Raw genomic sequence first — 111,957 nt, forward strand, 5'->3', positions numbered from 1 at the left:
CCCCTGCCCGCAATCGCGGATGCCCCCGGCGATGTCGGTCTCTCCGATGCGGTGGTTGGTCAGGCCGGGGGTGCGGGCGATTTCGCGCAGGGACCACGCCTCGCCATCCTGTGTAACCCGCACCACGACCAGTTCGCGCGCCAGATGCGGCCGGTCGACATAGGCGATCTCCATCACACCGTCACCATCGAGATCGGCAGCACCCGCCACGGCGAGCCAGCGAAACCGCGTGCCGATATGGGGACCTGTGACAAAGGGCTGCAACGCGCCGTCACGCAAGCCCCAGATGGCCAGTTGCGCGCCAAGGGCCTCGTGGCTTTGGACAACGATCACCTCGGACGCGCCATCACCATTCAGATCCACGACACGGGGGTTAGTGTCCTCGAACACCATCGGCACAGGCCAGCGGCTGGCCAGCCGCGTGCCGTCCGACAGCGTGACCTCCAGCGTGTCATGTTCGCTGGGCACACCAAGCACACCATGCGGATAACGGTCGGTCGGCCCCGTCAGCCGTGCATCGGTGATCGTCTGCGCCTGTGCTAGCCCCGGTAAAACCGCCAAGGCCAGCAGGCACGCTCGCATCAAATCTGCTTTTCGGGCATCTGCACGCGCAGGCCGTCCAGCGCATCGCTGACCTTCAACTGACAGGTCAGGCGGGATTTGACGGGGTCGGGCTTATAGGCGAAATCCAGCATGTCGTCTTCCATCGCGTCCTTGGCGGGCAGTTTGTCCACCCAGGCGTCATCGACATAGACATGGCAGGTCGAACAGGCGCAGGCCCCGCCGCAATCGGCCTCGATCCCCGGAATGCCGTTGTCGCGCGCGCCTTCCATGACGGTCAGGCCGTTGGCCACATCGACCACATGTTCCTTGCCGCCATGTTCGACATAAGTGATTTTCGCCATTGTCTTGGGTCCCCTGTAGGTTTGATCGGTCGAGATATTCCTAAATGACCGTGTTGGCCGGTGCCAGCGCAAAACCGCCGCAACGACAAAGGGCGGCCCATGAGGACCGCCCTTTGTTACGTGCTGTAGGCGGCTTATTCCTGCTCAAGCACCAGCGCCACAAACCGTGGATCGCCACCGCGACGGACCAGCATCAGGATCGAGGTGCGCCCTGCTTCGGTTGCAAGCGCGATCTGTTCCTGCAAATCGGCGATGCTGGCGACGGGCTGACGCGAGGCTTCAGTGATTACGTCGCCTTCGATCAGCCCCTTAGAGGCGGCGTCGGACTCGGGCGCGATGGCCGTAATGACAAGCCCCGCATCGACGTTCAGCGAAAACTGTTCCGCCAGTTCGGGGGTGACAGGCTCCAGCGTCAGACCCAGCACTTCGTCGGGTTCGGCGGCGGGTGCCTCCGGTGCTGCGGCGGGGAACGCCACAGCCTCGGAGGTTTCTCGCCGGCCCAGCACAACAGTCAGCTGTTCCATCTCTCCGTCACGCAGGACTTCGACAGGGACTTCCTTGCCAACAGGCGAATTGCCCACGATGCGCACCAGTTCACGTGTGTCCTCGATCTCGACACCGTCAAAGATCAGGATCACGTCACCCGACAGCATACCCGAGTTTTCTGCAGGGCCGGGTGGCACATCGGTCACCAGCGCACCGCGCGCACCGTCAAGCCCGTCGATCGCCGACACCATGTCGGGGGTCACGTCCTGAATACGCACACCCAGCCAGCCACGACGCGTTTCACCAAATTCGATCAACTGTTCGACAACATTGGTCACGACCTCGGACGACATCGCAAAACCGATCCCGATAGACCCGCCGGTGGGCGACAGGATCGCCGTGTTCACGCCGATGACCTGACCGTCCATGTTGAACAGCGGGCCGCCCGAATTGCCGCGGTTGATCGCCGCGTCGGTCTGGATGTAGTCGTCATAAGTGCCCGACAGCGCTCGGTTGCGCGCCGACACGATCCCGACAGAGACCGAGAACCCCTGACCCAGCGGGTTGCCCATCGCCATCACCCAGTCACCGACACGCGCGCCTTCGGCATTGCTGTCGCCAAAGGCCACGAACGGCAGGTTGGTTGCGTCCACTTTCAGCACGGCGATATCGGTGTTGGGGTCGGTGCCGATCAGTTCGGCGGGCAGTTCCTCGCCCGAGAAAAACTCGATCAGGATTTCGTCGGCACCTTCGATCACATGGTTGTTCGTCACGATAAACCCGTCAGGCGAGATCACGAAACCGGACCCAAGGGCCGATGACCGCTGCGGTCCGCCGCGGGGGCCGTTATTGAAGAAGTCTTCGAAAGGCGATCCTTCCGGCACGACGCCGCGAGGCATAGTGCGTTCGGCGACAGTGGTGCTGGTTGTGATGTTCACGACCGAAGGGCTGACCAGCTCAGCCAGATCGGCAAAGCTGGGCGGGCGGTCTTGCGCAAAGGCTGCCGTCGCCTGCATGACAAGGAACGACACCGCCAATAAAATCGCACTGACGAATCCGACCGCCGTGCGGCGCAGGTGATGGAGGTCTTTTTGGATAGCGACTGCCTTGGCTTTCACGGATCATCTCCTCAGGGGTAAGCAGAACCGTTGTCCTGCAATAAATCTAAGATCAAGTTAGCGCATCAGTTGGACAGCACAATCCCCCTCACTGCCAAGTGATACGATGCAAAAGGCCGACCCGAAGGCCGGCCTTTGCGTTGCTTTTCGAGCCGGATGGATCAGCGCAGTGCGGCTTCATCCTCGACCGGCGGCAAGGTCTGCGTGGCAGCCCCTGTTTCGCCATTGCCGGTAGAGCGCAGCGATGATGCCCCTTGCGCCGACCGCAGGTAGTTGAAGAACTCGCTTTCAGGCGACATCACCATCATCGTGTTCCCGCCCTGCAAAGCGCGCTGGTAGGCGGTCATTGACCGGTAGAATTCAAAGAATTCCGGGTCCTCGCCAAAGGCTGTCGCAAAGATTTCGTTGCGCAGCGCGTCGGCCTCACCCTGGATGACCTGGGCTTCGCGTTCGGCCTCGGACACCAGTTCGATCACAGTCCGGTCGGCCTGTGCCTGAATCCGCTGTGCCGCTTCACGGCCACGGGCGATTTCGTCGGCCGCTTCGCGTTCGCGTTCTGCCTTCATCCGCTCGTAGGTCGCGTTGAGGTTGGCCTCGGGCAGGTCAGTCCGCTTCAGGCGAACGTCAAGCACCTGCAACCCCAAAGCACGCGCCTCTGTGATCGCGCCGTTGCGGATGCGCAGCATCAGCGCGGCACGGTCGGTGGACAGGATGTCGTTGGAGGACACCGAGCCCAGAACCTCGCGGGTGCCGGCCCGCAGGATGCTGTCCAGACGCTGGGATGCGGCAGGCAGGCCACCGGCACCAACAGCGCGGCGGAACTGTTCCACATCCGCGATACGGAACCGCGCGAAGGCATCCACAACCAGACGACGATCGTCGGCAGGCGTGACTTCGATGGGTTCAAGATCGCGGCTGAGGATACGGTCGTCGTATTTGACGACTTCCTGGATCAGAGGAATCTTGAAGCCCAGACCGGGTTCTTCCTTGACGCTGACGATCTGGCCGAACTGCAGCACCAGCGCCTTTTCGCGCTCGTCCACGATGAAGACCGACGATAGCGCCAAGCCGATGATGACCACGAACGCGGGAATGAGAAGAGCTGTTTTCCGCATCAGTTGTTACCTCCGGTCGCGACGGGGGTGCGTCGCATTTCGTTCAGAGGCAGATAAGGCACGACACCTTGGCTGCCAGCGGCGCTTTCGTCCATCATGATGATGTCGACGTCACGCAGCACGCCTTCCAGCGTTTCAAGATAGATCCGCTTGCGCGTCACGTCGGGCGCTTCGAGATATTCCGCAAGGATTGCCGAGAACCGGCTGGCTTCACCCAAGGCTTCGTTCACGACACGGGCGCGGTAACCTTCAGCCTGTTCGAGAACCTGTGCGGACTGACCGCGCGCTTCGGCAACAACACGGTTTGCATAGGCGTCTGCCACGTTCTGCAGACGGTCACGTTCCTGACGGGCGTCCTGCACCTGCCGGAAGGCCGCGATAACGGGCTCTGGCGGGTCGGCCTTGTCAAAGTTGACGCGGATGATGTTCACGCCTGACTCAAAGCTGTCGAGCGACGCCTGGATATCATCGCGCAAACGCTCGGCAATCGCGCCACGGTCACGGTTCAGAATGGGCGCAAGCTGCGACTGAGAGATAATTTCGCGCATGGCCGATTCCGACACGGCCGCAATCGTCTGTGGCGGATCGGCAAGGCTGAACAGGTAGAGTTGCGGGTCGATGATGTTCCAGACGATCTGGAAATCGATGTCGACGATGTTCTCGTCACCAGTCAGCATCAGGCCGGGGTCACGGCGTGCAGCATTTGCGCCAACATCGATCGTCCGTTCGGTCGACACGGCCAACACTTCGCGGGTGACCACGGGCCAAGGCGCGAAATTCAGACCGGGTTCGCCGGTTTTGTAATAGCTGCCGAGAAACAGTTCGACGGACCGCTCTTCGGGACGCACCGTGTAGAACGAGGCAAACAGCCACAGCGCTACCAGACCAAGAATGCCCAGCCCCACAGTGCCGCGTGTCAGTTGCGGCCCTTGACCGCCACCTTCGCCGCCCGGACCGCGCGGGCCACCGCGCCCGCCGCCACCCATCAGGACGCGCAATTGTTCGCGGCCCTTGTTCACCAAATCGTCGATTTCGGGGATGTTGGGTCCGTCATTGCCGGGCCTGCGCCCGCCGCCACGATTGCGGTCATCGTCGCCGTTCCCGCCATTGTTGCCGCCACCCCCCCACGGGCCTCCTGAATTTCCTGCCATCGTTTCCCTATGCTTCCTTTCGGTCTGTCCCGGCGTGCCGGGTTGTTGTTCGACATGTGTGTCCTACGGGCGCAAATTCAAGCGCTGCGGACGGGGTCCTTCATTGTCACCAGTTCTTCGGCCATGGTCGGATGGACAGCGACTGTGCGGTCAAAGTCCTCTTTTGTAGCGCCCATCTTGATCGCAATCGCAGCAAGCTGGATCATTTCGCCCGCATGGTCTGCGACGATATGACAGCCCAGAACCTTGCGGGTTTCGCGGCTGACGACCAGTTTCATCATGACACGATCCGTCCGGCCGGCAAAGGCATGGTTCATCGGTTTGAACGAGGTGCAGTAAATCTCGACCGGCTCGATCTCGCGCGCGGCTTCTTCGGTCAGGCCGATGGTGCCCATTTCCGGCTGGGTAAAGATGGCCGAGGGGATCAGCGTGTGATCGACCTTGGTCGGGTTGCCCTTGAATACGGTTTCGACGAAAGCCATGCCTTCGCGGATCGCCACGGGCGTCAGTTGCACGCGGTTGGTCACATCACCGATCGCATAGATCGACGGCACGCCGGTCTGGCTATAGTCATCGACCACAATCTCGCCGCGCCGCCCGATCTGGACGCCTGCATCCTGCAAACCCATGTTTTCGGTATTGGGCGCGCGACCGGTGGCGAACATGACCTGATCATAGATCGCTTCTGTGCCATTGGTGGCCTTGACCCAGATGCCTTTGGCGGGTTTGCCCGACGGGGCCGAGACGGGTTTGCCCTGTTCGACAGGCGCGCTCATCCCGTTGTCTTTCAGGTCGTCTTCGGTGGCGGCGCGCATTTCGACGATATTGGTGCCCAGATGCAGGTTCACGCCTTTTTCGCGCATCCCTTCGGCGACCAGACCGCGCGCTTCGTCGTCAAAGCCGCGCAGGATCTGCGCACCGCGATAGAATTGCGTCACCTTCACGCCCAGCCCGTTCAGGATGCCCGCGAATTCCGACGCGATATAGCCGCCGCCGATGATCAGGATCGATTTCGGCAAGTCGTCCAGCAGAAAGATGTCGTTCGAGGTAATCCCCAGTTCCGCTCCCGGAAGGTCCGGCACGACAGGTCTGCCACCCGTAGCGATCAGGATATGTTTTGCCGTCACCGTCCGGCCCGTGGACAGCGCGACGGTATGTGCATCCTTCAGGCTGGCGCGGGCATCGCAGATTTCGACGCCGGAAGTGTCCAGCAGTTTGCGATATATCCCTTCGAGCCGGTCGAGTTCCTTGTGCAGATGCGTGCGGAACTTTGGCCAGTCGAACGGCCCATCTGTCACGTCCCAGCCATAGGCGCGGGCATCGTCGAACATTTCGGCATAGGTCGAGGCGAAAACCATCAGCTTTTTGGGCACGCATCCACGGATGACACAGGTGCCACCCATGCGGAATTCCTCGGCCAAGGCTACCTTGGCGCCGGTCGCGGCCGCCACACGCGCCGCCCTGACACCGCCGGAGCCGCCGCCGATTACAAAAAGATCATAGTCAAAAGTCATGTTTGGTCCTTGGGTCGGTGCAGTCTGTCAGGTCGCCAGATCGGCGAATAGGTTGTCATCGTCCTGCACATCGAATTGCACCACGTCGCTGGTGTCGTTGGTGATGTCACGCACTTCTACCTTACCGTTGCCGTGGCCGACGATCACAACATCGCAGATGTCGATAAACAATCCGTTTTCCACGACGCCTGGGATCTGGTTCAGCACCATCGCAAGCTGGCGCGGATTGCCGATCCGCTTGAGGTGGAGATCAAGGATGAAATTGCCTTCATCCGTGACATAGGGGGCATCGCCCTGCATCCGCTGGATCACATCGCGGCCCAGCACATCGGCGCCGATCAGCGTTTCCTCGATCAGGCCAAGCGTGGTCTGCATCCCGAATGGCAGCACCTCGACCGGCAATGGAAAGGCCCCCAGTGTCGCCACTTTCTTGGAGGCATCGGCGATTACGATCATCCGGTCGCTGGCAGTCGCCACGACCTTTTCGCGTAGGTGCGCGCCGCCGCCGCCTTTGATCAGGGTCAGATCGTCGTCGTATTCGTCGGTCCCGTCGATGGTCAGATCCAACCATTTCGCCTCATCCAGCGTAATGATCTCGATGCCGACGTCACGAGCGAGTTTCGCTGTGCGGGTGGAGGTCGGCACGCCCTTGATCTGCAAGCCGTGATCGCGCACCATTTCGCCAAGACATTGCACCAGCCATGCGGCGGTGGACCCGGTGCCCAGACCGACCTTCATGCCCGATTGCACATATTCGGTCGCCTGTTTGGCCGCGACGAATTTGGCCGTGTCGATAGGGGACAGTTCGATGGTCATGGCACGCCTCCGGTTTTGTTGCGCTCTTATAAGCAGTTTGCAGCCGGGGTGCGAGACCACAAATGCCCCGCTGCCGCAACCCGCAGGGCGGCTGTCGCTTTTGGGGGATGGCGCGTGCGCGAAAACCGCTAGCAAGATGCGACCCCAGCAAAGGTGCCGCGATGTTCCTGTCCGTCTTCGATATGTTCAAGGTCGGCATCGGGCCGTCATCATCGCATACGATCGGCCCGATGGTCGCGGCCGCACGGTTCCTCGACCACCTGCGCGCCTTGCCGTTCAGCGTCGCAGGGCTGCGCGCATCGCTGCATGGATCACTAGCCTTTACAGGCGTCGGCCATGCGACGGACCGCGCGGTGATCCTTGGGCTGGCGGGCATGCGCGCGGACGATTACGACGCGACACGCGCCGAGGCGGAACTGGCCCGCATCAAGGCCGAGCGCACCATCGCCCCCGACGGTCTGGGCGTGCTGCGGTTTGATCCCTCCGCCGATCTGCTGTTCGACTACGGCCCTGCCCTGCCCGGCCATGCCAACGGCCTGATCCTGTCGGGGACCGATGCGCAGGGCGATGTCATCACGCAGGTCACCTATTACTCCATCGGCGGCGGTTTTGTTCTGACCGCTGACGAACTGGCCGCAGGGCGCGATACCGACACCGGCCCCGCCGTCCCCTATCCGTTCCGCACCGCCGCCGAGATGTTGCAGATGGCGCAGGCAAGCGGCAAGAGCATCGCTGCAATGAAACGTGCCAACGAGTTGACGCGCATGTCCGCCGCCGATCTTGACCGTGGCCTTGCGCGGATCTGGGAGGTGATGACCGCCTGCATCGACCGCGGACTGGCGACCGACGGCATCCTGCCGGGGGGATTGTTCGTGCGCAGGCGGGCCAAGGGGATTTATGCGGCCCTGATGGCCGAACGCGGGCTGAACATGACAGCACCCCATACGATCAACGATTACATGTCCACCTATGCGATGGCCGTGAACGAGGAAAACGCCGCCGGCGGGCAGGTTGTGACGGCCCCCACCAATGGTGCCGCCGGCGTCGTGCCTGCCACGATCCGCTATTGGCTCGACCATGTGCCGGGGGCAGCGCCATCGCGCGTGGGGGATTTCCTGCTGACGGCGGCGGCCGTGGGCGGGTTGATCAAGACCAACGCCTCGATCTCGGGGGCCGAATGCGGCTGTCAGGCCGAGGTCGGCAGTGCGGCCGCGATGGCCGCTGCAGGGTTGGCCGCCGTGCTGGGGGGCACGCCGGAACAAGTGGAAAACGCGGCGGAAATCGCGCTGGAGCATCACCTTGGCATGACCTGCGATCCGGTCAAGGGGCTGGTGCAGGTGCCCTGCATCGAACGCAACGGGCTGGGCGCGATCAAGGCGGTGTCGGCAGCGTCACTGGCTTTGCGCGGCGATGGCCAGCATCTGGTCGCACTTGATGTCGCGATCGAGACGATGCGCCAGACAGGGGCCGATATGTCCGAGAAATACAAGGAAACGGCGCTGGGTGGGCTGGCCGTGAATGTCCCCAATTGCTAGCAATTGGGGAGCGCGCCGCGCGGGGATATTTGGGCTCGAACGATGATGCGTTGTCTTGCCAGCGGACGCGGGCTAGCCTGAGACCATGACCCCTGACCGGCCCTTTCTGGGTATCCTTCTGATGCTTGCTTTTTGCGTGCTGGCCCCCTTGGGCGACAGCGTGGCCAAGATTTTGGGCGGGGTCGTGGCGCTGGGTGCGTTGCTGTTCGCGCGTTTCGCGATACAGACCGTGATGCTTGTCCCACTGGTCTGGGCGGGCGGGCAAAGCCTGCGGCTGCCGCGCGGTCTGCTGGGGCTGACGCTGCTGCGCACGGCATTGCATATCGCAGGGATCGGGCTGATGTTTTCGGCGCTGCGCTATCTGCCATTGGCCGATGCGCTGGCGATTGCCTTTGTGATGCCGTTTATCATGCTGATCCTCGGGCATTTCTTTATGGGCGAAGAGGTCGGCCGCCATCGCATGGCGGCCTGTGCAGTGGGTTTTGGCGGCACATTGTTGGTGATCCAGCCCAATTTCGTCGATGTGGGCGCGCCTGCGCTGCTGCCGCTGGGGGTGGCGGTCGTGTTCGCGTTGTTCATGATGGTGACGCGCCGTGTCGCCCGCGCACTGGACCCTATCCGGTTGCAGGCGATCAGCGGGGTGCAGGCCGTGCTTTTGCTGGGGCCTGTTCTGGTGCTGGTGCCCGCCACGCGCGGCGATGTTGCACTGGATGCGACGAGCTGGGGTTTGCTGGTGGCCTTGGGCGTGATCGGCACGCTGGCGCATCTGTTCATGACGTGGAGCCTGCGCTTTGCCCCCGCCTCGACCCTTGCGCCGATGCAGTATCTTGAGATTCCCGTAGGCACCGCCTTTGGCTGGCTGATCTTTTCCGATCTGCCCAACGGGCTGGCCGCTGTCGGGATCTGTGTCACCGTGGCGGCGGGGCTTTACATCATCCTGCGCGAACGCCGCCTGTCACGACAGCATTCAGATGCGCCTGCGGCAGCGTGACCAGAAGCGGGCCTTGCGCCGTGATCCGCACCGTTCCGCCTGTCGCCATGTTTGACGAACTGGTGCGCCCGACGGGGTGCAGCGCCCAGTGGCTAAAGGGCCAGGCTACGCCTGCGGCGGATGCGCGCACATCGCCCAGCGGCATCAGCGACACCCGCGTACCTGCAGGCAGATCAATGGCACTGTCGCCCTGCGGCGCCATGTAGGACACATCGTCGGCATCGACCAGAAAGACGCCTCTGTCGGGCATCCGCGCCATCACGTTGAGAACCGCAAGCGTGTGATCCAGCCGCCCACCGGTGAAACCCAGCGCCATGATGCGCGGGGCATCAACGCGGGTCAGCGCCTTTTCGAAATCGGTCGTTTCCTGTTCGGGGATATGCCACAGACAGTCCGCAAATGTGGCGCGGGCCTGCGCCGTGAGACTGTCGAAATCGCCGATCACGGCCATCGGCGCGATCCCGCGCACCAGCAGATGGTCGGCCCCGCCGTCCACGCCCACAAAGCCCGTGACAAAAGGCGCAACCGCAGCAAAGACTCCATCCGTTACCGGCGCCCCCCCGACAAGACAGATTGCGCTGTTGCTGGAAACAATGCTTTGTTGCATGATCATATACGCCCCACTTCACAAACATTCCCCAAAACGGTCACAATCTGATCCTGATGCAGGAGCACGGTGATCCTGACACCAGACCGCTGCACACCACCTGACAGTTGCGAACCAACGACGAAAGACAACACCCATGACCGAACAGACCAAGATCCTCGATGTGACCTATGGCACGTTCTCTTGCCGTCTTGAAGGCTTTGACGACAGCGTCGAGACGATGAAGCAGGTCGTGGGCTATTTCCACGAACTGGCGGGCCATGAGCGGTTTTTGAACACGGCCCTGCTTGCGCCCGATATGGACGAACTGGCGCTTTTGACGGGCGCGCAATCGGGCGGCGCAGTGGATGCGGGGATGGATGAAGGCAAGCTGCGCTTGCGCCTGCGCGAAGGTGCGGACGCACAGGCGCCGCAATCGGATTCGCCAGAGCCAGAACCAACACTGGATTATGACGAGACAGACGAGGATTTGGCTGATCTGCAAGATGCGGACGCCGCAGATGATCTGGCGGAAGGCGATGCCGACCAAGACGCGCCGGACGCCCGCTTCGACGAAGATAGCGTTGCAGCCAAGCTTGAGCGCATCCGCGCTGTTGTGGGGCGTGGCCATGTGACAGAACCCGCCGACAGCTATGCCGAAGATCTGGCCGACGACGACAGCATCGCGCCGCGCGGCGGGGTCAATCCGCTGGCACAGCGTTTGGCGGAACTGGCCAAGCGCAATTCCGAACTTGCCGCAATCGAGGCCGGTGTCCCTCTGACGCAGGACGAGGTTGATCGCTGGGATGAGTTCGACGCGCAGGACGAGGCCGATCTGGCCGCCCTTGATGGCGACGACGCCGAGACGTTTTTGCCGCATGACGAGGATATGACGCCAGACACCGAGCAGGACGTGGCGATCGGGGCCGAGCCGGAACATCCGTTTCTGGACGAGGACGAGGACGAGGACGACGAAGACCTGCATCTGGCAAATCTTGTCGCCAATGAAGGACTTGACCTGCACGAAGAGGTCGCCGAGGTCGAGCGCGTGATCGAGGATCGCAACAAACGCAACGAATTGTCGCGCACCGCCGATGCCGCCGTCAGCCGGATTCTGTCGCACACCGATGCAGAACTGAACCAGCCCGAACACCGCCGCCAGCAGGATGCCTTTGCACAGCTAAAGGCAGCGGTCGCTGCGACCGAAGCTGCGCGCCTTCTGGGCGACGATGGCGGCCCCAAGCGCCGCCCCAGTGCTGTCTATCGCCACGATCTGGGCGAATTCGAGGCCGAGGCTGACCGCTCCGATGCCTTTGCGGAACAGCCGGATGACGAGGACGACCTGACCGACGCGCTCGATCCAGCAGATGCCGAGGATGAGAGCGCGGACATCACACCGCCTGTGGTCACGCCACGGCCTGTGACCACACTGCGTCTGGTCGCGTCCCAGCGCACGGATACGCCGGTCGATCCGGCCTCCCAGCGCCTGCGCCAGATCGCGGCCAAGGTCGATACGACGGCGCCGCGCACCATGGGGTTTGCCGAATTCGCCGACGAATATGCCGCGACCGACCTTGAGGACATGATCGAGGCAGGGGCCGCCTATATCACCTATTTGCTGGAGGAAGAGGATTTCTCGCGGCCACAGGTCATGAAACTGGTGCAGACATTGACCAACGAGGAAATCTCGCGCGAAGACGGGCTGCGCTGTTTCGGGCGGCTCTTGCGGCAGAACCGGATCATCAAACTGGACAACGGCCGTTTTCAGGTCGCACCGGGCACGCGGTTCCGGCCTGACGATCTGTCCGCGCGCGGTTGACGCGGATCGCAGATTGACAGAAGGCGGGGGTGAACCCCGCCTTTTGCATGAAATTGGACGAGTGAGCAAATCGCAGCGCGGGGCACACTGTCCGTTTTGAGCCCAAAGCGCCTGATGCTGCGCGATGCATGGATGTCTGCTGTCAAAGGACTGCCAAAACCTTTAAAGACTGTTTGGATTTTGAATGGGGTCGCATAGATGCGCGCACTTCGCTTGCCACTGGCGCAAGTATGGCTTCAAACTGACGGTTGAGCGAGAGCGGGAAGCTTGCCCCAGTCGGCGAGATGAAAAGGAAATTGGGCGGCCATGCCGAGGAAACATTTTCATAGCGTTCGTATTGAAGTCATTTCGTCGATGTTTGATGCCTATATGGTTGGTCCTGATTATTCGAACCACTCAGCAAAAAGAGAGAGGTTCCTTGAACCACATAAAAAAGTGTTACGAGCTAGGGGCCTGTTGGGCTATATTTCACTCGCATTAATGTCTGCGAAAGTGGTCACCGTTGATCCAAGGATTACCGAACTTCACATCAACCTCACTAATGATCCGCGTAAGGAGCCAGAATATTACCGCAAAGGTGAGCGCTGGGACCTGATCGTCGATATCTATTGTCCGGTAGCTGAGATTTTGGCGGTTCCATTAGATGATCAAAGCTTGGGGGAGTTCTTCATCAAGCTGATAGAACGCGCACTCTCACAAGCCGTCGACTATTCTGAATTGCCGCGTGACGTGATCTTGGCTGGTTGTGAGAGATTTAGAAAATCTGCTTACATCTATCCATATATTATTGGTGAAGAAACGATAAAAGGCACAAAGCTGAAGGGCCGTCTACAAGCCAAAGCCGGTTGCGTTTCCACAGATCGCATTTTCATGGCGCTTTATCGTGGCAAGCCGATATTTCAGACGGAAATGTCGGGAGTTGACGGAGCGGACTTTGGCCTGCGGACCCAGTTTGGTGGTTTCACGTGGCAAGACGATGAGATCATTGTAGATATCCCATACTGGCTTCAGGAAAGGCCCGTTGATCTAAGAAATTTAGAATATGTGAAACCTAGTCGCATAGACTTGCATGCATTCCCGGAAGCACGGGATTTCATTCGGACTAAATGCGCAGATACTATTTGATCCTGCGCATTTAACTTGAACCGCCATGTCTGAGGCCGAAATCCGTTCCGCACCACAGTGTGCTCCAAAAACGACTATTTGTTGACGGGTTCCCCAAAGCCGCCTTTGGCGCAGTAGCAGCGAAATGGCGCTAAGTCCCGCATAGCGGACATCAAGTGAAAAGCGTTCCCTGGGTTCTTTGTTGATACAATCCGCGCGACATCGCTTCGCAATGGCAAGATGTTTCTCCCAAGGGCATCATCTACAGCAAAGCGCTGGGACGCACATCGCCTATTTATTTCCCGTCACGTGCATCAGGGTCGGGCTGGCCGATCCCGACGAAGATCCGTTTCAGCGGGAACACCCAGCCGATGCCCAGCACCACATAGGTCAGAAACTCCAGCACCAGCGGAAAGCGGTTTGCCTGGCTCATGATCGTCACCGCGACGATCATGTAAATCGGCAGGCCGATCACCAGCACCAGAAGGGCAAGTCGTTTGCGGGTCTTGTAGGTCATCGGCCTCAATCAGCGAAAGGATCGGTCACGAGGATTGTGTCCTCGCGCTCTGGTGAGGTGGAAACTAGGGCGACCGGGCAATCGATCAACTCTTCGATGCGGCGGACGTATTTGATCGCCTGCGCGGGCAGGTCGGCCCAGGACCGCGCGCCTTCGGTCGATTGCGACCAGCCTTCGATTTCCTCGTAGATCGGGGTGCAGCGGGCCTGTTGGTCGGCAGCGGTAGGCAGATAGTCCAGACGTTCGCCGTCAAGTTCGTAGCCCACGCAGATTTTCAGCACCTCGAACCCGTCCAGCACGTCGAGTTTTGTCAGCGCGATGCCGTTGACGCCCGAAGTCGCACAGGTCTGACGCAACAGGCAGGCGTCAAACCAGCCGCAGCGGCGCTTGCGCCCTGTCGTCGTGCCGAATTCATGGCCGCGCGTGCCCAGACGGTCACCATCGGCATCCAGCAGTTCGGTCGGGAACGGCCCTTCGCCGACGCGGGTGGTATAGGCCTTGACGATCCCCAGCACGAAATCGATCGCCCCCGGCCCCATGCCGACGCCTGTCGCGGCCTGCCCTGCGATAACGTTCGACGATGTCACATAGGGATAGGTGCCGAAATCGATGTCGAGCAGCGCGCCCTGCGCGCCTTCGAACAGGATGCGTTTGCCTGCCTTGCGCTTTTCATTCAGCACCTTCCAGACGGGTTTGGCATAGGGCAGCAGCAAAGGTGCTATCTCGCGCAGTTGCGCCAGCACCGCATCGCGGTCGATAGGATCGAGGCCAAGCCCACGACGCAGCGCATCGTGATGCACCAGCGCGCGGTCCAGCCGCAGTTCCAGCGTCGCGTTATCGGCCAGATCAGCCACGCGGATCACGCGGCGGCCGACCTTGTCCTCGTAACATGGGCCGATGCCGCGCCCGGTGGTGCCAATCTTGGCGACGGAATTCTGGTTTTCACGTGCGCGGTCGAGTTCGCCATGGAACGGCAGGATCAGCGGGGTATTCTCGGCGACCATCAGCGTATCGGGCGTAATCTCGACACCTTGGGCACGCAGCGTCTCGATTTCTTTAAGCAGGTGCCAGGGGTCCAGCACCACGCCGTTGCCGATCACGCTGAGCTTTCCCGCCCGCACCACACCCGAAGGCAGCGCATGCAGTTTGTAGACGGTCCCGTCGATCACCAGCGTATGGCCCGCGTTATGCCCGCCCTGAAAGCGCGCGATGACATCGGCGCGTTCGGACAGCCAGTCCACGATCTTGCCTTTGCCTTCATCGCCCCACTGGGCCCCGACGACCACCACATTTGCCATTGATTTGTCCTTTGCTGATCCGCTGCCCCCTATAGCGATGCGGGCGCAGGCGCGAAACCGGAAAGTTGCGCGGGGACGCTGGACAGCGCGGGGCGCGGGCGGCATGGTCGCGGCGGACAAAAGAAAGGCCAACCATGGGTTTCATCATCCGCTGGATATTCGCGTTCGGCCTGCTGGCGCTGACCTATAACCCGACCGCGTGGAACTTTGTCCGCTGGGGCATGGACAGCTATGAAACCGAATTGCCGCTGGTGGTGCTGGCGGGGCTGATCCTATTGATCGGCTACATCATCTATCTGCGCGCGACGCTGCGGTCGATTGGCGTGTTCGGGATGCTGCTGACCGCCGCCGTAGTCGGCACGATCATCTGGGTGCTGTTCGACCAAGGGCTGATCAGCCTGTCGGACCCGACCGTGAATACATGGCTGGCCATCCTGACCCTGTCGCTGGTGCTGGCCATCGGGCTAAGCTGGTCCATCGTACGCCGCAGGCTCAGCGGTCAGGCCGATGTCGATGATGTGGATGAACCGTGACGCTGTGAAAAGACATCAGGGGTTGCGGGGGGCGCTGTCTGCTTTTAGATACGCGCCAGTGCGCTAGCCCCGAAAGGCAAGAAATGGAAAACGTCGTCCTCATCATCCACCTGATCCTGGCGCTTAGCCTGATCGGCACCGTGCTGTTGCAGCGGTCCGAAGGCGGTGGGCTGGGCATGGGCGGCGGTGGCAGCACGGCGAACAGTCGCCCGCCTGCATCGGCCATAAGCAAATTCACCTGGATGCTGGCGGCAGCCTTTATCGCCACCTCGATCACACTGACGCTGATCGCAGCGGGCAATACGGCTGGATCTTCGGTGGCCGACCGCGTGGGCGGTGCCGACCTGAGCGCACCTGTCTCCGTTCCCGACCTTGGCGAAAGCCTGCTGCCACCCTCACCGGCAGAAGAGCCGCTGTTGCCGGCAGGCGACTGACCACAATCTATGGCCGACCTGCAACGGTCGGCAACAGGATCTTGCGTCACGAGGTTGCGCTTCTGCGCCGAATCCACTATGGGTCAAATCCCGTGATGATGCGATTTTAACGGGTCGCTTTCCCACTATTTCTGGACTTTTCACGGGGGCAGCCGCCTATGGCACGTTACATTTTCATCACCGGCGGCGTTGTGTCTTCCTTGGGCAAGGGGTTGGCCTCGGCGGCACTCGGGGCGCTGTTGCAAGCGCGCGGGTTTTCGGTGCGGCTGCGCAAGCTTGACCCCTACCTGAACGTCGATCCGGGCACGATGTCGCCCTTCGAGCATGGCGAAGTTTTCGTCACCGATGACGGCGCGGAAACCGACCTCGACCTTGGCCATTACGAACGCTTTACCGGCGTGCCCGCGCGGCAAACGGATTCGGTCAGTTCCGGGCGCATCTATTCCACGGTGCTCGAAAAAGAACGGCGTGGCGATTATCTGGGCAAGACGATTCAGGTCGTCCCCCATGTCACCAACGAGATCAAGGAATTCCTGAAGATCGGCGAGGATGAGGTCGATTTCATGCTGTGCGAAATCGGCGGCACCGTGGGCGATATCGAGGGCCTGCCCTTCTTCGAGGCGATCCGCCAGTTTTCGCATGACAAGAAACGCGGGCAATGCATTTTCATGCATCTGACCCTGCTGCCCTATCTGGCGGCCAGCGGCGAGCTCAAAACCAAACCGACCCAGCACAGCGTCAAGGAATTGCAATCCATCGGCATCGCGCCCGATATCCTTGTCTGCCGGTCCGAACATCCGATCCCCGAAAAGGAACGCGAAAAGATCGCGCTGTTCTGCAACGTGCGCAAGGAATCGGTCGTCGCGGCCTATGATCTGAAATCCATCTACGAGGCGCCCCTTGCCTATCACGAACAGGGGCTGGATCAGGCGGTGCTGGATGCCTTCGATATCTCGCCCGCCCCTGCCCCGAACCTTGCGATGTGGCATGACGTCTATGACCGTATCCACAACCCCGAAGGTCATGTGAAAATCGCCATCGTCGGCAAGTATACCCAGTTGGAAGATGCCTATAAATCGATTGCCGAGGCGCTGACGCATGGCGGGATGGCCAACCGTGTGAAGGTCAAGATCGAATGGGTCGATGCGGAACTCTTCGACCGCGCCGATGCCGCCCCCTATCTGGAAGGCTATCACGCCATTCTGGTCCCCGGCGGTTTTGGCGAACGCGGCACCGAAGGCAAGATCAAGGCGGCACAATTCGCCCGCGAAAAGAAAATCCCCTATCTGGGCATTTGTCTGGGCATGCAGATGGCCGTGATCGAGGCCGCGCGCAATGTCGCGGGTCTGGCCAAGGCCGGGTCCGAGGAATTCGACCACGAAGCCGGTGAAAAGCGGTTCGAGCCTGTGGTCTATCACCTCAAGGAATGGGTGCAGGGCAATCACAAGGTCGCGCGCAAGACCGATGACGACAAGGGCGGCACGATGCGTCTGGGGGCTTACAGCGCGACCCTGACCGAAGGGTCCCGCGTTGCCGCGATCTATGGCAGCACCACGATCGAGGAACGCCACCGCCACCGCTATGAGGTCGATATCAAGTACCGCGAACGGCTGGAGGCGGGCGGGCTGCTGTTTTCGGGCATGTCCCCTGACGGCAAGCTGCCCGAGATCGTGGAATGGAAGGACCATCCGTGGTTCATCGGCGTGCAGTTTCACCCCGAGCTGAAGTCGAAACCCTTTGCACCGCACCCGCTGTTCGCGGACTTCGTGCGGGCTGCGGTGGAGATGTCGCGGCTGGTGTGAGGGGGAACCTACTGCGGGTTCACTAAAGCAAGTGCCGCATCCTTGTAGCATTGCGGCATCGAAATGGTCTCTGGCCTTGCGTCGGGGTGCAGATGCTCTCCATACCGATAGGTAAGCTCCCGCGCTGCGCGGGCGGACGATGCATATTCCTCTAGCGTGATGACAGGCTCCCACCGGCCTTGGTTGCGCATCAACTGATCCAACCGGCCCAAAGCGCCCGACGCAATACAGATGTTCACGCTGTCTGCGCAATGTATCGCGCAACTGTTCAAGATTGGTTGAAGGTCATAGGACCGTCCGGCATCTTCAAAGATAAATGATCCCAGAGCGTCGAGGTCGGCGTCGCTGATGACTAATTCGGCGCGCGGGGCGGCAAACACGATGGGCCTGACAAGATCAATCATCCGCTGCACGTTTTGATCGGGTGGAGGAAGGAAGTCTTCGACCATATTTCCAACGATGGAAAAAATATGCGGCGCAGTCTTCAATGCAGCCCATTCTCCATTGTTCAGTGCGTTCAAGAACTGATCCTCCACGTCAAGGGACCATGGCTCGTCACCCCACGCGGTACTCAATGCCTCGATTCTTTCCTGTTCTGAGTAGTCAGGATTGGAAATCACGGCATGGTCCAGCCCGCGAGCAAGCCACATATGTGACCGGATCGTCGGGTCATCCCTAAACTGGCCTTCGATGAATTTCATCGCCGGAACGTCGATCTCAGGTCGGGATGACCAAAGGCCAGACAAACCCCGCGTTTGGTAGATAAGCGGTTCGGTGAACCCTGCATCCAGCAGCATGTGCGCGCCGGATATCCACTCTTCTGGCGTCGTCGCATCGGTCATGCGTTGATGTGCCTCACTCAGGAGGTCGCGTGTCGCTGTGTCACGGTAAACACTGAAGGAATAGGCACGTTGACCCGGATCAGCGAGCAGCAAAGCCCGCCGTTCTTCCCTACTCATATCCGGAAAATCGATATGCCCAAACCGGCGATCAATCGTGTTCACCAACCCCATTGCCGCCAAGTTGCCCTCTGCCGCCATTGTTGCAAGCGCAACCAGTGCGTCAGTCGACTCCTCCGCGTGCAGCCAAGCAAGGGCCGCCGCGCGCAGAGCGGGATCGTCAGCACCCTGCACTGCCTGTGGCAGAGCGGCGAAACCCCACAGGCTCAGAACGCAGGAGGTCATAAAAAGGCGTAGCCCTGATTGCATCGCAGATTTCGCCACAACTTTAGGTATCATCGCCGAACATGCCGTGATTGATCACGCGAAGCAATCGCTGATGGTCAGCGCGCACAACCCCCGCAGCCAGCTAGCCCCTTCAAAACCCGAAACTGACCCGCCGCGTGACCATAAGACTGACGCTGGTCTGGTCCTTGCTTTGCACGATGGGGCTGCCGGCGGCGTCGCCCTGCAGTTGGTCATAGCGCAGGATGCCAAGCACGCCCCAGTCGGCTGTGACCTGATAGCTGACCTCGGCCGCGATCCCCGTGCTGATTATGCCCGCCCCTGCATCATACGCACCAAAACTGCTGGTCACCGCCTCGGCCGCGCTGACGCCGAAATAGGTCTGCGCGTAATCGTCGCTACCCCACAACAGGCGCGGGCCGCCCCGCACTGTCCAGCGGTCGCCGGGGCGGTACACAAGATCGCCGCCGACTTCGGCCACCAAGGCTTCATGGCCGCCAAAACCATAGCGCACCGCAGTGAAGGCTTCGAACTGCGGAGCAAAAAACGTCACTGCACCGCCCAGTTCCAGCGTGGCATCGATATCGGCGAGTCCCGCCAATTCGGCATGATCAGCAGCCGCACGCGCCCCGATGAACCGCAATGAGCCACCAAACCCCAGGCTGTAAAGACCGCTGTCGCCCAGCGCGACCTTGCCCACCGATGTCTCACCGAATGTCAGCCGTCCGGTCACGCCGGTCTCGTTGCTGTCCGCGCCGAAATAGGCAGGGGCGGATTGCGCACCAAGGCCGATGACCACGCTTCTATCGTCCGTCGCCTGCGCAAGCCCCGCAGACGGGAACCCAAGTACCAATATGATCAAACCACGCATAACTGTCCTTCATCCTTCTTGCCTGATGCAAATGGCGTCACAAAACTCATGGGCAAGTGACTTGGCACCATCGACACACAAGGATAGGCACGGAGCAGCCCAACCAAAGGTTTCAGATCATGCTGTCCTATCAACACGGCTATCACGCCGGAAACCTCGCGGATGTTCACAAGCACAGCTTGCTGGCGTGGATGCTGGCCTATCTGACGCAGAAGGACAAACCGTTGTCCTATCTGGAAACCCATGCCGGACGCGGGCTTTATGATCTGACCGATGCCGCCGCCCTCAAGACCGGAGAGGCCGCCAAGGGCATCGCCATTGCCGCCGACTGGTTTGCGCCGGATCATCCTTACAGCGCTGTGCTGGCACGTATCCGCGCGAAATACGGCCGCGATGCCTATCCCGGATCGCCGCTCGTTGCTGCCGAAATGCTGCGCCCTGTCGACAGCATCCATCTGGCGGAACTGCACCCGCAGGAATATGCGGCCCTAGCCGAAACCATGGCCCCTTACGGCGGCGTGTTCCGCCAGCGCGACGGGTTCGAGATGGCGCTGTCGCTCTGCCCGCCCGATCCACGCCGCGGGCTGTTGCTGGTCGATCCCAGTTTCGAGGTGAAGTCGGATTACGACACGATCCCGCCACTGCTGGCCAAGGTGCATCGCAAATGGGGCGTGGGCGTTCTGGTGCTGTGGTATCCCGTCCTGACCGACGGCCCGCACCGCCCGATGCTGCGCGCTTTGCAGGACGCATTCCCCGAAGGATTGCGTCACGAAGTGGCCTTTCCCCCCGCCCGCGACGGGCACCGGATGGTCGGGTCCGGCCTTTTCGTGGTGAACCCGCCTTATGGGCTGGAAGAAGAAGGCGCGCGCCTGTCAGCGCTGTTCTGCCAGCACCTCATGCAGAATTGATGTTTGTTCCGGCAGCAAAACGTCTTATGTGGGGTCCATGTTTGCAGACCTGATCCGGCGCATGTCCGCCCCCGCCCCGCAGCCCCTGTCCGACCCTGATGCGCGTCTGGCGCTCGGCGCGCTTCTGGTGCGCATCGCGCGCACAGATGGCAGTTACGATCCATCCGAGAAGGCCCAGATCGACCGGACCCTGATGTCCCGCTATGCCCTGACCGAGCCCGAGGCCGCGGCGTTGCGCGCCGATTGCGAAGCGCTGGAGGCCGAAGCTCCCGATACCGTCCGCTTTACCCGCGCGATCAAGGATGCCGTGGTCTATGAACAGCGCCTGTCGGTGATCGAGGCGCTCTGGCGGGTCGTGCTGGCCGACGGCGTACGCGACGAACACGAGGACAGCATGATGCGGATGACCGCGTCCTTGCTGGGGATCACCGATCAGGACAGCAATGCGGCACGGTTGCGCGTCACGCCGTCATGATTGCCAGTCTGCCGATGTATCTGCGCCCTGCCAACAGGGCGGCGCATCACGCCCTCTGGGCGCTGATCCGCGATGGCCTGCGCGACCACGGCCTGCCTGCGCCTGACGCCTTGGACGAGGACATCGATTTCGAGGCAAGCTGGGCGCATCCAGATCTGGTGCTGGGCCAGATCTGCAACCTGCCTTACCGCGCGCTGTTCCTTGACCGTGTCACGCCGATCGCGGCGATGGATTACGGACTGCCAGGCTGTCCGCCCGGCTATTACAATTCGATTTTCATCGTGCATCGTGACAGCGCCCTGTCGGACCTGCGCCATCTGCGCGGTCGGCGCATGGCCGCGGGCGCGCTTCTGTCGCAATCGGGCTATGGCGCGGCGCAGCAGTGGGCGGCGGATCAGGGGTTCCTGTTTGCCGCCCCGATGATCACGGGAAGCCACGCCGCCAGCATCAAGGCCGTGGCGACGGGTGCTGCCGATTTCGCGACCATCGACGCGCAGACATGGTGGATGGCGCGGCAGGACGATCCGCTGACAGGGCAGGTCAAGGTCATCGGCACCACGCCCGCCAGCCCCTGCATGACGCTGATCACCCGCGCGGGGCAGGATGTCGCACCCTATCTGGCCGCGATCACGGCCGCCGTCGCAACTCTCCCGGAAAGCCAACGACAGACGCTTGGCCTGCGCGGAATCGTGCCGCTTTCGCCGGAGGCCTATGATTTCCCCCTGCCGCCCGAACCAGAGGCGGTTTGGGCCTGACGTATCGTCAACTTTCACCAAACCGTTGCAATGGGCGCAAAAAGCGGGCCTAATCGGCGGCGGAACAAGAAAAGAAGCCCGAACGTGTCCAACAGCGTCCCTGTGATCGAGATTCGCGACCTGCATAAATCCTATGGGTCGCTCGAAGTGCTGAAGGGCGTCGATATCACCGCCCCCGCTGGTCATGTCGTGTCGCTGATCGGATCTTCGGGGTCGGGCAAATCTACCTTGCTGCGCTGCGCCAACCTGCTCGAAGACAGCCAGCAGGGTGACGTGATCTTTTGCGGCGAGGCTGTGACCTGGAAGGGCACGGGGCTGAACCGCCGTCCGGGCGATCACGCGCAGATGATCCGCATCCGCACCAACCTGTCGATGGTGTTCCAGCAGTTCAATCTCTGGGCGCATATGACGATTCTGCAAAACGTCATGGAAGCGCCTGTCACCGTGCTCAAACGCCCCAAGGCCGAGGTCGAGGCATCGGCGCGCGCCTATCTGGACAAGGTGGGGATCGGGGACAAATGCGACAATTATCCGGCGCAACTGTCGGGTGGCCAACAACAGCGCGCGGCGATTGCGCGCGCGCTCTGTATGGAACCCAAGGCGCTGCTGTTTGACGAACCCACCAGCGCGCTTGACCCCGAACTGGAACAGGAAGTGATCCGCGTGATCAAGGATCTGGCCGCCGAGGGGCGCACCATGATTATCGTCACGCATGACATGCGTCTGGCGGCGGATGTCAGCGACCATGTCGTGTTCCTGCATCAGGGCCGCATCGAGGAACAGGGCGCGCCCGCCGCGCTTTTCGGAAATCCGACAACGGAAAGACTGCGCGGCTTTTTGTCCGCAACAGTCGCATAATCATCAACGGGAGAAGTATGATGAACAAACTGATCGTTACAACTGCAACCATGGCCCTGCTGGGTGGCATGGCGATGGCGCAAGACGTGGTGCGTCTTGGCACCGAGGGCGCCTATCCTCCGTACAATTTCATCAACGATGCCGGTGAAGTCGACGGGTTCGAGCGGGAATTGGGCGACGAGCTGTGCTTGCGCGCAGAGCTGAACTGCACATGGGTCACCAACGACTGGGACAGCATCATTCCGAACCTCGTGTCCGGCAACTATGATGCGATCATCGCAGGCATGTCGATCACCGACGAGCGCCGTCAGGTCATCGACTTTTCCGACCCCTATACCCAGCCCGATCCGTCCGCTTTCCTCGGCTTGACCGAAGTCGATCTGGACAACGCCGTGATTGCAGCGCAGTCCGGCACCATTCAGGCCAGCCATGTCACCAGCATGGCAGGTGCGACCCTGCTGGAATTCGCAACACCTGATGAAACCATCTCGGCCGTGCGCAACGGCGAGGCGGATGCGGTTCTGGCCGACAAGGCGTTCCTTGAACCCATCGCTGAATCCGATGCGGAATTGTCCTTTATCGGCGAAGACATCCTGTTGGGTGGCGGCATCGGTCTGGGCGTGCGCCAGTCGGACACCGAACTGCGTGACACCTTCAGCGCCGCGATCCAGTCCATGAAGGACGATGGCAGCCTGAACGCGCTGATCACCAAGTGGCTGCCCGGTTCGGCTACGTTCTAAACGCCAAGCGCCCCGGCCATCGCGCCGGGGCCTCACCCCCAGATAGTGCGGTCCCGCCATTTTCAGCTTTTGCACAGATCCCGCGACATTGGAGACATTCCAATGGTTTGCCTGTTACCTGACGACCGGCAAGCATATGCAGATTTACTATGCTGTCTGGACAGTGCTTCTGCTGCTGGCGCTGACGGCACCCACCGCACTTGCCTTCGGATTTGCCGGTGCGGCCGCTGCGCGCAGTGCCGTGGCCCCGCTGCGGTGGTTTGGCAAGACCTATATCGCCATCGTGCGCGGCGTGCCGGATATCGCGTTTTTCCTGTTCTTCGTCATCGCGCTGGACCAGTTGCTCGAATACATCCGCCACCGGATCAAATGTCCCGACTGGGAACAGGCCGTCTGGCAAGGCAATGATTTCGTCGTCTGTCAGGCCGCAAAACTGCCCTTGGGCAATTCGCCGCAATGGGTGCATGACACCTATGCCTTTCTGGTCGCAGCTTTCACCTTTGCCATCGTTTTTGGCGCTTTTGCCGCCAATGTCCTTTATGGCGCGATGCGCGCCGTGCCGCGCGGCCAGTTGGAGACTGCCGAAGCCTATGGCATGAGCCAGCGCCAGACCTTTTGGCGGGTGCTGGTGCCGCAGATGTGGGTCTATGCCCTGCCCGGCCTGTCGAACCTGTGGATGGTCCTTATCAAGGCCACGCCGCTGCTATTCCTGCTGGGGATTCAGGATATCGTCTATTGGGCGCGCGAACTGGGCGGGGCCGCACAGCCGCGGTTCACCGATTATCCGCACCCAGACTGGCGGCAATGGTATTTCCTTGCCCTGCTGATCTTTTATCTGTGCTTTACCAAAGTGTCCGAGATCGTGCTGGACCGGATCATGGCACGGCTGACATTCGGACAGGCCACCGCCGCAGGCGAAGCCCAGCGCAAGGCCGCCACATGAGCTGTTGGGAAACGATCCTCGATTACGGGCTGCGCAGCCAAGGCATCGGCGAAAGGCTGCTGCCGCAACGCGACTTTACGCTGTGCCAGCAATTCACGCTGATCGGTTCGGGCATGATCTGGAATATCTATTTCGGTCTGGTGGCGCTGTGTACAGGCTTTTTCCTTGCGACCGCCGTGGCCGTGGGCAAGGCATCGCGCAACGTGGTGATCCGCAAGGCATCGGCGTGGTTCATCTTCGTGTTCCGCGGATCGCCCTTGTTCATCCAGTTCTTCTTTGCCTATTTCCTGTTTCTCAGCCTCAAGGGTGTCTCGCCCTTCTTTGACCCGTTCACATCCGCATGGCTGGGCGCGCTGGTTGTGTTGTTCCTGAACACCGCCGCCTATTCGAGCGAGATTTTCTATGGCGCGCTGCAATCCATCCCCAAAGGCGATCTGGAAGCCGCCGATGCCTACGGCCTTTCGGGCTGGGCGCGGTTCCGGCGGATCACATGGCCCACGATGCTGCGCCTTGGCTGGCCCGCCTATACGAACGAGGCGATCTTTCTGTTCCACGCCACCACGCTGGTGTTCTTTTCGGGCTTCCCCGCGGTCCAGCAGCGGGGCGACGCCCTTTACTATGCCCGCTATTTCGCCGACAAGACCTTCAACCCGTTCATCCCCTATCCCATTCTGGCGGGCTATTTCATCCTGCTGACGCTGGTCATCATCGGCATTTTCGGGCTGTTCAACAACCGTTTGAACCGCCACCTTCCCCAGAACGTACGCGCAAGGCTGCGTTTCAAACCACAGGTTATCAGATGAGCTGGATTGACGATCGTCCCGAGGTCCGCAACGTGCGTTGCGGGGCCGCAGACCTGAACGGTCAGGCAAGGGGCAAGCGGGTGCCGCGCAAATTTGCGGCCAAGCTGGAAGAAGAAGGCACGCGGTTCCCGTTCTCGATCCTCAACCTCGATATCTGGGGCGAGGATGTGGAGGACAGCCCGCTGGTGTTTGAAGCAGGCGATCCCGACGGCGTGCTGATGCCGACCGAGCGCGGCTATGTCCCGATGCCGTGGCTGAACAGCCCCTCCGCCCTGCTGCCGATGTGGATGTTCCACGAGGATGGCACGCCCTTTGCAGGCGATCCCCGCCAGGCGCTGGCGCGGGTCTTGGAAAAATACACGGCGCGTGGGCTGACCCCCGTTGTGGCGACGGAAATGGAATTCTATCTGGTCGATGACAGCGGCGACGGTATCCGCCAGCCGCGCTCGCCACGGTCAGGCAAGCGCCGTCCGGGGGCGGAAATCCTGTCGTTGCGCGCACTTGATGCGTTCGACGTTTTCTTCAACGACCTTTACGACGCCTGCGACGCGATGAACATTCCCGCCGAGGCCGCGATTTCCGAGGTCGGCATGGGCCAGTTCGAGATCAACCTCGAACATGTCCCCGACGCGCTGAAGGCAGCCGATGATGCGTGGCTGTTCAAGATGCTGGTGCGCGGTCTCGCCCGTAATCACGGCATGGCGGCAAGCTTTATGGCCAAACCTTACGAGGAATACGCAGGCAACGGGCTGCACACGCATTTCTCGGTCGTGGATGCCGAAGGCCGCAACCTGATGGCCAATGACACGTTCGAAGGCACGCGGCTGTTGCACAACGCGATTGCCGGTTGCCTGAAGGGTATCCCCGACCTTGCCCTGATTTTTGCACCGCATGGCAATTCCTACGAACGGCTGGTCCCCGAAAGCCACGCACCAACGGGCGTGTGCTGGGCCTATGACAACCGCACCGCATCCGTGCGTGTCCCGGGCGGTAGCTTCAAGGCACGCCGCGTCGAACACCGCGTGGCGGGGGGTGATGTGAACCCCTATCTGTTCTTGGCCGGTGTGCTGGGGTCCGCCCTGATCGGGATCGAGGATGACCTGACCCCGCCGCCGCCGATTTTTGGCAATGCCTATGATCAAGATCTGGCGCAGATCCCCGACACTTGGGCCGCCGCGATTGACGCGTTTGAAAACAGCCCGCTTGCGCGGCGCATTTTCGACGACACGCTGGTCGATAACTTTGTCATGACCAAGCGGCAGGAACTGCATTATTTCGCCGAATTGTCCGAGGAACAGCAGCTGGAACTCTACCTCGATACGGTCTGACGGTCCCCGCTTGCGGCCCTTTCAACGGCAGGATAACTTGGCGTTGAAACCCAACACATGGTGAAAACATGAAAATCGGCATCCTGCAAACAGGGCACGCGCCGGACGAATTGCGCCCGACGACAGGCGATTATGCAGACCTGTTCAAACGGCTTCTGGATGGACACGACTTTGACTTCGCCGTCTATGATGTCGTCGACATGGACTTTCCCGCAGCGGTCACCGATTGCGACGGTTGGCTGATCACCGGTTCCAAACACGGCGCCTACGAGGATCTTCCGTTCATCCCCCCGCTCGAGGATTTCATCCGCGCGGTCTATGCCGCCGATCTGCCACTGGTCGGCGTCTGTTTCGGACATCAGATCATCGCGCAGGCGCTGGGTGGCAAGGTCGAGAAATTCGCGGGCGGCTGGTCCGTGGGACGGCAGGTTTACCGCATGAACGGGCAGGATTATGCTCTGAACGCATGGCATCAGGATCAGGTGGTCACCCTGCCTGCCGATGCGACGGTGGCGGGCAACAACGATTTCTGCGCCAATGCCATGCTGACCTATGGCAACCGCATTTATACCGTGCAGGCGCATCCTGAATTCGACGCAGAAGTGATCGACGGGCTGGCCACCTATCGCGGCAAAGGCAACGTGCCGGACGCGCAGCTGGCGCAGGCACGCGACGATCTGGACAAACAGGTGGACAGTGACCGCCTCGCCGCGCAGATCGCGCGGTTCTTCAAGGAAAGAGAACTGGCATGAGCTGGACAGACAAAATCCCCGCCGCCGCTGTCGCCTATCTGGAAGCCAACAGGCTGGACGAGGTCGAATGCGTCATCGCCGACCTGCCGGGTATCGCACGCGGCAAGGCCGTGCCCGCGGGCAAATGGGAAAAACAAAGCCATTTCCACCTGCCCAATTCGATCTTCTTCCAGACCATCACGGGCGACTGGGGCGAGGCATCGGGGCCGGACGGGTTCCTTGAACCGGACATGATCCTCAAACCCGATCTGTCCACCGCGACCGCCGCCCCCTGGGCCGCCGATGGCACCTTGCAGGTGATCCACGACGCCTATGACCAGAAAGGCAAGCCTGTCGCCTTTTCGCCGCGCAACGTGCTGCGGCGTGTGGTGGACCTTTACAAGGCCGAAGGCTGGACCCCCGTTGTCGCCCCAGAGATGGAATTCTATCTGGTCGGGCGCAATATCGACCCCGCCAAGGCGATTGAACCGATGATGGGCCGCACCGGACGCCCCGCCGCCGGACGGCAGGCCTATTCGATGACCGCCGTGGATGATTACGGCCCCGTCATCGACGACATCTATGAATATGCCGAAATCCAGGGGTTCGAGATCGACGGCATCGCGCAGGAAGGCGGCGCTGGCCAGCTGGAAATCAACCTGCGCCACGGCGACCCCATCAAGCTTGCCGACGAGGTGTTCTATTTCAAACGCCTGATCCGCGAGGCCGCGCTGAAACACGATTGTTTTGCCACCTTCATGGCCAAACCCATCGAGGGTGAACCGGGATCAGCGATGCATGTGCATCATTCGGTCATTGATGCAAAAGGCCGCAATATCTTTACCGGACCGGGTGGCGGGGAAACCGATGCCTTCTTCCACTTCATCGGCGGCTTGCAGGAACATATGCCCAGCGCCATCGCGGTGATCGCACCTTACGTGAACAGCTACCGCCGCTATGTGCCCGATTCCGCCGCCCCCGTGAACCTTGAATGGGGACGCGACAACCGCACCACGGGCATCCGCATCCCGATTTCGGACCCCGGCGCGCGCCGGATCGAAAACCGCCTGCCGGGGATGGATTGCAACCCCTATCTCTGCATCGCGGCGTCACTGGCCTGCGGCTATCTGGGGCTGAAGAACGAAATCCGGCCAGACAAGCGCTGGGTCGGCGAAGCCTACGAATCCGAATCCGAGATCGCGGGGTCTTTGTCGGACGCGCTTGACCTCTTTGACGAGGCCAAGGAACTCCGCGCGGTGCTAGGCGAGGATTTCGCGCGGGTCTATTCCATCGTCAAGCGGCTGGAATACAAGGAATTCCTGCAGGTCATCAGCCCGTGGGAGCGCGAACACCTGTTGCTGAACGTATGATCCGGCACGGGCTGATCGTCCTTTTCTTGACGATCGTAACGCAGCTTGGGGGGCTCGCTTGGCTTCTGGCGCTTGTCGTCAGGCGGTTCACGCGGCGTTTGCTGCTGCCGTTTCTGGCCCTCTACATCGGTTTGTCAGTCGCCGCATCTGTCGCGGCGCCGATAACGGGGCGGGTCGCCTTGCCATGCGTGGATGCCGGGCCGGACAGGATCGCTGTGCTGCACCCGATCTATTGCGCGTTGAACCGGCACTATGTGCGGCCCGAGATGGCTGCCTATGGTGACGCCTTGGCCGCACATATGGATCAACAGTTCCCCGGGACCCGCACCCGTGCGCTTGATGGCAATTTCCCGTTTCTGGACGGCTTTCCCCTTTTGCCGCATCTGTCGCATGATGACGGCGAAAAGCTCGATCTTGCGCTGTTCTACACCGATCAGGCCGGTGTTTATCAGCCCGGACGCGCACGGTGGTTCCTTGGCTATTGGGCCTATGAACAGCCCCGTCCGGGTGACCTGCAACCCTGCGCTGATGTCGCGGGGCTGTCGTTGCGCTGGGACATGGCGTGGCTCCAGCCGCTTTTGCGCGACTGGCCGCTGGACGAACCACGCACCGGCGAAATGCTGCGCTGGTTGGCCGCCAATCCGCAGGGACGCGATTTCAGGGTGCTGGTCGAACCACACCTGCAAGCGCGGTTGGACGCGACCGGCACGGCGATCCGGTTCCAAGGCTGCCGCGCCGCACGGCACGACGACCATCTCCACCTCCAGTTCCGTCCCTGACGCGGGGGCCACCGTCCCGGACCTGATCCGGGACCTCTGGCCAGCCCGGTCATCTTGACATCCTGTCCGCGTCTTCGTTGTGTAATCCCGTAACGGGCCCGTCCCGTCACCCCAATGACCAAGGATCCTTATGAACCCGCTTTACCGAAACGACCGCCCCGGGCAGATGCCGCAAAGCTGGTATGTCGCAAGCACCGACCTGCCGCCCGAACGCCCTGCCCTGTTCGGCGAGGTGGTGGCCGACGTCTGCGTCATCGGCGCGGGGTATACCGGCCTGTCAGCGGCGTGGCATCTGGCGCAAAAGGGGCTTGATGTCGTCGTGCTGGATGCGCATCGTGCGGGTTTCGGCGCGTCGGGTCGCAACGGCGGCCAAGTCGGCACGGGCTTTAACGCCAGCCAGCAAAGCCTTGCGCGCAAACTTGGGGCGGGCAATGCCGCAGCTCTCTGGGCACTGGCCGAGGAAGCCAAGGCCGATGTCCGCCAGACCTGTGCCGATCATATCCCCGAGGCGCAGTACAAGCCCGGTGTGGCACACGGCTATTACTCCGCGTCCGAAGCCCGCGATTACGACGCCGATGCCGATTATCTGGCGCAGACCTATGGCTATGACCGGATCGAGAAACTCAGCCCCGACGCGATGCGCGATCTGGTGAAATCGCCGCTTTACAAGGGCGGCTTGCTCGACATGGGCGCAGGCCATCTGCACCCTTTGCGCTATGCTTTGGGGCTGGCGCGACTGGCCGAGGCGGCGGGCGCGCGGATCTATGACCGCTCTGAGGTCACTGGCATCGTCAATGGTGATCCGGCAGTCGTGCAGACTGGCCAAGGCCAGGTCCGCGCGCGGCGTGTCATCATGGCGGGCAATGGATACATGCCCAATATCAACCGCGCCGTGGCGGCCAAGGTCATGCCGATCAATTCCTTCATCTGTGCGACCGAACCCTTGGGGGATCGTGCGCGCGAGGTGCTGGCGCGCGATATCGCCGTGGCCGACAGCAAGTTCGTGGTGAATTACTATCGCATGTCCGAGGATAACCGGTTCCTGTTCGGCGGGCGCGAAAGCTATTCCATCGGCTTTCCGCGCGACATCAGCACGGCGCTGATCCAGCGGATGACGAACCTTTTTCCCCAGCTTGAGGGCGTGAAGGTTGACTATGTCTGGGGCGGCACCCTTGGTATCACCATGACCCGCCTACCCGCGATCCAGCGGGTGGCGCCCAACGTGTTGTCAGGCGCGGGGTTTTCGGGGCATGGCGTTGCATTGTCCGGCCTTGCGGGCAAGGTCATGGCCGAGGCGGTGGCCGGGCAAGCAGGCCGTTTCGACACGCTGGCGGGGCTGAAAGTTCCCAGCTTTCCGGGCGGCCGCGCGTTTCGGGCACCCCTGCTGACGCTGGCGATGACGTGGTACGCGCTGCGCGACCGGCTGGGGGTCTAAGCCCGGTTTGCCTATTACCCTGACGGCCTGTGCAGTTGATCCGGCTGCTATACTCTATCAGCAGGCCATATCAACCAACACGCTTAACCATTGATTAAATTGAGTTTTTTGTCACATATCGGGGTTTAGATCATTACAGCATACGTTTGCGGTGTGCGCTTGTCGGGGCGTCCCGTATCGAAGTCTGGGACATATTGTCCAGAAATGAGATTTAAGGACGGGTAATGAAGACTTTTTCTGTACTAGTACTGCTGACCGCAGGATTGAGCGGCGCAGCAAGCGCACAAGAGACATGGACAGGCGCTTATGCCGGACTGTCCGCAGGCTATGCAAAGGCCGACTTTGGCTGGGACAACCTCGAAGTGGACACCGCAGAAGTGCCTGCCGAAGGTGATGGCGCGACCTTTGGCCTGCGCGCTGGTTACGATCAGCAGTTCGGTCAGACTGTGGTTGGCGGGTTTGCCGAATACGGCAAAATGGACATTTCCGGAACCGGCGTACACAGCCTTTACCCGACCGACAACGTCGAATACACCGTCGAGGATTATCTGCTGGTCGGCGCGCGTGCTGGACGGCTTGTCGGCGGGGCGTTGGTCTATGGCACCGGTGGCGTGGCCGTGAGCGAGCTGCAGACGACGTACACAAATCCGAGGGTATTCGTCTACGAACCCGAGCGGCTGGTCGGTTTCATGGTCGGTGTCGGCTATGAGCGGATGTTGACGACCGACTGGTCGGTGATGACCGAGTTGCGTTACGTAGATTTCAAGGAGCAAGCCCGCGATCCCGTGGGAAACACGGTACGGAACGAAATCGGCTATGAAACGACAAGCCTGATCGTCGGTCTGCATCGCCGGTTCTGAATGCAAGGGGCGTGTCGGATCGGCACGCCCTTACCTTTCAAGGGGCCCGGCAAAACTGCATTGACTGCGCGGTCTTCTTCGTCGCAACCATGAAGACTCACGACATTACTTTTTCATCTTCTCTAGCTTTTCCTGCAATTCGGCCAGTTGCGTCTTGATCTCGTCGAGATCGTCACCGTCCTTGGCAGGGCCGGAACTGCCGCCGACCAGACCGCCCGTCATCGCCTTGAAGAACGCGGCCTGCTGGGCGCGCATTGCATCAAAGCCCGGCATCGCGGTCATCGGGTTGGCCTTGGTCATGTTTTCCATGGCCTTGGACTGGCCTTCGCGCAGCATCTCGAAACTGGCGGCAAGGAATTGCGGGACCACAGACGCGGCTTGCGTGGTGTAGCTGCGCACCAGATCAGTCAGCACGTCGACGGGCAGCACGCTTTCGCCGCGGCTTTCGTGTTCGGCTATGATCTGGAGAAGATATTGCCGCGTCAGGTCGTCGCCTGATTTCAGATCGACGATCTGCACTTCGCGGCCTTCGCGGATGAACAGCGCGATATCTTCCAGCGTGACGTAGTCGCTGGTTTCGGTGTTATACAGGCGCCGGCTCGCGTAGCGCTTGATAAGCAGTGGTTTGTTGGTGTCAGCCAAGACGCGCCCTCCCCCGGACATGTTGCACTGCAGAGAAGCCTAGGCTGCGTATGCAAAAAAGGAAAGCGTTACCTCGAACGAAAAACGGCCCGCATGACGCGGGCCGTTTTCAGAACAAACCCCGAGGGAGGGCGGGGCAGTTCGCTTACTTCGCGGCTGTCGCTTTTTTCGCAGCAGCGGTCACTTCGTTCGTCGCTTTCTTGGCAGCGGCGGTCATTTCTTCGGACATGTCCTTGCCAGCGGCCAGAACCAGTTCCATCGTCTGTGTCTGGACCTTTTTCGCGATCTCGGCGAAAGCGGCCATATGCTCGGCGGCGGATTCAGCAGAGGCCGATGCGAAATCGGTCATCGCTTTGGCGTAATCGGCTGGCTCTGCCTTGGCGGATGCCATGGACTGCAGCTTGCTCAGCGTGTCCTGTGTCCACTTGGCGGACAGTTCGGTCGACTTGTGTGCGGCGTCGATGGCGACGGACGACATTTTCTCGGCCAGAGCGGTCTGGTTCTTGAATGTGTCTTCCATTGCTTTTGTGTCGACGGGGAACGCGCCCATCATGTCTTTGAACACGGCGGTGAAATCTTGGGTCTTGGCCATTGGAGTAATCCTTTATGTGTGCGGATCAACATCCGCTGTTTTCGTCTGACACCAATATGCATGCTGCAGTGCAGCATTTCAAGTATTTTTTCTGCACTGCAGCATGAAATTTTTGTAAAGCGGAAAAAGCGTATTCCGCTGGCTTACTTAGCGGAAACGTAAGTGCCGGGTGCGGGGGCCAGAACCGGATGATCAGCGCTGCCCGGTGTGCGTGCAGGCACGGATTTGCCGGATTTCGGCGCCAGCCACGAATCCCAGCGTGGCCACCACGACCCGTCATGGCGCACCGCGGTGTCGCGCCAGTCCTCGACCGTCAGCCCCAGTTCGGGGTTGGTGTAATGGCCATACTTGTTCTTGCTGGGCGGATTGATGATCCCCGCGATATGGCCGGATTCCGACAGGATGAAAGTCTTGTCCTTCGATCCCATCTTTTGCACGCCGGTATAGCTGCTTTTCCAAGCGGCGATGTGGTCCGTCTCGCAGGCGATGGCGCAAAGCGGGACGGTCACGTCTTTCAGATGGACCTTGGTGCCGCAGATCTCGAACCCGTCGGTGGCGAAACGGTCGCCCTGACACAGGCCACGCAGGTATTCGACCGACATCTTGGCCGGCAGGTTGGTGCCGTCCCCGTTCCAGTACAGCAGATCGAAGGCAGGCGGGGCCTTGCCCATCATGTAGCTCTTGATCGCAGGCCCATAGATCAGGTCGTTGGAGCGCAGATAGGAAAAGGTGCGCGACATGAAAAAGGAATCGAGGATGCCGTTCTCGTTCACTTCCGCCTCGATCCCGTCGACAAAATCATCGTCAAGGAACACCCCCACCTCGCCCCTGTCGGAGAAATCGGTCAGCGTGGTGAACAAGGTCGCGGCGTTGACGGAGGTATCCTTGCGCTGTTTCATCAGCGCCAGCGTCAGCGACAGCGTCGTGCCAGCGATGCAATAGCCCACGGCGTTGATCTTTTTGACGCCGCAGATCTTTTTCACCTCGGCGATGGCGGTCAGATAGCCGTCTTCAACGTAATCGGACATCGCTGTGTCGGCATAGGACGCATCGGGGTTCACCCAAGATACGACAAACACAGTATAGCCTTGATCCACGGCCCATTTGATCAGGCTGTTCTGCGGTTTCAGGTCAAGAATGTAAAACTTGTTGATCCACGGCGGAAAGATCAGCAGCGGGATTTCATGGACCGTGTCCGTGCTGGGCGCATATTGGATCAGCTCGAACATATGGTTGCGGAAAACGACCGACCCCGGCGTCGTTGCCAGATTCTCGCCAAGCTTGAACGCCTTTTTATCGGCCAGTGTCACGACGAGGTCACCGTCGTTGGCTTCCAGATCTGCGATCATGTTTTCCAGCCCCGCAACAAGGCTTTCGCCTTCGGTCTCGGCGGCAAGCGCCAGCGCTTCGGGGTTGGTGGGCAGGAAATTGGTGGGGCTGATCATGTCGACAAGCTGCTGGCTGAAATAGCGCAGGCGCTTTTTCTCGTCCGCGTCCAAGGTGTCGATATCCTCGACTGCCTGCTGCACGGCAGCGGCATTCATCAGGTATTGCTGCTTGATGAAGTTGAAATAGGGGTTGGTGTCCCAAAGTTCGTGGCTGAAACGACGATCCTTTGGGGTGTCGTCACTGGGTGGCGTCAGCTTGCCCTGCGCCAGCAGGTGCTGGGCCTCGACGTAATGCTTGACCGACTTGCCCCAGAATTCCAGCTGATGTTCGATCAGCTTGGCGGGATTCTGCATCATCTCGGTCATATAGGCGCTGGCGGCCTTGACATAAAGTTCCTGACTTGGCCCCTGCAGGGCGGGGGCGACCTTGCGCGATTGCCCCATCACTTTCAACAAACGCTGGGTGAGTTCTTCGACACGTGCAAGATTTGCTTCCAGTTTGGCAACACCTGTGCCCATTTCGTTGGCGGAATCTAAATCGTTTGTTGTCATGTTCATTCGCCTATGCGTATGCTGCAAGTGCAGCATGTGTGCGTGACCGATCGGAGCTTTCGATGAAGTATATGATGACCTATGACCTTATGGAAAGCACGCGGAATACCTATCAGTGGCTGGGGGCCAGTGCGCGCGCCTATGCATCCTATCCGATGATGTCTTGGGCCGCAAATCCGGCCATGGACTGGCTGAACGCCTGGGGTGAAGTGACCGAACGCACCTTTGCCCGTATGGTGGCGAAACCCGACTGGAACCTGCCGCCGATTTCCGATGAAAAGGGCCGCGATCATACCTTTGTTGTTGAACGCGTGCTGGAACGGCCTTTTGGCGATCTGATCCATTTTACAACGCCCAAACGCAAACCAAGCAAACGCCGCATCCTTCTTGTCGCACCGATGTCCGGACACTACGCGACGCTGCTGCGCAAGACCGTGCTGAGCCTGCTGTCCGATGCCGATGTCTATATCACCGACTGGCACAACGCGCGCGACATTCCCGTCAGCGCGGGCAAGTTCGATGTTGAAGATTATACAATGTATCTGGTCGAATTCATGCGCGAGCTTGGCCCCGATACCCATGTGATCGCAGTCTGCCAGCCCGTGCCGCTGGCACTCGCGGCAACCGCATATCTGGCCGCAGAAGACCCCAAGGCGCAGCCACGGTCACTGACCTTGATTGGCGGCCCTGTCGACCCAGAGGCGAACCACACCGAAGTCACCGATTTCGGGCGCTCGGTCACCATGGGCCAGCTGGAACAGACGATGATCCAGCGCGTCGGCTTCAAATATAGTGGCGTGGGCCGTCTGGTCTATCCGGGGCTGTTGCAGCTTGCGTCATTTATCTCGATGAACATGGAAACCCATACCAACGCTTTCCGCGACCAGATCATCAAGGCCGCCAAGGGCGAGGCGTCAGATTTCGACAAGCACAACATATTCTATGACGAATATCTGGCGGTCATGGACATGACGGCGGAATTCTATCTGTCCACGGTCGAGCGGATCTTCAAGAACCGCGAAATCGCGCTCAACAGCTTTACCGTGAACGGCAAGGCTGTCGATCTGGGCAAGATCACGACCGTCGCCGTCAAGATCGTCGAAGGCGAAAAGGACGATATCTCTGCCCCCGGCCAATGCCTTGCCGCGTTGCCCCTGCTGACAGGCCTGCCTGACAGCAAGAAATTCGCGCATCTGGAACCCGGTGCCGGGCATTACGGGATTTTCGCAGGTAGCAGCTGGCGGCATAACATCCGCCCGCTTGTGCTTGATTTCATCGACGCCAATTCCGGTGACACGGCCAAACCCGCCAACAAGAACGCCGCGGCCTGATCTACATCCGCAGCATCAGCGGCGCTTTCATCCAAGCCCGCAGTGCAGCCGTCACCTGATCAGGCGCTTCGAGCGTGGGCATGTATCCTGCGTCCTCGATCACCTTCAGCGTGGCATAGGGGATCAGTTCGGCCATGAATTCCTGCCGTTTGAGCGGATATTGCCCGTCATGCCGCCCGCAGATCACAAAGGCGGGCTGCTTGATCTGGCTGAGCGTCGATTGCTGGTCCTTGCGCCGCTGCATCGCGCGCGACTGGCTGACATAGGCCGCAGGCCCCAGCGCCTCGCCCATCTGGCGCAGATGCCGGACCAGCGCGACACGGTCGGTCGTGGGGGCCATCCATGTCGAATTGATCTCGTGCTGGAGGACTTCGTGCCAGCGCCCGCCGCCTTTGGCCGCGATGATATGGGGTTCGCGCGCAGCGGCGGTCTCGGGCGTTTCCGCCTGCGCGCTGGTCGCGATCAATGCGATGCGGGTCACACGGTCGGGCGCGCGGCGCAGGATTTCCAGCGCGACCATGCCGCCCATCCCCATCCCAGCCAGCGCGAATTTCGCAGGCGCCCATGTCAGGATCTGGGAGGCGACTTCCTCCATCCGCTCGCCCTGCGTCGTGGGCGCGAACATCACCGCGTAATCATTCCCGAGCTCCAGGATCTGCGGCCCGAACACCCCCACATCGCACAGCATGGGGGGCACAAGGACGATCGGCTCTCGCGACATTGATTTGATCCCTGGTATTTCCGGCTGCGGCCCTTTTGGCCTGCAAGTCCGCCCATCACAAGGGCGATCGGCGCAGGACCGCCGAAGGGGTCAGAGGCGCGCGATCACATCCGTGATACTGTCCGCGATCAGGGCAAGGCAGGTATCGTCGGAAAAGCGGTGGTCGGCTCCGTCCACCAGCGTCAGCCGCATGTCAGGCCCCTGCGCGTGATCCAGCAGGCGCAGCGCCACGGCCATGTCCACATCCTTGTCCGCCGTCCCTTGCAGGAAACGCACGGGAAACGGCAGCGGCAGCGGCGCACGCAAGACCAGATGGTCGCGCCCGTCCTCGATCAGGCGGCGGGTGATGATGTAAGGATCGCCATAGTCCGATGGCAGCGCGATCTGTCCGGCCGTCATCAGCGCCGCGCGTTGGGCGTCACTTGCGCCCGCCCACATGCTGTCCTCGGTGAAATCGGGGGCGGCGGCGATTGTCACCAGCCCCGCGACGCGTTCCGGCATCGTCCGCGCGATCAACAGTGAGATCCAGCCACCCATGCTGGACCCGACCAGAACAAGCGGTCCCGCGACCAGCCCGATGGCGGCCTGCGCATCCTCGAACCAGTCGCCAATCGCGCCATCGGTGAATTTCCCGCCGCTTTCGCCGTGGCCGGAATAGTCGAACCGCAAAAACGCCCTGCCCTGCTGGCGCGCCCAGTCTTCCAGAAAAACCGCCTTGGTGCCGCCCATGTCGGATTTGAACCCGCCAAGGAACACGACCGCGGGCCCTGTTCCGTCGGTCAGGTGATAGGCGATCTTGCGCCCCTGCGGGGTGGTGAATGTGTCAGTCATTTTGCACCTGATCCAGTCCGGCAGCCAAAGTCGCGGCACCAAAACACATCGCGCCAAAAAGGCCAAGCACCAGCGGCACGCTGATCGCCGCAAGCCCCGCGAAGGCCGCACCGCCCCCGATCAGCACCAGCCCGATCAGCGTATTGGACAAAGCGGTAAAGGCCGCGCGCTGGTCGGCGTCAGCCATATCGACCAGATGCGTATTGCGCCCCTGCCGCACGCCGTGATGCGCGATCATCAGGCCAAACAGGGCCGCCGGCAGCACCAGCGGGGCGCCGGTCAGCCCCGCCAGATGCAGCCCGACCGTGCCCAGCAGGACCGTGCCGCCCGCGCCCCCCGCAAGGATCAGCACCCACCGCGATGATCTGTCCGACAACCGCCCCCAGACAAAAGACGACACAAGCGACGCCAGCGCCGAGGCCAACACCAAGGCCCCTAATGCGCCCAGCCCGCTTTCGCTGTCGAGCAGCACCAGATATGGCGGCGCCAGTGCTGTCCCGATCAGCAAGGCCCGTGTCAGGATGAACAGGCGCAACTGCGGCTGCGTGCGCAACAGCCCGATGGTCGCGCGTTTCACATCGGTCGGAGCGGGGTCCGACGGGGTCTCGTCCAGTGCAAAGAACACAGCCCCCGCCGCCAGCCAGCACACCGCCGCCAGAAAGATCGCACCGATAACGATCACATACCGCTCGCCCCAGCCTGTCAAAAGCAGCAACGCGAACAGGATCACCCCGACAGCCCCGGCCGAGCTTGCCAGACCCATCGCCGTCCCGCGCCGCGCGTTGCCGACGGTCTTGCCCAGCACATCCTTGTAACTAGCCGAACAGACCGACCGCGCCACAGCCAGCACTGCCAGCAAGCCGATGATGGCAGCCCCCGCAACCATGCCGTCCTGCGTCAACCCGACCAGCGCGATGCCTGCCGCTGCCAGCCCCTGCACCACGGCCCCGCCCGCCCAGAAGTATTTGCGCAATTTGCTGCGCGAAATCACCGGCGTGACCAGCAGTTGCGGCATCAGCGCGCCTGCTTCGCGCACCGGCACCAGCAGCCCGACCCAGAACGCACCCGCGCCCAGATGGGTCAAAAGCCAGCTTAGCACCAGTTTGGGGTCGATCAGCCCGTCGGCCAGCTTGCTACCGCCCAACGCCAGCACATGGCGCAAAAAATTGCGCGGTTCGGCCTTTTGCGCGGCCTCGGGCAGATCGGGGTCTGGGTCTGTCTTGCGCGTCAGCGCGTTGAAAACAGCGGTAGCATAGGACAATGGCTATCTCCCGCCGGACGGGAGGTCAGGCTCAAGGTGGCTAGGTCAGGGTTGGGTCAGCCACCGACATAGACCGCTTTGCGCGGACGGTAAAAGATTTTCTGGTCGTGCAGGCGGCCGAGCAACTCCTCGCCCGTGCGCTGGTCCTGTTCGATCACGCGGATCGACTCCATATGGGCGGGGTTTTCCTCGGACAGGGCCAGCCGCATGCGCGACAATTCCCGTCCACGCGCGCGCAGGGCCTCTTCGATCAGGTCGACATCGGCGATGCTCAGATCGAAAGTGCGGTTGTAGCTTGGCATGATGCATCCCCGTGCTGCGTGTTTCGTATCGGAAACTGATGTCGGTTTTACCGCGCAAGGCGTCGCAGTCAACGTATATCTGTGCATACAAATCATGCGGCGAATTCAATCGGCTTGACCATTCCACGGCGCGGCGGCATCTAGGCCGCACATATCACCCGCAACCGGGCGTTCCGTGGGCGCCAAACCGACGAGGAGCTTGCCGATGGCACAGATTTCCCTGACCTTTCCCGATGGCAACAGCCGGTCCTATGCCGCAGGCATTACCGCTGCCGATGTCGCCAGCGATATCTCCCCATCGCTGCGCAAAAAGGCGATTTCCGCCACCGTCAACGGCGCCCATTGGGACCTGCAATGGCCGATCAAGGCTGACGCACAGATCGCCATCAACACGATGAAGGACGACGCGGCCGCACTTGAACTCGTCCGCCACGACCTTGCCCATATCATGGCCCGCGCCGTGCAGGAAATCTGGCCCGATACCCAAGTCACCATCGGCCCCGTGATCAAGGACGGCTGGTATTACGATTTCGACCGCAAGGAACCGTTCACGCCCGAGGACCTTGGTCTGATCGAGAAAAAGATGAAGGAGATCATCAACAAACGCGATGATGTCCGCACCGAGATCTGGGACCGCGCCCGCGCCGTGCAGTATTACACCGACCGTGGCGAGCCTTATAAGGTCGAACTGATCGACAGCATCCCCGGCAATGAACCGTTGCGCATGTACTGGCATGGCGATTGGCAGGATCTGTGCCGTGGGCCGCATTTGCAGAACACTGGCCAAGTGCCTGCCGATGCGTTCAAGCTGATGAACATCGCCGGTGCCTATTGGCGCGGCGACAGCACCCGCCCGATGCTGCAGCGCATCTACGGCACGGCCTTTACCAACAAGGAAGCGCTGAAAGACCACCTGCACCGGCTGGAAGAAGCCGCCAAGCGCGACCACCGCAAGCTCGGCCGCGAAATGAACCTGTTTCACATGCAGGAAGAAGCCCCCGGTCAGGTGTTCTGGCACCCCAACGGCTGGACGATCTATACCGAACTGCAGGACTACATGCGCCGCCGCCAGCGCGCGGGCGGCTATGTCGAGGTGAACACACCCCAAGTCGTAGATCGCAAGCTGTGGGAAAAATCCGGCCATTGGGACAAATATCAGGAAAACATGTTCATCGTCGAAGTGGACGAAGAACATGCCCGCGAAAAAGCGGTCAATGCCCTGAAACCGATGAACTGCCCCTGCCATGTGCAGATCTTCAATCAGGGTTTGAAATCCTATCGCGACCTGCCGTTGCGGATGGCCGAATTCGGGTCTTGCGCGCGCTATGAGCCATCGGGCGCGCTGCACGGCATCATGCGCGTGCGCGGTTTTACGCAGGATGACGGGCATATTTTCTGCCGCGAAGACCAGATCGAACCCGAAACCGCGCGCTTTATCGCGTTTCTGTCGCGCGTTTATGCCGATCTGGGGTTCCATGACTGGACCATCAAATTGTCCACCCGCCCCGAGCAGCGGATCGGGTCGGACGCGACATGGGATATGATGGAAAAGGCGCTGGGCGATGCCTGCCGTGCGGCGGGCTATGATTTCGAGATACTCGAAGGCGAAGGCGCGTTCTACGGCCCGAAACTGGAATTCACGCTGACCGACGCCATCGGGCGCAACTGGCAATGCGGCACCTTGCAGGTGGATGCGAACCTGCCTGAACGGCTGGAGGCTGAATACATTGGCACGGATGGTGAAAAACACCGCCCCGTCATGTTGCACCGAGCGACCTTGGGGTCGTTCGAGCGGTTCATCGGCATCCTGATCGAGGAACATGCGGGCAAACTCCCCTTCTGGCTCGCCCCGCGTCAGGTGGTGGTGGCGACCATCGTCTCCGACGCGGACGACTACGCGCGCGAACTGGTGTCCGCGCTGACCGCCGCAGGCGTGCGCGCCGAAGCCGACACCCGCAATGAAAAGATCAACTACAAGGTCCGCGAACATTCTGTCGGCAAGGTGCCTGTCATCCTTGCCGTCGGCGCGCGCGAGGTCGAGGAACGCACGGCGACAGCACGTCAGCTGGGCGAAAATCAGACCCGCGTCGTGACAATGGACGAGATCGTGGCGGAACTGAAGCTGCGCGCCACGCCGCCTGATTTGCTGTAACTTTGGAAAGGCGCGCTGTTAAAAGTGCGCCTTTTCCTCATCCGGCTTGCCCGCGGCAATGGCGAGCAAGCCACCGAGGGCTGCAAACCCGATCGGGAACATCGTGCCCACATTGAACCCGAACGCGGTGTAGAAAAAGGCCGCTGCCAGCAGCATCAGGATGCCGCCCCACAGCGCGCGGGTCTTGGCCATCGCGCCCCCTGCAATCGCCAGCAAGGGTGCGATGAAACTGGCGAACCGGATGAAACCGGGGTTTTCCAGCACGCCGAAAATCTCGCCCACTTCGGCGCGATTCTGGGACAATTCGGCATAGCCATAGCCGAACATCCCCACGACGATCCCGATCAATCCTCCGATCAGACCCAATATGGCAGCAGCGTTGCGCATCGTCTTTTCCTTGTTATGTTCCGTTCAGATAGGCATGGCGGCGTCAGCTGCCAAGGTATTTCGCCTGCACATCCGCTTTCCAGCCGATGGTCCAGCCGTCGTCGGTTGCGATCACCGGGCGTTTCATCAGCGTCGGGTAAGCCGCGAGCAAGGCCGCGGTATCCTGTGCGCGCGCCTCTTCGGACAGGCCGCGCCACGTGGTCGAGGCGCGATTGATCGCAGCATCGCCAAAGGCCATCACGATGGCCTGGATGTCGTCATAGTGCAGCCCGTCGGACCGCACGTCGATCACCTGCGGCGTGAAGCCCTGCGCTTGCAGTGCGGCCAGCGCCTTGCGGCAGGTATCGCAGGTCTTCAGCCCGAAAAAGCGCATCATCAACTCCTGTTTACTGCGACGTCGTGTCAATTGCGTTTTTCATAAAACACCGGAGTCTTGGGATTACAAGGCAAAGGGAAGACCGCTTGTCGCGGAGCCCAAGTGCTGGCGACAAAAGGAGAGGACGACATGCCAAGCGGTACAGTAAAATGGTTCAACACGACCAAGGGGTTCGGTTTCATCGCCCCCGATGATGGCGGCAACGATATCTTCGTGCATATCTCGGCGGTGGAACAATCGGGGATGACGGGGTTGGCGGACAACCAGAAGATCACCTTCGATCTGGTCGAAGGACGCGACGGGCGCAAGATGGCGGGCAATCTGGCGAAGGCCGATTAATCCAGCCAGACCGCCTGTGCGGTGGCGTCCCAGCCCAGCGTCCAGCGGGTGCCGTCCGTAATGACGGGGCGGGCCATAAGTGCTGGTTGCGCGTCAAGCTGCGCCTCGGTTTCCGATTCGCGCAGCCATGCGGTCAGGTTGCGGTAGGCCTGCGATTTGCGGTCGATCAGTCTGTCGCCGAATTCCGCGATCAGCGGCGCCCATTCAGCCGCACTCAGCGGGTCGGCGCGGATGTCGCGAAAGGTCACGCCGTGATCCGCCAGCGCCCGCAGCGCTGCCTTGCAATCCGAACAGGTAGGCAGGCCATAGAGGATCATCACGGTTCCACTTTGTTAACCATGCCGCGCAATGCTGCGCGGCATGGCCTGTTATTGTCGCTCCGCGTGTTGTGGCGCAACCCCGGATCGTCGCTGGCATCTTTGCTGACCGTTCCAGCGCTCCGCATTGGTGGCGTTCACGATGCCATGACAGCGGATATCAGTCAGGCAAGCGTTGTCATGTCGATGACAAAGCGATAGCGGACATCCTTGTTCTTGACGCGCGCCATTGCGGTCTGCACCTCGTCGGCGGAGACCATCTCGATGTCGGCCTGAATGTTCCGCTCGGCACAGTAGTCCAGCATCGCTTGCGTTTCGGAAAGGCTGCCGATCAACGATGCGGTGACCGATTTTCGCCCTGCGGCAAGCACGATATTGTTCGGCTGTTCGGTGAAAGGCGTGAACAAGCCCACGTTGATCAGAACACCATCGGTCCGCAACATCATCAGGAACGGATTGGGGTCAAATCCGACAGGCACCGTCGACAAAATGCTGTGAAAGCTGCCAAACCTTGCAGCCACCGCCTCTGGGTCAGGCCAGACCATCACATCCGCTGCACCCATCGCCAACGCATCTGCCCGTTTGGTTTCGGAGGTGGTCATGACCGTCACCTCTGCGCCCCGCGCAACCGCGAGCTTGACGGCCACATGGCCCAGCCCGCCCAGCCCTACGACGGCGACACGGTCACCCGCCCCCACCTGCCATTGCTCCATCGGGGAAAAGGTGGTGACACCCGCGCAAAGCAAAGGCGCGGTCCTTGCAAGGTCCATCCCGTCGGGGATGCGCAGGGTGAATGCTTCGCGCACGACGATCCGGTTGGAATAGCCACCCAGCACGTTTTCGCCTGTGGGGCGATGCAGGCCATAGGTTTGCGTATTCCCGCGGGCGCAATATTGTTCGGTCCCCGCAAGGCAGAATTCACATTCACCGCAGGAATTGACCATGCAACCGACGCCGGCCGCATCACCGACCTTGAACCGCGTCACCGCCGCTCCGACCGCCGCGACGCGTCCAACGATTTCATGGCCCGGCATGAGCGGCCAGTTGGTAAAGCCGAAGTCGTTATTGGCAAAGTGGATATCGGTATGGCAAATGCCGCAATACAGAATGTCGATCAGCACGTCGTCAGGGTTCAGCGTGCGGCGGTCGAACGCCATCACCTGCGGCGCCTGTCCTTGGGCGGACCAAGCCAAGCCGCGCGCGGGGAAAGGCCCTGCGTCAAGCCCTGCAGCCTCTTGCGCCTGCGCCGCGCTGCCAAAGCCTGCACCGCCTGCAACAATGGCGCCGCTGGCCGTCATTCCCGCCAGCAATGCGCGGCGCGTCAGATCGCCTGACAGATGCGGCCCCTGACCGGTTATACAGTTTTCACACATTGATAAGTCTCCAGTTTTTTCAGGTTGATGACAGGTCCGGTTCAGCCTGCCCTGCGCCACAGGGCAATGCCCGCCCAGATGAACAGACCCTGCACAACCACCCGGATCGTGGCGGCGACAGGCGGGGCAAAGACCGGATCAGGGCGGACATAATCCCACAGGTGCAGCGGCAGGTAAGCGGCGCACAAGACAGCGAAAGCCAGACCGCCCAAGGCCCGTGTGGGGCGCAGCAGGACGGCAAGGCCAATGGCAATCTGAACGAGGCCCGCTGCCAGAATGACGGGGACGGCAGGAAGGAATGGTGGCACCAAGTCCGCGAACCCCTGCGGCGCCGCGAAATGTGCGACACCGCCGCCGATCATGACAAAGGCCGCAAGACCGACAAGTGCAAGCTCGACACCTTTGCGGCCAAAGGGTGTCGCCTCAGCCATGTAGCACCTTGGTTGCGGCCACGGCCACATCCTTCCATGCGTCCCATTCAGCCAGACGCGCCTGATAGGTGCCCGGCACCATCATGGTTGGCAGCACGCCCAGAAAAAGCCGCAGCGGTGGGGCATCGGCATCGACAAGCGCCAGGATCGCGGGGCCAACCGCGGCCGGATCACCGTAAACATCGGGGGGCATCTGTTGCGCCGCCAGTGCCGCGCGCACCCCGTCATAGGCCGCAATCGGGGCCGCATGGATGGCCGAAGCACCCGCCCAGTCCGTCGCATAGGGCCCCGGTTCGACCAATGTCACCTTGATACCAAGCCCTGCCACCTCTTGGGCCAGCGCATCACTGAGCCCTTCGACGGCCCATTTCGAGGCGTGATAGCCACCAAGCCCCGGAAAGGTCATCACCCCGCCCACGGTCGAGATCTGCACGATGTGGCCCGACGCCTGCGCCCGCAGCACCGGCAGAACGGCCTGTGTCATGTGAAGCAGGCCGAAAAAGTTGACCTCCATCTGGTCACGCATCTGCGCCTCGGTCAGTTCCTCGATCATGCCAAACAGCCCGTATCCGGCGTTGTTCACCACCACATCGATCTGACCCAAGGCCTCTTGGGCCTGCGCGACCACGGCAAAGCATGCAGCGCGGTCGGTCACATCCAGCGCCAGCCGCACCACCTGATCGCCAAAGCGCTGTGCCAGATCGGCAAGCGCATCGATGTCGCGGGCCGTCGCGGCCACTCGGTCGCCCCGCGACAGGGCGGCTTCGGCAAACGCACGGCCAAGGCCGCGATTCGCGCCAGTTACAAGCCAGTGTTTCATCGTCTATACTCCTCTTGCAGCCGCAATCTGAACGGCGATAAGATGTCACGTAACAAACAATCTGAGCACTGCATAGATGAAAAATGCCGCACCCCCTGCCAAGGCGGGCTACCATCACGGAAACTTGAAAGCCGCGCTTGTCGAAGCGGCCGATGCCATCTTGCGCGACAAGGGCGTCGAAGGCTTTTCCTTGCGCGAAGCCGCGCGGCGTGCCGGCGTTTCGATCGGGGCACCGGCGCATCACTTCGGTTCGGCCACCGGCCTTCTGACCGAAGTGGCGCTGCTGGGCTACGACAGCCTGGGCGAGGCCCTGAACGCCGTCGCGGCAACCGACGACCCGGCGGCTGATCTCAGGGCGCTGGCCCTTGCCTATGTGCGGTTCGCACTGGCCTATCCGGGGCGGTTCCGGCTGATGTTCCGGCAAGACCTCGTGAACAGGGACGATCCCCGCTATGCAACGGCCAGCACAAACGCCTTGTCGGGGTTCGCGGCGGCGATCATGCGGCGCGATACGGCATCACAGGATATGATGGCCGAGGTTTTCGTCGTTTGGTCATCGATCCACGGCATGGCAAATCTCGTTGTGGATGGAAAAGCAAAATACCTGTTCGGCGGCGCAACACCTGACGCGTTTGCCGAAGATATCCTGCCCGGACTGCTGGAGGACGCGTGGCCTTTCGGTCGGGCCAACTAGGCGCGCACGCAACGGCCACCCCGCAATAGCGACGCTCCAAGCGCCAGCACCGGGCAGCCTGGTTGAAAGTCTGCCTGATCCCGACTAGACGATCACGACATTACGGGAGGTACCGATGAACGACGGTCCACGCCAGGCCCGGTCGGCGGCAACGCTGGAACGCATTCTGTCTGCGGCACTGGTCGAGTTCCGCGCCGACGGATTTCGTGGTGCTGGCATCGCCGCCATCTGCAAACGCGCGGGTGTCAGCCCCGGGAACCTGTACCATTACTTTTCGGGCAAAGAAGAAATCGTGGCGGCCATTGTCGAGCGCGACCGCGCCCATATCCGCGGTGTGATCGAGCAACTTCTGTCGTCGGACACCCCCATACAAGCCATCGTGAATGCCATCACCAGCAAACCGCCCCGCGACGGATTTGGCATGGACGCGGTTTTGTCGCTGGAAATTTACGCCGAGGCAGCACGAAATCAGGCCATCGGGCAAATCCTCCAGGACTTTTCGCGCGGTCTGCGCGCCGAGGCTGTCGACATGCTCGAAGCACTGAAGGCACGGGGCGATATCGCCCCGACGACCGACCTGTCAGCTGCTGCCGACCTGATGATCGCGCTTGTCGACGGTGTCATGGTGCAACGCGCGGTTATGGACCCTCAGGGCGACCCAAGTGCCTTTACCAAACCCCTCGAACGGATGCTGGCGGGACTGCTTAACGGGCAGCTAAGCAAAGAAGAGTGATCGCACTACTTTTCGATTGACCAAAACCAGTCACCACATTACCAGAGCGTTCATTCTGTTTTTTGTGGGCCGAAAATCATGACTTTTGCAAAGCACCGCGCATGGTAATCGGGCGGGCGCAAGCAGGCGCGCTGTGGGCTGCAGCCGTGACGAAGGCGAGCGTCGGGTCGCCGGTTGATCCGCACCCTTGCGACCACTGCTTTGTGGTGCCGCGTTCAGCGGCGCATCGGGCAGTTGTTTCGCACGCTCTTTCAATCCTTGGCGTTCTGCCATCAGTCCTGTGAGGTTCTTCATGCGCGCTATGTTCATGCCAGCGCTGTGCCTGTCGCTGATCGCTTTTGCGGTGGATCCGGCGACGACATGGGCCGACACCCCGCCAACGCCAGTCCTTGCGGTCGAGGCCAGTGCTGCTGCTCCGGAATGGCAGCGCACCCTGATCGGTCGGATCGCGGCAAGGCGCACCGTGGACATGGCGTTCGAAGTGCCGGGCCGGCTGATCCGGCTCCATGCCGACGAGGGCGCCACGCTTGCGGCAGGCGCGCCGCTGGCGGAACTGGACCCTGTCGCTTTTACCCTCGCGCTCGAAGAGGCGCGCGTGTCAGCCGAACAAGCACAAGCCGGTTTTGAGCGGATGAGCGCCCTGCGCGCGCGCGGTGTCACTCCCGAGACATCCTTGGAAGAAGCCCGCGCCGCCCATGAATTGCGGCGGATTGCCGTGCGAATGGCCGAGCGGGACTTGGCGCTGGCATCGCTCAGTGCACCATTCGAGGCGATGGTCGCGCAGCGCCTTGTGCCCGAGAACAGCCTGATCCAGCCGGGCACCGCCGTGTTGCGTCTGCACGACATCAGCGAATGGCGCGTGACCGTATCGATCCCGGAAGGGTTGATGCGGCTTGACACACCGCTCGACCAGGTGCGCATCGAGGCCGTGATCGGAACTGATCCCGTCCGTCGCGTGCCGTTGATCTATCGCGAGAATCAGGCGCAACCGGACCCGGTGGCACAGACCTTTCTGGTGACCTTCACCGCCGATCTGCCACCCGATAGCGGCCTGCTGCCGGGCATGGCGGTGACGGTCGAGATCGGCGCAGGCCGCACCGATCCGGCTTCGGGGGTTGCTGTGCCGGTCTCGGCGCTGGTGCCTGCGCCAGATGGCACACTGCTGGTCTGGCGCATCTCGGGCGGCCGCGCGGACCCCGTCCCAGTCGAAGTCGCAGGCATTACGGGCGAAAGCGCGCTGGTCGCCAGCGGCCTTGTCGCAGGGGATGTCGTGATCACAGCCGGGCAAACCGACCTGATGCCAGGCCAGCCCGTCCGCGCATTGATGGACCGCTAGAAACATGGACATCGCACGCTATGCCATCGACCGGCCAGTGATCACATGGCTTCTGGTGCTAGGTTGCCTTTTGGGCGGACTTTGGGGCTACCAGAGCATCGGACGGCTTGAAGACCCGGCCTTCACCTTGCAGGAAGCCGTCGTTGTCACGTCCTGGCCAGGGGCTTCGGCCGAGGAGGTCGAACTGGAGGTGACCGAAGTGCTGGAATCGGCCATCCAGCAGATGCCGCAACTGCGGCGTGTCACATCTGTTTCGGAACCAGGGCTGTCGATTATCAATGTGGTGATCCGTGACACCTATGGCAGCGAGGCGTTGCCGCAGGTCTGGGACGAATTGCGCCGCAAGGTCGGCGATACAGCAGATACGCTGCCACAGGACGCAAGAACGCCCGAAGTCCGCGATGATTTCGGTGATGTCTTCGGTCTTTTCTACGCGGTCACAGCCCCGGGGTTTACCGACCGGCAGGTGCGCACGCTTGCAACAGATCTTCGTCGCGACCTGCTGAGCGTGCCAGGTGTGTCAAAGATCGAGACAGAAGGGCTGCCGTCCGAGACGATCGAGGTTATCGTGGCGCGCGAACGCATGGCAGCACTCGGGATCGGGCCTGACCAGATATTGAATGCGATCCGCGGACAAAATCAGGTCACCGAAACCGGCTCGGTCAGGTTGGACGATCTGTCGCTGCGGATCGCTGTGCCACGCACCATCGGATCGACCGAAGCGCTGGCTGGCCTGCGGGTCGGACGGCCGGGCACGACCGATCAGATCGCACTGATCGACATTGCCACAATCACCCGCACCGAGCAGGACGTGCCCCGGCGGTTGATCCGCCACAATGGACAGGCGGCGTTCACGCTGGCCATTGCCGGAATTGCGACAGAGAATATCGTCGCCGTCGGTGACCGGGTTGAGGCGCGGATCGACCAGTTGCGCGCAGACCTGCCTTTGGGGGTCACGGTCGCGCCGATCTATGCGCAGAACCAGGTGGTCGATCAGGCGGTGGGCGATTTCGTGGTCAACCTCGTCGCCTCTGTTGTCATTGTCGTGCTGGTCTTATGTCTTTTCATGGGGTGGCGTGTCGGGCTGATCGTGGGTGCGACGCTGTTCCTGAATGTCGCGGGCACTGTTGCGTTCATGGCATTGGCCGGAATCGAGATGGAGCGGATCTCGCTGGGTGCTCTGATCATTGCCATGGGTATGCTGGTTGATAATGCCATCGTGGTCGCAGAAGGGGCGCTGACCGGCGTGCAGCGGGGTCGCCGCCCGCGCGATGCGGCCGCTGACGCCTGCCGGCGGACCCAGATCCCGTTGCTGGGCGCTACGGTGATCGGCATCATGGCGTTTTCGGGCATCGGCCTGTCACCGGACGCGACGGGCGAGTTTTTGTTCTCGTTGTTCGCGGTTGTCGGAATATCGCTCCTGCTCAGCTGGGTGCTGGCGGTCACGGTGACGCCGCTGTTCTGTGTCTACCTGATGGACGGGGTCAAACCCATGACCGAAGGGGCCGACCTTTACGCGGGCGGTGTCTATGGCCTTTACCGGCGCATCCTGCGCGGCACATTGCGGTTGCGCTGGCTGGCGCTGATGGCGCTGGTATCGGCGACACTTCTGTCGTTTTGGGGTTTCGGGCAGGTGCGGCAGGCCTTCTTTCCCGATTCAAACACGCCGATGTTCTTTGTGCACTATACGCTGCCGCAGGGCACAGACATCCGCGCCACCGCGCGCGACATGCAGGCGATCGAGGCCGATCTTCTTGCGCGGCCGGGGGTGACAGCAGTCACCGCCTTTGTCGGCGGCGGGGCAAGCCGGTTCATGCTGACCTATGCGCCACCGGACAGCAGTGCGGCCTATGGGCAGTTCATCGTGCGGACCGAAACCATCGCGCAAATCGACCCGCTGATTGCGGCGCTCCGTGAGGAGATACCACAGCAGTTCCCTGCGGCCGCGTTCCGCACACAGCGGCTGGTCTTCGGGCCGGGCGGGGGGGCCAAGATCCGGCTGCGGCTGTCGGGCGCAGACCCCGCGATCCTGCGCAGCCTCGCCAGCGATGTCGAACGGATCTTTGCGCAAAGCGGTGTGCTGATCGACATCCGCAACGACTGGCGCACACAGGAATTGACGCTGGTGCCGCGCGTGGACGAAGACCGCGCGCGTATCGCGGGGCTGACGCGGGGACATGTCGCGCAGGTGCTGGCCTTTGCGACAACCGGCGTGACCGCGACCACGATCCGCGACGGCGATCAGGCGATCCCCGTGCTGCTGCGCCCGCCCCTGCACGAGCGGGCCTCGGCGGGCGGCCTGACCGACCAGCTGATCTGGAGCGAGGCGGCGCAGGCGTTCATTCCGCTCGAGCAAGTCGTGGTCCGGACCGACCTGACCGCGCAAGAGGTGCAGATCCGCCGCCGTGACCGGCTGCGCACGCTGACGGTCGATGCGGACCCCGCAGGCACCCTGACCGCGACCGAAGCACTGGCCGCCGTGCGCGCCGAGGTCGAGGCGATGGAGCTGCCTCCGGGCTACCGGATGGCCTGGGGCGGCGAGGTCGAGGACACCGCCGAAGCCCAAAGCGCGCTGGCCGCATCCCTGCCGCCGGGGGTGCTGGTGATGCTGGTGATCTCGATCCTGCTGTTTGGCAAGCTGCGGCAGCCTGCGATCATGTGGCTGGTGGTGCCGATGGCGGTTTGCGGTGTGGTGGCGGGGCTGCTGCTGACGGGTCTGCCGTTTTCGTTCACAGCGCTGCTGGGGTTGCTGAGCCTGTCGGGGATGCTGATGAAAAACGCCATCGTCCTGCTGGAGGAAATCGACCTGCGCATCGCCGAGGCGGGCGATGGCGGCGACCGGCTGACCAGCCTTGTCGATGCCAGCGTCAGCCGTTTGCGTCCGGTGTTCCTTGCCGCCGCGACGACGATTCTGGGGATGATCCCGCTGCTGTCGGACGCCTTTTTCGCCAGCATGTCGGTGACGATCATGGGCGGGCTGGCCTTTGCCACCGTGCTGACGATGTTCGCCGTACCCGTGCTTTACGCGGTGTTCTTCGGCATCCAGCCGCAGCGCGCCGCCGCAAAACCACCCGCAGAGACCGCCCCGCAGCACCAGTAACCGCCCCCGCGCGCCGCAAGGGGCCGGAGTGCTGGGGGAGTGTTGGGCAAGGGGGGAGAGGCGCGGCCCCTTGCTGCCCTCACCCGTAGGGCGGGGTTCATACCGCAAGTGTAGGACGGAGGGAGAATGGAGCGCTAGCAAATTGTTCCCAGAAGGGTGCCAGTTCGGCGCACCTTTGGGTATGTTTGCTGACGGTTCTGAGAATGATCGCCTTACGCTTGCTGCGGTTCGCTGTTTTTCCTTACAAACTTGAATTTAGGACCATCAAACGATTCGATAAGTGCCAAGGTCGCGTCAATACACTTATCAAGTGTAGTTTCGGCTTCACCTATCGATGACAAAAAATCAGAAAAGTTGCGTTCCAAAACATGATAGCGAGCTTGAGCCTCTATCTCTTTACCTTTGACTATTCTAATTTCATCTTCGTCAAGTATGTCTTTTGTGCTGAGTAGATCAACAATCTCTTGACGTCGTTTCTGCAAGTCGTCGAAATGATCCAACAAGTTAGAGGCGTACTGATCAATATTATTGATTGCATTATATAAATCGAACGCCCCACATACCATCAGTGTCACTCTTGTATCTGAAGAAATTGATGGGAACCGCGAGTGACCCGATAACGGTATTATCCCCAAATACCGAAATTTAGTGCCTACTTCATCAGCTCTTTTTAATTGTCTCTGGCAGTGCGCCTTGACCGCAATCAAATACGATAGAATGTTGTGTAAGGTATCAAAAAGACCATAGAGTTGAGCGAGCTCTTTATTTCGTCGATCAGTCTCTCGTTCACGATATCTACTCTCTGCTTCCATTACTTGACCCGCGAGAGATATGCCACCGCCTATGAGTGCGCCAATCATCGCAGCCAAGAGTGAATTGTTTGGCGTAAAAATAGATCCAAAATGCTCTACGGTCAAAAACACTAGAATGGTGCAACATATTCCAAGGGTCGCACCTAAAGCTACATGCCCCCCCTTCAAGATATTCACCCGATCACCCCCATAAACTCCCGCCATTCGCCCTTGCTCATGCCGGAGGTTTCCTGCGTCACCTCTTCACCCTTGAGCATACGTTTCACGCAGTCAATCGCCTTGCCGGAGAGTGTGGCGCCGCCCATCCGGTAATCCTCGAAGGCGCCATAGGCGGCGGGCACCCAGTCGGCGACGACTTTGCAGATTTCCTCGGCATAGACGCGGATTTCGTATTGCGCGTGGCTGTCGGCGCGCAGGCGCAGGAAGTGGAACAGGTTGTGCAGGTCCACTTTCCAGTACCATTGGGTATAGATATTGGCGGGCAGGTTCATCCGTGCCAGTTCGCGGGCAAGCCCCTGCTGGCCTTCGGTGTCGATCATCTCGGCGTAGTGGTCGTAACACCGCGCGGCGTCGTCTTTCAGATAGGCCAGCACACGCGCGGCCTCTTCGCCTGTCAGCGCCTCGCCGCGGCCTTGGTTGTTGATGACCGATTGCGCGGCCAGATGTTCGGGGGCGGGGATATAGAATTCGCGGTCAAGGATCGAATAGCGCGCGGAATATTCGTTCACGTTCGCGGTCCGGTGCCGAATCCACTGGCGGGCGACGAAGACGGGCAGTTTGACGTGCAGCTTGATCTCGCACATCTCGAAGGGGGTCGAATGCCAGTGCCGCATCAGATAGCGGATCAGCCCTTCGTCGTTCTGCACCGATTTGGTGCCTTTGCCATAGCTGACCCGCGCCGCCTGACAGATCGCGGCATCGTCGCCCATATAATCGATCACCCTGATAAAGCCGTGGTCCAGCACCTGATGCGCCTTGTAAAGATGTGCCTCCATCCCCGGTGCGACAGCGCGCAGGGTCGGTTGCGGATTGGCGCGCAAGGTATCGATTTCGGCCTGCTGGTCGGGGGTGATGGGCATCTGCGTCTCCGGTCTGGGGGATTCTGGTTGAGGCACTATAGGCAAAGCAGTGTTGTGGCAAAACCTCCATAGCAGGGAAACAATGCCCGCGGAGGGCGGGTCAGATGTTGACAGGTGATTAACCACGCCGAATAGTCGCCGCAAAGCTGTAACATTGAGGCGTAAATCATGAAGAATATTGCATATGCTGTGGTGGCGATGGCCGCCCTTACTGCTTGTGACGGTGTCGGTGGCGGTGATAGCGGCCCGGGTGGTCCGGGCGGACCGACCGATCCCGGAACGCCGCCGCCAGTGAACGACGTGCCCGCGCAGATCGCAGGGGACCTGAAGGCCGGAACATTCAATCCTGCCGACGGAGGAACGATGATCGTCCGCATCACGCTGGACGCGGACGTGCTGGATGCTGTTTATACCCGAAACTCGGACTATGACGTACCCGGATACCTTGCATTCACGACGCAGGACGACCCGCTGGATCGGTTTTTCACCGCATTCGGGCGTGAATCCAGCGACGGGTCGGTGCAAGCCGTGCTGGCTGCGGATGGCGGCCAGTTCACCAAGTACTTCGGGGGCGCGACCTATCGTCAGACCAGTGCCTACACCGCCCCGTCCGGAGGTTTGGCCAGCTATGCAGGAGACTATGTCGGCACACTGAACGTCGGCACCCGCGAAGGCACATTGCCATCGACAGCGCCGGCGGAACTGCGGCCACTGCGGTCCTTTCGGGTCAGTGGCCAAGTTTTCCTGAACGCCGATTTCACCGACGGTTCGGTCAATGGTGCTGTCTACAATCGCCGCCTTATGGACGACGCTGACGGACCGCTTGGTACGCCGACACCTATTGAGACGATCTTTCTGATCCCCGCCGCGGTTGCCACGAACGGATCTTTCTCTGGCGTCGTGGAAAACATCGCACAGGACTCGCTGGGAAGCTATGCCGGTATCTTTGGTGGAACGAACGCCTCTTCGGTCGCGGGCGGTATCCGCTTGGAAGGCGACTTCCTGACCGATTTCACAAACGAGGAAGAATACGGAATCTTCGTTCTCGACCGGTGCGGGACAACGCCTACGATCTGCCTAGAGGTGGACCAACTGGGTGAGTAAACTAAAATCCTTCGCGCTGGCGGCCTTCCTTCTGGGATCGGCCGCCAGCGCACAGACCACCTTGGACCTGTCGCTCGACGACGCCCGCGCCATTGCGACGCGGGCTCTTTTTTCGGGCGACAGCGCGCTGGCGCTTGATGTGGCACGCGCGATCCTGACACAGGTGCCCGATGACCGCGCGTCGTTGCTGATCGTCGCGGCAGCAGCACCGCAGCAGGGCGACGCCGCCGAAGGCAGGCGTGCGGGCGCGCGGGCCTTTGCGCTGTCTGGCAGCAATATCGAACGCTACGAGGCGGCCCGCCTGACGGCCCTTGCCGCCGCCAATGAAGAACGGTTCACGCTGGCGACCTTCTGGTTGCGCCGTGCGCTGATCGTGGCGCCCAACGACGCTGAACGCGCACAGACGCGGCAAGACGCGCAGTTCCTGCAACAGCGCAACCCGTGGTCGTTCGACGTATCCGCCTCGCTCGTGCCGTCGTCCAACGTGAACGGTGGTGCGGCAAGCGATCTGGCCTCTGCTCCCGGCAACCCGACCGGCTCGCTGTCGGATGACGCACAGGCGCTGGCGGGCTGGCGGGGGTCGATTGACCTTGGCGTGACGTACAGATTGCAGGAGAATCCGACCAGCCGCACGCTGATCGGGGCGCAATACCAGATGACGCGCATCCGCATCACCGATGATGTCGACGTGCCGGACGAGGCGCTTGCGACCGACAACCTCGGGTTCAACCTGCGCCATGACAGGGTGCTGGAAACGGGCAGTATCGGGGCGCAACTGTCCTATGCCATGGTGGACTATCGCGATCTGGACAGTGTGTCGCTGGAAACCGAAGTGCAGAAGTTTGATGTCTGGCGTCTGGGCATCGACCGGCGTGTGCCCGTCGGCGAGAACGCCGAAGTCACCCTGTCCGTCGGGCGCAGCCTGACCAGCTACGAGCTGGCACGGATCGGCGATGTCGTCAGCACAAGCTTGGGGGCATCGCTGGCCTATCGTTTGCCCAGCACCGACCAGATCCGCGCGACGCTCAGCTTTAGCGATAGCGATGGCGACAATCCGAACTACATTTCCACCGACTGGACGGCGCAACTTGCCTATACTTGGGCAGAGCCTGTTGGCCCGATTGCCCTGAGCGTGAGCGGCGGCATCACCAAGGCGGACTATCCCGAATACAGTCTGCTCTTTCCGGTTGACGGTGGCCGTCAGGACACCACGCTGTTCTATGCGGCCAATATCGGCTTTCCTGATGTCAGCTATGCGGGTTTCACCCCCGTCCTGACGATTTCGGGCAGCAATACCGACAGCAATGTCAGCCGCTTTACGCGTGACACGCTGTCGGCGGGGTTCACCATCCGGTCAGAGTTCTGACGCTTACCATGCGGCGCGGATAGACCGCAGGTTTACCGTCGTGCCTTGCTGGCAGAACGACATTTCGGCCACCTCGCCGGTGATGCGCACGCGGTCACCGGCCTGGAAACCGCCCGTCTGGCCGGTGATCGTGTAAAGCCGTCCGTCATCGCCACGCAGCGCGGTGCAGGTGACACCCTCGCGGGTGATCGTGCCTGTCAGGTCGACGGCGGCGGGTGCCGTGCTATCGCGCAACACGATCTGCGAGGCCGAGATCGTGATACCCTGCTGGCAGATCGACGCGGCGGCGCGTGTGCCTGTGACCTCGACCCTGTCGCCGGGGCGCAGCGGACGGGTGGCGCTGCCAGCAAAGGTATAAAGCCGCCCGTCGTCGCCGCGGAAGGCCTGACAGGTGACACCTTCGTTCGTCACCGTGCCTGTCACGCGCAGCACGTCGGGCACGACTGGCGCTACCGGTTGATGCGGACGCACCCCGACCGAGGAGGGCACCCGCAGCACCATGCCCGAAAAGATCAGGTTGGGATCACGCACACCGGGATTTGCGGCGCGCAACTGTGCTGGCGTCACCCCGCAGCGCCGTGCGATGCCGCTGAACGTATCGCCCGGGCGGACCTGCACGGTCGCACCGCAGCGCGAAAACGCACCCTGCCCCCACTGGCTTGGCACAGGTGTCAGTGCAGGAGGGCGGTGGACAGGCGCCACGGGATTGCGCCCCGGCATCCACACAAGCTGCCCCACGAAAAGCCGGTTCGGCTGCGTGATCTCGGGGTTGGCGGCAAGCAGGGCAGGCACGGTCGTGTCGCAGGCGGTGGCCACGCGCAGCAGCGTGTCTCCGGGCGTGATCCTGATCGCATCACCGCAGGCGGGGTTGGTGGCACTGGCCATCGGGGCAAAGGCAAAGACCCCTGCGGCCAAGGTAGCCATCCCCAGTATCTGCGGCAGACGAGGGGCGCACCGCTTGACGAATGCGCTGTTGGAAAAACCGGCTTTGAGCATGATCATTGACCTTCTTGCAGACACCCAGAACGGGATCGCCTGATTGCTGGCAGCGGCGATCCTCTTTGCAGGATGATGCAATGCCAAGGTCACAAGGTCGGGCAATATCAGCCCGTCGCTAGCCGATAACAACCGCCCTAGTCGATCATCTGCGTCGCAAGCCGCGTGTCGAGCAATTCGTCTTCGACCAGCACATAGATTTCGGCGGGCGGTGTGGACAGCCCGTACACCATGACGCCCGGATCGATCCCCATATCGATCAGATAGCGCATGGTTTCCCCCTGCCCCCGCTGGATATTCTCGACCGCGAAGAACACAGGCATATAGCCGGGCGTTTCGTAGTAATGCTGGTGCAGGCCGACCGCGCCTGTGGCTGACACCCGCCGTTCGACACCGCCCGCCAGCATATAGGGACAGGCCGAAAGGCAGGCCATGCCGGGCAGGATCACCGTATTCAGCGCTTGCGCGCGCAGGGCCGCACCGATCTGCAAGGCTGCGTCCACACTGCCGCCGGGGCTGTTGATCGCGACCGTTTCGGGCACGGTATCGAGCGTATCCAGATAAGCGGTGAACCTTTCGGCATCATCGGGTTCTATCGCGCCGTTCATCATCAAGATCGCCCCGATCTCTGGATCGTCGCGCAGGCTGAATTCAAGCCGCAGCGGCAAGTTGTCGGGCAGGCTGATCCGCGGGTCTGCACCGGGGTTTGTAAAGCGCGGCACAGCCTCGCGCGGGTCATAGCGGCGGGTCTGGTCGCCGGGGGCGACGGGGCCGGTCGGCACGGGCGGGTTGCCTGCAAGATCGAACTGCCAGCGCGTACCCAGATCGCTGGCGATCAGGAAACCGGCAATGACGATCTGCAGGATGAAGACCAGCTTTACCCCCCGTCCGATCGTGAACCCGCCTTCTTTTTGCAGCGCGGGTTCGGTCATTCGGCCGCCGTCTTGTGCGGTTTCAGGACCGGTGGCTCATCGCGCACGCGCCGCAACATTTCGGCATCGGCATCGCCCATCGACGCCTCGACATCCTTCATCGCGCTGATCGCGGCTTTCAGGTCGGCCAAGGTCAGCGTTTCCTCGATGCTCAGCCCGTCGCGACCGTTGCGGATTGCCGCTTGGGTGATGGCAAGAATAAAGACCAGCACACCCGGCAAGAGGTCAATGGCAATGGCCCCCGCCCAAGAAGGCGCGAAATTGCCCGCATAGCGGATCACGGCATCGGCGCGCGAAATCGGGTTGTAGGCCGTTTCCTGCGGCGGCTCCAGCGCCAGCACCTCGGCGGCGGCCTGCCCCAATGTCTGGCTGCGTTGGTCGAGCGCGTCAAGCACCGACCCGATGGTCGAGCTTTGGGCGTCGCGGATCGTGGCGGTCCGTCCGTCAAGTTCGGGCAGCACGACAGATGCAGGCAGATCAGCCGCCGCACGCGCCACAAGCAAAGCCACCGAATACTGGTTGAGGTTGGAAATCACCCCCGCCAGCCGCACGCTTTCCTCGGAAAACGCGACCGATCGCTGATCGACTGGCCCCGGCGCAACCGTCAGGCTGCGCATCCGGCCAAGCATGGCGTTGCCCTGTTCATAGGCCGCTTCGATCAGCGGTTGCTGTTCACCAATCTGGGTCTCGAGGCTTTGCAGTTCCTCGGTCTTCTGGCGCAGGACGCGGTAGACCGCCCCCTCGCCCGCCGTGCCCGACAATTCGCCGGACCTTTCCTGTTCGGCCAGCGCCTCGAACGCCTCGCGCGCGCGGCGGACCTCCTGACGCAGGGCTTGGGCGGACAATGCGATGTTATGCGCCTGTTCCAGTGAGGTCTGGTAGTCGCGCACCGTGGTGTCCAGATGCTGTTCCACGGCCGCTGATCCTGCAAGGGCGGCTGCGTTCAGCCAGCTTGACATCGCGATGATCGCAAGGCTGCCCACGATCATCATCACCGTCAGCCCGATATAGCCCGCCGCGTTGCGCATCGCGGGCAAAAGCCGCAGCATGTAGCTCCAGAACACGAATATCCCGACCGAGACGGCGACTGAATAGGCAACGGCCGCGAAAAAGCTCATCGCGCCGGTGTCCTCCAGCAGCGAGGACACACCAAGATAGGTATAAATGCCCGAGGCGATGGCAAGGATGCCCAAAGCTGCCGGCGTGAACGTATCCAGCCAGAGAATATGCGCCTCAAGCTCCTTGGCGGTGCGCAATCCTTTAGTTTCAGCCGCAGTCAGGCGCCGGTTCTGGTCTGTCATGCATCGCTCCTCTTGCGGTCGTGTTGGTATCATTAACCAAGTCCGGCCGGTCTTCCTATCCTGATCCGTTCAATTCCGCGGCACGGCATGGCCGGTCCAAAACCACGCGACAAACGTTGCCGCCTGCATTAGCCTTGCTACGGCGGGACCCAAGGCGGAACAGGCAGATGCAAAATGACCCCACCACCATCCCCGACCAGATGCTGGCGATCGTCACCACGGGAACCGGCGGATATGAGACACTTGCCTACAAACACGTTCCGACGCCGGTTCCGGGGCCGGAGGACGTGCTGGTCAGGGTGCGTGCAGCGGGCGTGAACACCACAGACATCAACACGCGGCTTGGTTGGTATGCCGCGTCCGTCGATCAGGCAACCTCCGAGACGCGCGCCAAAGATGGGCAAAACGGCGGCTGGAAGAACGCCACACCCTTTCCGCTGATCCAAGGCGCGGATTGCTGCGGCGAGGTCGTCGCGGGTGACGCCGCACTGATCGGGCAGCGCGTTCTTGTCAGGCCCTGCATGCGCGAAAACGGCTTTGACCGCATGGACACGGTCTGGCTTGGCACGGATTTTGACGGCGCCTTCGCGCAATATGTGAAGGTGCCGCAAACCGAGGTCTTTGCGGTCCAAACTGACTGGAGCGATGCCGAACTTGCCACAATCCCCTGCGCCTATGGCACGGCCGAGAACATGATCCACCGCGCTTGTGTCACTGCGGGGATGCGGGTTCTGGTGCCGGGCGCGTCAGGGGGCGTGGGATCGGCGCTGGTCCAGCTGCTCAAGCGGCGGCGGGCGGAGGTCATCGCGGTGACAGGTGCGGCCAAGATCGACGCTGTTCGCAGCCTAGGCGCAGACCGCGTACTGACGCGCGACACGGACCTGTTGGCATCGCTTGGCGCTGAAGCGATCGACGTTGTGATCGACAATGTGGGCGGCGCAGACTTTGGCACGATGCTGCAACTTTTGCGACGCGGAGGGCGCTATGTGACCTCGGGGGCCATCGCAGGGCCGATTGTGCGCCTTGATCTACGGGTCATGTATCTGAAAGACATCACGCTAATCGGCTGCACGGCGTGGGACGCGCCGGTTTTTCCCGACCTGATTTCCTATATCGAACGGGGCGAAATCCGCCCCTTGCTGGCCGCCACCTATCCGCTGCACCGCATCGCGGATGCGCAAAAGGCCTTTCTGGAAAAGCGGCATGTCGGAAAGATCGTACTCGTCCAGCCGTGACGCACATCCTGGCTGGCAGGCATCATCCACGCTATGACTGAACCCGCTTTCAATCGGCAAAGCGGCTTGTGTGCATGGCATTTCGATGGTCTTTCTGGGGCGCGGTTGCTTGGGGCTGGGACGGGAAAGGTATGATTTTATCAGCAGAACGACAGCGCCGGGCGCGCATGTTCGGGATGCCCTCTGCGGTGGGGCTTCTGGTGGCCGCCACGCTGTTTGGCCTGTCGGTCAGTCCTTCGATGGTGCCGCGCGGACCTGAATTGCAAGGGGTGCTGGGCGGCGTTGTCGCAGCCATCGGGTATTGCCTGTGGTGGGCGGCATCCAGCATCGCGGCCTGGCTGGGCCTGTCCTTGCGCGCTCCCCTGCCGCGCTGGGGGCATTGGTTGATCGTCTTTGCAGCCGTGCTTGTCACCGCCATCTGCGCGGTCAAGGCCGTCGACTGGCAAAGCTCGATCCATAGGGCTTGGGGCCTGCCTCCCATCGAGGCCTCTGCCCCCTTGCGGATCATCCTGATTGCAGCTGCGATTTTTGTGTTCTTCCTCTTTGCCGGACGTCTGTTCGCGGGCGTCGCGGCACTTTTGCAGCGCCGCAGCCAGCGGGTTCTTCCGCCGCGCGTGGCCCGCGGCTTGGGTGTCGGCGCGGCCATCCTTCTGTTTGCGGCATTTATCGACGGCGTCGCCTTGCGCGGCGTGCTGCGGGTGATCGACAACGGCGCGCGTCTTGCGGATGCCGTTATTCCGCCAGATGCGGGTCCTCCAGCATCAGCCTTTGTCAGCGGTGGTCCGGCCTCATCGCTGGACTGGCAGGATCTGGGCCGATGGGGCCGGAGTTTCGTGGCGTCGGGGCCAGCCGCGGACGAGATTGCTGCCTTCTGGGGCAGTCCTGCACTGGACCCGATCCGCATCTATGTCGGGCTGAACGCGGCCGACACGCCCGAGGCGCGCGCGCTGCTGGCATTCGACGAACTGCGCAGACTTGGCGGGTTTGACCGGTCCGTACTGGTGATCGCGATGCCGACGGGGTCAGGCTGGCTTGATCCGGGCGGCATGGACACGCTGGATTACATCACGCGCGGCGATGTCGCGACCGTTTCCGTGCAGTATTCCTATCTGCCAAGCCCCGTGTCCGTCGTGGTCGATCCGGCACAAGGTGTCGCCGAGGCGCAAGCCCTCTTCGACCTTGTCTATCGCCACTGGACCGGCTTGCCGCCCCGAACGCGGCCACGGCTTTATCTGCACGGGCTGAGCCTTGGGGCGTTTTTATCGCAGGAAACCGTGCCGCTGCTGGACCTTTATGCCGACCCGATTGCGGGGGCGCTCTGGACCGGGTCCCCTTATCTGAGCGAGCTGTGGCAGATGGTGCAGGCGCGGCGCAATGCGGGCAGTCCCGCCTGGCGGCCCCGCTTTGGGAACGGGTCCCTGATCCGCACGATGAACCAGACCGGCGGGCTTGACAGCTTTGATGCCGGTTGGGGGCCGATGCGGTTCGTGTTTTTGCAATACGGCAGCGACCCGATCGTCTTTTTCGACTGGTCACTGGCATGGAACCGGCCTGACTGGCTGGCCGAGGACCGCGCGCCGGACCTGTCCCCACAGATGCAATGGATACCACTGGTGACGTTGTTTCAGGTCGGGATGGATATGGCCGTGGCATTGGGCACGCTGGGCTACGGGCACGATTATGTGGCGCGCCACTATATTCACGCTTGGGCCGAAACGCTTGCGCCGGACGGCTGGACGCAGGCCGACGAAGACCGCCTGATCGCGCATCTGTCCGCGCTGGTGCCGCGCTAGGATACCACCGGTCTTGGCGCGGCTCAGGTGTGGCTAGTCGTCGAGCTCCGGATGCTTGCCTGTCTTGCGCAGCAAGATCGCTTTCATCTTTCTTACAATCCAGAACGGGTCAGGCATGACCGCCAGAATGACAACCACTGCGATCAGCAGCATCGTTACCAGACCGACCGGCACCATCAGCACCACAAGCGTTCCGACGAAAACAACAACAAACCGCAGCGCGTAAGTGAAGACGAAAAAGTTCATGTCGCTTATTCAACCGCGTTCTTGTTCGGATTGCGGCGGTGATGCTGCAATCCCGTGAATTTTAAGAACGGATCGTGATGCCACTTTATTCCCGACAAAGTGCAAAGCAGGTGAAATAAGCCCCGTTCAACGCAGGCGATATCGTCCGACGCCCCCCCGTCGGTCGTGCGCCAGTCAACCATTGGGATGAATGCGGGCAATTAGACAGTCAGGACGATGGCAAAAGGCAGCACAGGCTGTCATCGCGTGCATTCATTTACAACCATGGATGGACGAACCTATGTCGAAGACGTCAAACAAGCTTATTTCATCGGCCGTGATGGCAGTGGTCTTGGCCGCTTCCGGTGCGGTGATCGTGACACCGCTTGCAAGCAGCGCAGCCTATGCGCAGGGCAATTCCGCTGGCAGGGGAAATTCCGATGAACGTGGTCGTGGCAACGACCGTGAAAGCAGGGCCGACGTGCGATCGGACGCGTCCGGCGCGTCCGAGACACGCGGACGCGGCGCGCTGGCATCCGAACTGAAAGGTTTTAACGCAGCCCATGCGAGCCCGCAGGCACTGGCCAATGCGTCGCCCGACAGCATGCCCGGACGCCTCGCCGCGTTCAGGAACGAGTATGGTGTGGTCTATGATGCGACTGTCGCACTCAACGATGCGACCAAAGCCGTCGAAGACTATCCTGCGTTTTCTTCGGACTTAGAAGAAGGCTCGGACGAATACCTTGCGGCATTGGCGCAATATGAATTGGACTTAGGCGTCTTGCAGACAGCCGTCAGCGACGCGGAACGCGCATTGATCGATGCAAGCGTAGACTACACGGCGGCGTATGCGGCCTTGACGGATGGCGTGCAGCTTTCGGCTGAAGCGCAAGACGAGCTGTTGCGCCTGCTGGGTCTGCGTTGACCGGACGCGGGCCGGTGTTCCCGGCCCGCACCACCCCGCGCCGACCGTCAAGGTCGGGCGAAACGGCCGCGCGAATCTTTCAACCTTTCGGATGAGACAGGTGGTTTCAGCCGGTGGTTTGATTGCACCCACCGACGTCCGATGCGAAACCGCGCTTAGCCGACCCGCTAACGGTTCATGCAGTTTCGTTGCGCAAGCCAGACAGAGGAACAATCCAGTTTGAAAACCTTGTTCACTTTGACGGTCTGCGCCGCGGCTGCATGGACCACACCGGTTGTGGCACATTCAGTGAACGATCCCGCAAACGATGCCGGTTTCGCGGTGGTGCAGGCCCGCACACTGGACGACTTGTTGATTCAACTCCAGTCGGCAGGCTTTTCCATCGATGACATATCCCGCACTTTTCTGGGCAGGATCCGCGTTGTTGCAAGCAATGACACCACAATCCGAGAAGTCGTGATGAGCCGCACAACCGGTGAAATCTTTTCGGATATCAGCCGATCGCGCGCCCCCGGCCCCGCGCAAGCCGGCCAAGTGCTGCCAGACAACAGCGATGCGCGCGAGAACAGCAGCGCGGGCGGCGGTTCCCGTGAGACGGGTTCGGCTGCCAGCGGGGGCCGGTCCGACGGCAATGGCCGTTCCGACAACGCCTCCGGCAGATCCAATTCCGCAAGCGGAGCGCGCGACAACGGTGGTGCGGGCCGATCAAACAGGCCAGACTGAACGAAACGTCTGCGCAGGCCGTGACTTGGCGCGCGCCCAGATTCGGCTGACTGGACTGAAAAATGCTCAATCCCCGTATATTCACCAAATATACCGTCCTTCGCTTGGTGATCCTGGTTGTTCTGCAAAGTCTTTGTGCTGCATTCTTTGTCGTTGAGCTGCTGACAGAGGTGCTGGGCCTGCGGCATTGGGCCGTCAGCTGGGCGACGCGTGAATTTCTTCAAATCGGCGCAAGTGTCGGACTAGTGCTTGGCGCAGTCGCCTCGATCACATTGCTGCGCCAGACCCTGCGCCGTGTCGACACTGTGGAACAGCAGGTCAAGGTGGCATCAGGCCAGTTCGTCGATGTCCTGCAGGACCAGTTCGACGCCTGGGACCTGAGCCCGGCCGAACGCGAAGTGGCGCTGTTCGCGGTCAGAGGCTATTCGAACGCCGAAATCGCCAAGGCCCGCGGCAAGAGCGAGGCGACGATCAAATCGCAGCTAAACGCGATCTTTCGCAAGGCGGATGTTCCGGGCCGCACGGCGCTTGTTTGCCATTTCATCGATGTTGTGCTTGAAAACATGCCTGATCAAGCGCCAAAAGGCGGACCTGACGAAGACCACGTCGGGCAATAGAGCCAAGTCACACATAGCGGCATCCCGCGCGCCATCGCCAGTCACCGCGCGGTTGAGCGTGCAGATGTGGTTGCCTGTCGAGACGCGAAGATGGGACGGTTTGATCTTCATCTTGCACCGCCAGTTGCGGTATGGTTTGCCACCATCACATACCGCCTGCATGCAAGATATGCGCCACCCTCGAAGCCTGCCGGAAAGCGCATCAGCTTCTCTCGCACGTCGTTGTGCAGGGCCCCAGATGGGGCTGGTGTCGTGGCCGAAATCCGCATCCAAAGGGTCGCCGCGCCCTCCCATATCTCGACCATTTCGACCGTCGAAGGCTCGGTAAGCCGGACATCGCCGTCGATATTCGCGTCCAACTCTTGCCTGATCCGGCGGGGATATTGGCTGCTTTTTGTTTTTGCCTGCAGCGGCAGGCCACTGGTGCACGGTATCGAGGTTTCGGGGCTGCGCGCACTACCGCTTGGCTTGCTGCGCCAAGACTGGATACAACCCTTGCGGTTTCATGCGGATTAACGATACTCGTTTTGCATGCGTTCAGTTTATTTTCACAAATGGCTGCGCAAGGTCATTTGCAGTCATACCAAAGGATAAACGAAAAGAGTGACGATTTCATCGGTAAGAATGAAACGCCGAAGCCGGCTGTTTGAGCCGCGCCTGCGCGTAGCACAGGCAGTGCAGGCGGGCGGTGCGGTGCTGGCCATCTGGGCGATAGCTGCGGGCGTTCCTGCGATCTGGTGGCTTTTTGCCCTGACGGTTTATTTTTTGACTTCCTGCCTTGGCATGGCGGTGGGTGTGCACCGCGGTATCTGCCACCGCGCCTTCACGATGAACCGGACGGTGGAACGCCTGTTTTCGGTTTTTGCCGCGATCGGCATGACCGGTAGCCCGCTTGGCTGGGTCGGCAGCCATCGCACGCATCATGCCCATTCCGACACCGATCGCGATCCGCATGCGCCGCATTATCACGGTTGGAAACTGCTGTGGACAGGGCCAGAGCCGGAGGTCGAAGGGTGGCGCATTCGTGATATCCTGCGCGATCCCTTCCAAAGAGCCTTGCACCGCTATTATCTGCTGGTCGTGGGGCTGTGGGCTTTGGTTTTACTTTTGATCGACCCGTTGGCGTTTGTCTTTGGCTTTGTGATTCCGGCCAGTTTGCAAATCACAGTCACCAATCTTTCGACAATTCTGGCGCATGGCCACGGTTACCGTAATTTCGACACACGCGACGATTCCACAAACAACGTCCTGATCGCGATGCTGACCTGGGGCGAAGGATGGCACAACAACCATCATGCCCGCCCGCGCCACTGGTCCATGTCGAAAAAATGGTGGGAAATTGATGTCGCCGGGCTGTGCATCCGCGCCCTGACCGCAGTGGGCTTGATCAGCCGAGCGAGTTTCAACGAACCTATCTGATGTTGGGCTTTGCTGGATCGTGGCGTGGTCCTGTGCGCCGCGCCATTGCGTTACAGGGTCGCGGCGTCGGGTGTCGGACGGGCAGGAGAGTTCGATGATCCAACGCAACATTGCCCTGGACCATGTGTCGGGCTGGACTGCGCAGGCTTTGATCAAGACGGCACTGGCGATGCCCTATCGACAGCGCGTGCGGTTCTTCGGCCGGATCATGTCCTGGCCGGTTGGTCCGCTTGCCGGTTACGAAAAGCGGATCCGCGAAAACCTTGCCCTCGTAATGCCCGACATCACCGAAACAAAAGTGCCGCAACTCTGCCGAGGCGTGCTGGACAACATCGGGCGCACCTTCATCGAAAACTATTCCCATAAGGAGTTCTTCCCGCTTTGCGCAGCCCTGCCGCTCGCTGGTCCGGGCTGGGACGCCATCGTCGCGGCCAAGCAGGCTGGACGGCCCGTTGTCTATTTCACGGGTCATTTCGGCAATTACCAGGCCGCGCGCGTGGCCTTGCGCGCCCGAGGCTACCTGATGGGGGTCAACTACCGCCCCTTTCACAATCCACATCACGAGCGGCAACACCGTGCCGCACTGGACGCGCTTGGCCCGACGTTTTCAACCGGGCGGACAGGCACGGCCGACATGGTCCGGTATCTGCAAGATGGCAACAGCATTGCCCTTATGGCAGATCAGCATGTCGAAACCGGAGAAAGGCTCCGCTTTTTTGGGCGACCCGCAGCGACATCGACAGCTGTTGCACGCCTCGCGCTGCGGTACGATGCGCCATTGGTGCCGGTCTATGGCGTAAGGCGGCCCGACGGTCTCAGCTTCGATCTGGTTTTCGAAGCCCCGGTGCCTATCGATGAACCCGATGTGATGACACAGGCGCTCAACGATAGTCTCGAAGCGATGATCCGGCGGCATCCCGAGCAATGGATGTGGACACACCGACGCTGGAAACTTGTTTGAGCCGCTGATTGACGGACATGACGGCCCAGCGGCTGTCCATGACGCATGAGGGTCACAGTCGTGTCGCATAATCGGCCAAGTGTCTCGCAATATTGTTGCAATACCGGATGTCGACAATCAGCATCGGCTTGACCACTTACAGGCATCGGCCTAAAGCGTAAATTATGGTGAGGAAACAATGATGAAGCCGATTTGGACGCTCGCTTTTGCATATGCATGGCTTCTTGGGACACCTGCGCATGCCTAATTGGACCCGGTAACGGGAAGCTTTCTTCTACAGGCCATCGTTGGTGGCGTCGCGTCGGCCATGATCGCGATCCGCCGCGTCCGCGAAAAGATTATTTCCCTGGTCGGTATTCGGAAGATCGGTGATGAAGAGACAAAAGTGTCAGAGGACCGTCCGAACGTATGAATGGCCCTGTCAGGGATACGGGTTCGTTCCGTGACCCTTCCGGATATGTCTTTACCGAGGGCGATCGCGTTCTGAGGGCAGTGATGCCAGCAGGTGCCGCATGCTTTCTGGCCGCACATGACACTGGCGTGCTGCATGCTTTGGAAGCGAAGGGTCTTTTGATCTCTTCAAAAAAGATCGATGCCGACGACGCGATGCTTGCAAGATGTACCGGCGCAAGAGGCGATGCCGCGGTCGCTCTTTTTGAACACCCCAGAATTCCTTTTCTGACCTATCCTTATGAGTGGTGCTTTGCGCAACTCAAGGATGCTGCAATCGCGCATCTCAATTTGCAACTACTTGCACTGGAACATGGCTACGAACTCTCGGACGCAACCGCCTATAACATGCAGTTTGTCGATGGTCGTCCGATACACATCGACCCGATGTCGGTCAGACCATATGTCGAAGGCGCCCATTGGGCAGGGTATAACCAGTTCTGTCGGCAATTCCTGCTGCCGCTTCTCATCGAGGCCTGGGCCGGGCTTTCATTTCAGGCGCTCTATCGGGGGTCGATCAACGGCATTTCGTTCGATGATGCTCTGGCCATCCTGCCACGGCGAAAGCTGTTCTCGTCCGTGAGCGGCTTTATGCATGTCTATCTGCACGGTCGCGCTGTCGCGGCAAGGTCGTCGGCTTCAAAGCTGGACAAGGCTCCGGTAAAGAAGCTGCCCAAGACCCAGTACGTCGCGATCCTTGCGCAGCTCAAGGATTTTGTCGGAACGCTTGAGACCAGAAAGCGGCTCGCCAGCTATTGGAAAACTTACGCCGAAATCAACAGCTACTCGGACCAGATGCGCGAACGCAAGCTGGCGTTTGTGCAGGATTGGGCGTCACAAGAGAAACCATCGCTCATCTGGGATATCGGCGGAAATACCGGTGACTTCTCGCTGGCTGCCATCAAGGGCGGGGCCAGTGCGGCGGTCATTCTGGACGGTGATATCGACTCGATCGAGCGTGCGTATCGGCTGCGCGCCAAAAAGGGTGCGCCTTTGCTTCCGGTTCTGATGAACATCTCCGATCCCACGCCCAACCTTGGCTGGCGTCAGTCAGAACGCAAGGGGTTGAACGAACGGGCACCTGCGGACGGGCTGATCGCTTTGGCCATTATCCATCACATGTGCATCGGCACGAACCTTCCTTTGGCGGAAGCTATCCGGTGGTTGTTGCAACTTGCCCCAGTGGGCATCGTGGAATTCGTGCCGAAGGACGACCCGATGGTGCGACAACTGCTGGCCGTCAGAGAAGATGTTTTCGACGACTACAGAGAAGACGTGTTTCTCGCCACCATCGCGGAGACACATGAAATCACGAAGCAGCACAGGTTTGCTGAAAACAACAGATTGCTTGTTTCGTACAGGCGCAGACAATGACGCCGACGCGTTTGCGGATACTGGCCTTTTGCGGTGTCTTGATCGCGATCTTTCTTCCGCACCTGACGGATTTCAACTATGGTTTCGGCTCTTATGAAATGGTTGCCATCACCATCGGCTGCCTGATCACGGGCAGCATTCTGGGGGCGGCTTTTCGCAATCAGCTCTTGTTCGGGTTCGCGCTCGGATATCTCGTCTACTTCTTCATCGACAGTTACTTCCTTGAACCTCAATGGGGTCTCGCATGTCTTGTGGTCACATTCTTGCTGACCCCTGTTCTGGTCAGACAGATGCCCTACGGTGTCCCGCTGGCCGTTTCTGTTTTTGGTTTTGTCTTCGGTTTTCCATCATTTTTCGCCACAAGCGATCCGATGCTGGTCACCAGAGCCGCCGCCGTCGAAGTAGCCGCGACCGACAGACCGGATTTCGCCTATCTGCATATCATCCTTGACGAACAGCTATCGCCGATCGTTGATCACCCCACGATGCCGCGCGTCGCAGGTCGCGAAGAGGTCATTGATACTTATCTCGATCACGGCTTTCTTCTCTACGGCCGTGCGGATTCCGAGGCGCAACAGACATTCGAGGCTGTCTCTTCCATTTTCGGCCTGACCGCAGACATCACCAACTATGTCGAGCAGCCAGAGCCGGACCCCTATTTCTATCACGTTGCGGACAATCGGCTTGTTCAGCGGCTCTTGGACTCGGGCTTTGCGCCCACAGTCATCGGCTCGGACTATCTGCGCCTTTGTGGTGATGATCCCCGCGTGACCTGCCATAGATATACCATGCAAGACATGATGAGCGGGGCAGCACTTCTGGGATGGCAACCTCTCAAGCGACTGCAATACGCTTTGATCACTATCGACAATGATTTCAAATGGGGCAGTCGCCGTGTGTTGGGCTATCGCGGTTACGCGTTTCATCTGGCAAGGTTGGCGGGCTGGCGGGACGAGCCACATCAGCCGATCATGCCGCCTTTGACAAACTTGACGATCCTTGAAGATCTTTCGACGTCAGTCGCCGACCTCGCACCGGGCGACGCGCTTATCGCGCATCTTCTTGTACCTCATCGCCCGTTCCTTTTTGACCGGGACTGCAATTTCAAAGAGATTGCGGACTGGAGATACCCTTTGTATCCCGAAAGGACCGAGATTGACGCATCGGCCTATGAAGCGTTCTGGGATCAGTCCATTTGCACCCACCGCCGGCTGGCAGACCTGTTTCAGGCGATTGAAGGTCGCAGTGATCTGGTCGTGATCGTCCACGGCGACCACGGTTCGCGCATTCTGAGCGGGACATCGTTGAGTACCCATGTTGACAGCAGGGCTACTTTCCTTGCTGTCAGGGCACCCGGTTTTGCGCCGGGCCTCGAATCTTCGACCGTACCGCTGCAGGCCACTTTCGCTGAAATCTTCCAGTCAGTTTTTCCGCCGGTCCAAGGTAACTGATGCTGTGGCGCACTTTGCGGGCAGTGCAGGCAACGAGGCCCATAGCGAAACGGCCGGCAGTTCAGGCGATGACCCATGTCAAAATCCGAACTGCACGCCGATATAGCCAGATACAGCGCTTTGCCCAGCGATGTTCCCGTCGTTCTGGCTGTGCATCACCCCAAGGCTGAGGTTGCCGGCCTTCGACACAGGCACCTGATATGCGAACCCCAGATCCAGCTGACGTTCGACCGGCGCAAGACCGATATCATGGCGGGCAAAGCGGACGTCGCCCGACGTCATTTGCACTGGTAGGTCCATACTTGCCGAACCACGGGTCACCGCGACGGGCTGGCGAACGAACATGGTCAGCACGTCGCCGGCGGAGCCAATATCCGCGCGCGCAAGCGACACGCCGACACGGTCATAGACCAGCGGGCTGACATCGCCCAGAAGTCCCCTGCCCTGACCCGTCGCAACACCTATTTCGGCAGTCATCCGCAAGGCAGTCCGCGACGATAGTTGCGTCGCCATATCGATATGCAGCGCATGCGACACAGAGCTGACATCACCGGCGCTTTGCGGCATCGTGATGCCCAGCATTGTTCCGTCGGCGTGCAGCGTCGTAAAGCCGACTTGCCCCTGTGCCTGACCCAGATCGAAGCTCCGGTGCACTGCGAGCCCGGTCGTCGCCTCTCCGGTCAGGAGGGCAACGCCAAGGTCGTCACCCGGCGCGGTCAGCGCGATAGCCTCACCGCCCTGCAGATCGGTGCCGGATGCGTCGTGCCAGCCGGTTTGCAAGCGCGCCGGATCGCCGCCGCTGCGCACCGCCGCATGCATATTGCGTCGGGCGGCCCCCATGTCGGTCTGCAAGGCGGCCGTCAGCGCCATCGCCGCAGGATCGGCGCGGGTCTGTGTACCTGCCAGCACATCACCCGAAACCGCAAAACTGCCATGAAGCTGGTCCGTCGTTACGATATCCAACGCCGCCAATGACCGGGTCAGGCTGTCGCCGACAGCGGGGCCTGCCAAGATCGCAGCCATGCCCAGATCGACCGTCCCACCATCCGCCATCGGGACCACCGGTTGCCCGATCGGCAGCAAGGCCGCGCGCAGGTCCAGAAAGCCGTGCCCGAATTCGGCGTTATAGCCATGCGTGATCCCCGGCGCGAATTCGAGCACTGCATCATGTTCGAAAAACCGGTTGTCTGCCGTGGCCAGAAGCCTGTCACGCAGCTGTGCGGCCGTCAGGTCGGGGAACGCTTCGGCCAGCAGTGCGACCGATCCGGCGACTTGAGGTGCCGCAAACGACGCGCCAACGCCGATTTCATAGCTGTCGTCCGCGGCCTGCGTCGCGACCTTGATCTGCCCGTTTGCCGCCATGCAGAAACGTGCGGTTTCAAGGCAGGCGGTCGAGATGCGCACAGCGCTCTGGATGCCGTCGTCGTTGAATAAGGGGATCGCGTTGATGACGCTGATCCAGTTTGCTTCCAGATCGGGGGCACCTAACGGCAACGCCGCCATCACGCTCGCGCTGGATGCCGCATAGTCGTTTTGCAATGCGAACACGATCACGCCACCGGCCGCGAATGTCCGCAAGCCATCAATATAGGAACGTGTTGCGCGCACAAAGTCGGTGACATTAACGTTCTGCACCGTGCCCCCCGACAACCCCCAGGAATTGTTCGATACGATCGCGCCATGTGCAGCCGCATCGCGCATATGATTTCCAAGGGTGGTCCAGCTAACGGGCGCACCAAAGTTCAGGTGCCCCAGATGAAGGTCAGCCCCGGGCGCAAAGCCGATCGTGCCGCCATTTGCCCCGTTGCCAGCCATGACCGACGCGACCGCTGTCCCGTGAAAGTCGCCTGCCGCTGGCGGTCGGCCGGATATGTGGATCGTCTTGCCAGTGAACTGGTCATGCGACAACCGCACGCCACTGTCGATCAGCGACACGACCTGACCCGCCCCCGTCAAGCCTGTGGACAACGCATAATCCAGCCGCGCCGCGGTCAAAGGATGTGACCGGACCACCCGGCCAAACCCCTGGTAGTCAGGATGCTGGTCGATCCACAGCGTAAAGCGAAAGCCGTTGGCCAGAAATCCCGGCAAGCTGCGTATGCGCTGCACCTCTGTCGCCGAAAACGAGGTCACGAAGTGGCGGTTCCACGGATGGCCCACGTCATCCGTTTCGTCAGTTGCATCGCGGACAGGTGGATCAGGCACGACGATCGTGACCGGTTCGGCATCGTCGCTTGTGGGGATGCAAGCCCCAAGTACAATAGCAAAAACAAGGCAGATTAGCTTCTTCATATGTCAGGCCCCCCATGACAGTCTTTCGCCATGAGTCCCGCCTGCCCGTTAATAAATCCCTGAGCGCCCCAATCTGATTGCCTAAAATGAGAGATGTTCGGCGGTTCCCTTTTGCGCCAACGGGGCAGCGGTCGTATGGGTTGAATCTTATTGCGAACGCTTCTCATTTGCATGTATAGGAGGGCATCCATCCCTCGAATCGAAGGAAATCACATGCCCGCGACCCAAAAACCGACCCGACTTTTCGCTGCGATTGCCGCCCTTGCCCCCCTGCCCGCTATGGCGCAGGACGCTCCGTTGAATGTGCTGACCACGGTAACCATGATCTCGGATGTTGCCGCGAATGTTGCAGGCACCTGCACCGAGGTGACATCGCTCTTGGGTGCGGGCAGCGATCCGCATCTGTATCGCCCGACGGCGGCGGATGTCCAAAAGCTCGCGGGGGCCGACCTGATCCTTTATGTCGATCCCGCTCTGGAAGCGCGGCTGGCGGAGGTGCTGGCAGGCTTCACTGACCGGACCCCGACAGTCGGCGTCGCCCGCGCCAGTTTTGACGACACCACGCTGATCGGCGACCCCGAAGACGCCACACAGATCGACCCGCATCTGTGGATGGATGTCAGCCTTTGGGCGCAGATCGCGCCCGTGATCGCCGATGCCATCGCCGCCCAGCGCCCCGATTGCGCAGATGATCTGGCTGCCAATGTCGCAGCCTACACCACCCAGCTCGACGCCCTGCACGCTTGGGTGACAGCGGCGATTGGATCCATCCCAGAGGATCAGCGCCTGCTGGTCACGGCGCATGACGCCTTTGAATACTTCGCCGCCGGATACGGCATGGAAGCCTCCGAGGCTATCGAAGGCATCAGCACCGAATCCGAGGCCAGCATCGGCGATATCCGCGATGTGGCGGCCTTTGTCGTCGATAGCGGCGTGCCTGCGGTCTTCGTCGAAACCACGATCAACCCCCGCACCATCGAGGCGCTGGTGGCCGAGGTGCAAAGCCAGGGCCATGACGTCGTCATCGGCGGCGAGCTTTTTTCGGATGCGATGGGTGATGACGGAACCCCCGAAGGCACCTATATCGGAATGATCCGCGCCAATACGGTGACCGTGACCGAAGCGCTTGGCGGCACCCTGCCCGACTGGCCCGAGGCCTTGGCAGGCTGGGCGCAGGACTGGAACATCGGCGGCTGACCGATCGGTCGCAAAACCCCGCAGGATGGCGCGCGCGGGCAGACCCGGGCGCCGTTCGTACTGGAGAGATGATGATGCGTGACGACACCCTGCACGAGCCCGATCAGGCGCTCCATGTCGAGGATCTGACCGTCACTTACGGCGCGAACCCGGTGTTGTGGGACATCGACCTTGATATCCCCCCCGGTGTGATGTGCGCCATTGTCGGCCCGAACGGCGCGGGCAAATCCACGCTGATCAAGGCGGCGCTTGGCCTTGTGCGCCCCGTCGCGGGGCATGTGCGGTTTCTGGGTCGCCCCATCGGGCAGATGCGTGGGCAGATCGGCTATGTCCCGCAGCGCCACAGCGTCGATTGGGATTTCCCCACAACCGCGCGCGATGTGGTGGAAATGGGTCTTTACCGCGACCTTGGCTGGCTGCGCCGTCCGGGCAAGGCGGAACATGTACGTGCTTTGGCGGCACTGGCCGAGGTCGGGATGCAGGATTACGCCGACCGCCAGATCAGCCAGTTGTCGGGCGGCCAGCAACAGCGCGTCTTTATCGCCCGCGCTCTGGTGCAGGATGCGCCGATCCTGATCCTTGACGAACCGATGGCGGGCGTCGATGCCAGCACCGAGGCGATCATCATCGCCCTGCTGAAGAAACTCCGCGATGCGGGGCGTACGGTCATCGTCGTGCATCACGACCTGACCACGGTGCAAAGCTACTTCGACTGGCTGGTGATGCTGAACGTGCGCATCATCGCGCAAGGCCCCGTCGCGCAGACCTATTCGGCCGAAAACCTGCGCGCCGCCTATGGCCGTCATCTGGCGATGATCGCCGTTCCGGCCGAGGAGGCCGCATCTTGACGGCCATCGTCGCGCTTTTCTCCAGTGATATTGTCCAGACCGTGTTGATCGGCGCGGCACTTTTGGGGGCGATTTCGGGGATGCTGGGGGCCTTTGCCGTGCTGCGCAAGCAAAGCCTGCTTGGCGACGCGCTGAGCCATGCCGCCCTGCCCGGCGTCTGCCTTGGCTTTCTGATCGCGGGCGGGCGTGATCTGGGCAGCGTGATGGTGGGCGCTTTCGCCACGGGGGCGCTGGCGGCCTTGGTGATGATGCTGATCGTGCGGCGCACGACGCTGAAAACCGACGCAGCCCTTGGCATCGTGCTGAGCGTGTTTTTCGCCGTGGGCATCGTGCTGCTGACAGTGATCCAGACGCAGGGCGGGTCCGGCAGTCTGGGTCTGATGACCTTTCTCTTCGGGCAGGCGGCGGCGATCCTGCGGAGCGATCTGTGGATCATGGGCGGGGTCGGTCTAGGCGCATTGGTGCTGGTGCTGGCCTTCTGGAAGGAATTCAAGCTGGTCAGCTTCGATGCAGATTTCGCGCGGTCGCAAGGCTTTCCGGTCACACTGCTCGAGGCGGGGCTGACCGTCATGGTGGCCCTTGCCATCGTGGTGGGCTTGCAGCTTGTCGGAGTGATCCTGATGGTGGCCTTGCTGATCGCGCCCGCGGCGGCAGCGCGGCAATGGACCAATTCGCTGGGTGGGATGGTGCTGCTGTCAGCCGCCATCGGGGCGGCGTCGGGTGCCGGTGGCGCGCTGGTCAGTGCCACGACACGCGGGCTGGCGACCGGACCTGTCGTTGTGCTGATCGCCACGGGGGTCGTGATCATCTCGCTTCTGATCGCCCCCGGACGCGGGCTGATCTGGCAGGCCGCCGCCACACGGCGCGCGCGTGCGCGGATCAGCGACGGGCGGGTGCTGGCCACTTTGCAGGGCTTTGCGCAGATGCATGACGACGCGGGCTATCCGTCCGAGCGCGGCATGTTGCAGGTGGCCTTGGGTGCGAAACCGCCTGCCGCGCAACTTGCTTCACTGGAAAGCCGCGGGTTGATCCGGTCGGTCATGCATCCGCCCGAAACCACGCCGCATTGGGAACTGACGACCGCAGGCCATACCGAGGCTGCGGCCTTGTCAGGTCCACCCGCCTCGGTAGAAAAGCAGCGCACAGAATGATCGCTAGCTTCTTTTCTTCCATCCCCCTGATGATCGTACTGACCGGCGTGCTGACGGGCGTTTCGGCGGCACTGCTGGGGTCGTTCCTGATCTTGCGGGGCAATGCGATGCTGACCGATGCGATCAGCCATTCCATCGTCTTCGGGATCATCGTGGTCTGGCTGCTGACAGGCCAGACATCAGGGCCGGTGCAGGTGCTGGGGGCGGCCGTCACCGGCGTGCTGACGGTCGTGTTGTCCGAACTTCTGGCGCGCTCAAAGCTGGTCAAGATGGACGCGGCCATCGGGCTGGTGTTTCCAGCACTCTTTGCCGCCGGTGTGATCCTGATTTCGATCAACGCGCGCAACGTGCATCTGGATGTGGACAGTGTGCTTTTGGGCGAGATCGGGTTTGTCTGGCTCAACACCGTCACGCTCTTCGGGGTGGATGTGCCGGTCGCGGTGGCGACGCTGGGGTCTGTGCTGGTGGTCAACCTCGCCTTTGTGCTGGTGCTGTGGAAGGAGTTGAAGCTTGCCACCTTCGACGCAGGGCTCGCCGCCGCCTTGGGGTTTTTGCCCGGCGTGCTGCATTACGCAATCCTGACGCTGACCAGCGTGACGGCGGTTGCGGCGTTTGATGCGGTCGGCGCGATCCTGTTCATCGCCTTCGTGATCGTGCCACCCGCCACGGCCTATCTGCTGACCCGCCGCCTGTGGCTGATGGTCGTCATGGCGGTGGCCTTTTCGGTGGCCGCCGTGATCAGCGGCTATTTTCTGGCCTTATACTGGAACGTGTCGATCGGTGGGATGATGGCCAGCATGACGGGCGTCTGGTTCGCGCTGGCGCTACTGTTCGCGCCTGCGCAAGGGTTGCTGGCGCAGGCACTGCGCGCGCGGACCGAACGGCTGGACCATGATTGCCGCGCATTGGTGGCGCATCTGTTCACGCACCAAGACACCCCCGCCATGGCCGAGGAAAACACCCTGCGCGCGCTGGTCAGTCACCTGCGCTGGACCGAGCCGCGCGCCCGCGCCGCTGTGCTGCGCGCGCATGACCGCGACCTGATCGAACGGCGCGATGGCCTGTTGTGCCTGCGCCCCAAAGGCACCGCCGAGGTCGAGGCCATCTTTGGGCGTAGCGACGCCTAGCCCTGGCTGACGACCTTCTGGGTCTGCACGCCCAGCCCGTCGATGCCAAGGCGCATGGTCTCGCCCCCTGACAGATAGCGCTGCGGCTTTTGCCCCATGCCCACGCCCGGCGGTGTGCCCGTCGAGATGATGTCGCCCGGTTGCAGGCTCATGAAGCGCGAACAATAGGCGACAAGATGCGGCACCTTGTAGACCATCGTCGCGGTGGTGCCGTCCTGATAGCGGTGGCCGTCCACCTCCAGCCAGAGGCGCAGGTTGTCATGATCCGCGATCTCGTCACGGGTCACCAGCCACGGTCCGGTCGGGCCGAAGGTGTCGCAGCCTTTGCCCTTGTCCCAAGTGCCCGCGCGTTCGATCTGGTATTCGCGTTCGGACACATCGTTGATGACGCAGAACCCCGCGACATGGGACATGGCGTCAGACTCGTCGATATAGGCGCCACCTTGCCCGATCACGACGCCCAGTTCGACCTCCCAATCGGTCTTGACCGATCCGCGCGGGATCAGAATGTCGTCATCGGGACCAACGATCGCCGAGGTCCATTTGTTGAAGATCACCGGTTCGGGCGGCACGGCAAGGCCGCTTTCGGCGGCGTGATCCGCGTAATTCAGGCCGATGCAGATGAATTTGCCGACCTGCCCGACGCAAGGACCAAGCCGCAGGTCACCCTGCGGTGTGCCGTCAACGACCGGCAGGCTGTCGATATCAAGCGCCTGCAACCGCGCGATGCTGTCGGGCAACAAGGCCGCTGCGGCGATATCCGGCACATGGGCGGACAGGTCGCGCACGCGCCCCTGCGCATCCAGACATCCGGGTTTTTCATGACCGCGCGGGCCGTAACGCAAAAGTTTCATGTGATATTCGTCTTTCCGGTTTTGGCAGGCCCGAGTCCCGTGGTCACAGGGGCCTGCAAGGTCATCTTGGACAGTCTGGGTTTCAATACGGGCGATAGTCAACTGACCTCGGCAGAAACAGCCGCTATTGCAGGTCGCTGGCTATCGTCAGATCGTCACGCCGCCGTCGACCAGTACCGCCTGACCGGTCACGAAACGGCTGTTGTCAGACAACAGATGCACGATCGTCGGGGTCAGATCATCGACCGTGGCAAGGCGTCCCATGGGCTGGCGTGCGATGAAATCCTTTTCCGCTTGGACAGGATCGGGGGCTGCCGCGATCCGTCCGCGCAGCGACGGCGTGTCCACGGTGCCCGGACACAGCGCATTGCAGCGCAGGTTGCGGGTCACGAAATCGGCGGCAATCGCCTTGGTCAGCCCGATCACAGCGGCCTTGGTCGCGCCATAGGCGGTGCGGTTGACGAACCCTTTGGCCGAGGAGGCCATCGACGACATGTTCAGGATCGCGGCGCTGCCGGTGCTATCGGCCTGCCGCAACAGGCCCGGCACGAAGGCGCGGCACATCCGCACCATCGAGGTCACGTTGATATCCAGCGCAAAGGTCCAGTCTGCATCGGTCAGATCAAGGATCGTGCCGTGATGGACCACACCCGCGCAGTTGAACAGCCCGTCAAGGTCCGGCAGGTCCTCCGCCAGCGCCGTGATCGCCTGCGGATCGGTCACGTCGAGCTGTCGCGTCTCGATCCCCTTGACGCCTGCCAGCGCGGTCAGCAAGGCAGCATTCACATCCGTCGCGATCACCCGCGCACCGGCCGCAGCACAGGCGCGCGCGCTGGCGGCCCCGATCCCTTGCCCCGCTGCCGTGATCAGGATCGTCTTGTTGCGCAAGATCATGTTGTCCCCCGTCTTTCCCCCCGCAGGTCCGCGAAACGCGGTCCCGATAAGGTGACAAACACCGCGCGGCTCTTGTCGTCAAGGCTGACAGAGGCGGCTCTGGCGGCACCACCACAGGTACAGGTGCCACTAGATATCATCGGGCGATTGTTTCTGTCGCAACCGCGCTATGAACGCGCGCCTCAAAGCAGGGGGTGCCCTAGCCGCAGCTCAACTGACGCAGGTCCGCGCGGTCAAAGCGATTGCGCAAGATCGGGCGGTGGTGGATGGTATCGATGCGCAGGCCGCATCCGCAGCCTTGGCGCTGCCTCCGAACCGGTTTCGGGGCAACTGACAAAAGGAAACGGACCATGCTGCGCAACATCCCTCCCATCCTGTCGCCCGACCTGCTGGCCAGCCTGCGGGCGATGGGGCATGGCGACGACATCGTGATCGCGGATGCGAATTTTCCCGCGACAAGCCTCGCAAGCCGCTGTCACCGGCTGGACGGGATCAGCGCGACCGAAGTGCTGACGGCGATCCTGACGCTGTTGCCGCTGGACACATTCGTGCCGGACCCCGCGATCACAATGCAGGTCGTGGATGACCCCGACGCCGTCCCGCCCGTCGTCGCGACGTTCCAGACAATCATCAACACGACAGCCGATAATCCTGTGACGATCACCGCCATAGACCGGTTTGCGTTCTATGCGCGCGCGCGGACCGCCTTTGCCATTGTGCAGACCGGCGAGACGCGGCTGTACGGCAACATCATCCTCAAGAAAGGCGTCATCGGGTCGCGGTGATCAGCGCGGAGGGGCATGGCTGCGGGATCCTCCGGAACGGCCGACCGGTCCTGCGCGGTCCTGCCTGCGGGTGATCACCGGTCAGCGCGCCGGACCCGCGATCGCCCACCGATGGTGGAAAACCGAAAAGCGCGATCATGCCGCTTGCAGGCTGCAAAGCCTGCTGCCCGCCTTGCATCGGCTGGCCAAGGCAGAACAGTTGATCGGAAGGCGGCGCTGAACCACGACCATTTGGCCACCCTAGTCGTAGTACGCACGCCGCGCGGTTCTAGCCGTTGCGCCCCGCAGTTGCAGACTGACTGGTGCAGTCCAGTGCCGACGGCGGTTGATCCGCGAAGTCGCGCCCCCGCGCGACCAAGAGCGGTGCGGTACCCTGCGGGTGTCGCGCCTTGTCCCGCGCGGCCGCGATGCTTTGCCCAAGAAGGGCGACAAGTCCCGCAAAGGCGGCGTGGTCATGCCCCGTTCCCGGTCGGAGCGCCTGACAACGGCTGCCTGCTTGGTGCAAACCAAGCGTCATCGCGGCCCCCTTGAGCGTATGCAGAACATCGTCCAGATGCGCAGGGGTCGGACCATCTGCCTCTGGGGCGGTCATCGCGGCAAGCGCATCGGCGTCGTCCTGCAACTGGTCCAGCAAGTCACAAAACAGATCCGGACCCAATTCATCCAGTACCGACGTCAGCTGCACCATATCGAGCAAAGCCGATGTGCTAGCGGTCTCCGACGGAGCCGTTGCAGGGACAACAAGCCCGGGCTGCTCTTGGTCCTGCGCGGACCTGAAACTGCGCAGCACCGATCCCAGCTTGTCACGTGTCACGGGCTTGGCCATGAAATCCGTCATGCCGGCATCAAGACAGCGCTGGCGATCCTCGGCAAAGGCATTGGCGGTCAAACCGACGATCGGCAACTCGATGCCAAGAGCGCGTATCGCGCGCGTCGCCGCCAGACCGTCCATGACCGGCATCTGCAAATCCATCAGCACCAGGTCAAAACTTTCCTGCTGAACCCGTTCAAGTCCGATATGGCCGTCTTCAGCCGTGGCGACCTTGGCGCCGAAACTGCGCAGCAGCGCCACCGCGACCTCGCGGTTGACGGGATTGTCCTCGACCAGCAACACCCGGATGCCGCTTGGCACGTCGGGTGCGTGCGGCACGGGACGCGCAGCGGCAGGTGCAGCCGGTCCCAGCACCGTAACCGGCAGTTCAAGCCAAAACACGCTGCCCTTCCCGACGGCACTGTCGACACCGATCCGGCCACCCATACCGGTGACGATCCGTTTGCAGATCGCAAGGCCCAACCCGGTTCCGCCGAACCGGCGCGAGGCGGACCCCTCGATCTGGCTGAAATCGCGGAACAGCTTGTCGTGATCCTCGGGCGCGATGCCGATACCGCTGTCCTGCACCTCGATCCGCAAACCCGCCTGAGGCAAGAGCGTGCCGCGCACACTGACCCCGCCTTCGGACGTGAACTTGACCCCATTGGCAACGAGGTTCAACAGCACCTGCCGCAATCGGATTTCATCGGTCGCGACGGTCACCGCCGGCAGATCGACGTCGAAGGAAAGCCGCGCATCCGCGATCCGCGTCCGGAACACGTCATCCAACAAAACCGCAACATCCGGTAGCGACACTGGCGCATTGCTGAAGGTGACACCATTGGCGTCAAGGTTCGAGTAATCGAGAATAGCGTTGATGATCTCCAGCAGGACATGGCCGGACCGCCAGATCGTCAGAACACGCCCCGATTGGTCGGGGTCCAGGTCCGTAGTCCTGAGAAGATCCGCAGATCCGATGATGCCGTTCAGCGGCGTGCGGATTTCATGGCTCATCGTGGCCAGAAACATCGACTTTGCGGCACTTGCCGCTTGGGCGGCGGCTGCACTGCGTGAATTGCGGATGGACAGCGCGCGCAGCTGTTGCTGGGTCTGGGAGATAATGCGCAGGTCGATGAATTGCAGGATGATAGTGCCGACAAAGACCAGCGCCGCGATGGCCACTGCCGCGGCAAGCCGCTGATAGGACGCAAAGGTCTGATCCCTGCTTGCAACACGGGCCTTGTTGAGTGTTGCGTTCGTGGCGATGACCAGGTCGTTGCTTAGAGCTTTGATCTGTCGGGCCTGATCAAGGATCAATGGCAAGGCCTGTTCAAGTGCCGCTCTGTCATTGGCGCGCGCGTCGATCATCTGCGCAAGATTACCGATGTCGCGCTTGACCGCGGCCCCGATCGCCTGCAATTCGTCGGCCCCTTGGAAGGACTCTGAAAAGACGCCCTTATCGAGCAATGTGATCCGGCTATAAACCAGATCGAAACTGAGAAGGACGGCATCCAGTGTCTCGGCTGACGGGCCGTTGCGTGCCTCAAGTACTGCTTCGGTCAGGCGCGATGCCTCGCGATGGGTCTGAAAGACGGCCCACATGGCGTCTTCACGCACGCTTTCAAGCATGACCTGCCGTCGGTCCTGAACGTTCACGAACAAATAGGCGGTCGTGGCGATCAACACCAAACCCAAGGCCATCAGCACGAATGTGACCCAGCGGACAGATACCGTCCATCCGATGGGCGCGGGATCATCCATGTCAGTCGAGGACTTCAATCCGCGCGATCTGCCAGACGGAACGGCCGAAATACACCTCGTCAAACAGGTCGGGGTTGTCATCGAACGGATAGATCAGAAACAACGGCCCCTTTTCACGCACCGACATCGGCCGCGTGTCCAGATGCGTGGCGAACACAACGCCCAGATCATGCAGGTCGGCAGCCGGGACGGTGGCGGCGTAATCATTCAATGCCACAACCCGCAGGGTCGCCCCCTGCGCGCCCACCGCGTCAAGGATAGCCGCCCCCAGAGGACCGCTGAAATTGTGGACATCATCGAACCAAGGGGTCGCAGTGGTCACGGTCGCCTGCTGCAGGTCTTCAAGCATAGCGCGGTCGAACCGCGCGACGCCATCGCCGTTTGTGTGCGTGATATTGCCGGATACTGTCAGGATGACATCGCCCTGCGGGGCGGGCAAGTCGGCAGCCTGTGCGACCGATGCGATCATGGCGAGGATCGCGAAAAGCAGGTGTTTTATCATGGGAACCTTTCCTTGCAGATTGCTAGGCAACATGGCTAGCTGCGCCATCTTCGGGGTAATATCTTGCGATTTCGTTTAGCCCTGCGGTGAAAGCGGTCACGCATTGCGGGTCGAAATGACGCCCGGACTGGCGCAGGATTTCGGCATAGGCCTCGTCAAAGGACCAGGCCTTTTTGTAGGGCCGCTGAGAGCACAGGGCGTCGAAGACATCCGCCACGGCAGTGATCCGCGCCGAAAGCGGGATGTCGGCGCCGGCGATACCCTTGCCATAGCCAGTCCCGTCCCATTTTTCGTGATGATAAAGCGCGATTTCATGGGCCATGCGGATCAGGTCGCTTTCGCCGTCCTGCAGAATTTCCGCACCGATAGTGATATGACGCTGGACCTCCAGCCGTTCTTCGGGGGTAAGCGCCGCGGGCTTTTGCAGAACGGCGTCGCTGATGCCGATTTTGCCGGTGTCGTGAAGCGGCGCCGCCAGATAGATCGTCCGGCAAAAGGTTTTGCTTTGGCCCAAAGTGCGCGCGATGATTTCGGCGACAGCGGCCACGCGCGAGATATGTTGCTGCGTCGTCCCGTCGCGCAATTCGATCGCGCGCGCGAGCCGCCAGATCAGTTCTTCTTCGCGTTCGACGAGTTTGCGGGTCGCCTGCTGCACTTCGGCATCAAGGTGACGCGCGCGGTCCATCAGTGCAAGCTGGGCATTGCGCAACGACAACAGGTTCTGGACGCGCACACGCAACTCTTCGGGATCAAAGGGTTTGTTGAGGAAATCCGTCGCCCCCGCGCGCACGGCGGAGAGACGCAATTCCCTGTCGTGATCGGCAGTCAGCATGATGACCGGCACGAATTGGTAATCGGCCAGCGCGCGTAGATGCGTGATGCAGGTGATCCCGTCCATGTCAGACATCCGGTAGTCGACCAGTACAAGGTCGAACACGGTTTCGCGGCACCGCGCCAGTGCCGGCACCCCGTCAGAGAAACATTCGACTTCATATTGATCGTTGCGGGATAAGACAGCACGGATCACGCTGCGGCTGATCCGTTCGTCGTCGACGATACATACGCGCATGGCTTTGCCTTTCCTTTCCTGTGCAACCGTTGCCTTGATCTTGTTGCATAGCCGACAACCAAGCCCTGCGATAAGCCACGAAAAACGCGTAATTTTAGCCAAATCTGTGCGATCAACAGGCAGCACGGAGTCATGTGTTCTTGCGCCGCGCGCAAAGCTTCCCATATGCGGACAAGCGGCGTACTCAATCTGCTGGAGACCACGATGGGCTACCTGAAAACGGCGATACTGATGGCGGCGATGACCGCGCTTTTCATGGGCATCGGCTATCTGCTGGGCGGGGCGGGCGGTGCTGTCATCGCCCTTGTGGTCGCGGCAGCAATGAACGTCTTTACATGGTGGAATTCGGACAAGCTTGTCCTGCGGATGCATGGCGCCGAACCCGTCACGCGCGGCGACCGGATGGGGCTGCATGCGATGACTGCCGAACTGGCGCGCAATGCGGGCATGCCGGAACCCAAGGTCTATCTGATCGACACCCCTCAGCCCAATGCCTTTGCAACAGGGCGCAACCCGTCGAATGCGGCGGTGGCGGTGACGACCGGCCTGATGCGCAGTCTCAACCGCGAGGAACTGGCGGGTGTGATCGCGCATGAGCTGGCGCATATCCGCAACCACGACACCGCGATCATGACCGTGACGGCGACCTTCGCCGGTGCAATCTCGATGCTGGCGAATTTCGCGCTGTTCTTTGGCGGATCGCGCGAAAGGATGGGCCTGATCGGCACGCTGGCGCTGATGTTTCTGGCGCCCTTCGCTGCGGCGCTTGTGCAGATGGCGATCAGCCGGACCCGCGAATATGCCGCCGACAAGGCCGGGGCCGAGATTTGCGGCAACCCGCTCTGGCTGGCTTCAGCGCTGGAGAAAATCGCCGTAGGGGCGGCACGGATCGACAATCACGCCGCCGAACGCAACCCCGCGACGGCGCATATGTTCATCATCAACCCGCTGCATGCCCACAAGCACGACAACCTCTTCGCGACCCACCCCGCCACCGAGAACCGCATCGCCGCCCTGCGCGCCATGGCAGGGCAAGCGCGGACTGCGTCTGCGCCACAGCCTGTCCGCGCAGGTGTTCCGGCAACGCGCAAGCGCGGCGGACCTTGGAGCTGATCAGGCCAGCGTCGTGCCGCGCGCACCTGCGACCGTGACAGCGGTGCCCCAGCCACGGCAATCGGTGTCGAGTTTGGGCGGCAGTGGTGCGTCGGTATAAAACCCGTCCATCTGCGCGACCGAGCCGATCCGCGCAGGCGCACGGCGTGCGAATTTGGAATGGTCGGCTACAAGAAAACTGCGCCGCGCCTGCCGCAGGATCGCCTGGCTGACGCCCACCTCCTGAATGTCATAGTCGAGCATGTCGCCATCTTCATCCAGTGCCGAGCAGCTGATGACGGCCAGATCGAACTTGAACTGGCCGATCGCCTGCGTTGTCACCGTGCCCACCAGCCCCGCGTCGGTGCGCCGCAGCAGACCGCCCACGACGATGATTTCGCAATGCGGGTTGTCGATCAGGATATTGGCGACGTTCAGGTTGTTGGTCAGCACCATGATCTCGCGGTGTTGCAGCAGGGCGCGGGCGACGGCTTCGGTGGTGGTGCCGATGTTGAGAAACAGCGAACAGCCGTTGGGAATGTCACGCGCGCAGGCGGCGGCGATGGCAGCCTTGCCTGCCTCGTTCAGGTCGCGGCGGTCCTGATAGCCGATATTGGCCACGGTGGACGGCAGGATCGCGCCGCCGTGCACACGCTGCAATTTGCCCTGATCGGCAAGCTCCGCCAGATCGCGCCGGATCGTCTGCATCGTCACGGCGAAATGCGCCGCCAGATCCTCGACCCCGACACGTCCGTCACGGCGGGCGATGATCTGGATATCGCGCAGGCGTTCGGGTTGTGACATGAAACAGCCCTTTCTGGTCCGAGTGTATCAATTCGCGTCGGCGCCCCGAATCAGACGGGCGGCGACCCATGTTCGTTTTATACTGATTTCTGCACCGCCGCGAACATGAATACCGGAACATATCATAAACAAAAGCCCCAAAAATGTTCCTTTTTTAAAAACCGAGCATTTTTGACCAGTAAAACGAAAAAACTTGCGCATCGGCTTTTGCCCCGACTACCTTTGCAGCCGACACCTCAGGTGACGCCTGCCAAGGGAGATCGCATGGCACAATCCGCGCATACATCCGACACCGTCCACGATCTGCTGGTGATCGGTGGCGGCATCAACGGCTGCGGCATCGCGCGCGATGCGGTCGGGCGCGGCCTGTCGGTGGTGCTGGCCGAAAAGGGTGATCTGGCGGGGGCCACGTCATCCGCATCGACCAAGCTGTTTCACGGCGGCTTGCGGTATCTTGAGTATTTTGAATTCCGGCTGGTCCGCGAGGCCCTGATCGAACGCGAAACATTGCTGCGCGCCATGCCGCATATTTCATGGCCGATGCGGTTCGTGCTGCCCTATCACAAGGACATGCGCTTCGACAGCGACACGCCGACATCGCGGCTTTTGGGCGTGGTCATGCCGTGGATGAAAGGGCGCAGACCAGCTTGGCTGATCCGGCTGGGTCTGTTTTTGTACGACAACCTCGGCGGGCGCAAAATCCTGCCGGGCACGGCGACGCTCAGCCTGACTGGTACTCCCGAAGGTGCGCCACTCAACGACAAATTCGCCAAGGCCTATGAGTATTCCGACGCTTGGGTCGAGGATTCGCGCCTTGTCGTGCTGAACGCCCGCGATGCAGAGGCGCGCGGCGCGACCATCCTGACACGCACCGAGGTTGTCTCGGCCCATGCCGCGAACGGGATCTGGCAGGTCACGGTCCGCGACGCAGATGGCGACCGGATCATTAGCGCACGGATGCTGGTCAATGCTTCGGGCCCTTGGGCGGGTGACGTGATCCACGGCACCTTGCGGCTGAACAGCCGCGAAAACGTGCGTCTGGTGCGCGGCAGCCATATCGTGACGCGCAAGCTATATGATCACGACAAATGCTATTTCTTCCAAGGCACCGACGGGCGGATCATTTTCGCGATCCCTTACGAGCAGGATTTCACCCTGATCGGCACGACCGACGCCGAACATGACGACCCGTCGCGCGCGCCTGTCTGCACTGACGCGGAACGCGATTACCTGTGCGACTTCGCCAGCCAGTATTTCAAGCGGCCCGTGACCAAGGACGATATCGTCTGGACCTATTCCGGTGTGCGCCCGCTCTATGATGATGGCGCAAGCTCGGCCACCGCCGCGACCCGCGACTATACGCTCAAGGTTGACCGCTCCGCAGGTGCGCCTGTGCTGAACATCTTTGGCGGCAAGATCACAACATACCGGCGGTTGGCGGAATCCGCGCTGGACAAGATCGGCACCGTGCTGCCCTTGTCGCAGGACAAATGGACGGCAGGCGTGGCTTTGCCGGGCGGCGATTTTCCGCATGACGGGGTCGAGGCGCTGGTCGCCGACCTGCGGCGCGCCTATCCGTTCCTGACCGATTTCTGGGCGCGCCGACTGGTGCGCGCCTATGGCACCGAAGCGACAGAGGTTCTGGGCGAGGCGGCGGAGGCGGTCGATCTGGGGCAGGATTTCGGCGCGACCCTGACCGAGGCAGAGGTCCGCTGGCTGATGACACAGGAATACGCCCGCAGCGCCGAGGATGTGCTGTGGCGCAGATCGAAACTAGGGCTGCGGCTCGATCAACAACAGGTGGCGGTTCTGGAGGAGTGGATCGCCAGCCATGCAAGGGAAATGATGCGCGCCGCAGAATAACGTCGGCGCATTCGGGGAGGAGAGAACATGTCGCTAGTCTTGGACGGCGTCAGCAAGGTGGTCGAAGGGCAGAGTCATATCTACCCCACAGACCTGACGCTGGAACGCGGGACGATGAACGTGCTGCTGGGGCCGACATTGTCGGGCAAGACCACGTTGATGCGCCTGATGGCAGGGCTTGATGTGCCCGCGACAGGGCGCGTGATCTGGGAAGGCCGTGACGTGACCGGCATGCGCGTGCAAGACCGCAAGGTCGCGATGGTCTATCAGCAATTCATCAACTACCCGTCGATGACGGTTTACGACAACATCGCCTCGCCTTTGAAACTGATGGGGCTGAACCGCGCCGAGATCGACCGCAAGGTCCGCGAAGCCGCCGACCTGATGCAACTTGGCCCGCTACTGGACCGCAAGCCGCTGGAATTGTCGGGCGGTCAGCAACAGCGCTGCGCGCTGGCGCGTGCGCTGGTCAAAGGCGCGGGGCTGGTGTTGCTGGACGAGCCGCTTGCCAATCTCGACTACAAACTGCGCGAGGAATTGCGCGCCGAAATCCCCCGTATCTTCGAGGAATCCGGCGCGATTTTCGTCTATGCCACCACCGAACCCGAAGAGGCGCTTTTGCTGGGCGGCAATGTCGCGACGATGTGGCAGGGCCGGATCACGCAGTTCGGCCCCACGCCATCGGTCTATCGCCAGCCACGCGATGCGACCACCGCGCGGGTGTTTTCGGACCCACCGATGAATTTCACCAAGATCGTGAAGGCAGGCGACAAGGTCAGCTTTGGCGCGGGCCAGACAGCAGCGGCGACAGGCGCTTTGGCGCATCTGGCCGATGGCACTTACACGGCTGGGTTCCGGCCGGACCATCTGCACCTGACGGCACAAAAGAAGGACGGGCTGCATTTTGCCTGCACCCTGCGGGTGACCGAAATCACCGGGTCGGAAACCTTCGTGCATCTCGACCATACGGGCGACCGCTGGGTCGGGTTGATCCACGGCGTGCATCATCTGGACTTCGGCGCGCCAATCACCGTCTGGCTGGATGCGGCACATGTCTATGTCTTTGGCGAAAACGGCGAACTGGTCGCCCCCGCATCCTATGCGGCAGCGGCGTAAGGGGGCGGTATGGCACAAATCACACTCGACAATCTGGCACATTCCTATCTGCCCAACCCCAAGGGCGAAGATGACTTCGCGCTCAAGCAGCTCGACCATGTCTGGAAGGACGGCGAGGCTTATGCCCTGCTGGGTGCGTCAGGCTGCGGGAAATCCACCCTGCTGAATATCATATCGGGGCTGGTGGTTCCGTCACGCGGGCGCATCCTGTTCGGAGACCGCGACGTGACGCATCAGGACACGGTCGCACGCAATATCGCGCAGGTATTCCAGTTTCCTGTCGTGTACGACACGATGACCGTGGGCGACAATCTGGCCTTTCCTTTGCGCAACCGCGGGATGGACCCTGCGACCATCGCCGCACAGGTGCAAAAGATCGCCGCCATGATCGGAATGGAAGACCAGCTCAAGCGCAAGGCGCGCGGGCTGACGGCGGATGCCAAGCAAAAGATCAGCCTTGGCCGCGGCATGGTGCGCGAGGATGTGAACGCGATCCTGTTCGACGAACCGCTGACCGTGATCGATCCCCATATGAAATGGGAATTGCGCACGCAATTGAAGGCGCTGCACAACGAATTCGGTCACACGATGATCTATGTGACCCACGACCAGACCGAGGCGCTGACCTTTGCCGACAAGGTCGTGGTCATGCATGACGGGCGCGTCGTCCAGCTTGGCACTCCCGAGGATCTGTTCGACACGCCCGAACATACCTTTGTAGGCTATTTTATCGGATCACCCGGGATGAACCTGATTGACGCCGAGGTCGCGGGCGACACCGCCCATTGCGACGGTCATGCGATCAATCTGGGGGGCCACTACCGCACGCCCAAAGGCCGCGTGCAGATCGGCATCCGCCCCGAATTCGTGACACTGACTGCAGGCGACCGCGGCTTGCCCGTCACCATCAAACGGATCGAGGATGTGGGCCGCCACCAGATCCTGCGCGCCGAATTCGCAGGCAAGCCGGTGAACGCGATCCTGCCCGAAGGCTTTGCCGTACCCGCCGGTGCGAACCGTCTGCATTTCGCGCCAGAGCGGATCAACGTCTATGCCGATGACTGGCGTGTGGCCCCGCTACAGGCGGTCGCCACCCCCGAACGAAAGGCCGTGTGATGGACAAGGTACAAAACAACAAGGCGTGGTTTCTGGTTCTGCCAGTGCTGATGCTGGTGGCGTTTTCCGCCGTCATCCCGCTGATGACCGTGGTCAACTATTCGGTGCAGGACACCTTCGGCAATAACGTGTTTTTCTGGGAAGGTCTGGGCTGGTTCGAACAGGTCCTGACCGACAGCCGCGTGCATAGCGCGCTCGGCCGGCAACTGGCATTTTCGGGGATTATTCTTGCGATCCAGATTCCCTTGGGCATCGCGATTGCGGTCTGCATGCCGAAAAAAGGGTTCTGGGCTTCGGTCTGTCTGGTGCTGATGGCCCTGCCCTTGCTGATCCCGTGGAACGTGGTCGGCACGATCTGGCAGATCATGGGGCGCGGCGATATCGGGCTGGTGGGCTATAGCCTGTCGGCAATCGGGATCGACTGGAATTATGCACGCAACCCGCTGCATGCATGGATCACCGTGATCGTGATGGATGTCTGGCACTGGACCTCGTTGGTCGCCCTTCTGGCCTATGCCGGTCTGCAATCCATCCCGCAGGCCTATTATCAGGCGGCCAAGATCGATCAGGCGAGCCGCTGGAAAGTGTTCCGCTATATCGAATTGCCGAAAATGCAGGGCGTGCTGCTGATCGCGATCCTGCTGCGCTTTATGGACAGTTTCATGATCTATACCGAACCTTTCGTCGTCACCGGCGGCGGCCCCGGATCGGCGACCAGTTTCCTGTCGATCGATCTGGTGAAAATGGCGCTGGGGCAGTTTGACCTTGGACCTGCGGCGGCCTTCAGCATCATGTATTTCCTTGTGATCCTGCTCGTGTCCTGGGTGTTCTACACCGTCATGACCAACCTTGATAAAGCGGAGGGCCGGTAGAATGGTTGCCACATCAGACACTTACACACCAGCCGCGCGCCGGTTCGCGTTACCTAAGGTCCGCGCCCGCCATGTCGTGATGGTCGCCTATCTGTTGTTCATGCTGGTGCCGATCTACTGGCTGGCCAAGATGAGCTTTCAGACCAACCGCGAGATTCTGGGCGGCTTCACGCTCTGGCCGCAGAACCCGACGCTGGACAATTACCGCGTCATCCTGACCGACCGGTCGTGGTATATCGGCTATATCAACTCGATTACCTATGTGGTGATGAACACGGTCCTGTCGCTGGCGGTGGCGCTGCCTGCGGCCTATGCCTTCAGCCGCTACCGGTTTCTGGGCGACAAGCATCTGTTCTTCTGGCTGCTGACAAACCGTATGGCCCCGCCTGCCGTGTTCGCGCTGCCGTTCTTCCAGCTTTATTCGTCGGTGGGTTTGTTCGATACCCATATCGCGGTGGCGCTGGCGCATACACTGTTCAACGTGCCTTTGGCCGTGTGGATCCTCGAAGGGTTCATGCGCGGCGTGCCCAAGGAAATCGACGAGACCGCCTATATCGACGGCTATTCGTTCCCGCGGTTCTTCATCAAGATCTTCATGCCCCTAATCGCCAGCGGCATCGGGGTCGCAGCGTTCTTCTGCTTCATGTTCTCTTGGGTGGAACTTCTGCTGTCGCGCACGCTGACGGCGGTGAACGCGCAGCCCATCGCGTCGATCATGACGCGGACGGTATCGGCCTCCGGTCTGGACTGGGGCGTGCTGTGCGCGGCTGGTGTCCTGACCATCGTGCCGGGCGCCTTGGTCATCTATTTCGTGCGCAACTACATCGCCAAGGGCTTTGCCCTGGGCCGCGTGTAAGAGGGAGGAAAGCTCATGTCACTTGCTTGGATGGCCTGGACGACGCCGACCGCGATCTTCTTTGGCGTGATCGCCTGTCTGCTGCTGATCTTCACGTTTCTGGGGATCAAATACCCCGAAACGCCACGGCGCGGCATTCTGACAATCGAGACAACGCGTGGTGACCGTCTGTTCATCACGCTCTTGGGATCGGCCTTTATCAACGCAGGCTGGCTCGCGACAAGCGGGCTGCCGCAATACTGGGCTTTGGGAATTTGCGCGCTTTATGCCGCAGCGGTGTTTCGCTGGGTATAGGGCCGCAAGTAAAGGCATGACCGGCCCGAAGGGATGAGGCCCGACGACAAAGGGCCGGTCATGTAAGACTGAAAAGAAGGTTCAATCCATGGGAGGATTTACACTATGAACCGCATGTTTAAAACATCCACGGCGCTTGCTTTGGCGCTGACAGTGACAGGAGGGGTTCCGGCATTCGCCGATATGGACGCCGCCCGCGCTTTCCTTGACGAACATATCGGCGACATGTCGGCCCTGACGCGCGAGGAACAGGAAGCCGAACTGCAATGGTTCATCGACGCCGCCGAACCGTTCCGCGGCATGACGATTAACATCGTGTCCGAGACGATCACGACGCATGAATGGGAATCCAGCGTGCTGGCCCCTGCATTTAGCGAAATGACCGGCATCAACTTCACCCACACGCTGATCGGCGAGGGCGATGTGGTCGAACGGCTGCAGACCCAGCTTCAGACCGGCGAAAACGTCTTTGACATGTATATCAACGACGCCGACCTGATCGGGACGCACTGGCGTTACCAGCAGACCCGCAACCTGACCGACTGGATGGCCGGCGATGGCGCATCGGTCACAAACCCCGGTCTTGATCTGGACGACTTCATTGGCACCAGCATGGCGACCGGACCTGACGGCCAGCTCTACCAACTGCCGGTCCAGCAATTCGCCAACCTCTACTGGTTCCGCCATGACTGGTTCACCGACCCCGAAATCATGGCCGCCTTCGAGGAAGAATACGGCTATCCTTTGGGCGTGCCGGTGAACTGGTCGGCCTATGAAGATATCGCCGCTTTCTTTACAGGCCGCGAGATCGACGGTGTGACCGTATATGGCCACATGGATTACGGTCGTCGTGACCCGTCTTTGGGCTGGCGTTTCACCGATGCGTGGCTCTCGATGGCCGGTGCCTCTGATCTTGGCCTGCCGAACGGTGTGCCTGTCGATGAATGGGGTCTGCGGGTCAACGAAAACTTCCAGACGGTCGGATCCTGCATGGAACGCGGTGGTGCCACCAACAGCCCCGCCGCTGTCTATTCGATCGAGAAATATGTCGACTGGCTGCAGAACTATGCACCGCCAGAAGCCAACGGCATGAACTTCTCGGAATCGGGACCAGTGCCTGCACAGGGCAACATCGCCCAGCAGATCTTCTGGTACACGGCCTTTACCGCCGACATGGTCGCTCCCGGTCTGCCCGTGATGAACGAGGACGGCACACCGAAATGGCGCATGGCCCCCAGCCCGCATGGCACGTACTGGCAGGACGGCATGAAGGTCGGCTATCAGGATGTGGGTTCCGCCACATTGCTGGAATCGACACCCGTGGACCGCGCACAGGCCGCATGGCTTTATGCGCAGTTCATTTCGTCCAAGACGGTGGATGTGGCCAAGTCGCATTACGGCCTGACCTTCATCCGCGAATCCACCATCAACCACGACAGCTTTACCGAGCGTGCGCCGCAACTGGGCGGTCTGGTGGAATTCTACCGTTCGCCAGAGCGTGATCTGTGGACCGACACAGGCTTCAACGTGCCCGACTATCCACGTCTGGCGCAACTGTGGTGGCAGAACATCGGTAACGCCTCGTCCGGTGCGGCCACCGCTCAGGAAGCCATGGACGCGCTTTGCGCCGAACAGGAAGCCGTGATGGAACGCCTGCAGCGGTCCGGCGTGCAGGGCGAATTCGGCCCTCTGCTGAACGAGCCGCAGGATGCGTCCTTCTGGCTGGAACAGCCCGGCGCACCTTGGCCAGCCCTCGAGGATGAAAAAGGCGAACCACAGACCATCGCCTATGAAGAGCTGATCCGCCGCTGGACGGAATAAGCCAAATTCGGGGGCGACCTCCACGCCCCCGATCTCCGTGGCGAAGCGGCCCTCTGGCTGCTTCGCCACATTCATGACAGGCTGCCAAGACCAAGCAGAGGACCGACGACAATGGGATATATTCTGGCACTCGATCAGGGCACGACATCCAGCCGGGGGATCGTTTTTGGCCCCGACATGCGGATCGTGGCGACAGCGCAGGAAGAATTCCCGCAGCATTACCCCCAGTCCGGCTGGGTGGAACACGACCCAAGCGACCTTTGGGCCTCGACCGCGGCGACCGCGCGGGCGGCCATCGAAAAGGCCGGGCTGAAAGCCACCGATATCGCCGCGATCGGGATCACCAACCAGCGCGAAACCACGCTGGTCTGGGACCGCAAGACCGGCAAACCCATTCACAACGCCATCGTCTGGCAGGACCGCCGCACCGCCGATTTCTGCGCCAAACTGCGCGCGGACGGGCATGAGGACATGATTACCCGCCGCACCGGCCTGCTGGTCGATCCCTATTTCTCGGCGACCAAGCTGAAATACATCCTTGATAACGTCGATGGCGCGCGCGATCGCGCCCGCAACGGCGAACTGGCTTTCGGCACGGTCGATAGCTGGCTGATCTGGAACCTCACAGGCGGGCGCAGCCATGTGACCGACGCCACCAATGCCGCGCGCACGATGCTCTATGACATCCACAAAGGCAGGTGGAGCCAGACCATCTGCGACCTGTTCGACATTCCGCAGGCCATGCTGCCGCAAGTCCACGATTGTGCTGCCGATTTCGGCATGACGCGGCCTGATCTGTTCGGCCATGAAATCCCTATTCTGGGTGTGGCGGGCGACCAGCAGGCCGCAACCATCGGGCAGGCCTGTTTCCAGCCCGGCATGGTCAAATCGACATACGGCACCGGCTGTTTTGTGGTGCTGAACACCGGCGATACGCCTGTCGCCTCGACCAGCAAGCTCTTGACCACCATTGCCTATCAACTCGACGGCAAGCCGACCTATGCGCTCGAAGGGTCGATCTTTATCGCGGGTGCGGTGGTGCAATGGCTGCGCGACGGGATCAAGGTGATCCGTGCCGCCCCCGAAACCCAAGGGCTGGCCGAAACCGCCGATCCAAGCCAGGACCTGATCCTCGTGCCCGCTTTCGTTGGCCTTGGCGCGCCTTACTGGGCACCGCAGGCGCGGGGTGCGATCTTTGGCATGACCCGCAATTCGGGGCCTGCGGAATTCGCGCGCGCGGCGCTGGAATCCGTGGGCTACCAGACCCGCGATCTACTCGAGGCGATGCAGGCCGACTGGACCCGTGACGCCGCCCAGCCGTCTTTGCGCGTCGATGGCGGTATGGCCGCGAATGACTACGCGATGCAGTTCTTGTCCGACATCATCGGCGCACCGGTGGACCGCCCGCAAGTGCTCGAAACCACCGCACTGGGGGCTGCATGGCTCGCGGGAATGCGCGCGGGTGTCTGGCCGGATATGGATGCCTTCGCCAAGGTCTGGGCCGTTGACCGGCAGTTCACCGCCGCGATGGATGCCGACGCCCGCGACACCCGCTATGCCCGCTGGGGGCGTGCGGTCAACGCCGTGCTGGCGGTGTGATGATCGCGCCTTTCGGGTTTGCCACCGCTGGCACGATCAGGTTCGGTCGTGGGGTGCTGGCCGAAGCCGCGCCTTTTGCCGCAGGTTTTGCCCGCGTGCTGCTGGTGCGTTCTGCCTCGGTCGCGGCGGCGGACGGGCTGGCGCAAGACCTGCGCCGGACCTGTGCCGTGCTGGATCTGACCGTCAAAGGCGAACCCGACCTGCCCGCGATCAACGCCCATCTGGCATCCGCCCGCCCCTTTGCCCCCGATTTCGTCATCGCCATCGGCGGTGGCGCGGTGATCGACTATGGCAAGGCGCTGGCGGCACTGATCCCCGCCCCGCACGGCGCGCTGCGCTATCTGGAGGTGGTGGGCGACGGCAAACCGTTGGACGTGGCCCCCCTGCCCCTGATCGCGATCCCCACGACGGCAGGCACCGGCACCGAAGTCACCCGCAACGCCGTAATCGGCGTGCCAGAGGCCGGGCGCAAGGTATCCTTACGCGATCCACGGCTCTATCCGACGCTGGCGCTGGTCGACCCCGATCTGTGCCTGTCCTGCCCCAAGCCGGTGATCCTCGCCTCTGGTCTGGATGCCATCACGCAGGTGATCGAACCTTTCATCAGCGTGCGCGCCAATCCAGTGACAGATGCGCTGTGCCGAGAGGCTATTCCACGCGGCCTCGCCGCCTTGCGCCGTCTTTTGGACGATGGTGACAGCGCTGCTTGGGATGACATGGCCCTGACCAGCGTCTGCGGCGGTCTGGCGCTGGCCAATGCGGGGCTGGGGGCGGTGCACGGCTTTGCCGGCGTGATCGGCGGGCTGACAGGTGCAGCGCATGGCGCAATCTGCGGGACATTGCTCGTGCCGGTGCTGCAAGCCAATCTGGCAGCGGCCAAGGACGAAACCGCAGCGCGGATCGCATGGGTGATCGACCGGATCGCGGATGAATTCGGCAGCCTGTCCGATTTCGACCACTGGACCCGCGATCATGATTTGCCTCGGCTGGCAACACTTGGCCTGACCGTCGAAAACCATGACGCGGTCGCGCGCGCGGCGACAGAGGCCTCGTCCTACAAAGCCAATCCGGTCGATCTGGACATGGCGGTGCTGCGCGACATCCTCGCGCGCAGTTAGGCTTTGCGCGGCAGGATCGCCGTCAGTCCGGAAACCCCGCTTAGCTGCCCCGATAGGTCGAGAACCCGAAGGGCGAGACCAGAAGCGGTACATGATAATGCGACGCGGGGTCGTTGATCCCGAACCGGATCGGGATATCGTCGAGGAACCGCGGGTCATCGCTGCGCCCGAAATAGGCGCCGGCCTGAAAGACGAGTTCATAGCGTCCGATAGCGAAATCAGTAGCGGGCAGAATCGGACTGTCGGTGCGTCCGTCGGCATTTGTGACCATCGCCGCCAGATGCGTCCGTGCGTCCCCGTCGAGACGGTAAAGATCGACCTTCATCCCCGCCGCAGGCACGCCATTTGCGGTATCAAGCACATGGGTCGTCAGAAATCCGGTCATCGTGGTCCTCGGGTTACCTAAAATTGCGCATAACAGGCCGCCGCGTTACCATTCATGTCGCCATGAAATCAAGCGTTTGGCCGGTCCGCGCCTTGCTGTCGCACCCCGCTGACATGGGCTTTCGCCTTGCTATATGAAGTGCACAGACAGCGTAAAGGTGAAATGAAATGATGGAAACACTGCTTTTATCCCGCATCCAGTTTGCGGCGAACATATCGTTCCATATCCTGTTTCCAACGATCACCATCGCGCTGGGCTGGGTCCTGCTGTTCTTCAAGATCCGCTATAACCAGACGGGCCAAGAACGCTGGATGGAAGCCTACCGCTTCTGGGTCAAGATCTTTGCGCTGTCCTTTGCCATGGGTGTCGTGTCGGGCATCACGATGTCGTTCCAGTTCGGGACCAACTGGCCCGGTTTCATGGAAAAGGTCGGCAATATCGCAGGCCCGCTGCTGGCCTATGAAATCATGACGGCCTTTTTCCTCGAGGCGGTGTTCCTTGGCATCATGCTGTTCGGCTTCCGCCGTGTGCCCAACTGGGTGCACACGGGCGCGACCTTCCTTGTCGCCTTCGGCACGCTGATGTCGACCTTCTGGATCATCGTGCTCAATTCGTGGATGCACACGCCCCAAGGCTTCGAGATGCGCGACGGCGTGGCCCATGCGACCGACTGGTTCGCGATCATCTTCAACCCTTCGATGCCGTACCGCTTTACCCATATGGTGCTGGCCAGCTTCCTGACCGTCAGCTTCCTGATCGCGGGTGTCAGCGCCTTCCGCTGGCTGATCGGCGGGCGCACTGAAGGCGTGCGGGTGGCCCTGAAAACCGCCGTGTTTACTGCGGCCCTGCTGATGCCTGTGCAGATTTTTGTCGGCGACATGCACGGCCTGAACACCAAGGAATTCCAGCCTGCCAAGGTCGCGGCGATGGAAGGGCATTGGGAAACCGGCGGCAACGTGCCTTTGATCCTGTTCGCCCTGCCCGATCAGGAAGCGCGTGAAAACCGGTTCGAGATCGGTATTCCGAACCTCGCCTCTTTCATCCTGACCCACACATGGGACGGTGAGGTGCAGGGCCTGAACGACTTTGTCGCCGAAGACGGCACGATATTGCACCCGCGCGTCGCCCCCGTGTTCTGGTCGTTCCGCGTAATGATCGGCACCGGCATCGCGATGCTGCTGCTGAGCTGGGCAGCGTCGGTGATGATGCTGCGCCGCAAGCGCGGGGTAGAAGGCCTGCCCAAGCCGATGCTCTATGCCTTTGTCGGGATGAGCTTCAGCGGCTGGATCGCGACCCTTGCGGGCTGGTACACCACCGAGATCGGCCGCCAGCCGTGGCTCGTGCAGGGTGTGATGACAACGGCAGAGGCCGTGGCCGATGTGCCCGCACCGATGGTGCTGTCCACGCTGATCGCCTATCTCGTGGTCTATGGCTTGCTGCTGTCCGCCTATATCTACGTGATCTTCTATCTGGCGCGGAAAATGTCGCGCGGCGAAGATATCGGAACCCGTATCGCCCCTGCCCCTGCGGCGGCGCCCAAAGCAATGCCAGCGGAGTGATGTGATGAATACTTTTGGTGATCCAACGATCTGGCTGCCGTTTGTCTTTGCCGCACTGATGGGCCTGTCGATCCTGATCTATGTGGTGCTCGACGGGTTCGACCTTGGCGTGGGGGTGTTGTTCCCCTTCGCGGACGAAGATGAAAAAGACCGCATGATCGCCTCGATCGGGCCGTTCTGGGATGCGAATGAAACTTGGCTTGTGCTTGCGGTCGGGCTTCTGCTGGTGGCCTTTCCGGCGGCGCATGGGGCGATCCTGACCGCACTTTACCTGCCCGTTGCGATCATGCTGGTGGGGCTGATCATGCGCGGCGTCGCGTTCGAATTCCGCGCCAAGGCCCCCGCTCCGCACAAAAGACTGTGGAATAACACGTTCTTCGCAGGCTCGTTGATGACGTCGCTGTCGCAGGGGTTCATGCTGGGCATGTATATCATGGGGCTGGAATGGACGCTGATCAACGCAGCCTTCAGCCTGCTGACGGCGGTGTTCCTGACCGTGGGTTACAGTTTCATCGGTGCGACATGGGTGATCCACAAGACCGACGAACATCTCCAGCGCAAGGCCGTGGACTGGGCCAAGGGCGGCATCTGGGGGCTGGTGTTGGGGATCGGGCTGATCTCGGCCGCGACACCGCTGGTCAGCACGCGGATCTTCGACAAATGGTTCAGCTGGCCCGAGGCGCTATTCCTGTCGCCCTTGCCGATCCTGTCGGGGCTGCTGGTCTTCGCGCTGTGGTGGATGCTGCGCCGGATGCCGTTCACAAATGACCGGCTGTCATGGTTGCCGTTTGCGGCGGCGTCCTCGCTTTGGGGAATGGCGTTTATCGGGATGGCCTACAGCTTTTATCCCTATGTCGTGCCAGAGCGCCTGACGATCTACGAGGCCGCCAGCGCGCCCGAAAGCCTGTTCATCATCCTGATCGGCACGCTCTTTGTGCTGCCCACGATCCTCGCCTATACGGTGCTGGCCTACACCGTGTTCCGCGGCAAGGCGACAGAACTGCGCTATGACTGAGGGAGGGTGGATCATGATCCACCTGACGGGGGGGGAAATCGGGCAGAATCGGTTTGACACCCCCCCGCCCTTTGCGTAATCGGACGCACAAGGTACGGCGCGGTAGCTCAGTTGGTTAGAGCGATCGACTCATAATCGATAGGTCGGGAGTTCAAGTCTCCCCCACGCCACCACCTCCAACTTTCTGACAGCGTTAACGGTTGCTAGGGTGTTTGCGTCGCAAGCTTTCAGGTGCCCTGATTTTGATTAACTGCGTTGAAAACCACGAGAAACGATCCGGTCGAACAAATCGTGTATATCGTCGTCGGATTTCAGGTCCGTCAAGGTGGCAAGTACTCCCGCCCCTTCAATCAAAGCCGTGATCAGTTCCATATCCACTAGGCCTTCTTCGTCCCGCGCGAGCTTTGGAATGTCGATATGCCCGTCTCTGATCATGGTCCAAAGAAAAGCTTGGTAGGCGATCAGGGAAATGCCCTCGGATCGCAGCCTTGCAAGGATGGTGGCGTAGGCTCGAGACGCGGTACGAGCATACTCACGCGTGGAAACCTCCGGTTCAGGTGACTGCGGCAGGCCCTCGTTGAAATAAGTCGCCAAGCACGCATCAAGAATGTCTTGCTTGCGCGGGTAATAGTGGTGAAAGGCACCCTTGGAGACGTTTGCCGCTTTTGCCAGATCTGACATTGATGTGCGGTCATAGCCTTGGGTTACGAACAGACGAAAGGCTTCCCGCAAAAGTTTCTCTTTGCTCGTGGCCATTCGCACCCCTGTTCAACCTATCTGCCTGCCTTGTGCATCTGATAGATTGTGTTGTCCTCCCAATCCACCTTGGCGACCAAATCATAGCCAAGTTTTTCATAGAGGATCACGTTCTTAGGATTCTCGGTATCGAGCGACCACCCGCGCTTTGAGTCGACCTCGCCTTCCAGCAAATCAATGAATTGTTTGCCAAGCCCGTTGCCTTGAAGCTCTGGAAGGATGCCAATCATCGTAAGGTAGTTTGCCGTTCTGTCGTTGCCGCGCCGCGCGAGCGAACGATAGCGGTTCATGCGCTTGATACATCCTTTGGGGAGCCGTCGCCACAGCCGCCAAGTCCGAACAACGCTGATTATCTCGGCCATCGCGGACCGCCTGACCTCGATGAGGGCGGCGCCGACGACTTGCCGGTCCTTGCGAAAAAGGAAGATAGGCTCATTGGCACGAAAGTGGGCATTTGTGATCGCGGCGACGATGTTGTGACGCACAGGGCCCGGTGGCGTGGTATCTCCGACGAAATACACTATGGCGGGGTCATCGACGAAGGCGGCTGTTATGATGTTAACGGCGCTTTCGATCTGGGCGTGATCCGTGCATCTTGTCAGTGCAAACGCGACGTCAGGCCTATGTTGCATAGTGATTGACCGCAAAGCTGTAAGTGACTTTGAGAAAGAACATCGCGGACAAGCAAAGCTGGATACCGTCGATTCCCAATTTGGGTAGGAAGGTGAGCCCCAAGGCCAAACAGAATCCGCCCATGACAGGTCTGTTACCCGTCAGGTTGACAGCGCAGGCGCAGGCGATTGTCCCCACCCACACAAGACAAAGGGGCGCCATGTCCCATCCCATCAACCAGCCGATGATCGGCAGATGAATATGGATCGCGATGAAACCCCAGCGAAAGCCGGATCGTTGCGCATAAAAATCATTCGTTCCTTGGGTAAAATTAGCAACAGCTCCGGCGACGATATCAACAGCAAGCAATCCCGCGAGCCAGTGCCGCCATCCCGTGTCACGCGCGAACTCGGCACCCCATATGAAACCAAACACGATAACCGCGACACTGATCGCAGTGATTCCCCCCACCGTCTGTCGCTGTCCGATTACTTCGTGGAAAACAGACGGCACTGCAAATTGCCGCGTTGTGAGGGAAACGATCAAGTTTTTCATCGATTTCCTCCAGTTCGATACCGGACGACCGGTATGTAGTGACGTAGATTATCCTATCGGTGGTCGTCAAGCCTGATTTCCCTGCCGACGAACCAGTCATTCGTTCAACGGACGTGACAGTCCGCGTCGCTGACGATCCGGGACACTGCGACGCGTGGCTTTATCCCCCTTCCGCGGGTGGCAGATACGTTTCACGTCCAAATCGTCACGACTGCGCCCGCAAAATGGAGGTATCGAGAGATCAAGCGTCCCCCGCCACCACCGACCTTTCCTCGGCCACAAAACCAGACTAGCGTTGCGCCGCAGATCAGTTTGAAAGGGATCTTGATGTCCGTCATTGACCAGATCGCCGCCGCCATCGGCGCGGACCGCATCCTGACCGGCAAGGACGCCGCCCCCTACGGCAAGGACTGGACAGGCGCCTATACCTCGACGCCGCTGGCCGTGCTGCGGCCCGTGTCCACCGCCGAAGTCGGAGCGATCATGCAGATCGCCCATGCCACGCGCACAGCTGTCGTGCCATGTTCCGGCAGGACCGGGCTGACAGGGGCCACGATGGCCGATGGCGCGCTGATGCTGTCGGTCGAGCGGCTAAACAAGATCACCGAGATCAATGCCACAGGGCGCACCGCCACCGTCGGCGCGGGCGTGATCCTGTCGAACCTGCACGATGCGGCGGCCGCACATGACCTGATCTTCCCGCTGACCCTGGGCGCGCGCGGATCGGCGATGATCGGCGGTCTGTTGTCGACCAATGCGGGCGGGTCCAATGTCGTGCGCTATGGCAGCACGCGCGGCCTGTGTCTGGGGCTGGAGGTCGTGATGGCCGACGGGCGGGTGATGAATCTGATGAGCGCGCTGCACAAGGACAATTCCGGCCTTGATCTGCGCAACCTGATGATCGGGGCCGAAGGCACGCTGGGCATCATCACCGCCGCCGTGCTGAAACTGCTGCCCAAACCGCAGGCCTATGCGACAGCGATGGTCGCCCTGCCTTCGCTTGCCGATGCGCTGCACCTGCTACACCGCCTGCAGGACGCCACAGGCGGCGGGGTCGAGGCGTTCGAATACATGCCACGCAGCTATATGGCCAAACACCGCCAGATGTTCCCCGACATGGCCCCGCCTTTCGCGCAGGACCACGACGTCAACATCATGATCGAAGTGGCCGCGACCACGGTGCGCGACGCGCAGCCGGGACCGGACGGACAACTGCCTGTTGTCACCTTGCTCGAGGATGTGCTGGGCCAGATGCTGGACGATGGCACGCTGATCGACGCGGTGATCGCGCAGAACGAAACCCAGCGCCGCGACATCTGGAAACGCCGCGAGGATGCGGGCGAGGTCGCCTTTTTCGGCGGACATTTCGTCAATACCGACATCGCCCTGCCGCTCGACAAGGTGGCAGAATTCGAGGCCACGCTGACACCCCGCCTGCGCGCTATTGATCCGGATGTGGAAGAGGTGATGGTCGCCCATCTGGGTGACGGCAATATCCACCACACCAGTTATGTCAGCCGCAACGATCCGGACGCGATGGCCGCACTGGTCGAGGCGGTCGAGGATGTCGTGCAGGAGCTGGGCGGGTCGTTCAGCGCCGAACACGGGATCGGCGTGTCGAAGCTTGCCACGATGAAGCGGCGCAAGGACCCCGTTGCGCTGGACGCGATGCGCGCGGTCAAGGCAGCCCTTGATCCGCTTAACATCCTTAACCCCGGCAAGGTGATCCCGCCCGCCTGACCCCATGGAAGGGCCGCCGATGATCAAGCTCGCGCTGTCGAAAATCCTGCAAGTGCGTCAGAACTACTGGTTCTGGCCCAGCCTGATGACCTGCGTTGCTGTCGTCGTGGGCATCCTGATGCCCATGCTGGATCGGCATATCGGCGCTGTCTGGCTGCAAAACCTCGGTTTCGTGCCGATTGCCGATGTCGATGGCGCACGCGCGGTGCTGACGACACTGGCCGCGTCCTCGCTCGGCGTCGCAGGTGTCGCATTTTCGGTAACGATGGTCGCCGTGTCCTTCGCCAGCGCCAATTACGGGCCGCGCCTGATCAGCAATTTCATGGCCAACCGTCAAAATCAGGTCGTGCTGGGCGTGTTCGTTGCGACCTTCGCCTACAGCATGGTGGTGCTGAGCACGGTGAACGACGACACCTCCCTGCCCGATCTGACGCTGGACACCTTTGTGCCGCAAATCGCGATCCTGTTCGCGCTGGTGCTGACGCTGGCCGCGGTGGGTGCGCTGATCTTTTATATCCACCACATCCCCGAATCGATCAACATCATGAACCTGCTGTCCGAAATCGGCGGCAAACTGGAACGCGCCGTCATCGCGATGCTGGCGGCCGAGCAATCGGCGGAGCGCAAGAAGCCCGTCGATCTTGCGCCCGTCCCCGAAGGATCTGTTGCCCCCGGCAGTCACATCGCGGCCGATTGCGCGGGGTTTCTGCAGCATGTGAACTACAAAGGATTGGTGGAGATTGCGGAAGCCAACGACATTCAGGTCACGCTGCACCGCGCGCCGGGGGATTTTCTGGTGCCGGGCGATATGGTCTTGTCGGCCCAGCCTCAGGGGCGCTGCACCGACAAGGTGATCGGCCACATGCGCAACTGTTTCACCATCGGGGCCAACCGGACCGAACATCAGGATATCCTGTTCCTGTCGGACCAGCTGGTCGAGGTATGTGGCCGCGCGCTGTCACCCGGCGTGAATGACCCGATGACGGCGATCCTGTGCCTGAACTGGCTCAAACCCGGCCTGACCGCCTTTGCCCAGCGCCCGCCCGCGCGGCAGGCGGACCCGTCCGACCCTGTGATCTACCAACGGATGACCTTCAAGGACATGCTCGATCAATCCTTTGACGGGATGCGCCAGTATGTTGCGACCGACCACAGCACCACCTTGCGCGCACTTGAGATGCTGGCAGATATTGCTGTTGCGGCGGGCAAAGACGATGTGACCGCCGATTGCAAAAGGCAGGCGCAGCTCTTGGCCGCGTCGGCGGTTGCCGTCCAGCATGACCCCAGCGCATGTGCCCATATTGCACGGGCCTTGCGCGACGCCTTGCAACGGATGGCAGGCTAAACGGGCGTTGACGGTGCCGTTACACCTCGGGCGCGGACGGGTCGGGAACAACGCTTGGGACGTCATCGACCTTGGTCTCGTCCCAACCTTTGTCCTGCCGCTTGATCCGGCGTGAAATCGCATAGCTGATCGGCCAAGCGATCAAAAAGCCGATCGCAGCCGCGACGCCAATGGCCAGCCATGAATACCAGCCCAGCGTCATCACAGCGACAACCAGCGCGCCAGTCGTGACGCTGCCAACCATAAATGTCAGGTAGATGCTCAGGCGGTCCATGACGTATCCTTTCGGGGTTGAAAGGGAAACGCCCGAACGCGCCGCAAGTTCCATGGCTTTACTTGTGGTCGAAGAACCCCGGCCCTGCCTGCTCCAGCAGCTTGACCGCCATTTCGCGGCCCATGTCCGCACCATCGGCAATCGCACCGGTCATGTCATCGGCCAGAACCTGCGACCCGTCGGTGCGCAGGATTTCCCCGCGCAGGCGCAGATTGCCGCCGTCCAGCTCTGCCAGCCCGCCGATGGGCGTCTCGCATGACCCGTCCAGATGCGCGAGGAAACTGCGTTCGGCGGCAAGGCGCTGACCGGTCGGGCCGTGGTGGATCGCCTCCAGCATGGTCGCGGCACGGGAATCGTCGGCGCGCCGTTCGATCCCGATGGCGCCTTGCGCGATGGCGGGCAGCATGTCTTCGGGCGCGATGGCGGTGCGCGGCACGTCTGTCATGTTCAACCGGTTCAGCCCCGCCATCGCCAGAAACGTCGCTTCGGCCACGCCATTACCAAGCTTCATCAGGCGGGTCTGAACGTTGCCGCGAAATTCCACGACATTCAGGTCGGGCCGCCGCACCAAAAGCTGCGACCGCCGCCGCAGGGACGAGGTGCCGACCGTGGCCCCCTGTTCAAGATCATCCAGCCCCTTGGCCGTCAGCGACACAAACGCATCGCGCACATCCTCGCGCGGCAAATAGGTGTCGAGCAGCAAACCACCGGGCTGTTCGACCGGCATGTCCTTCATCGAATGGACCGCGATGTCGATGGAGCCGTCCAGCAGCGCCTCTTCGATCTCGCGGGTGAACAGGCCCTTGCCGCCGATTTCCTTCAGCGGACGGTCCTGAATCGCATCGCCCGTGACCTTGATCACGACGATGGCAAAGGCCTCCTGCGGCAGATCGAAGGCCGCCATCAGCCTTGCGCGCGTCTCATGCGCCTGCGCAAGCGCAAGCGGCGATCCACGGGTTCCGATGTTGAAAGGCGAGGCGGGTGTGGGCAAAGCAATGTTCATGGCGCGATTGTTAGACGTGTCAATCTGGCCTGACAACTGCCTTGACAACATGTTCCGCAATTGGGACGACAGACGGGTTAAAAAAGGACAGACCATGGCGCAGCAAAAGACGATCTTGAGGGCCCTTGCGGGCGAGACACTCCCCACGCCCCCCATCTGGATGATGCGGCAGGCGGGGCGTTACCTGCCCGAATACCGCGCGACGCGGGCGCAGGCGGGGGATTTTCTCAAACTGTGCTACAATCCCGAACTTGCCGCCGAGGTGACGCTGCAACCGATCCGCCGTTACGGGTTCGACGCGGCGATTCTGTTCGCCGATATCCTGCTCTTGCCGCAGGCGATGGGGGCGGACCTGTGGTTTGTCACCGGCGAAGGACCGCGCCTGTCTACGATCACCACGCCCGAAGAACTGGGTCGTCTGAAGCCCGTGGACGAAATCCACGACACGCTGTCCCCCGTCTATGAGACGGTGAAGATCCTGTCGCAAGAACTGCCCAAGGAGACCACGCTGATCGGTTTCGCCGGTGCGCCCTGGACGGTTGCGACCTATATGATCGCGGGTCAGGGCACGCCCGACCAAGGGCCCGCCCATGCGCTCAAGGCGGAAAACCGCCCTGTGTTCGAAGGCATCATGCACCGCCTGACCGAAGGCACCATCGCCTATCTGTCCCGCCAGATCGAGGCGGGGGCGGAATGCGTCAAACTGTTCGACAGCTGGGCCGGATCGCTCGAAGGCGACGATTTCACCGAATTCTCGATCAAACCGATGCAGCGGATCACCGCCGCACTCAAGGAAAAGCACCCCGGTATCCCCGTCATCGCCTTTCCGCGCGGGGCAGGCACGAAATACGCAGGCGTCCATGCCGCGACAGGGGCCGATTGCGTCGCCGTCGATGATGGTGTCGATGCGGCATGGGTCGCAGAGCATGTGCAGAAAGACGGCTGCGTGCAGGGCAACCTTGCGTCGTCGCATATGGTGACGGGCGGTCAGGGGCTGGTCGATGAAACCCGCCGCATCTGTGATGCGCTGTCGGGCGGCGCGCATATCTTCAACCTTGGCCACGGCATCACGCCAGAGGCGGACCCCGCCAATGTGCAACTGATGATCGACACGGTGCGCAGAGGCTGAACGGATGCAGATGCCGCTGACCCTGCGCCTGATCTTTCACGGTCTGCGCGGGGTCATGCTGGCGCTGACCATCACGCTTTTGGGGTGGGTCACGCTGGTGCCCGCGACCGCCGCCGAACGCGCAGCGCTGAACGCACCATTGGGATTGGAGTCACCCGACGGTTTGCTGGCATTGCGCATCGCGCGGGCGATGATCCATTTCGCCCCCGAACGGTCGGCGCGGATGCTCAGTCACGCAAGCGATGGTGAGATCACGCCCGAACTGGCTGCGCTGATCCTGCGCGATATCGCGTCAGTCCCGCCCCAGACACCCGACGCCCTTGCGCCCGCACGGCAAGCGGGCGGCGCAAAGTTCGTCACGGTTGATTAGACCCATTTCGCCAGCGGCGGCAGGCTCATCAGCACGGCATTTGCGTCATGGCCCGTGGTCAGCCCGAACTTGGTGCCGCGGTCATAGACAAGGTTGTATTCCGCATAAAGCCCGCGGTGGATCAGCTGCGTGTCCTTATCGGCATCGGTCCACGGCGTATCGCGGCGCTTTTCCACCAGCGGCACATAGGCGGGCAGGAAGGCGCGGCCGATGTCTTGCGTCAGCGTGAAATCAGCCTCCCAATCGCCGGTGCAGTAATCATCCATGAAGATGCCGCCCACCCCCCGCGCGCGGTTGCGGTGGGGGATATAGAAATACTCGTCCGCCCAAGCCTTGAGCTTGGGGTAATGGTCGGTGCCGTGCGGGTCGAGATGCGCCTTTTGCGTGGCGTGGAAATGGGTGGTATCCTCGGCATATTCGATGCAGGGGTTCAGGTCGGACCCACCGCCGAACCACCAGGCGTGCGGGGTCCAGAACATGCGTGTGTTCATATGGACAGCAGGCGCATGCGGGTTCTGCATATGCGCCACCAGCGAAATGCCGGACGCCCAGAACCGCGGATCATCCGCCATGCCCGGCACGCCGCGTGCGGCCATGGCGCGCTGTGCAGCATCGCCCAACTGGCCATAGACGGTCGAGATATTGACCCCCACCTTTTCGAACACACGGCCGCCGCGCATCACCGACATCAGCCCGCCGCCCGCATCGGACCCGTCGTCGGAGTGACGCGATGTTTCCGTCACCTCGAACCGGCCTGCGGGGGTGTCGCCTGCATGGCTGTCCTCGAGACCCTCGAACGCTGCGACGATGTCGTCGCGCAATGTGCGGAACCATGCCGATGCCGTGGCTTTTTGTGCTGCGAATTCTTCTGCCATGTGACGGCTTAGCCCCTGATATTGTCTAGCGATGCGTGATAGTGTTCAGCTACCATACCGAACACGCCCCGATGTTCCAGACCAAAACCGGAGAAGACGATGCGTCCTGCCCTGATGATTCTGCCCCTTCTGGCATTGGCCGCCTGTGCCACGCCACGCGAACAATGCATCAGTCAGGCGACCCGCGATCTGCGCGTGCTGAACAGCCTGATCACCGAGACGCAGGGCAACCTTGCGCGCGGCTATGCCATCGCCGAACAGCAGGAAGTCCGCACGGTGCGCCAGACCTGCCGGGGGGAAAACAGCGACGGCACGACCTTCCGCTATCGCTGTGACGAGACCGAGACATTCACGACGCGCCGCCCTGTCGCCATCGACCTGAATGCCGAACAGGCCAAGCTTGCGTCACTGGTCGAACGGCGTAACCAGCAGCAGGCGTCATCGGATCAGGTGGTGCTGCAATGCATCGCCACACACCCTGAGTGATCAATGCGCCGAGACGCAGGCCGGGTCGATCAGGGTCCGGCCACCGTCCACGGTGATGATCTGGCCGGTCACGAAACCGGCCGCGTCTGACGCTAGATATTGCACGGCATCCGACACCTCGCCCGGGCTTGCGATCCGGTGCAGCGGGGTGTTCTCGAGGATCGCATCGCGCATCTCGTCATCGTCTTTCAGCGACCCCTTGAGGCTTGCGCTCATCACACTGCCAAAGGCCACGGCATTGACGCGGATACCGTGCGGGGCGAAGGCCACCGCCATTGACCGCGTCAGCTGGTCCAGTGCGGCGGTGCTGACCGAATAGGCCATCAGATCGGCATGGGTGCGCCGTGACGCAATGGACGAGATGTTCACGATCGACCCGACAGCACCTCCGCCGCCGCCCTTGCCTGCCTGTTTGATCATCCGCCGCGCCACCGCCTGAGAGACGCGCATCGCGGTCAGCATGTTCTGCTGGAGCAATTCGTCCATCGACGTATCATCGGGGTCCAGCGGATCGGTCGTCATCACCTGCCGCGAGGCGTTGACAAGGATATCGACCCGCTCGAAGGCGTCGATGGTCGCGGACAGCAGGTTGGTGATGGTCAGCTTCTTGCGCAGATCACCCGCGAAAAGCCGGATATTCGTGGCTTTCTCGGCCTCTTCGCCCATCTGCGCGCGCAGCGTCTTTTCGTCCATATCGGCAAAAACGACATTGGCCCCGCCTTCGGCAAAATGGCGCGCGATGGCAAGACCGACGCCATTGGCCGCCCCTGTGACGATCGCGGTCCTGCCGCGGATGGAAAAGGACATTGCGATGCTCCCTCGCGCGGTCAGCGCAGCGGTTTGGTGGCGTGGAACAGTTTGAACGCGTTGTTGCCGCCGATTATGTCGACATTGCGGAAACTTTCCGACATCGCCTGTTCATAAGGCAAATGCCGGTTTGCGACCATCCAGAGCTTGCCATGCGGCGCAAGCAGGCGGGACGCCGCTTGGATGAACGCACGGCCCAGACCCGCATCGGCGGCGCGCCCTGTGTGAAAAGGCGGGTTCATAACGATCCCGTCATAGCCTTTTTCCGGTGTGAACCGCAGCGCATCGGCCCAATGGAAACGGGCGCGCGGATCGGTCACGTTCAGCCGCGCGCAATCCAGCGACAGCGCCTCGGCCTCGATCAGATCAAGCGACGCAACCGTGTCCCGCGCCAGCACCGCCTGCGCCAGATAACCCCAGCCCGCGCCCAGATCGGCCATGCGCGCGGGCAGTTTCGGCGGCAGTGCATCCGCCAACAGCGCAGAGCCTGCATCGACCGCCCCGTCGGAAAACACGCCAGCAGTGGTGTAAAACCCGTGCGGGCCCTGCACCGGCCCCGCCGTCGCCCAATCGGCAAAGGCGGTGGTGGCGGGAAACCAGAACAACCGTCCGTGGCCTTTGGTGATGGAAGGCAGATCGCCCAGACGGGCGCGGCAGGCCTTGAACAGGCTGTCCACGCCATCTGTGCGCTGGCCGTCGACGACGACCAGATCGGCCTTGGCGCAGGCTTCGGCGATCATCGCCTGCGCCAGCGCCTTGGCGCGCGGCACAACGACGATGGCGGTCCCGCAGGCCGGCAAGTCTTGGGTGACGGCATAACCCGCGATCTGCCAATCGGCCACATCGGGGAAATAGCCATGCGTGATCCGCAGCGCATCGCGCGGCAGGTCCGACAGGTCATAGGTGGCGGATGGGCGCATCAGGCCGATGTTACCCGCGCGCAAGACCAGAAGGCCGTCTTGGATGGCCGTGCTGAGGCGTGACTGTGGCATATGTGTTACGAATAACGCGGGCGCGCTATTCTTTCTCCATCGTGCATTGCAGCGGATGCTGGTGGCGTTGGGCAAAATCCATGACCTGCGCGACCTTTGTTTCCGCGATCTCGTGGCTGAAGACGCCGACGACGGCGACGCCTTTCTTGTGGACGGTCAGCATCAGTTCGAACGCCTGCGCATGCGACATGCCAAAAAACCGTTCCAGCACATGCACAACAAATTCCATCGGCGTGAAATCGTCGTTCAGGATCAGGACCTTGTACATCGGCGGACGCTTGGTCTTGGGCTTGGTTTCCAAGGCAACACCAAGATTGCCGTCATCGCGGTCCTTTTTGTCGGCCATCATGTGAAACGGTTTATGCATCAAGGGTCCTGTCATACCGCCTACATATAAACCATGCCCGCCCAGAGAAAAGGGGGTGCGTCAGAAAGTGGATTCCCGCCAATCGCCGATCTAGCGGGTTGACGGCGCCGATCTACCACATCTGTGAAAACTGCCTGACGATCACCTGCAAAGTGTTTGAAAATAGGGTGTTTTCGGCAAAGCAAAGTTGTGCTAGCGTTTTGGAATAATAATAAGGCCACCGGAAAAATCCGGAGCCAGAGGCAGCAAGAGGCAAACGACATGGCACGTCGTCCGGGACAGTTGGCCCTTTACGGGCTTTATATCTGCGTTCTGATTTTCGGTCTGATTTCCGCACCGGTGCGTGCGGTGGCCGCACCCTATGCGGCGCTGGTCATGGATGCGCGCACGGGCGAGGTCCTGCATGCGCAGAATGCCGATACAAGGCTGCACCCGGCCTCGCTGACCAAGATGATGACGCTTTACGTCGCTTTTCAAGCCATCGAACGGGGGGAAATCTCGCTCGATACCGAGGTGACGATCACGCCGCTTGCCGCCAATGAACCCCCCTCGAAACTGGGCCTGCGTGCCGGCCAGCGCATCCGCCTGCGCTATCTGATCCGCGCGGCAGCCGTGCGGTCGGCCAATGATGCGGCCACCGCCATCGGCATCGCGATTTCGGGGTCGGAAGAGGCGTTTGCCACGCGCATGAACCGGACCGCTGCCGCGATGGGCATGACCAACACCACGTTTCACAACGCCCATGGTTTGACCCAGTCGGGCCATCTGTCCACAGCGCGCGACATGTCGATCCTCGGGCGGCATGTGATCTATGACTTCCCGCAGTATTATAACCTGTTCTCGCGCCGCACGGCCGATGCCGGTGTCGCCACCGTGCAGCACACCAACCGTCGCTGGCTTGACAGCTATCCGGGCGGTGACGGGATCAAGACCGGCTTTACCAATGCGGCCGGTTTCACGCTGGTCGCTTCGGCGCAGCGCGGCGATCAGCGGATTATTGCAACCGTGTTTGGCGGCACGTCCACGGCTGCACGTAATGCGCGGATCACCGAGCTGATGGATATGGGCTTCAGCATGGCACCGAACCGCGCCAATGTGAACCGCCCCACACCGCCCGGTGCCATGGCCGAAGCCCCTGTCGCGCCGAGTGCTGAGCAGACTGTGGCCGCAGGCGACAGCGTACGCGGCAGCGCTGGCAAGACGATCCGCGTGAACGGGCTTGTGACGCGCAGCTATCGCCCTGTGGGTCGCCCCGTGGCGACAGAACCGGCACCCGAACTGCTGTTGTCCGCCGCACCAGAGCCCGAAGCAGAGGTCGTCGTTGCAGCGGCAGCGCCGCCCGAGGCCGATGTCGCAGCCCTTGTCGATCAGGACATCATCAATGCCGTGCTGGCCGATGCCGTAAACGCAACCTTGATGGAGGTGCTGGCCGAAGAAGCACCCGTGCAGGTGGCCGCAGCCGCCCCTGCCGTCACACCTCAGCCGCGTCCGGCCGAGCCCGAGCAAGTCCAGATGGCCGCGATGGCCGCGACGGCCCCCGTGGCCCCGCCTGTCGAAAGCTTCGAGCCTGCAGAGCCAGAGGTCGTGACCCGCGTATCCACATCCGGCGGGCGGCATTGGGGCGTGAATGTCGGCCGTTA

General features: G+C 61.5%; 110 protein-coding genes and 1 tRNA gene (2 of these 111 running past the window's edge). 63 read left to right on the forward strand and 48 right to left on the reverse strand.

Annotated features, from left to right (window positions below):
- From VCK47_RS05530 to rpiA, 7 genes are all read right to left on the reverse strand, one after another.
- Nucleotides 1–582: the 5' portion of a VCBS repeat-containing protein gene (locus VCK47_RS05530; protein ID WP_322889713.1), read on the reverse strand. 147 nt of this gene lie to the left of the window's left edge; 582 of the gene's 729 nt are visible here — the first part of the coding sequence; the start codon lies at nt 580–582; its stop codon lies off the left edge, out of view.
- Complete coding sequence (locus VCK47_RS05535) at nt 582–905, reverse strand: 2Fe-2S iron-sulfur cluster-binding protein (protein ID WP_322889714.1); 324 nt, start codon at nt 903–905, stop codon at nt 582–584. The genes VCK47_RS05530 and VCK47_RS05535 overlap by 1 nt, the downstream gene beginning before the upstream one ends.
- Nucleotides 906–1,039: 134 nt before the next feature.
- A complete protein-coding gene (locus VCK47_RS05540) occupies nt 1,040–2,407 on the reverse strand; it encodes a Do family serine endopeptidase (RefSeq protein WP_322890033.1) in 1,368 nt (455 codons plus the stop codon).
- A 263-nt stretch (nt 2,408–2,670) separates the two neighbouring features.
- The gene (locus VCK47_RS05545; protein ID WP_322889715.1) at nt 2,671–3,624 is read right to left on the reverse strand and encodes a protease modulator HflC; all 954 of its coding nucleotides are present in this window, start codon (nt 3,622–3,624) and stop codon (nt 2,671–2,673) included.
- Complete coding sequence (gene hflK / locus VCK47_RS05550; RefSeq protein WP_322889716.1) at nt 3,624–4,775, reverse strand: FtsH protease activity modulator HflK; 1,152 nt, start codon at nt 4,773–4,775, stop codon at nt 3,624–3,626. Before hflK ends, VCK47_RS05545 begins: the two co-directional genes overlap by 1 nt.
- A 77-nt stretch (nt 4,776–4,852) precedes the next feature.
- Complete coding sequence (gene gorA / locus VCK47_RS05555; RefSeq protein ID WP_322889717.1) at nt 4,853–6,289, reverse strand: glutathione-disulfide reductase; 1,437 nt, start codon at nt 6,287–6,289, stop codon at nt 4,853–4,855.
- 27 nt (nt 6,290–6,316) lie between these two features.
- A complete protein-coding gene (gene rpiA / locus VCK47_RS05560) occupies nt 6,317–7,105 on the reverse strand; it encodes a ribose-5-phosphate isomerase RpiA (RefSeq protein WP_322889718.1) in 789 nt (262 codons plus the stop codon).
- A 161-nt stretch (nt 7,106–7,266) separates the two neighbouring features.
- Here rpiA and VCK47_RS05565 point away from each other — a divergent pair, with 161 nt between their 5' ends.
- Nucleotides 7,267–8,640, forward strand: coding sequence for an L-serine ammonia-lyase (locus VCK47_RS05565; RefSeq protein ID WP_322889719.1), 1,374 nt, complete (start codon nt 7,267–7,269; stop codon nt 8,638–8,640).
- A gap of 85 nt (nt 8,641–8,725) precedes the next feature.
- Entirely contained in the window at nt 8,726–9,631 is a 906-nt protein-coding gene (locus VCK47_RS05570) for a DMT family transporter (protein WP_322889720.1), read from the forward strand.
- On the opposite strand, the gene VCK47_RS05575 is transcribed toward VCK47_RS05570, so the two are convergent.
- Nucleotides 9,573–10,238, reverse strand: coding sequence for a thiamine diphosphokinase (locus tag VCK47_RS05575; RefSeq protein WP_322889721.1), 666 nt, complete (start codon nt 10,236–10,238; stop codon nt 9,573–9,575). The genes VCK47_RS05570 and VCK47_RS05575 overlap by 59 nt on opposite strands.
- A 136-nt stretch (nt 10,239–10,374) precedes the next feature.
- On the opposite strand from VCK47_RS05575, the gene VCK47_RS05580 reads away from it, so the two are divergent.
- Both VCK47_RS05580 and VCK47_RS05585 read left to right on the forward strand, forming a co-directional pair.
- Nucleotides 10,375–12,036 carry a hypothetical protein gene (locus VCK47_RS05580; protein WP_322889722.1) on the forward strand — a complete coding sequence of 554 codons (1,662 nt, stop codon included), beginning with the start codon at nt 10,375–10,377 and terminating at the stop codon, nt 12,034–12,036.
- 306 nt (nt 12,037–12,342) lie between these two features.
- A complete protein-coding gene (locus VCK47_RS05585) occupies nt 12,343–13,161 on the forward strand; it encodes a hypothetical protein (protein ID WP_322889723.1) in 819 nt (272 codons plus the stop codon).
- A gap of 274 nt (nt 13,162–13,435) precedes the next feature.
- Here the strand turns inward: VCK47_RS05585 and VCK47_RS05590 are convergent, their stop codons facing one another.
- Together VCK47_RS05590 and VCK47_RS05595 are read right to left on the reverse strand one after the other, a co-directional pair.
- Nucleotides 13,436–13,657, reverse strand: coding sequence for a DUF2842 domain-containing protein (locus VCK47_RS05590; RefSeq protein ID WP_322889724.1), 222 nt, complete (start codon nt 13,655–13,657; stop codon nt 13,436–13,438).
- A 5-nt stretch (nt 13,658–13,662) separates the two neighbouring features.
- Nucleotides 13,663–14,955, reverse strand: coding sequence for an adenylosuccinate synthase (locus tag VCK47_RS05595; RefSeq protein ID WP_322889725.1), 1,293 nt, complete (start codon nt 14,953–14,955; stop codon nt 13,663–13,665).
- Between the two features lie 134 nt (nt 14,956–15,089).
- On the opposite strand from VCK47_RS05595, the gene VCK47_RS05600 reads away from it, so the two are divergent.
- The 3 genes from VCK47_RS05600 to VCK47_RS05610 all read left to right on the forward strand — a co-directional run bounded on the left by VCK47_RS05600 (nt 15,090) and on the right by VCK47_RS05610 (nt 17,724).
- The gene (locus VCK47_RS05600; protein ID WP_322889726.1) at nt 15,090–15,488 is read left to right on the forward strand and encodes a DUF6524 family protein; all 399 of its coding nucleotides are present in this window, start codon (nt 15,090–15,092) and stop codon (nt 15,486–15,488) included.
- Between the two features lie 83 nt (nt 15,489–15,571).
- Nucleotides 15,572–15,922 (forward strand): preprotein translocase subunit SecG, encoded by a 351-nt coding sequence (gene secG / locus VCK47_RS05605; RefSeq protein ID WP_322889727.1) that lies wholly within the window; start codon nt 15,572–15,574, stop codon nt 15,920–15,922.
- Between the two features lie 158 nt (nt 15,923–16,080).
- Nucleotides 16,081–17,724 (forward strand): CTP synthase, encoded by a 1,644-nt coding sequence (locus VCK47_RS05610; RefSeq protein ID WP_322889728.1) that lies wholly within the window; start codon nt 16,081–16,083, stop codon nt 17,722–17,724.
- Between the two features lie 8 nt (nt 17,725–17,732).
- On the opposite strand, the gene VCK47_RS05615 is transcribed toward VCK47_RS05610, so the two are convergent.
- A complete protein-coding gene (locus tag VCK47_RS05615) occupies nt 17,733–18,962 on the reverse strand; it encodes a hypothetical protein (RefSeq protein WP_322889729.1) in 1,230 nt (409 codons plus the stop codon).
- A 79-nt stretch (nt 18,963–19,041) separates the two neighbouring features.
- The gene (locus VCK47_RS05620) at nt 19,042–19,779 is read right to left on the reverse strand and encodes a MipA/OmpV family protein (RefSeq protein WP_322889730.1); all 738 of its coding nucleotides are present in this window, start codon (nt 19,777–19,779) and stop codon (nt 19,042–19,044) included.
- A 119-nt stretch (nt 19,780–19,898) separates the two neighbouring features.
- Between VCK47_RS05620 and VCK47_RS05625 the strand changes: the two genes are divergently transcribed.
- The 13 genes from VCK47_RS05625 (at nt 19,899) to VCK47_RS05685 (ending at nt 31,764) form a co-directional block, all read left to right on the forward strand.
- Nucleotides 19,899–20,687, forward strand: coding sequence for a 23S rRNA (adenine(2030)-N(6))-methyltransferase RlmJ (locus VCK47_RS05625; RefSeq protein WP_322889731.1), 789 nt, complete (start codon nt 19,899–19,901; stop codon nt 20,685–20,687).
- A gap of 37 nt (nt 20,688–20,724) precedes the next feature.
- The gene (locus VCK47_RS05630; protein ID WP_322889732.1) at nt 20,725–21,162 is read left to right on the forward strand and encodes a TerB family tellurite resistance protein; all 438 of its coding nucleotides are present in this window, start codon (nt 20,725–20,727) and stop codon (nt 21,160–21,162) included.
- The gene (locus VCK47_RS05635; protein ID WP_322889733.1) at nt 21,159–21,917 is read left to right on the forward strand and encodes a phosphate/phosphite/phosphonate ABC transporter substrate-binding protein; all 759 of its coding nucleotides are present in this window, start codon (nt 21,159–21,161) and stop codon (nt 21,915–21,917) included. The genes VCK47_RS05630 and VCK47_RS05635 overlap by 4 nt, the downstream gene beginning before the upstream one ends.
- A gap of 84 nt (nt 21,918–22,001) precedes the next feature.
- Nucleotides 22,002–22,775: an amino acid ABC transporter ATP-binding protein gene (locus tag VCK47_RS05640; RefSeq protein WP_322889734.1), complete on the forward strand. Its 774-nt coding sequence runs from the start codon at nt 22,002–22,004 to the stop codon at nt 22,773–22,775.
- A 20-nt stretch (nt 22,776–22,795) separates the two neighbouring features.
- Complete coding sequence (locus VCK47_RS05645; RefSeq protein ID WP_322889735.1) at nt 22,796–23,515, forward strand: transporter substrate-binding domain-containing protein; 720 nt, start codon at nt 22,796–22,798, stop codon at nt 23,513–23,515.
- Nucleotides 23,516–23,573: 58 nt separating this feature from the next.
- Nucleotides 23,574–24,458: an ABC transporter permease gene (locus VCK47_RS05650; protein WP_322890034.1), complete on the forward strand. Its 885-nt coding sequence runs from the start codon at nt 23,574–23,576 to the stop codon at nt 24,456–24,458.
- Nucleotides 24,455–25,261, forward strand: a complete 807-nt coding sequence (locus VCK47_RS05655; RefSeq protein WP_322889736.1) for an ABC transporter permease — start codon at nt 24,455–24,457, stop codon at nt 25,259–25,261. Before VCK47_RS05650 ends, VCK47_RS05655 begins: the two co-directional genes overlap by 4 nt.
- Nucleotides 25,258–26,589: a glutamine synthetase family protein gene (locus VCK47_RS05660; protein ID WP_322889737.1), complete on the forward strand. Its 1,332-nt coding sequence runs from the start codon at nt 25,258–25,260 to the stop codon at nt 26,587–26,589. Before VCK47_RS05655 ends, VCK47_RS05660 begins: the two co-directional genes overlap by 4 nt.
- Nucleotides 26,590–26,657: 68 nt before the next feature.
- Nucleotides 26,658–27,341, forward strand: coding sequence for a type 1 glutamine amidotransferase (locus tag VCK47_RS05665; RefSeq protein ID WP_322889738.1), 684 nt, complete (start codon nt 26,658–26,660; stop codon nt 27,339–27,341).
- Nucleotides 27,338–28,690: a glutamine synthetase family protein gene (locus VCK47_RS05670; protein ID WP_322889739.1), complete on the forward strand. Its 1,353-nt coding sequence runs from the start codon at nt 27,338–27,340 to the stop codon at nt 28,688–28,690. The genes VCK47_RS05665 and VCK47_RS05670 overlap by 4 nt, the downstream gene beginning before the upstream one ends.
- 26 nt (nt 28,691–28,716) lie before the next feature.
- Nucleotides 28,717–29,469 (forward strand): hypothetical protein, encoded by a 753-nt coding sequence (locus VCK47_RS05675; RefSeq protein WP_322889740.1) that lies wholly within the window; start codon nt 28,717–28,719, stop codon nt 29,467–29,469.
- Nucleotides 29,470–29,599: 130 nt separating this feature from the next.
- The gene (locus VCK47_RS05680; RefSeq protein ID WP_322889741.1) at nt 29,600–30,904 is read left to right on the forward strand and encodes an FAD-binding oxidoreductase; all 1,305 of its coding nucleotides are present in this window, start codon (nt 29,600–29,602) and stop codon (nt 30,902–30,904) included.
- Between the two features lie 224 nt (nt 30,905–31,128).
- Complete coding sequence (locus VCK47_RS05685) at nt 31,129–31,764, forward strand: outer membrane protein (RefSeq protein ID WP_322889742.1); 636 nt, start codon at nt 31,129–31,131, stop codon at nt 31,762–31,764.
- 105 nt (nt 31,765–31,869) lie between these two features.
- Here the strand turns inward: VCK47_RS05685 and phaR are convergent, their stop codons facing one another.
- The 3 genes from phaR to VCK47_RS05700 form a co-directional block, all read right to left on the reverse strand.
- The gene (gene phaR / locus VCK47_RS05690) at nt 31,870–32,406 is read right to left on the reverse strand and encodes a polyhydroxyalkanoate synthesis repressor PhaR (RefSeq protein ID WP_322889743.1); all 537 of its coding nucleotides are present in this window, start codon (nt 32,404–32,406) and stop codon (nt 31,870–31,872) included.
- Nucleotides 32,407–32,551: 145 nt separating this feature from the next.
- Nucleotides 32,552–32,998, reverse strand: a complete 447-nt coding sequence (locus VCK47_RS05695; protein WP_322889744.1) for a phasin family protein — start codon at nt 32,996–32,998, stop codon at nt 32,552–32,554.
- A 143-nt stretch (nt 32,999–33,141) separates the two neighbouring features.
- Nucleotides 33,142–34,938, reverse strand: coding sequence for a PHA/PHB synthase family protein (locus VCK47_RS05700; protein ID WP_416236648.1), 1,797 nt, complete (start codon nt 34,936–34,938; stop codon nt 33,142–33,144).
- Nucleotides 34,939–35,000: 62 nt separating this feature from the next.
- On the opposite strand from VCK47_RS05700, the gene phaZ reads away from it, so the two are divergent.
- Entirely contained in the window at nt 35,001–36,269 is a 1,269-nt protein-coding gene (gene phaZ, locus VCK47_RS05705) for a polyhydroxyalkanoate depolymerase (RefSeq protein WP_322889746.1), read from the forward strand.
- 1 nt (nt 36,270) lies between these two features.
- Here the strand turns inward: phaZ and VCK47_RS05710 are convergent, their stop codons facing one another.
- The 4 genes from VCK47_RS05710 to VCK47_RS05725 form a co-directional block, all read right to left on the reverse strand.
- Entirely contained in the window at nt 36,271–36,990 is a 720-nt protein-coding gene (locus VCK47_RS05710; protein ID WP_322889747.1) for an alpha/beta hydrolase, read from the reverse strand.
- Between the two features lie 90 nt (nt 36,991–37,080).
- Nucleotides 37,081–37,821, reverse strand: a complete 741-nt coding sequence (locus VCK47_RS05715; RefSeq protein WP_322889748.1) for an alpha/beta hydrolase — start codon at nt 37,819–37,821, stop codon at nt 37,081–37,083.
- Entirely contained in the window at nt 37,814–39,082 is a 1,269-nt protein-coding gene (locus tag VCK47_RS05720) for an MFS transporter (RefSeq protein ID WP_322889749.1), read from the reverse strand. The genes VCK47_RS05715 and VCK47_RS05720 overlap by 8 nt, the downstream gene beginning before the upstream one ends.
- 56 nt (nt 39,083–39,138) lie before the next feature.
- Nucleotides 39,139–39,384 carry a hypothetical protein gene (locus VCK47_RS05725; protein WP_322889750.1) on the reverse strand — a complete coding sequence of 82 codons (246 nt, stop codon included), beginning with the start codon at nt 39,382–39,384 and terminating at the stop codon, nt 39,139–39,141.
- Between the two features lie 205 nt (nt 39,385–39,589).
- On the opposite strand from VCK47_RS05725, the gene thrS reads away from it, so the two are divergent.
- Complete coding sequence (thrS, locus tag VCK47_RS05730; protein WP_322889751.1) at nt 39,590–41,536, forward strand: threonine--tRNA ligase; 1,947 nt, start codon at nt 39,590–39,592, stop codon at nt 41,534–41,536.
- An 18-nt stretch (nt 41,537–41,554) separates the two neighbouring features.
- Here thrS and VCK47_RS05735 read toward each other — a convergent pair whose 3' ends face one another.
- Entirely contained in the window at nt 41,555–41,923 is a 369-nt protein-coding gene (locus VCK47_RS05735) for a hypothetical protein (RefSeq protein WP_322889752.1), read from the reverse strand.
- Nucleotides 41,924–41,966: 43 nt separating this feature from the next.
- Nucleotides 41,967–42,296 carry an arsenate reductase family protein gene (locus tag VCK47_RS05740; RefSeq protein ID WP_322890035.1) on the reverse strand — a complete coding sequence of 110 codons (330 nt, stop codon included), beginning with the start codon at nt 42,294–42,296 and terminating at the stop codon, nt 41,967–41,969.
- A 132-nt stretch (nt 42,297–42,428) separates the two neighbouring features.
- On the opposite strand from VCK47_RS05740, the gene VCK47_RS05745 reads away from it, so the two are divergent.
- Entirely contained in the window at nt 42,429–42,638 is a 210-nt protein-coding gene (locus tag VCK47_RS05745) for a cold-shock protein (protein ID WP_007205475.1), read from the forward strand.
- Here the strand turns inward: VCK47_RS05745 and VCK47_RS05750 are convergent.
- The 4 genes from VCK47_RS05750 to VCK47_RS05765 all read right to left on the reverse strand — a co-directional run bounded on the left by VCK47_RS05750 (nt 42,635) and on the right by VCK47_RS05765 (nt 45,579).
- Nucleotides 42,635–42,955 carry an arsenate reductase family protein gene (locus tag VCK47_RS05750; protein WP_322889753.1) on the reverse strand — a complete coding sequence of 107 codons (321 nt, stop codon included), beginning with the start codon at nt 42,953–42,955 and terminating at the stop codon, nt 42,635–42,637. The two genes, VCK47_RS05745 and VCK47_RS05750, sit on opposite strands and share 4 nt — an antisense overlap.
- A gap of 164 nt (nt 42,956–43,119) precedes the next feature.
- The gene (locus VCK47_RS05755) at nt 43,120–44,328 is read right to left on the reverse strand and encodes an NAD(P)-dependent alcohol dehydrogenase (RefSeq protein ID WP_322889754.1); all 1,209 of its coding nucleotides are present in this window, start codon (nt 44,326–44,328) and stop codon (nt 43,120–43,122) included.
- Nucleotides 44,329–44,369: 41 nt separating this feature from the next.
- Entirely contained in the window at nt 44,370–44,759 is a 390-nt protein-coding gene (locus VCK47_RS05760; protein ID WP_322889755.1) for a hypothetical protein, read from the reverse strand.
- On the reverse strand, nt 44,752–45,579 hold the full coding sequence (locus VCK47_RS05765; protein ID WP_322889756.1) for an oxidoreductase: 828 nt from the start codon (nt 45,577–45,579) through the stop codon (nt 44,752–44,754). Before VCK47_RS05765 ends, VCK47_RS05760 begins: the two co-directional genes overlap by 8 nt.
- 76 nt (nt 45,580–45,655) lie before the next feature.
- Here VCK47_RS05765 and VCK47_RS05770 point away from each other — a divergent pair, with 76 nt between their 5' ends.
- The 4 genes from VCK47_RS05770 (at nt 45,656) to VCK47_RS05785 (ending at nt 51,442) form a co-directional block, all read left to right on the forward strand.
- Complete coding sequence (locus tag VCK47_RS05770) at nt 45,656–46,273, forward strand: TetR/AcrR family transcriptional regulator (protein ID WP_322889757.1); 618 nt, start codon at nt 45,656–45,658, stop codon at nt 46,271–46,273.
- Nucleotides 46,274–46,388: 115 nt separating this feature from the next.
- Nucleotides 46,389–47,006 carry a TetR/AcrR family transcriptional regulator gene (locus VCK47_RS05775; RefSeq protein WP_322889758.1) on the forward strand — a complete coding sequence of 206 codons (618 nt, stop codon included), beginning with the start codon at nt 46,389–46,391 and terminating at the stop codon, nt 47,004–47,006.
- A 292-nt stretch (nt 47,007–47,298) separates the two neighbouring features.
- Nucleotides 47,299–48,342, forward strand: a complete 1,044-nt coding sequence (locus VCK47_RS05780) for an efflux RND transporter periplasmic adaptor subunit (RefSeq protein WP_322889759.1) — start codon at nt 47,299–47,301, stop codon at nt 48,340–48,342.
- A 4-nt stretch (nt 48,343–48,346) separates the two neighbouring features.
- Entirely contained in the window at nt 48,347–51,442 is a 3,096-nt protein-coding gene (locus VCK47_RS05785; protein ID WP_322889760.1) for an efflux RND transporter permease subunit, read from the forward strand.
- A 212-nt stretch (nt 51,443–51,654) separates the two neighbouring features.
- Here VCK47_RS05785 and VCK47_RS05790 read toward each other — a convergent pair whose 3' ends face one another.
- A complete protein-coding gene (locus tag VCK47_RS05790; RefSeq protein ID WP_322892269.1) occupies nt 51,655–52,458 on the reverse strand; it encodes a hypothetical protein in 804 nt (267 codons plus the stop codon).
- Entirely contained in the window at nt 52,428–53,333 is a 906-nt protein-coding gene (gene thyX, locus VCK47_RS05795; RefSeq protein ID WP_322889762.1) for an FAD-dependent thymidylate synthase, read from the reverse strand. Before thyX ends, VCK47_RS05790 begins: the two co-directional genes overlap by 31 nt.
- A gap of 168 nt (nt 53,334–53,501) precedes the next feature.
- On the opposite strand from thyX, the gene VCK47_RS05800 reads away from it, so the two are divergent.
- Both VCK47_RS05800 and VCK47_RS05805 read left to right on the forward strand, forming a co-directional pair.
- A complete protein-coding gene (locus VCK47_RS05800; protein ID WP_322889763.1) occupies nt 53,502–54,437 on the forward strand; it encodes a thymidylate synthase in 936 nt (311 codons plus the stop codon).
- Nucleotides 54,430–55,803, forward strand: a complete 1,374-nt coding sequence (locus VCK47_RS05805; RefSeq protein WP_322889764.1) for a surface lipoprotein assembly modifier — start codon at nt 54,430–54,432, stop codon at nt 55,801–55,803. The genes VCK47_RS05800 and VCK47_RS05805 overlap by 8 nt, the downstream gene beginning before the upstream one ends.
- 3 nt (nt 55,804–55,806) lie before the next feature.
- Here VCK47_RS05805 and VCK47_RS05810 read toward each other — a convergent pair whose 3' ends face one another.
- The 3 genes from VCK47_RS05810 to VCK47_RS05820 form a co-directional block, all read right to left on the reverse strand.
- Complete coding sequence (locus tag VCK47_RS05810; RefSeq protein ID WP_322889765.1) at nt 55,807–56,805, reverse strand: LysM peptidoglycan-binding domain-containing protein; 999 nt, start codon at nt 56,803–56,805, stop codon at nt 55,807–55,809.
- 131 nt (nt 56,806–56,936) lie between these two features.
- Entirely contained in the window at nt 56,937–57,731 is a 795-nt protein-coding gene (locus VCK47_RS05815; protein WP_322889766.1) for an ATP-dependent Clp protease proteolytic subunit, read from the reverse strand.
- Complete coding sequence (locus VCK47_RS05820; protein ID WP_322889767.1) at nt 57,728–59,032, reverse strand: hypothetical protein; 1,305 nt, start codon at nt 59,030–59,032, stop codon at nt 57,728–57,730. Before VCK47_RS05820 ends, VCK47_RS05815 begins: the two co-directional genes overlap by 4 nt.
- Nucleotides 59,033–59,199: 167 nt before the next feature.
- Between VCK47_RS05820 and VCK47_RS05825 the strand changes: the two genes are divergently transcribed.
- The gene (locus VCK47_RS05825) at nt 59,200–60,267 is read left to right on the forward strand and encodes an alcohol dehydrogenase family protein (protein WP_322889768.1); all 1,068 of its coding nucleotides are present in this window, start codon (nt 59,200–59,202) and stop codon (nt 60,265–60,267) included.
- Between the two features lie 131 nt (nt 60,268–60,398).
- Entirely contained in the window at nt 60,399–62,060 is a 1,662-nt protein-coding gene (locus VCK47_RS05830) for an alpha/beta hydrolase (RefSeq protein ID WP_322889769.1), read from the forward strand.
- A 33-nt stretch (nt 62,061–62,093) separates the two neighbouring features.
- Here VCK47_RS05830 and VCK47_RS05835 read toward each other — a convergent pair whose 3' ends face one another.
- Nucleotides 62,094–62,306 carry a hypothetical protein gene (locus tag VCK47_RS05835; protein ID WP_322889770.1) on the reverse strand — a complete coding sequence of 71 codons (213 nt, stop codon included), beginning with the start codon at nt 62,304–62,306 and terminating at the stop codon, nt 62,094–62,096.
- A gap of 268 nt (nt 62,307–62,574) precedes the next feature.
- On the opposite strand from VCK47_RS05835, the gene VCK47_RS05840 reads away from it, so the two are divergent.
- From VCK47_RS05840 to VCK47_RS05875, 8 genes are all read left to right on the forward strand, one after another.
- The gene (locus VCK47_RS05840) at nt 62,575–63,210 is read left to right on the forward strand and encodes a hypothetical protein (protein WP_322889771.1); all 636 of its coding nucleotides are present in this window, start codon (nt 62,575–62,577) and stop codon (nt 63,208–63,210) included.
- 219 nt (nt 63,211–63,429) lie between these two features.
- Nucleotides 63,430–63,933: a hypothetical protein gene (locus tag VCK47_RS05845; protein ID WP_322889772.1), complete on the forward strand. Its 504-nt coding sequence runs from the start codon at nt 63,430–63,432 to the stop codon at nt 63,931–63,933.
- 62 nt (nt 63,934–63,995) lie between these two features.
- The gene (locus VCK47_RS05850) at nt 63,996–64,550 is read left to right on the forward strand and encodes a helix-turn-helix transcriptional regulator (protein ID WP_322889773.1); all 555 of its coding nucleotides are present in this window, start codon (nt 63,996–63,998) and stop codon (nt 64,548–64,550) included.
- Nucleotides 64,551–64,802: 252 nt separating this feature from the next.
- The gene (locus VCK47_RS05855; RefSeq protein WP_322889774.1) at nt 64,803–65,066 is read left to right on the forward strand and encodes a hypothetical protein; all 264 of its coding nucleotides are present in this window, start codon (nt 64,803–64,805) and stop codon (nt 65,064–65,066) included.
- Nucleotides 65,067–65,174: 108 nt separating this feature from the next.
- Nucleotides 65,175–65,969: an acyl-CoA desaturase gene (locus VCK47_RS05860; protein ID WP_322889775.1), complete on the forward strand. Its 795-nt coding sequence runs from the start codon at nt 65,175–65,177 to the stop codon at nt 65,967–65,969.
- Nucleotides 65,970–66,063: 94 nt separating this feature from the next.
- A complete protein-coding gene (locus VCK47_RS05865; RefSeq protein WP_322889776.1) occupies nt 66,064–66,930 on the forward strand; it encodes a lauroyl acyltransferase in 867 nt (288 codons plus the stop codon).
- Nucleotides 66,931–67,338: 408 nt separating this feature from the next.
- Nucleotides 67,339–68,754 carry a hypothetical protein gene (locus VCK47_RS05870; RefSeq protein ID WP_322889777.1) on the forward strand — a complete coding sequence of 472 codons (1,416 nt, stop codon included), beginning with the start codon at nt 67,339–67,341 and terminating at the stop codon, nt 68,752–68,754.
- Nucleotides 68,751–70,205, forward strand: a complete 1,455-nt coding sequence (locus VCK47_RS05875) for a hypothetical protein (protein ID WP_322889778.1) — start codon at nt 68,751–68,753, stop codon at nt 70,203–70,205. Before VCK47_RS05870 ends, VCK47_RS05875 begins: the two co-directional genes overlap by 4 nt.
- Before the next feature lie 78 nt (nt 70,206–70,283).
- Here the strand turns inward: VCK47_RS05875 and VCK47_RS05880 are convergent, their stop codons facing one another.
- Complete coding sequence (locus VCK47_RS05880; RefSeq protein ID WP_322889779.1) at nt 70,284–72,497, reverse strand: S8 family peptidase; 2,214 nt, start codon at nt 72,495–72,497, stop codon at nt 70,284–70,286.
- Between the two features lie 213 nt (nt 72,498–72,710).
- Between VCK47_RS05880 and VCK47_RS05885 the strand changes: the two genes are divergently transcribed.
- From VCK47_RS05885 to VCK47_RS05900, 4 genes are all read left to right on the forward strand, one after another.
- Complete coding sequence (locus VCK47_RS05885; RefSeq protein ID WP_322889780.1) at nt 72,711–73,694, forward strand: metal ABC transporter solute-binding protein, Zn/Mn family; 984 nt, start codon at nt 72,711–72,713, stop codon at nt 73,692–73,694.
- Nucleotides 73,695–73,762: 68 nt separating this feature from the next.
- Nucleotides 73,763–74,542: a metal ABC transporter ATP-binding protein gene (locus tag VCK47_RS05890; protein WP_416236649.1), complete on the forward strand. Its 780-nt coding sequence runs from the start codon at nt 73,763–73,765 to the stop codon at nt 74,540–74,542.
- On the forward strand, nt 74,539–75,693 hold the full coding sequence (locus VCK47_RS05895; protein WP_322889782.1) for a metal ABC transporter permease: 1,155 nt from the start codon (nt 74,539–74,541) through the stop codon (nt 75,691–75,693). Before VCK47_RS05890 ends, VCK47_RS05895 begins: the two co-directional genes overlap by 4 nt.
- Nucleotides 75,690–76,820, forward strand: a complete 1,131-nt coding sequence (locus VCK47_RS05900) for a metal ABC transporter permease (RefSeq protein WP_322889783.1) — start codon at nt 75,690–75,692, stop codon at nt 76,818–76,820. Before VCK47_RS05895 ends, VCK47_RS05900 begins: the two co-directional genes overlap by 4 nt.
- Here VCK47_RS05900 and VCK47_RS05905 read toward each other — a convergent pair.
- Both VCK47_RS05905 and VCK47_RS05910 read right to left on the reverse strand, forming a co-directional pair.
- The gene (locus VCK47_RS05905; RefSeq protein WP_322889784.1) at nt 76,817–77,674 is read right to left on the reverse strand and encodes a fumarylacetoacetate hydrolase family protein; all 858 of its coding nucleotides are present in this window, start codon (nt 77,672–77,674) and stop codon (nt 76,817–76,819) included. The genes VCK47_RS05900 and VCK47_RS05905 overlap by 4 nt on opposite strands.
- Before the next feature lie 147 nt (nt 77,675–77,821).
- On the reverse strand, nt 77,822–78,568 hold the full coding sequence (locus tag VCK47_RS05910) for an SDR family oxidoreductase (RefSeq protein ID WP_322889785.1): 747 nt from the start codon (nt 78,566–78,568) through the stop codon (nt 77,822–77,824).
- Between the two features lie 350 nt (nt 78,569–78,918).
- Here VCK47_RS05910 and VCK47_RS05915 point away from each other — a divergent pair, with 350 nt between their 5' ends.
- A complete protein-coding gene (locus tag VCK47_RS05915; RefSeq protein ID WP_322889786.1) occupies nt 78,919–79,353 on the forward strand; it encodes an RbsD/FucU family protein in 435 nt (144 codons plus the stop codon).
- A gap of 268 nt (nt 79,354–79,621) precedes the next feature.
- Here the strand turns inward: VCK47_RS05915 and VCK47_RS05920 are convergent, their stop codons facing one another.
- Genes VCK47_RS05920 through VCK47_RS05930 form a run of 3 tightly spaced genes read right to left on the reverse strand, consistent with a single transcriptional unit; the run spans nt 79,622 to nt 83,496 of the window.
- On the reverse strand, nt 79,622–81,925 hold the full coding sequence (locus tag VCK47_RS05920) for a hybrid sensor histidine kinase/response regulator (RefSeq protein ID WP_322892270.1): 2,304 nt from the start codon (nt 81,923–81,925) through the stop codon (nt 79,622–79,624).
- A gap of 1 nt (nt 81,926) precedes the next feature.
- Nucleotides 81,927–82,427, reverse strand: coding sequence for a hypothetical protein (locus VCK47_RS05925; protein WP_322889788.1), 501 nt, complete (start codon nt 82,425–82,427; stop codon nt 81,927–81,929).
- 22 nt (nt 82,428–82,449) lie between these two features.
- Nucleotides 82,450–83,496, reverse strand: coding sequence for an HD domain-containing phosphohydrolase (locus tag VCK47_RS05930; RefSeq protein WP_322889789.1), 1,047 nt, complete (start codon nt 83,494–83,496; stop codon nt 82,450–82,452).
- Between the two features lie 204 nt (nt 83,497–83,700).
- On the opposite strand from VCK47_RS05930, the gene htpX reads away from it, so the two are divergent.
- Nucleotides 83,701–84,609 carry a zinc metalloprotease HtpX gene (gene htpX, locus VCK47_RS05935; protein ID WP_322889790.1) on the forward strand — a complete coding sequence of 303 codons (909 nt, stop codon included), beginning with the start codon at nt 83,701–83,703 and terminating at the stop codon, nt 84,607–84,609.
- On the opposite strand, the gene VCK47_RS05940 is transcribed toward htpX, so the two are convergent.
- Entirely contained in the window at nt 84,610–85,392 is a 783-nt protein-coding gene (locus VCK47_RS05940; protein WP_322889791.1) for a DeoR/GlpR family DNA-binding transcription regulator, read from the reverse strand.
- A 264-nt stretch (nt 85,393–85,656) separates the two neighbouring features.
- On the opposite strand from VCK47_RS05940, the gene glpD reads away from it, so the two are divergent.
- The 9 genes from glpD to VCK47_RS05985 all read left to right on the forward strand — a co-directional run bounded on the left by glpD (nt 85,657) and on the right by VCK47_RS05985 (nt 96,047).
- Entirely contained in the window at nt 85,657–87,255 is a 1,599-nt protein-coding gene (gene glpD / locus VCK47_RS05945; RefSeq protein WP_322889792.1) for a glycerol-3-phosphate dehydrogenase, read from the forward strand.
- Between the two features lie 27 nt (nt 87,256–87,282).
- Nucleotides 87,283–88,371 carry an ABC transporter ATP-binding protein gene (locus tag VCK47_RS05950; RefSeq protein WP_322889793.1) on the forward strand — a complete coding sequence of 363 codons (1,089 nt, stop codon included), beginning with the start codon at nt 87,283–87,285 and terminating at the stop codon, nt 88,369–88,371.
- Between the two features lie 9 nt (nt 88,372–88,380).
- Entirely contained in the window at nt 88,381–89,487 is a 1,107-nt protein-coding gene (locus VCK47_RS05955) for an ABC transporter ATP-binding protein (RefSeq protein WP_322889794.1), read from the forward strand.
- Nucleotides 89,487–90,359, forward strand: coding sequence for a sugar ABC transporter permease (locus VCK47_RS05960; RefSeq protein WP_322889795.1), 873 nt, complete (start codon nt 89,487–89,489; stop codon nt 90,357–90,359). Before VCK47_RS05955 ends, VCK47_RS05960 begins: the two co-directional genes overlap by 1 nt.
- 79 nt (nt 90,360–90,438) lie before the next feature.
- A complete protein-coding gene (locus VCK47_RS05965; RefSeq protein ID WP_322890036.1) occupies nt 90,439–91,215 on the forward strand; it encodes a carbohydrate ABC transporter permease in 777 nt (258 codons plus the stop codon).
- A 15-nt stretch (nt 91,216–91,230) separates the two neighbouring features.
- Nucleotides 91,231–91,509: a DUF2160 domain-containing protein gene (locus tag VCK47_RS05970; RefSeq protein WP_322889796.1), complete on the forward strand. Its 279-nt coding sequence runs from the start codon at nt 91,231–91,233 to the stop codon at nt 91,507–91,509.
- Between the two features lie 114 nt (nt 91,510–91,623).
- Nucleotides 91,624–93,330, forward strand: coding sequence for an ABC transporter substrate-binding protein (locus VCK47_RS05975; protein WP_416236662.1), 1,707 nt, complete (start codon nt 91,624–91,626; stop codon nt 93,328–93,330).
- 111 nt (nt 93,331–93,441) lie between these two features.
- The gene (gene glpK, locus VCK47_RS05980; protein WP_322889798.1) at nt 93,442–94,929 is read left to right on the forward strand and encodes a glycerol kinase GlpK; all 1,488 of its coding nucleotides are present in this window, start codon (nt 93,442–93,444) and stop codon (nt 94,927–94,929) included.
- Entirely contained in the window at nt 94,929–96,047 is a 1,119-nt protein-coding gene (locus VCK47_RS05985) for an iron-containing alcohol dehydrogenase (protein ID WP_322889799.1), read from the forward strand. Before glpK ends, VCK47_RS05985 begins: the two co-directional genes overlap by 1 nt.
- Before the next feature lie 40 nt (nt 96,048–96,087).
- Here VCK47_RS05985 and uraH read toward each other — a convergent pair whose 3' ends face one another.
- Entirely contained in the window at nt 96,088–96,432 is a 345-nt protein-coding gene (gene uraH, locus VCK47_RS05990; RefSeq protein ID WP_322889800.1) for a hydroxyisourate hydrolase, read from the reverse strand.
- Nucleotides 96,433–96,599: 167 nt separating this feature from the next.
- Between uraH and VCK47_RS05995 the strand changes: the two genes are divergently transcribed.
- The 3 genes from VCK47_RS05995 to VCK47_RS06005 all read left to right on the forward strand — a co-directional run bounded on the left by VCK47_RS05995 (nt 96,600) and on the right by VCK47_RS06005 (nt 99,179).
- Complete coding sequence (locus tag VCK47_RS05995) at nt 96,600–97,991, forward strand: cytochrome ubiquinol oxidase subunit I (RefSeq protein ID WP_322889801.1); 1,392 nt, start codon at nt 96,600–96,602, stop codon at nt 97,989–97,991.
- A gap of 4 nt (nt 97,992–97,995) precedes the next feature.
- Nucleotides 97,996–99,006, forward strand: coding sequence for a cytochrome d ubiquinol oxidase subunit II (locus tag VCK47_RS06000; protein WP_322889802.1), 1,011 nt, complete (start codon nt 97,996–97,998; stop codon nt 99,004–99,006).
- A 96-nt stretch (nt 99,007–99,102) separates the two neighbouring features.
- Nucleotides 99,103–99,179: transfer RNA gene (locus VCK47_RS06005), tRNA-Met, on the forward strand.
- A 73-nt stretch (nt 99,180–99,252) separates the two neighbouring features.
- Here VCK47_RS06005 and VCK47_RS06010 read toward each other — a convergent pair.
- The 3 genes from VCK47_RS06010 to VCK47_RS06020 are packed head-to-tail and all read right to left on the reverse strand — an operon-like array spanning nt 99,253 to nt 100,929.
- Nucleotides 99,253–99,762: a helix-turn-helix domain-containing protein gene (locus tag VCK47_RS06010; protein ID WP_322889803.1), complete on the reverse strand. Its 510-nt coding sequence runs from the start codon at nt 99,760–99,762 to the stop codon at nt 99,253–99,255.
- 17 nt (nt 99,763–99,779) lie between these two features.
- Nucleotides 99,780–100,394 (reverse strand): GNAT family N-acetyltransferase, encoded by a 615-nt coding sequence (locus VCK47_RS06015; protein ID WP_322889804.1) that lies wholly within the window; start codon nt 100,392–100,394, stop codon nt 99,780–99,782.
- Nucleotides 100,384–100,929: a hypothetical protein gene (locus VCK47_RS06020; RefSeq protein WP_322889805.1), complete on the reverse strand. Its 546-nt coding sequence runs from the start codon at nt 100,927–100,929 to the stop codon at nt 100,384–100,386. The genes VCK47_RS06015 and VCK47_RS06020 overlap by 11 nt, the downstream gene beginning before the upstream one ends.
- A 327-nt stretch (nt 100,930–101,256) precedes the next feature.
- On the opposite strand from VCK47_RS06020, the gene VCK47_RS06025 reads away from it, so the two are divergent.
- The gene (locus tag VCK47_RS06025; RefSeq protein ID WP_322889806.1) at nt 101,257–102,669 is read left to right on the forward strand and encodes an FAD-binding oxidoreductase; all 1,413 of its coding nucleotides are present in this window, start codon (nt 101,257–101,259) and stop codon (nt 102,667–102,669) included.
- 19 nt (nt 102,670–102,688) lie between these two features.
- A complete protein-coding gene (locus VCK47_RS06030; protein WP_322889807.1) occupies nt 102,689–104,014 on the forward strand; it encodes a DUF2254 domain-containing protein in 1,326 nt (441 codons plus the stop codon).
- Nucleotides 104,015–104,033: 19 nt separating this feature from the next.
- Here the strand turns inward: VCK47_RS06030 and VCK47_RS06035 are convergent, their stop codons facing one another.
- Nucleotides 104,034–104,288, reverse strand: a complete 255-nt coding sequence (locus VCK47_RS06035) for a hypothetical protein (RefSeq protein ID WP_322889808.1) — start codon at nt 104,286–104,288, stop codon at nt 104,034–104,036.
- 58 nt (nt 104,289–104,346) lie between these two features.
- A complete protein-coding gene (hemC, locus tag VCK47_RS06040) occupies nt 104,347–105,291 on the reverse strand; it encodes a hydroxymethylbilane synthase (protein WP_322889809.1) in 945 nt (314 codons plus the stop codon).
- A 94-nt stretch (nt 105,292–105,385) separates the two neighbouring features.
- On the opposite strand from hemC, the gene hemE reads away from it, so the two are divergent.
- A complete protein-coding gene (hemE, locus tag VCK47_RS06045; protein WP_322889810.1) occupies nt 105,386–106,420 on the forward strand; it encodes a uroporphyrinogen decarboxylase in 1,035 nt (344 codons plus the stop codon).
- Between the two features lie 10 nt (nt 106,421–106,430).
- The gene (locus VCK47_RS06050; RefSeq protein WP_322892271.1) at nt 106,431–106,790 is read left to right on the forward strand and encodes a hypothetical protein; all 360 of its coding nucleotides are present in this window, start codon (nt 106,431–106,433) and stop codon (nt 106,788–106,790) included.
- Here VCK47_RS06050 and hemF read toward each other — a convergent pair.
- Complete coding sequence (gene hemF, locus VCK47_RS06055; protein ID WP_322889812.1) at nt 106,787–107,665, reverse strand: oxygen-dependent coproporphyrinogen oxidase; 879 nt, start codon at nt 107,663–107,665, stop codon at nt 106,787–106,789. The two genes, VCK47_RS06050 and hemF, sit on opposite strands and share 4 nt — an antisense overlap.
- 99 nt (nt 107,666–107,764) lie before the next feature.
- Between hemF and VCK47_RS06060 the strand changes: the two genes are divergently transcribed.
- Entirely contained in the window at nt 107,765–108,151 is a 387-nt protein-coding gene (locus tag VCK47_RS06060) for a hypothetical protein (RefSeq protein WP_322889813.1), read from the forward strand.
- Here VCK47_RS06060 and VCK47_RS06065 read toward each other — a convergent pair whose 3' ends face one another.
- The 3 genes from VCK47_RS06065 to clpS are packed head-to-tail and all read right to left on the reverse strand — an operon-like array spanning nt 108,152 to nt 110,317.
- Entirely contained in the window at nt 108,152–108,958 is an 807-nt protein-coding gene (locus tag VCK47_RS06065) for an SDR family NAD(P)-dependent oxidoreductase (RefSeq protein ID WP_322889814.1), read from the reverse strand.
- Between the two features lie 20 nt (nt 108,959–108,978).
- Nucleotides 108,979–109,950, reverse strand: coding sequence for a class I SAM-dependent methyltransferase (locus VCK47_RS06070; protein WP_322889815.1), 972 nt, complete (start codon nt 109,948–109,950; stop codon nt 108,979–108,981).
- Nucleotides 109,951–109,975: 25 nt separating this feature from the next.
- A complete protein-coding gene (gene clpS / locus VCK47_RS06075; RefSeq protein ID WP_322889816.1) occupies nt 109,976–110,317 on the reverse strand; it encodes an ATP-dependent Clp protease adapter ClpS in 342 nt (113 codons plus the stop codon).
- A gap of 261 nt (nt 110,318–110,578) precedes the next feature.
- Between clpS and VCK47_RS06080 the strand changes: the two genes are divergently transcribed.
- Nucleotides 110,579–111,957: the 5' portion of a D-alanyl-D-alanine carboxypeptidase family protein gene (locus tag VCK47_RS06080; protein WP_322889817.1), read on the forward strand. 208 nt of this gene lie beyond the right edge of the window; 1,379 of the gene's 1,587 nt are visible here — the first part of the coding sequence; its start codon is at nt 110,579–110,581; the stop codon falls past the right edge of the window.

This window comes from Yoonia sp. 72 (genome assembly GCF_034652275.1).
In the GTDB taxonomy this organism is placed as follows: domain Bacteria; phylum Pseudomonadota; class Alphaproteobacteria; order Rhodobacterales; family Rhodobacteraceae; genus Yoonia.

What these genes read in the sequence shown, in the direction of transcription:
- VCK47_RS05535 (WP_322889714.1), bottom strand. Translation starts at nt 905, where the DNA reads ATGGCGAAAATCACTTATGTCGAACATGGCGGCAAGGAACATGTGGTC.
- VCK47_RS05540 (WP_322890033.1), bottom strand. Translation starts at nt 2,407, where the DNA reads ATGCAGGCGACGGCAGCCTTTGCGCAAGACCGCCCGCCCAGCTTTGCC.
- VCK47_RS05545 (WP_322889715.1), bottom strand. Translation starts at nt 3,624, where the DNA reads ATGCGGAAAACAGCTCTTCTCATTCCCGCGTTCGTGGTCATCATCGGC.
- hflK (WP_322889716.1), bottom strand. Translation starts at nt 4,775, where the DNA reads ATGGCAGGAAATTCAGGAGGCCCGTGGGGGGGTGGCGGCAACAATGGC.
- gorA (WP_322889717.1), bottom strand. Translation starts at nt 6,289, where the DNA reads ATGACTTTTGACTATGATCTTTTTGTAATCGGCGGCGGCTCCGGCGGT.
- rpiA (WP_322889718.1), bottom strand. Translation starts at nt 7,105, where the DNA reads ATGACCATCGAACTGTCCCCTATCGACACGGCCAAATTCGTCGCGGCC.
- VCK47_RS05565 (WP_322889719.1), top strand. Translation starts at nt 7,267, where the DNA reads ATGTTCCTGTCCGTCTTCGATATGTTCAAGGTCGGCATCGGGCCGTCA.
- VCK47_RS05570 (WP_322889720.1), top strand. Translation starts at nt 8,726, where the DNA reads ATGACCCCTGACCGGCCCTTTCTGGGTATCCTTCTGATGCTTGCTTTT.
- VCK47_RS05575 (WP_322889721.1), bottom strand. Translation starts at nt 10,238, where the DNA reads ATGCAACAAAGCATTGTTTCCAGCAACAGCGCAATCTGTCTTGTCGGG.
- VCK47_RS05580 (WP_322889722.1), top strand. Translation starts at nt 10,375, where the DNA reads ATGACCGAACAGACCAAGATCCTCGATGTGACCTATGGCACGTTCTCT.
- VCK47_RS05585 (WP_322889723.1), top strand. Translation starts at nt 12,343, where the DNA reads ATGCCGAGGAAACATTTTCATAGCGTTCGTATTGAAGTCATTTCGTCG.
- VCK47_RS05590 (WP_322889724.1), bottom strand. Translation starts at nt 13,657, where the DNA reads ATGACCTACAAGACCCGCAAACGACTTGCCCTTCTGGTGCTGGTGATC.
- VCK47_RS05595 (WP_322889725.1), bottom strand. Translation starts at nt 14,955, where the DNA reads ATGGCAAATGTGGTGGTCGTCGGGGCCCAGTGGGGCGATGAAGGCAAA.
- VCK47_RS05600 (WP_322889726.1), top strand. Translation starts at nt 15,090, where the DNA reads ATGGGTTTCATCATCCGCTGGATATTCGCGTTCGGCCTGCTGGCGCTG.
- secG (WP_322889727.1), top strand. Translation starts at nt 15,572, where the DNA reads ATGGAAAACGTCGTCCTCATCATCCACCTGATCCTGGCGCTTAGCCTG.
- VCK47_RS05610 (WP_322889728.1), top strand. Translation starts at nt 16,081, where the DNA reads ATGGCACGTTACATTTTCATCACCGGCGGCGTTGTGTCTTCCTTGGGC.
- VCK47_RS05615 (WP_322889729.1), bottom strand. Translation starts at nt 18,962, where the DNA reads ATGATACCTAAAGTTGTGGCGAAATCTGCGATGCAATCAGGGCTACGC.
- VCK47_RS05620 (WP_322889730.1), bottom strand. Translation starts at nt 19,779, where the DNA reads ATGCGTGGTTTGATCATATTGGTACTTGGGTTCCCGTCTGCGGGGCTT.
- VCK47_RS05625 (WP_322889731.1), top strand. Translation starts at nt 19,899, where the DNA reads ATGCTGTCCTATCAACACGGCTATCACGCCGGAAACCTCGCGGATGTT.
- VCK47_RS05630 (WP_322889732.1), top strand. Translation starts at nt 20,725, where the DNA reads ATGTTTGCAGACCTGATCCGGCGCATGTCCGCCCCCGCCCCGCAGCCC.
- VCK47_RS05635 (WP_322889733.1), top strand. Translation starts at nt 21,159, where the DNA reads ATGATTGCCAGTCTGCCGATGTATCTGCGCCCTGCCAACAGGGCGGCG.
- VCK47_RS05645 (WP_322889735.1), top strand. Translation starts at nt 22,796, where the DNA reads ATGAACAAACTGATCGTTACAACTGCAACCATGGCCCTGCTGGGTGGC.
- VCK47_RS05655 (WP_322889736.1), top strand. Translation starts at nt 24,455, where the DNA reads ATGAGCTGTTGGGAAACGATCCTCGATTACGGGCTGCGCAGCCAAGGC.
- VCK47_RS05660 (WP_322889737.1), top strand. Translation starts at nt 25,258, where the DNA reads ATGAGCTGGATTGACGATCGTCCCGAGGTCCGCAACGTGCGTTGCGGG.
- VCK47_RS05665 (WP_322889738.1), top strand. Translation starts at nt 26,658, where the DNA reads ATGAAAATCGGCATCCTGCAAACAGGGCACGCGCCGGACGAATTGCGC.
- VCK47_RS05670 (WP_322889739.1), top strand. Translation starts at nt 27,338, where the DNA reads ATGAGCTGGACAGACAAAATCCCCGCCGCCGCTGTCGCCTATCTGGAA.
- VCK47_RS05680 (WP_322889741.1), top strand. Translation starts at nt 29,600, where the DNA reads ATGAACCCGCTTTACCGAAACGACCGCCCCGGGCAGATGCCGCAAAGC.
- VCK47_RS05685 (WP_322889742.1), top strand. Translation starts at nt 31,129, where the DNA reads ATGAAGACTTTTTCTGTACTAGTACTGCTGACCGCAGGATTGAGCGGC.
- VCK47_RS05695 (WP_322889744.1), bottom strand. Translation starts at nt 32,998, where the DNA reads ATGGCCAAGACCCAAGATTTCACCGCCGTGTTCAAAGACATGATGGGC.
- VCK47_RS05700 (WP_416236648.1), bottom strand. Translation starts at nt 34,938, where the DNA reads ATGACAACAAACGATTTAGATTCCGCCAACGAAATGGGCACAGGTGTT.
- phaZ (WP_322889746.1), top strand. Translation starts at nt 35,001, where the DNA reads ATGAAGTATATGATGACCTATGACCTTATGGAAAGCACGCGGAATACC.
- VCK47_RS05710 (WP_322889747.1), bottom strand. Translation starts at nt 36,990, where the DNA reads ATGTCGCGAGAGCCGATCGTCCTTGTGCCCCCCATGCTGTGCGATGTG.
- VCK47_RS05715 (WP_322889748.1), bottom strand. Translation starts at nt 37,821, where the DNA reads ATGACTGACACATTCACCACCCCGCAGGGGCGCAAGATCGCCTATCAC.
- VCK47_RS05725 (WP_322889750.1), bottom strand. Translation starts at nt 39,384, where the DNA reads ATGCCAAGCTACAACCGCACTTTCGATCTGAGCATCGCCGATGTCGAC.
- thrS (WP_322889751.1), top strand. Translation starts at nt 39,590, where the DNA reads ATGGCACAGATTTCCCTGACCTTTCCCGATGGCAACAGCCGGTCCTAT.
- VCK47_RS05735 (WP_322889752.1), bottom strand. Translation starts at nt 41,923, where the DNA reads ATGCGCAACGCTGCTGCCATATTGGGTCTGATCGGAGGATTGATCGGG.
- VCK47_RS05740 (WP_322890035.1), bottom strand. Translation starts at nt 42,296, where the DNA reads ATGCGCTTTTTCGGGCTGAAGACCTGCGATACCTGCCGCAAGGCGCTG.
- VCK47_RS05745 (WP_007205475.1), top strand. Translation starts at nt 42,429, where the DNA reads ATGCCAAGCGGTACAGTAAAATGGTTCAACACGACCAAGGGGTTCGGT.
- VCK47_RS05750 (WP_322889753.1), bottom strand. Translation starts at nt 42,955, where the DNA reads ATGATCCTCTATGGCCTGCCTACCTGTTCGGATTGCAAGGCAGCGCTG.
- VCK47_RS05755 (WP_322889754.1), bottom strand. Translation starts at nt 44,328, where the DNA reads ATGTGTGAAAACTGTATAACCGGTCAGGGGCCGCATCTGTCAGGCGAT.
- VCK47_RS05760 (WP_322889755.1), bottom strand. Translation starts at nt 44,759, where the DNA reads ATGGCTGAGGCGACACCCTTTGGCCGCAAAGGTGTCGAGCTTGCACTT.
- VCK47_RS05765 (WP_322889756.1), bottom strand. Translation starts at nt 45,579, where the DNA reads ATGAAACACTGGCTTGTAACTGGCGCGAATCGCGGCCTTGGCCGTGCG.
- VCK47_RS05770 (WP_322889757.1), top strand. Translation starts at nt 45,656, where the DNA reads ATGAAAAATGCCGCACCCCCTGCCAAGGCGGGCTACCATCACGGAAAC.
- VCK47_RS05775 (WP_322889758.1), top strand. Translation starts at nt 46,389, where the DNA reads ATGAACGACGGTCCACGCCAGGCCCGGTCGGCGGCAACGCTGGAACGC.
- VCK47_RS05780 (WP_322889759.1), top strand. Translation starts at nt 47,299, where the DNA reads ATGCGCGCTATGTTCATGCCAGCGCTGTGCCTGTCGCTGATCGCTTTT.
- VCK47_RS05785 (WP_322889760.1), top strand. Translation starts at nt 48,347, where the DNA reads ATGGACATCGCACGCTATGCCATCGACCGGCCAGTGATCACATGGCTT.
- VCK47_RS05790 (WP_322892269.1), bottom strand. Translation starts at nt 52,458, where the DNA reads ATGGCGGGAGTTTATGGGGGTGATCGGGTGAATATCTTGAAGGGGGGG.
- thyX (WP_322889762.1), bottom strand. Translation starts at nt 53,333, where the DNA reads ATGCCCATCACCCCCGACCAGCAGGCCGAAATCGATACCTTGCGCGCC.
- VCK47_RS05800 (WP_322889763.1), top strand. Translation starts at nt 53,502, where the DNA reads ATGAAGAATATTGCATATGCTGTGGTGGCGATGGCCGCCCTTACTGCT.
- VCK47_RS05810 (WP_322889765.1), bottom strand. Translation starts at nt 56,805, where the DNA reads ATGATCATGCTCAAAGCCGGTTTTTCCAACAGCGCATTCGTCAAGCGG.
- VCK47_RS05815 (WP_322889766.1), bottom strand. Translation starts at nt 57,731, where the DNA reads ATGACCGAACCCGCGCTGCAAAAAGAAGGCGGGTTCACGATCGGACGG.
- VCK47_RS05820 (WP_322889767.1), bottom strand. Translation starts at nt 59,032, where the DNA reads ATGACAGACCAGAACCGGCGCCTGACTGCGGCTGAAACTAAAGGATTG.
- VCK47_RS05825 (WP_322889768.1), top strand. Translation starts at nt 59,200, where the DNA reads ATGCAAAATGACCCCACCACCATCCCCGACCAGATGCTGGCGATCGTC.
- VCK47_RS05830 (WP_322889769.1), top strand. Translation starts at nt 60,399, where the DNA reads ATGATTTTATCAGCAGAACGACAGCGCCGGGCGCGCATGTTCGGGATG.
- VCK47_RS05835 (WP_322889770.1), bottom strand. Translation starts at nt 62,306, where the DNA reads ATGAACTTTTTCGTCTTCACTTACGCGCTGCGGTTTGTTGTTGTTTTC.
- VCK47_RS05840 (WP_322889771.1), top strand. Translation starts at nt 62,575, where the DNA reads ATGGACGAACCTATGTCGAAGACGTCAAACAAGCTTATTTCATCGGCC.
- VCK47_RS05850 (WP_322889773.1), top strand. Translation starts at nt 63,996, where the DNA reads ATGCTCAATCCCCGTATATTCACCAAATATACCGTCCTTCGCTTGGTG.
- VCK47_RS05860 (WP_322889775.1), top strand. Translation starts at nt 65,175, where the DNA reads ATGAAACGCCGAAGCCGGCTGTTTGAGCCGCGCCTGCGCGTAGCACAG.
- VCK47_RS05865 (WP_322889776.1), top strand. Translation starts at nt 66,064, where the DNA reads ATGATCCAACGCAACATTGCCCTGGACCATGTGTCGGGCTGGACTGCG.
- VCK47_RS05870 (WP_322889777.1), top strand. Translation starts at nt 67,339, where the DNA reads ATGAATGGCCCTGTCAGGGATACGGGTTCGTTCCGTGACCCTTCCGGA.
- VCK47_RS05875 (WP_322889778.1), top strand. Translation starts at nt 68,751, where the DNA reads ATGACGCCGACGCGTTTGCGGATACTGGCCTTTTGCGGTGTCTTGATC.
- VCK47_RS05880 (WP_322889779.1), bottom strand. Translation starts at nt 72,497, where the DNA reads ATGAAGAAGCTAATCTGCCTTGTTTTTGCTATTGTACTTGGGGCTTGC.
- VCK47_RS05885 (WP_322889780.1), top strand. Translation starts at nt 72,711, where the DNA reads ATGCCCGCGACCCAAAAACCGACCCGACTTTTCGCTGCGATTGCCGCC.
- VCK47_RS05890 (WP_416236649.1), top strand. Translation starts at nt 73,763, where the DNA reads ATGATGATGCGTGACGACACCCTGCACGAGCCCGATCAGGCGCTCCAT.
- VCK47_RS05900 (WP_322889783.1), top strand. Translation starts at nt 75,690, where the DNA reads ATGATCGCTAGCTTCTTTTCTTCCATCCCCCTGATGATCGTACTGACC.
- VCK47_RS05905 (WP_322889784.1), bottom strand. Translation starts at nt 77,674, where the DNA reads ATGAAACTTTTGCGTTACGGCCCGCGCGGTCATGAAAAACCCGGATGT.
- VCK47_RS05910 (WP_322889785.1), bottom strand. Translation starts at nt 78,568, where the DNA reads ATGATCTTGCGCAACAAGACGATCCTGATCACGGCAGCGGGGCAAGGG.
- VCK47_RS05915 (WP_322889786.1), top strand. Translation starts at nt 78,919, where the DNA reads ATGCTGCGCAACATCCCTCCCATCCTGTCGCCCGACCTGCTGGCCAGC.
- VCK47_RS05920 (WP_322892270.1), bottom strand. Translation starts at nt 81,925, where the DNA reads ATGGATGATCCCGCGCCCATCGGATGGACGGTATCTGTCCGCTGGGTC.
- VCK47_RS05925 (WP_322889788.1), bottom strand. Translation starts at nt 82,427, where the DNA reads ATGATAAAACACCTGCTTTTCGCGATCCTCGCCATGATCGCATCGGTC.
- VCK47_RS05930 (WP_322889789.1), bottom strand. Translation starts at nt 83,496, where the DNA reads ATGCGCGTATGTATCGTCGACGACGAACGGATCAGCCGCAGCGTGATC.
- htpX (WP_322889790.1), top strand. Translation starts at nt 83,701, where the DNA reads ATGGGCTACCTGAAAACGGCGATACTGATGGCGGCGATGACCGCGCTT.
- VCK47_RS05940 (WP_322889791.1), bottom strand. Translation starts at nt 85,392, where the DNA reads ATGTCACAACCCGAACGCCTGCGCGATATCCAGATCATCGCCCGCCGT.
- glpD (WP_322889792.1), top strand. Translation starts at nt 85,657, where the DNA reads ATGGCACAATCCGCGCATACATCCGACACCGTCCACGATCTGCTGGTG.
- VCK47_RS05950 (WP_322889793.1), top strand. Translation starts at nt 87,283, where the DNA reads ATGTCGCTAGTCTTGGACGGCGTCAGCAAGGTGGTCGAAGGGCAGAGT.
- VCK47_RS05955 (WP_322889794.1), top strand. Translation starts at nt 88,381, where the DNA reads ATGGCACAAATCACACTCGACAATCTGGCACATTCCTATCTGCCCAAC.
- VCK47_RS05960 (WP_322889795.1), top strand. Translation starts at nt 89,487, where the DNA reads ATGGACAAGGTACAAAACAACAAGGCGTGGTTTCTGGTTCTGCCAGTG.
- VCK47_RS05965 (WP_322890036.1), top strand. Translation starts at nt 90,439, where the DNA reads ATGGTCGCCTATCTGTTGTTCATGCTGGTGCCGATCTACTGGCTGGCC.
- VCK47_RS05970 (WP_322889796.1), top strand. Translation starts at nt 91,231, where the DNA reads ATGTCACTTGCTTGGATGGCCTGGACGACGCCGACCGCGATCTTCTTT.
- VCK47_RS05975 (WP_416236662.1), top strand. Translation starts at nt 91,624, where the DNA reads ATGTTTAAAACATCCACGGCGCTTGCTTTGGCGCTGACAGTGACAGGA.
- glpK (WP_322889798.1), top strand. Translation starts at nt 93,442, where the DNA reads ATGGGATATATTCTGGCACTCGATCAGGGCACGACATCCAGCCGGGGG.
- VCK47_RS05985 (WP_322889799.1), top strand. Translation starts at nt 94,929, where the DNA reads ATGATCGCGCCTTTCGGGTTTGCCACCGCTGGCACGATCAGGTTCGGT.
- uraH (WP_322889800.1), bottom strand. Translation starts at nt 96,432, where the DNA reads ATGACCGGATTTCTGACGACCCATGTGCTTGATACCGCAAATGGCGTG.
- VCK47_RS05995 (WP_322889801.1), top strand. Translation starts at nt 96,600, where the DNA reads ATGATGGAAACACTGCTTTTATCCCGCATCCAGTTTGCGGCGAACATA.
- VCK47_RS06000 (WP_322889802.1), top strand. Translation starts at nt 97,996, where the DNA reads ATGAATACTTTTGGTGATCCAACGATCTGGCTGCCGTTTGTCTTTGCC.
- VCK47_RS06010 (WP_322889803.1), bottom strand. Translation starts at nt 99,762, where the DNA reads ATGGCCACGAGCAAAGAGAAACTTTTGCGGGAAGCCTTTCGTCTGTTC.
- VCK47_RS06015 (WP_322889804.1), bottom strand. Translation starts at nt 100,394, where the DNA reads ATGCAACATAGGCCTGACGTCGCGTTTGCACTGACAAGATGCACGGAT.
- VCK47_RS06020 (WP_322889805.1), bottom strand. Translation starts at nt 100,929, where the DNA reads ATGAAAAACTTGATCGTTTCCCTCACAACGCGGCAATTTGCAGTGCCG.
- VCK47_RS06025 (WP_322889806.1), top strand. Translation starts at nt 101,257, where the DNA reads ATGTCCGTCATTGACCAGATCGCCGCCGCCATCGGCGCGGACCGCATC.
- VCK47_RS06030 (WP_322889807.1), top strand. Translation starts at nt 102,689, where the DNA reads ATGATCAAGCTCGCGCTGTCGAAAATCCTGCAAGTGCGTCAGAACTAC.
- VCK47_RS06035 (WP_322889808.1), bottom strand. Translation starts at nt 104,288, where the DNA reads ATGGACCGCCTGAGCATCTACCTGACATTTATGGTTGGCAGCGTCACG.
- hemC (WP_322889809.1), bottom strand. Translation starts at nt 105,291, where the DNA reads ATGAACATTGCTTTGCCCACACCCGCCTCGCCTTTCAACATCGGAACC.
- hemE (WP_322889810.1), top strand. Translation starts at nt 105,386, where the DNA reads ATGGCGCAGCAAAAGACGATCTTGAGGGCCCTTGCGGGCGAGACACTC.
- VCK47_RS06050 (WP_322892271.1), top strand. Translation starts at nt 106,431, where the DNA reads ATGCCGCTGACCCTGCGCCTGATCTTTCACGGTCTGCGCGGGGTCATG.
- hemF (WP_322889812.1), bottom strand. Translation starts at nt 107,665, where the DNA reads ATGGCAGAAGAATTCGCAGCACAAAAAGCCACGGCATCGGCATGGTTC.
- VCK47_RS06060 (WP_322889813.1), top strand. Translation starts at nt 107,765, where the DNA reads ATGCGTCCTGCCCTGATGATTCTGCCCCTTCTGGCATTGGCCGCCTGT.
- VCK47_RS06065 (WP_322889814.1), bottom strand. Translation starts at nt 108,958, where the DNA reads ATGTCCTTTTCCATCCGCGGCAGGACCGCGATCGTCACAGGGGCGGCC.
- VCK47_RS06070 (WP_322889815.1), bottom strand. Translation starts at nt 109,950, where the DNA reads ATGCCACAGTCACGCCTCAGCACGGCCATCCAAGACGGCCTTCTGGTC.
- clpS (WP_322889816.1), bottom strand. Translation starts at nt 110,317, where the DNA reads ATGCATAAACCGTTTCACATGATGGCCGACAAAAAGGACCGCGATGAC.